Raw genomic sequence first — 97176 nt, 5'->3', positions numbered from 1 at the left:
CCCCACGAGTTGTCCCGCCAGCCTGCGCCAAGCCTTGGCCTGCCGTCATAGGCCAGAGGTCATGCCCGGCAGCATCGGCGGTGGTCCATCGACGCTAAGCTGTCAGACGGGTGGCGCGTGGCAAGCTGTGCGCCCCCAAGCCATACCCCAAGGGACCCGAACCGCATGCGCATCCTGCTGGCCGAAGACGATCCCTCCATCGCCGAAGGCATCTGCGCGTCGCTGCGCCACGGCAGCCACGCAGTGGACCACGTGGCCAGCGGCCAGCTGGCCGACGCCGCGCTGCGCGACCACGACTACGACCTGCTGGTGCTGGACCTGGGCTTGCCGCAGCTGGACGGCAGCGAAGTGCTGCGCCGGCTGCGCTCGCGCGGCGCCGGCGTACCGGTGCTGGTAGTCACCGCGCGCGACGGGCTGGACGAGCGCATCCGCGTGCTCGACCTCGGCGCCGACGACTATCTGGTCAAGCCGTTCGCGCTCAGCGAGTTCGAGGCGCGGGTGCGCGCCCTGCTGCGCCGTAGCAGCAGCCAGGGCGTGCCCGAGCTGAAACTCGGCCGGCTGCGGCTGGACCTGCCCGGCCACCGTGCCTGGCTGGACGACGAGCCGCTGGAACTCACCGCGCGCGAGTTCGGCCTGCTGGAGGCGCTGGCGCTGCGCGCCGACCGCGTCACCAGTCGCGCCCAGCTGATCGAGGCGCTGTGCAGTTGGGACGAGGAACTCACCGACAACGGCCTGGACATCGCGATCCACCGCCTGCGCCGCAAGCTGGAGGGCAGCGGCACCGGCGTGCGCACGATCCGCGGCTTGGGCTACCTGCTGGAAGAAGCCGCCGAGGACGGCAAGCCCGCATGAACCACGCCCCTGCCCGCCGCCCCAGCCTGCGCCGCCGCCTGCTGGGCTTCCTGCTGATTCCGGTGGCGATCCTGCTGGTGCTGGACATCCTGCTCACCTATGGGGTGGCGCTCAGCTACGCCAATCACGTGCACGACCGCGACCTCGGCAACGACGCGCTGACGCTGGCCAAGATGATGGGCAACGAGCAACTGGGCGGCGAACTGACCCCGCAGGCGCGTTTCCTGCTGCAGTACGACCCCAACGGCGACAGCTACTTCAGCGTGGTCAGCCGCAAGCACGGCCTGCTCGCCGGCAACGGCCACCTGCCGCGGCCGGCGCAGGCACCAGCGGTGGGCGCGGCGCCGGAGCTGTTCGACACCCGCATGGACAACCGTCCGCTGCGCGCGGTCACGCTGAGCACGGCATCGAGCAGCCATCCCGACGAGATCCTGATCATCACCGTGGCCGAGACCCTGCACGACCGCCACGCGCAGGCACGCAGCATCCTGCTGCTGGCGATCCTCACCCAGGCGCTGCTGATCGTCTGCGTGCTGTCGCTGGTGTGGTTCGGGGTCACCCACGGCCTGCGCGTGCTCGATCCGCTGACCCTGCGGCTGGCCCGGCGCAACCACGAGCTGACCCCGATCGGCGGCCCGGACGTGCCGCAGGAAATCCTGCCGCTGACCCGCACCATCGACGCGCTGTTCGCCCGCCTGCGCGGCATGCTGGCGCTGCACGACCGCTTCATCGCCGACGCCGCGCACCAGCTGCGCACGCCGCTGACGGGCTTGAGCCTGCACGTGGAGCGCGCGCTGGCCGACCCCGACCCGGTGAACGTGCACGATGCGCTCACTCACATCCGCCGGCTGACCCAACGCGCCGCGCGCACCACCGCCCAGCTGCTGTCGCTGACCCGCGCGCAGGCCCCGTCGACCGACACGGTCGAGCAGGTGCCGCTGGAACTCACCCGGCTGATCCCCGAGGCGGTGATGCAGCGCGTGCACGAGGCGCTGGCGGCCGGCGTGGACCTCGGCTACCAGGGGCCTGAGCAGGCGCTAAGCATCGACGGCCATGCTGCCAGCGTGCACGACCTGCTGGACAACCTGATCGACAACAGCATCCGCTACGCCGGCCGCGGCAGTACCGTCACCGTGAGCCTGCAGGCGCGCCCCGACGGCGGCGCCAACCTCGTGGTCGAGGACAACGGCCCGGGCGTGCCGCCCGAACTGCTCCCGCGGCTCAGCGAGCGTTTCTTCCGCGCGCCCGGCGCCAGCGAGGAAGGCAGCGGCCTGGGGCTGGCGATCGTGCAGCGCATCGCCGAACGCCACCACGCCGAGGTGATCTACCAGCTCGGCGAGGAACACGGCCTGTGCGTGGAGGTGCGTTTCCCCGCTCCGCGCGCCCGCGACGGCGCAACGCCGCCGCCCGGAACACCAACGTCGCGCTGACAGGCCCTGCACCCGGCCTGTATCCTTGGGCGGACTCGCACGGTCGTTACCCGCGCCTTCACTTCCTATTGCTCCCCTGACCTGACCGTGGCCCTGATCCTCATCGAAAACGCCGCCCCTCGTGCCGGCTCCGCAACACGCGGAGATCGGCATGGCTGAGGCCGCCATCGTGCCGCGCCGCCACTGGCGCGCGCCCCTGCTCGGCGTCGCCATCGCGCTCGCCGGCTGCTCGGTGGCGATGCCGAAGCTGGACCCGCCGATCCCGGCGCAATGGCAGCACGCGCTGGCAGCCCAGTCGGCCGCACGCGCCGACCTGCGCGATTGGTGGCGCGCGTTCGACGATCCGGCGCTGAACGCACTGGTCGACCAGGCCCTGGCGCGCAACCTCGACGTGGCGCAGGCGGTCGAACGGCTGCGCGCCGCGCGCATCCTGCAGCGCCACGAGGGTGCGCACTACCTGCCCTCGCTGAGCGCCCGTACCGAACAGACGATCGACCCGGACGCCAGCGCCTCGTACCTGGTGTCCGGCTTCGACGCCACCTGGGAACTCGGCCTGTTCGGCCGCGCCCAGGGCACCCGCCGCGAGGCGCAGGGCGCGCTGGACGCCGGTGCGGCCGACCTGCAGGCGGCCCGCGTGTCGGTGGTGGCCGAGGTGGTGCGCAACTGGATCGAACTGCGCGCCGCCCAGCAGCAGGAGCAATTGCTGCTGCGGATCGACGAGGTGCGCGGCCGCCAGCTCGATCTGCTCACCGTGCGCCAGCGCCTGCAACTTGCGCCGCCCGGCGCGGTGGACCAGGCGCAGGCGGCGGCGGCGCAGGCCGCGGCCGCCCTGGCCGCACCGCGGCAGGCGATCAACGCGGCGGCGCAGCGGCTGGCCGTGCTGCTGGGCCAGAACCATCCCGATCCGGCCTGGCTGCAGCCCGGCCCGCAGCCGCAACTCGGCGCGTGGGCCCTGCCCGGCACGCCGGCCGACTTGCTGCGCACGCGCCCCGAGATCGCCCGTGCCGAAGCCGACGTGCTGCGTACCGCCGGCGAGCTGGGCCTGGCCCATGCCGACCGTTTTCCCAAGCTCGGCCTCGGCGCCTCGATGATCTGGGCCACCGACCTCAACAACAACCACAAGCACACCTCGGACAACGGACTGATCTCGGTGGGCCCGTTGTTCGACATGCCGCTGTTCGACTGGGGCCTGCGCGCGGCAGCCGAGCACGCCAAGTCGCACGAACTCAAGGCTGCCGTGCTGGCCTACCGGCAGGCCGTGCTGCAGGGCGTGGCGGAAGTGGAAACCGCGCTGGGCACGCTGCAACAGCAGCAGCAGCGCGAGCAGCACAGCCAGGACGCCTGGCAGGCGCTCGCGCGTGTGGACGGCACGCTGCAGACCCGCGTGAAGCTGAAGCTGGACAGCCCGCTGGCGTTGGCCGACGGCCGGCTTGCCACCGACCAGGCCGCGATCGAACTGGCCGATGCGCGCGCCAGCCGCAGCCTCGCCTACGTGGCGCTGTACAAGGCGCTGGGCGGCGCGCCGCTGCCGGCGGACGAGGCGCCGCCCGGTGCGAAGTCCGGCAAGTCCGCCGAGGCCTCGCCCTGATGGTGGCCCTGGCGCGCAAGACCCTGGTCTACGAATGGCGGCGCTTCCTGCCCGCCATGATCGCGGTGGGCTTCGCCGGCTTGCTGCAGCTGCTGCAGCTTGCGCTGGTGCTGGGCATCTTCGGCGCCACCAGCGTCTACATCACCGGTTCGTCCGCCGACGTGTGGGTCGGTTTCCCCGGCACGCAGAGCGTGGGCTCGGGCCGATCGATCGACGCCAACGTGGAATCGCGCATCCTGATGGATCCGGCGGTGACGCAGGTCGAGCCTTACGAATGGATCGACGGCGACTGGCGCGGTACGGGCGAGACCGGCGGCGTGTCGGTATTCGTCTCCGGCATCGATCCCGCCGCCGACGGCCTGATGTTCTCCAGGGTGCTGCCCCTCGCATTGCGCGCACGGCTGGCCGAACCGGATGCAGTGATCGTGGATCGCGCCGACCTCGGCAAGCTGGGCGTGGCGCTGGACCAGACCGCCACCATCAACGGCCACCGCGTGCGCGTGGTCGGCGTCAGCAGCGGCCTGCGCGGCTTGGGTGGCATCAACGTGATCGCCTCGCTGGACACCGCGCGCCAACTGGACACCGACGCCGCCGACAACGGCCCCACCTACCTCGTCGCCAAGCTGCGCGACCCGACCCAGGCCGACACCGTGGCCATTCGCCTGCGCGGCAGCAGCGAGTTCGGCCCCTACACCACATGGAGCGCCGCCAACTTCGCCCACATCTCCGTGATGTACTGGCTGTTCGACACCGGCGCCGGCGCCGGCGTGCTGTTCCTCGCCGGCATCGTGTTCCTGGTCGGCGCGGTGATCACCAGCCAGACCCTGGTGGGCGCGGTGCAAGGCTCGGTGCGCGAGTACGCCACGCTCAACGCGCTGGGCGTGGGCGTAGGCGCACTGCGCAAGGTGGTGCTGGAACAGGCGTTCTGGGTGGGGGCGCTGGGCCTGATCGGTGCCACCGTGCTGGGCGTGGTGGTGCTGCTGCTCGCACGCAGCCAGGACGTGCCGGTGGTGCTGGGCCCGCTGGCCGCGATCGCGTGCATTGCGTTGGTGATGGGCCAGGCCGCGGTCTCCGGCATGGCGGCGATGCGCAGCATGCGCCGCATCGATCCGGCCACCTTGCTGAGGTGAACGGGATGCCGCACGCCATCGCCACTGCCACGACGCCGCGCGCCCCGATCCTGCGCGCCGACCGCGTGTGCAAGGCCTTCGATTCCGGCCGCCAGCACACCCAGGTGCTGGACCAGCTGTCGCTGGACATCGATCCCGGCGAACTCACCCTGATCTCCGGCCCTTCCGGCTGTGGCAAGAGCACCTTGCTAGCGGTCCTCAGCGGCCTGCAGAAGGTGGACAGCGGCCACGTGCACGCACTGGGCAGCGAACTGGGCCAGCTCGACCTGCGTGCGCTGGAGCATTTCCGCCTGCAGCACACCGGCTTCGTGTTCCAGGGTTTCAACCTGTTCCCCGCGCTCACCGCACTGGAACAGGTGGAATTGCCGCTCAACCACATGGGCTTGTCGAAGCAGGAAGCGCGCGAACGCGCGCGCCGCTCGCTGGAGGAAGTGGGCCTGGCCCACCGCATTAGGCTGCGCCCCTCGGAACTCTCCGGCGGCGAGAAGCAGCGCGTGGCGATCGCCCGCGCGCTGGCCAAGGAACCGGAGCTGCTGTTCGCCGACGAGCCCACCAGCGCGCTGGACGCAGCCAACGGCCAGACCATCATCGACATCCTGCACACCATCGCCCGCACCCACGGCACCACCGTGCTGTGCGTGAGCCACGACCCGCGCCTGGTCGCGCATGCCGACCGGGTACTGGCGATGGAAGACGGCCGCATTCTCAGCGACCGGCGCCCCGACGCCGTCGCCACCAAGGAAACCCCGCCATGAAGCCGACCGCCTCCCGCCCGTCTTCGTCCGCGCGCCTCGCGGCGCTGCTGCGGCCCACCGGATTCGCGCTGGCCGCCACCCTGCTGCTCGCCGCCTGCTCCAAGCACGCGGAACCGGCCACCGCCACGGCGGCCGCGCCCAGCTACGCCGCGGTGGCGCGCGGCCGCGTCGACATCGAGGGCGGCCTGCTCGCGCTGGCGATGCCGCGCGAAGGCACGCTCGCCACCGTCGCCGTGCACGAGGGCGAACAGGTGAAGCAAGGCCAGTTGCTGGCCGCGCTGGACACCCGCCCCGCCCAGCTCGCGATGGACGCCGCCCAGGCGCAGCTGGAGCAGGCGCAGGCCCAGCTCAAGCTGCTGGCGATCAAGCAGGCTGCCGCGAAGCAGCGTGCCGACCGGCTCGCCGCCGCCGCCGCCGCCGGCGCGGGCGACGGCCAGAGCGCGGACGACGCGCGCGAGGCCAGCAACCAGCTCGGCGCCGAGCACGACGCCGACCAGGCCGCGGTGGACATGGCCGCGCAGAAACTGGCCGAAGCGAAGTACGAACTGGCCCAGCGCAGCCTGCGCGCGCCGTTCGACGCGCTGGTGGTGCACGTGGTGGCCCAGCCCGGCGCCAGCGTCTCGCCCGGCGCCGGCCCGCTGTTCACCCTGCTGCCGAACAAGCCGCGCATCGTGCGCGCCGAACTCAACGAAAGCTTCGTCACCGCGGTGAAGCCCGGCATGCGCGCCGAAGTCGTCGCCAACGACGACGCCGAGAACGGCCACTGGAGCGCCCACGTGCTGCGCGTGGGCCAGGTCTACGGCCCGGCCACGCTGGAGAACGATCCGCAGATCCGCGCCAACGCGCGCACGGTGGAATGCGTGCTGGCCTTCGACCAGCCCGAGCAGCAGCTGCGCATCGGGCAGCGGGTGATCGTGCGGTTCCTGCCCGACGGCAAGCCTTGATCCGACTCCCCTCGCCCGCTTGCGGGAGAGGGGTTAGGGGAGAGGGGCTTTTGCTTCTGTGCTTTCGCCAGTTTCAATGCGGTTTCGTGCGCCTGCCGGCGCCCGAAAGCTCTTCGCAAAAAAGCAGACACCAGGCCAATGCCACACCAGTCGAAAGACTGAAGAAACCGCCCACTGCGAAGCTGTACACCTGAAAAGCCGCCTCCAGCGGCTCGATTCGTCTTGGGTGTCACGCGTGATCCAGCAAACCGATTTCTTCTTCGAAGGTGGCCGCAGCGGCGTGCTGCTGATCCACGGCCTCACCGGCACGCCGATGGAAATGAAGCTGCTCGGCAAGGGCCTGAACCGGGCCGGCTACACCGTGCACGGCATGCAGCTGGCCGGCCACTGCGGCAATGCCGACGACTTGCTCGCCACCGGCTGGCGCGACTGGTACGCCAGCGTGGAACAGGCCGCCGACGCACTGCGCGAGAAGGTGGACCACCTGTTCGTGGGCGGCTTGTCGATGGGCGCCCTGCTCTCGCTGAAGCTTGCCGCCGACCGCCCCGAGCAGGTCGCCGGTGTGGGCGTGTACGGCGCCACCTTCCGCTACGATGGCTGGAGCATCCCGCGGATGGCGCGCATGTCCTTCATGCTGCCGCTGCTGAAGAAGCTCGGCATCGGCCGCGACCGCAGCTTCATGGAACAACCACCCTACGGCATCCGCGACGAGCGTCTGCGCGCGCAGGTCAGCGCCGCGATGCTGGGCGGCGACAGCGCCGCCGCCGGCCTGCCCGGCAATCCCTGGTATTCGCTGGCCGAGATGTACGGACTGTCCGCCGCGGTGCGCCGTCAGCTCTCGCAGGTCACCGCGCCCTGCCTGGTGGCGCACGCCAGCGAGGACGACGTGGCCAGCATCAAGAATGCCGAACTGGTGATGCGCGAGGTCAGCGCGCCGGTCGAGCTGCTGCTGCTGGACGACAGCTACCACATGATCACGATCGACAAGGAACGCCGCACCCTGATCGAGCGCTCCGCCGCGTTCTTCGACCGCGTCGCCGCGGCCGACATCCCCCAGCGCGTCGCGGCCTGACATGCCCACGGGAGGCATTTCGCCGCTGGTAGCCATCTTGTGGCTGCTCAACGTGGTGCTCGACACCGGCGGCCAGCTCGCGTTCAAGGCCGCCGCCGGCGACAAGGACGCGGGCGACGGCCTTGCGCGCTGGAAGCACATGGCCGCACGTCCGTGGCTGTGGATCGGCATCGGCTGCTACGTGGTCGAATTCCTGGTGTGGATCGCCTTCCTCTCGCTGGTGCCGCTGTCCGAGGGCGTGCTGCTGGGCTCGATCAACATCGTGGCGATCATGGTGGCCGGGCGTTTCCTGTTCGGCGAGAAACTCACCCGCCTGCGCGTGGCCGGCATCATGCTGGTGACGCTGGGCGTGACCATCGTGGGGGTAGCCGGATGAAGCGCGGTTGGTTCTACCTGATCGGCTTCACCTTGCTGATGGGCTTCGACACCCTGGCGCAGATCAGCTTCAAATACGCCGGCACCCATGCGCTGCCGGTGACGGCGGACGTGGCCTGGTTGCTGCGCGTGTTCGGCGCACCGTGGATCTACGGCGCCATCGTGGGCTACGTGGGCGCGTTCTTCACCTGGATGAGCCTGCTGAAGCACGCACCGATCGGCCCCGCCTTCGCCGCTTCGCACCTGGAGGTCGTGTCGGTGATGCTGCTGTCGGTGTGGCTGTTCGACGAGCACCTCACCCTGCCGCGCGTGCTGGGTGCCATCGCCATCGTCGCCGGCATCGTCTGCCTGGGGCTGGCCGAGAGCCGCGAGCACGTGCCTGACGCTGACGAAAGCCCGGCACGGGCCTGAAATCCGGCCGTGCGCATGCTGCCCCGCCGCCACCACGAACTGCCGCCCACCGCCGGCCTGCCGCTCAAGCTGACGGACTTGCGCCCCGGCCGGGCCACGTTGGCCGCCGACATCGCCGCGCAACTGGGCACGCCGCCGCTGCAACTCACCTGCTCCGGCACCGCCGCACTGCTGATCGCGCTGGCCACGCTGCGCGAACGGCAGCCTGCGCGCCGCCGCGTGGTGATGCCCGCCTACACGTGCCCGCTGGTGCCGCTGGCCGTGCACCAGGCCGGGCTGGAACCGGTGTTGTGCGACCTGCGTTTCGGCCATTACGACATGGATCCGGACGCACTGCGCGCCGCCTGCGACGAGCGCACGCTGGCGATCCTGCCCACCCACCTCGCCGGCCGCGTGGCCGACGTGGACGATGCGCTGGCGGTGGCCAACAACGTGGGCGCCTACGTGATCGAGGATGCTGCGCAGGCGTTGGGCGCACGGCGCGACGGCAGCAGCGTGGGCCTCGCCGGAGACCTCGGCTTCTTCAGCCTCGCCGCGGGCAAGGGCCTCTCCATCTACGAAGGTGGCCTGCTCGCCGCGCGCGATCCCGATCTGCGCGAACGCCTCGCCCGCACCGCTGCGCGCATCGCGCCATACCAGCTTGGCTGGGAACTGCGCCGCAGCGTGGAGCTGCTGGGCTACGCCGCGCTGTACCGCCCGCGCGGCCTGCGCCTCGCCTACGGCGATCCGCTGCGTCGTGCGCTGCGCGATGGCGACCCGGTGGCCGCGGTGGGCGATGACTTCTCCCTGCCCTTGCCCCTGCACGCCGTGGGCCGTTGGCGCCAGGCCGTGGGCGCGCATGCGGCCCGGCGCCTGCCTGCCTTCATCGAACAGTGCACCGCCCGCGCGCAGCGCCATCTGCCGCGCCTGCGCGCGCTCCCCGGCGTCACCGTCCTGGACGACCCCGCCGGCGCGCACGGCACTTGGCCGTTCTTCTTCCTGCTGCTGCCCGACCAGCGTCGCCGCGACGCCGCGCTGGACCAACTCTGGCAAGCCGGTCTCGGCGTAAGCCGCCTGTTCATCCACTCCCTGCCCGACTACGCCTACCTCGCCGGCATCGTGCCTGCGTGCGACGTGCCGAACGCCCGCGACTTCGCCGCGCGCAGCCTCACGATCGGCAACGGCGAGTGGATGGGCGAGCGGGATTTCGATGGCATTTGCCGGACGCTGATGGCCGTGTTGTCGCAAAGTTGAAACAGTCTGCCGCACGGACGGAAGAAGGTCCCGCCGCACCAAATCGCGGGTACGTCCGGCCACTGGTTTCCCGTTCCTCCACGGATGTATCCTCGCCGCCTCGGTCGGATGTGCGCTGTGTCCTCTAGGAGGTCCTTATGCGCGGATTCACTTCGAGACCCGCGAGTCGCTCGTCTCGCACCAGGCTTTGCCAGGTCTTGGCCCCCTTGCTGCTGGCCGGTTTGTTGTTGGCATGCTCCAACGACAACGAGGTAACCGGGGCGAAGGGCGATCCCACCGCATCGGGAACCCAAAGCGAAACAGCGGCGACCACTGCGCTGGCCGGGGGTGTCACGCGCATCGTGGTGACGTACAACGACGACACCAACGCCGGCAATGCCGTTACCTATACCAGCACGACCCGGCACATCAGCAAGGGCGCCTCCAACCTGGGCTGGTCCTATTCGGACGACAGGGGCGGCAGTTGGCACTACGGCGGCAAGCTCAAGCCTCCCAAGGGCTGGGCGGTGCTGTGGGGCGATCCGGCGATCACCACCTCGCAGACCAACTACAGCGTCGTGTTCATCTCGAACCTCGCGATGCCCAACGGCAAGTTCCCGGCTGGCGGCATCGATGGATCGGTCGACCCGTTCGCTCCCGAGTCCTACATTGGGGGAGCGTGTATCGCCAAGTCGACCGACTCCGGCAAGACCTTTGCCAACTACCAGTGCGTGACCGACACCTCGCCCGTGGAAGGCGTGGGTGACGCCACCCAAGGCCATTTTTACGATGGCGGGAGCATGGTGGCATCGAATACCGGGGAGGTCTTCGCGGCGTTCGTGGACGTCGCGACCAGCCAGATTGCCGTGTATCGCAGCCCCAGCGACAGCGGCAGCTTCAAGCTCACCGCACCTCCTTTCCCGGGCATGTATGTTGCGGCCCACCCGCGCCTGCGCGCGGCCCGCGACGGTTCGGTCTACGTCGCCGCCCAGGTGATCGGGCAAGACCAGAACAGTTACATCTACCTCAATCGCTGGTCTGGCGGTTCGTGGGGCAAGCCGATTCAGGCGAGTTATCCCACGGTGTTTTACGGCTCGCTCGATTTCGGCACCCAGGTGGACGGTTCCGAGTTGACGCTACGGTTCGGCAACAGCATGTCGTACGACGTCGGGGCATCGTCGCCGAACGGCAGCGACGCCATCCGCCTGCTGTACGTCCGACGCGACTCGCCCAACGGTCCGCGCTACATCGACGCCAGCGCGTGCTACGCCGACCTGCATGCCTGTGCGCAGGTACCCCAGTGGGTCTTCAAGGGCGGCGGTCCGGGCAACTCGCAGGTCGATGTCATCAACCCCGAAGTGGCCGCGTGGCCCGGCTTCATCGGCTTGCCGCCGACTTGGCAAGCGACGTGGGCTTATCACTACGGCCACACCGGCACGGTGAATGTCTCGCGCGCCACGCTGGGCTATTTCCCCAACACGGACGACCCGCTGGTCATCTTTCCCGTGGATATCCTGCGCAATACCCCGGTGTGCTCCGACTCTGGCCGTGGATACTGGGGCGACTACGACGCCATGCTCCAGGTTGGCTGGCAAGGCGCCAGTTCGGTCTGGATGAGGTTTCTCACCGATTCCTCGCAGGGATGCCCGAAGCGCTGGACCTACCTGGGTGAGACACAACACCTGCAGCAGGCGAACTACGCCTACTGAGGGCCGGCGAGGAGGCAATCGTCATGATCAGGCTCAAAGCGATGCTTGGCCACATGCTGTCCGGACACTCATCGTTCGTGTTGCTGCTGTTTGCCTTGGCGGTCTTGCCGGGGTGCTCCGGACGACCACCCGCGAACGAACACGCGAAATCCTCGCCGGTCGCCCAGTCTTCGCCCAAGTTCGCGCCGCTGCCGGCGATGCCATCAGCGCCCGTGTGGGAACGCGTGGCCAGCCAGGGCGACTGTGCTCCGCACGGCCTTCACGGCGGTTGGGGAACGTGCATCAACGGCAAGGCCTGCCTTGGCTTTGGCGTACACGGGGAAAATGGCAATGCAGTCTGTACCTGCTACGGCCGAACCGGCGGGTGCGCGCAAGGGCAACGCTGCGACGCCCTGCAACTGGCCTGCGTCCCCGAAAAACAGCCACCTTCCGGCCGGGGCGATGCCGACTGATCTGCGCCCCCGTTGTTGGGTTGTTGACGTTCAACCACAGGTGGCCGCCGATTACCCTTCAGCGCAGGCAAGGCCGAATGTGCGTGCCCCGCACCACCCGACCAACGGCAATGAACCGTGGCAGAGCGACAAGGAATTCGAACTGGTCCGCGGCGTGCCTGGGATCACCAGCGACTGAAATCAGCCACGCTCCGCGATGGCTTCAAGCAGCTTCAAGTTCAACGCATGCTGCTGCGCCTGCCAACCGGCGAGCTGGGCGGGATCGATCTCGGGCTGCTCGTCCATCGCGGAGAGCTTGCGCTTCCACCAGGCCTGGTAGCGGTAGTGCGAGACCTCGCCGTTGATGTCGCTGCCGGCGAGGCCTTGCCGCAGGCTGCCGATCAGCGCCAGCGCGTGGTCGAGTTGCAGGCGGCCCTGGTCCCAATTGGTATGCGCCACCTCGGGCGCGAACGCGTCCTTGTCGATGGTGAGATAGGTGGGCCGGGTTTGCGTGCGCTGCTGTTCGACGAAGGCATCGACCAGCGCGTCGGGCGTGTCGAAGCCGCGGAAGGCGCGCGTGATGCCCAGCCGGCGCGACCAGCCGGTGTCCACGCCCATGCTCCAGTACGTCAATTTCCCGCGCAGCAGCGGGGCAAGGTAGTTCTCCCAGGCATGGCTCGCGCCGATGTCGGCCGAGGTGATGCCCAGCACGTGCACATGATCCACGAACGGCAGCGCAGCCACGCGGCGTACCCAGGAACCGCAGTGCACGCCGAACGGGAAGCGCATGTTGTCGGGATGGTTGTCCAGCACCACCACCTGGATAGCCGTGGCGGGCTTCAGCCGCGCGATCAGCGGCCAGCTGAGATGGTGGAAATCGCCCGAGCCGGTGAACACGGTGCCGTACTGCGCGGGCAGCCGCGCATCCAGCAGTGTGCGGAAGCGGCGCATGGTGGCCAGCGAACAACCGAAGCGGATCGCTTCCTGCCATTCGGCCAAGGGCAGCACGAGGCGGTTCGGCAGCTCGCCCACCGAGCCGTCGATGTCGAGCACGACGGGGCGTTGCACGGACATGTTCACGCGCGCCCCCCCGCGGTTCGTGGGTCGGGCTCCAGCCCGACGCATCGGGCATGTCGGGCTGAAGCCCGACCCACGACAGGTACAGGGCTGGCGGCGCAACTCATCGCATGACATTCACTCATTGTCTTTCTCCGCAGCGTCCTGCCATTGGCGGTCGCTCTCGAAATGGCCGCCCAGCTTGCGCAGCAGCGCGCGCAGCACGGGGTTGCGCGCGTACACCGCATGGCGGGTGAAGGTGAAGCTGGCGCCGAGGAAAGATTTCACCTCGGGGTCGGTCCAGCCGGCCACGTAATGCGTCAGGCCGCACTCGCGCGCGTAGCCCAGGTTGTGCATCCAGCTCACGAAGTACAGGTTGTGCTCGCGGGCCGCGGGGTAAGCGAAGCCGACGTACTTGTCGATCAGCTTGCCATCGTGCTCGTAGCAGAGGTTCCAGCCGACCATCTTGCCTACGTGCCGGTACACGAACAGCACGCCACCGCTCTCCGCGTCCTGCAGCAGCCGGCGGAAGTAGTCCGCGCTCAGGCGGTCGAAGTGGATCTCGCTCTGCGCATACACCGCGTCGAACAGCGCGTAGTACGCCGCCAGCGTAGCCTCGTCGAGGAAACGCGCATCGCCGGTGCGCACGACCTCGATCTCGAGCTGCGCGCGCGAACGCAGCTTGCGGCGGAGGTTCTTCCGGCGGCTGTAGCTGAGCTTGGCCAGGTACTCGTCGTCCGAGCCGAAATCGATGGGCACGTAGGCCAGCGCCTGCCCTTCCAGCAGGACGAAGCCTTGCGCCGCGCAGGCGGCGGCGAAGTCGCGGGCATGGGCGTTCGCGGCGGCGTCGAGCAGCGGCGAATCCTGCGCGATGTCCTTCACGATGAGCAGCCTGCACTCGCGCCCCCAGGCGGCCTTCAAGTCCTTCGCCAATCCGGCGGGCGACACGCCGGGGGGCAGCGGCGCGTACTCGGTCACCGTGCTCCCGGCGAAACGGGTACGCCAGGTCAGCAGCCGGCGCCAGTGCCGCGCCAGCGGCAGCCCGGCCACGCGGCGGCGCAGCGCGTCGTCGGCCGTGGTCAGCAGGTCGAACGGCGCCGTGAAGCCCGGCATGCCCTGCGGCGAGCGCGCCACCGTGAAGCCGATCGGCGGCTCGTCCATGAACGCCGTGAGCAGTGCGTCCGGTTCCAGTTGCGAAATGAAAGGCATGAGTAAGCGGGTTTGCCTAGACTATGGGGGTCGCCCGTGCCGGTTCACCGGCCCGGGCGTGCCCATTGTCGCCTGCCACCAAGGATCCGTCATGACCGGAACGACCCAGCAGCAAGTGTTCGAGATCATCGCCAAGCAGGCCAAGGTCGACGTGGCGAACGTCAAGCCCGAATCCACGCTGAAGGATCTCGGCGTCGCCTCGCTGGAGGCGATCGAGCTGATCTTCGACATCGAGGAACACTTCGACATCCACTTCCCCGAGCAGCAGGGCGCCAACTTCGACAGCGACACCGCGCAGAGCCTGGTCGACGCCGTGCAGAAGGCGCTGGACGAGAAGGCCGCCGCAGGCGAAGGCAGCCCGTAATGCCCACCATCGAGACACGCCGGGTCGTCATCACCGGCATGGGCGCGATCAGCCCGCAGGGCGTGGGCGCCCGCGCCCTGTGGCAGGGCCTGCGCGAAGGGCGCAGCGCGATCGGCCCGCTGCGCCACCGGGACAGCGACACGCTGCGCGTGAAGATCGCCGCCCAGGTGCCGGAAAGCTTCGACCCCGCCACCGGCATCGACGAGCGCACCCTGCCCCTGCTCGACCGCACCTCGGAGTTCGCGCTGCACGCGGCGCGCGAGGCGATCGCGCATTCCGGCATCGATTTCGCCCGCGATGGCCTCGGCCTGCGCACCGGCGTGGTGGTAGGCACCGGCGTCGGCGGCGAGACCACCCAGGACGAGCAGAGCCGCCGGATCTACGCGGAAAAGGCCAGCCGCACCCACCCGCTCACCATCGTGCGGCTGATGACCAACGCCTCGGCCAGCCAGATCAGCATCGCCTACGGCCTGCGCGGCCCCACCTACGCGGTGGCCAGCGCCTGCGCCTCGGCCAACCACGCGATCATCCAGGCCGCGCAGATGATCCGCTTCGGGCTGACCGACGTGGCGGTCACCGGCGGCACCGAGGCCTGCCTCAGCTACGGCGCGCTGCGCGCCTGGGAAGCGATGCGCGTGCTGTCCGACGACACCTGCCGCCCGTTCAGCGCCAACCGCCGCGGCCTGGTGCTGGGCGAAGGCGCCGCGATCTTCGTGCTGGAGTCGCTGGAACACGCCCGCGCGCGCGGCGCCACCATCCTCGCCGAACTCGCCGGCACCGGCATGAGCGCCGACGCCAGCGACATCGTGATGCCCAGCGCCGAAGGCGCCGCCAGCGCCATGCGCCAGGCGCTCGCCGAGGCGGAGCTCAATCCCGAGGACGTCGACTACATCAACGCCCACGGCACCGGCACGCAAGCCAACGACAGCACCGAAACCCGCGCGATCCGCCTCGCCTTCGGCGCGCACGCCGACAAGCTCGCGGTGTCATCCACCAAGTCCATGCACGGCCACGCCCTGGGCGCCTCCGGCGCGCTGGAACTGGTGGCCGCGATCGGCGCGCTGCGCGACGGCGTGGTGCCACCCACCGCGAACCTCGACAAGCCCGACCCGGCTTGCGATCTGGACTACGTGCCGAACGTGGCGCGCGAGATGCCGGTGCGGGCGGTGCTCAGCAACTCGTTCGCGTTCGGTGGGCTCAATGCCGTGCTGGCGTTGAAGCGGGCGCCCTGATCCAAGCGCCTCAAGGTCCCAAGCAGGCCCACCGCTTTGCTCGTCATTCCTGCGAAGGCAGGAATCCAGTGCCTTTGTGCTGGCGCAAGCAACAAAGTGGTTTCGTGCGCCTGCCGGCGCCCGAGTTACTTTTCTCTTGCGTGGCCAAGAGAAAAGTAACCCAAAGAGAAGGCCACCCCGCGGCGCCGCTTTCCGTCCATCCCTGGCCGGAAAGAAAGTCCGTGAGCCGTGTCTGGGCTGTTCGACCGGATCTCCTGTCCGGCCGAAAAGGCATCGCCATACCTGCCTACGCCCGCACCGCATCTCATAACTGGCGTCAGTGCGACTTGCCGGCAGTGTTCCCCAACGCAGGCCCAATGAACTCGGTTTCCAGGGTCACGTCGATCAAGTCACCTACCCCCATCGTCGTGCCCGGCGCGGGCACGCCAAATCCCATGCCGAAGTCCGAGCGCTTGAAGGCTCCATGCGCGGAAAATCCAATGCGCGCATGTGGGTCCATGCCGGGTATTCCTGCATAGCCGCCGTTGTAAGTGCCGGTCAGCGTCAATGGACGAGTGACACCGTGCAGGTCCAGGGTGCCTTCGATCTCGAATGACTTGGCACCGGTCATCTGGATTTTTTCCGAGCGGAAGACGATCTTGGGAAACTTTGTTGCATCGAGAAGCTGCGGCCCCTTTACGATATCGATGCACATCTTTGGTGCCGCATCCATTTCGAGTGAGGCTGTTTCAACGGTAGCCACCAGCCTGGACGCGGATATGTTGCCCGGATCAAACGTCAAGGCCGCATCAAAGCGACTGAATCGCGTGGTGTACGTCGAGAATCCCATGTGACTTACACGAAGCTGGAGGCTCGCATGGGCCTTGTCGAGGTGGTACACGCCGGCGGGCGGCGCAGCCACCGGGGGCATGGCGGATGGCGCGGGCACGTCAGCCGCGCGGGACGCCGGGCCATGCATGCCGATCAAGATGGCAACCAAGCCAGCGGCAAACGGTCGAAAAACGGTTCGAACAGTATTTTTCATGGCAAGTGGTTCCGTATCAAGTTGAAGTATCCCGATGGGTGCTGCCGATGCGAACGATCGCCACCCACGCTCCACGACTGGCGCTCCTTCCGGTTTCGGACGTCGTACGCCTTGGCCGCGCACCCTTCCACCCATGCAACGAACGACCGGCAGATAAATCGACACGGGCGGGCATCCTCCCCGGAAAGGGTGGGGTAAAGCAAAAGGCCCGGCGATTTCCCGCCGGGCCTTTCGTTTGCAACACGCGACAGGCGACCAGCTCTTCTTGGCCTTCGTCAGCAACTGGTCCAGCAGCGAGATCGCCAGGCCGATCTTCTTGCCGTTGTGCTCCAGGTCGCCGGCGAGTCCGATGTCGACCATCTTGTCGAGCAGCGCCTTGTTCGGGGTGAAGCCGTCGTCAGTGCAGATCTCGGCGCGCAGTGTCAGACCCAGGCCGTCGACGTCGCCGATTTCCTTGCGAAAAGGTGTCAGGGACAAATGGACCTAGGCTTCGCCGCGCATAGGTCTGTTACCGTGCTGTGTATGGGTGGGCAACAAAGCCATGGATTGACTGACATCTGGGACGCGGAGCGCCGCGCTGACAGCGAGAAGTCGGACGATGAAGTCGATATCGATCCAACGCGCATACCCTGTGGTCCCACGGCACTTAACAGGACGCTGTGGCGGTTCGACGGGAAGCATTACGTCGAAGTCGAGTCCGTGCAGTGATCGCTACAGCCAGCGGGTGATTCGGGGAGGGTGCCTCATTGGGTACCGCCTCGCCTGTGGCGATCATGGGACGCGCCCACTGGCCAAGATTCGCGCCAAAGGCAAGGCGCCAGGCAACGTCAGGAAAAAGGGGAGAGAGTTTGATGAAGGGGCTATGGGTGGTGTTGCTTGGCGCGGGGCTGCTTGCAGCGCGGTGCCACGCACAGGACGGCGCCGCCGGCTCGCAGAAGGGTCAGTCCTGCCAGTCTGTGCTGATCCAGTCGGTATCCGAACAGCTGGAGCTGCGTGGCTTGGTGGATGCCGGGGCAGATGGTGACTCCGGTGCATCAGCCGTTGTCGCAGCTGCATGCAAGCCCAACCCCGAAAATCGCAGGCAACTCTATGTTGCCTTGGCGTATGACACGGGTGACCAGGACGGCAAGCGCCTGTTGCTGGCGATCGTCGAGGGCGGTCACGTGGTTGCCGATTACCGTGGCGAGATCTACGAGGACGCCACGCTGACCGTGCAGTCAGACAGCCTGCACATCGACACCGCTCGCTATGTGCTTGCCAAGGGAGTGCGGGCGTTCGGCCTGGACGTGAGCGGATGGGCCTCGCCGAATTGCGGCGATGGCGGGGATGGACCCTCGCGCTCGCTCTACATCCGCGAAGGGACGCATATCCGTCGCGTGCTGGCGGACATGGTCCTTTCTTCCTGGCGCTATGTGCGGGAGGGTAACGACCGCTGCAACCCCAGCGCACCGGCGGATGCGCCGACCGTCATCGAGAACACCCGATACACCTTGAGGGTGTTGCCGGATACCAGCCACGGTTTCTACGATCTGCAGGTCACCGCCACCACCTCGCGCGACGACGGCAAGTCCAGCGAAGACGGAGGTCGTTACGTTCTGAAATACGACGGCAAGCAATATCCAGTGCCTAATGCGTTGTAAGGTGGGAAAGGTGTCAGGGGCAAATAGCAGCAATCTCGCGACGCCTGGCTTCTGACGCACAGGATGCGCACCTGCTTTTAGAGACTTACGAAAAAGGCCCGGCGGTTTCCCGCCGGGCCTTTTGTTTGCAACACACGAGGGGCGATCAGCCCTTCTTGGCCTTCGTCAGCAGCTGATCCAGCAGCGAGATCGCCAGATCGATCTCCTCGTGCGTGATGTCCAGCGACGGCGCGAACGTGATCACGTTCTTGTACCAGCCGCCCACGTCGAGCACGAGGCCGATCTTCTTGCCGTTGTGCTCCAGGTCGCCGGCAAGGCCGATGTCGACCATCTTGTCGAGCAGCGCCTTGTTCGGGGTGAAGCCGTCGTCGGTGCAGATCTCGGCGCGCAGCGCGAGGCCCAGGCCGTCGACGTCGCCGATTTCCTTGTGCTTCTTCTGCAGCTCGCGCAGGCCGTCGAGGAAGTGCGCGCCCTTCTTCGGCACGGTGGTCTCGTAGTCCAGCTCGTAGCCCATCTTGATCACTTCCAGACCCAGCGAGGTGCCCAGCGGGTTGGAATTGAACGTGCTGTGGGTGGAGCCCGGCGGGAACACGGTCGGGTTGATCAGCTCTTCGCGCGCCCACAGGCCGGACAGCGGGTTCAGGCCGTTGGTGAGCGCCTTGCCGAACACCACGATGTCCGGCGTCACGCCGAAGTTCTCGATCGACCACAGCTTGCCGGTGCGCCAGAAACCCATCTGGATTTCGTCGGACACCATCAGGATGCCGTACTTGTCCAGCACCTTCTTCAGGCCCTTGAAGAAACCCATCGGCGGCAGCACGTAGCCGCCGGTGCCCTGGATCGGCTCGACGTAGAACGCGGCGTATTCGCACTGATTGGTCTTGGGGTCCCACACGCCGTTGTATTCGGTCTCGAACAGGCGCTCGAACTGGCGCACGCAGCTGTCGGAATACTCTTCCGGCGTCATGCCCTTGGGGCGACGGAACGGATACGGGAACGGCAAGAACATCGCGCGCTCGCCGAAGTGGCCGAAGCGGCGGCGGTAGCGGTAGCTGGAGGTGATCGACGAGGCGCCCAGCGTGCGACCGTGGTAGCCGCCTTCGAAGGCGAACATCAGGCTCTTGCCGTTGCAGGCGTTGCGCACGATCTTCAGCGAATCCTCGATCGCCTGCGCACCACCCACGTTGAAGTGCACGCGGCCGTCGAGGCCGAACTTCTTCTTCGCGTCCAGCGCGATGGTCTTGGCCAGCTCGATGCGGGTCTGGTGCAGGTACTGGCTGGCCACCTGCGGCAGCACGTCGATCTGCTTCTTCAGCGCGTCGTTGAGACGCTTGTTGCCGTAGCCGAAGTTGACCGCCGAGTACCACATCTGCAGGTCGAGGAACGGCGTGCCGGCAGTGTCGAACATGTAGCTGCCTTCGCCGTGGCGGAAGATCTTCGGCGGGTCAACGTAATGCACGGTGTCGCCGAAGGAGCTGTACTTGGCCTCGTCGGCGAGCAGTTGCGCGTCGTCGATGAAACCGACGGCGTTCTTGTCGATGTTCATGGTCGGGTTCCGGGGAACGGTGGTGGAGGGTGTCGCGGGAAGCGCAGCGGCCGCTCAGGCCGCCGCCGCCTCGTGGTAGCGCGCGTGGTTCGCCAGCGTGCCGTCAAGCAGGCGCGGCAGGTATTCCAGCGCGTCCTCGAAGCCGGTGATCGGCATGTAGGGGATGCCGGCGGCGCGGCAGTGCTCGATCAGGCGGTGCTTGGCGAACACGAAGTCCACGCGGTCGGCCGCGCAGAAGTCGGACGCACCGTCGCCGATCAGCAAGGTCTTGGCGCCCGTGGTACGGGCCTGCGCCACGCAGGCGCACTTGCAGGTGCCGCTGCGGCAGCCCTCGGCCTGGAACGGCGAGGTGAGCTGCCACTGCTTGGGCGGCGTGGCGGGCGCAAGATGGTTCGCGGCCAGCGGCAGGTCGTCCAGGCCGTAGCGTCCGAGGATCTGGTGGATCGCGTAGTCGAGGCCGTCGCTGACGATGCGGATCGGCACATTCAACTCGCGCGCCTTCGCCACGAAGCCCGGGAAGGCGTGGTCGATCCACAGCTCGCGCAGGTGCTCGTCCAGCTCGGCGCGGGTCATCTGCAGCAGCTCGACCTGGCCGGCCATGCACTCGCGCGAGCCGATGCGGCCGGCGCGCCAATCCTGCTCCAGCACTTCCCAGCCGGGACGGCCGAAGCGGTCGAGCAGCGAGTCGATCACGTCCTCGACGGAGATGGTGCCGTCGAAGTCGCAGAGGATGGTCCAGCCGGAAACGGGCATCAGGGGCACGCTCGCATCAATGATGAGTGGCACGGTAGGCAAGCTGCCTTTCGGCGTCCTTTCCCCCAGCCGGCCATGGCCGCGAGCCGAACCGCCGCTGAGCGAAAACGTGATCGCTGACAACCGGACGCGCGTACGGCCGTTAAGCTGATCCGACTCCCCATCGCTACTGCCCAATGTCCGTCGCCCGCTCCCGCCTGCTGCCTGCCCTGCTGTGCCTGTCGCTGCCGTTCCGCGCGCTGGCCGACTCCGCCGACGCGCCGACGCTGGCGGTCGGTGCCGGCGTGCAGCGCATGCCGAGCTGGGCCGGCGCGCGCATGCACCGGAGCGACCCGATTCCGTTCGTGGACATCGAGCTGCCGCAGTACGGCTTCAGCCTGTCCACCGAGGATGGCCTGCAGTACGACCTGATCCGCGACACGCACCTGCACGGCGGCCTGTACGGCGACTTCCAGTGGGGCCGCGACCACGACGACCTGGGCAAGCTCGGCGGCAAGACCCCCACGCTGGCGCCGCGTGCCACCGGCGGCGGCTATCTGGAATGGGACTTCAACAAGCAACTCGACGCCGGCATGCGCCTCAGCCACGACATCAACGGCGCGGGCGCCTACCTGGAGCTGTACGCGGAATGGGACCCGCCCAAGCTCGGCCTCGTGGAGCAATCGCTGCAGCTGCGCTGGCAGGCCATGAACGGTGGCGCGATGCAGCGCTTCTTCGGCATCACGCCGGTTTCGGCGCAGGCGCTGGGCGTGCCGGTGTGGCAACCGGACACGGGCAGCCAGCTCGCCGCGCTGGAATACGACCTGTTCCTGCCCACCAGCCAGCACACCGGGTTGGCCGCTTCGCTGGAATACGGCTGCCTGCTGGGCGACGCCGCCGCCAGCCCGCTGGTGCGCCAGTACGGCTCGCGCAACCAGGTCACCGAATCACTGGCCTTCGTCTACCACTTCTGAAGAGTGTGGCCATGGATGGCCGCCCGTTTGATTTCCGCGATCAGGGAAGATCGCAAAAATTCAGCGGTCGTCGCGCGTCCAGATCGCGCCGTCTTCCTCGCGCACCGGGAAGCTGGCCACCGGCTCCACCGCGGGCGGCCGCATCACCGCGCCGGACCTCAAGTCGAAGCGCGCGCCGTGGCGCGGGCATTCCACCTCGAAGCCGAACACCTCGCCGCCGGCAAGGTCGCCACCGTCGTGGGTGCACACGTCCTCGATCGCGTAAAGATCGCCGTCGATGTTGTACACGGCGATCGGCGTGTCGCCGTCGAACACCACCTTGAACTCACCCGGCAGCACTTCGCTGCGCGTACCGACCCGCACCCAGCCCTCACCCGCCAGGCTCATGCCGGCACCCCGGCGAACTCCTTGCGCAGCACCTCGAAGCGCAGGTCGTCGCGTCGAGGAATGCCGAAGCGTTCGTCGCCGTAGGGAAACGGCTGGTACTCGCCGGTGCGGCGATAGCCGCGGCGCTCGTACCAGGCGATCAGTTCCACGCGCTGCACGATCACCGTCATGTGCATCGCGCGGCACTGCCACGACTCGCGCGCGATGCGCTCGGCCTCGGCCAGCACGGCCTTGCCGAGGCCGCCGCCCTGCTGTGCGGGGTCGACCGCGAACATGCCGAAGTAACCGGAGTCGCCGTGCCGCTCGATGTGGCAACTGGCCAGCAGCACGCCGTCGCGCTCGGCCAGCAGCACCATGCCGTGGGGCTGGTCCAGCAGCGCCGCGACGCCGGCGACGTCGGTGCGCTGGCCGTCCAGCAGGTCGGATTCGGTGGTCCAGCCGCGCCGGCCGGAATCGCCGCGGTAGGCGGATTCGACCAAGGCCACGATGGCGGGGACGTCGGCAGTGGTGGCCGGGCGGAAAACGGGGTGGGCAGATTCGGACATGCGCGGATAGTAGATGCTCGCCGCCGAGGCTGGCGACCGGACCATCGTCGCCGCCATGCGCCGGCGCATCCATGACCTAAGTCACTGTGGCCTGCCCTGCGGATTTGCCCTAGCCTGCGGTTTCGCAAATTCTTTCACCCGTGCATCGCGCGGCACCGCAACGCTCCGAGGATCACCTGCATGACCCATCGCTACACGAAGCCGCTGGCACTGGCCGTCGCCCTGTCGCTCGCCACCGGCGCGATCGCCGCGCCCGCCACTTCATTCGACATCCGCGAGCTGGACACCAAGATCAACGCCTGCCAGGACTTCAACGGCTTCGTCAACGCGAAGTGGGTGGCCGCGCACCCGATTCCCGCCGACCGCACGCGCTGGGGCTCATTCGACGCGCTGCGCGAGGACAGCCTGGACATCCAGCATTCGATCGTCGAACAGGCGGCGAAGCACGCGGCCGCGGCCACGCCGGGCTCGATCGAGCAGAAGATCGGCTGGCTGTATGCCGCGGGCATGGACGAGGCCACGATCGACCGGGCCGGCTACGCGCCGATCAAGCCGACGCTGGCGCGCATCGCCGGCCTCAAGGACAGCGCCGGCATCGCCGCCTACATCCGCGACAGCTACGCGCAAGGCCGCCCGGTGGCGTTCCGTTTCTACGGCAACGGCGACTTCAAGGATTCCAACCGCGAGATCGCCTACGCCGGCCAGGGCGGCCTCGGCCTGCCCACGCCCGACTACTACAGCAAGCCCGACTTCGCGAAGATCCGCAGCGCCTACGTGGCGCACATCGCCAAGCTGTTCGAGCTGACCGGCACGCCGGCCGCCGCCGCGCAGGCGCAGGCCAAGGGCGTGCTGGCGTTCGAAACGAAGCTCGCCGCCGCCTCGCTGGTGCCCACCGAGATGCGCAAACCGGAGAACCGCTACCACTACGTGAGCCTCGCCGAAGCCGACCAGATCACCCCGCACTTCGACTGGGCCGCGTTCTTCAAGGCGCAGGGTGCGAACGTGGGCGATGGCTTCTCGCTGTCGCAGCCGAAGTTCTTCGCCGCATTCGACCAGATGCTGGCGCAGACGCCGGTAGCCGAGTGGCAGGCCTACCTGCGCTTCCACGCCATCGACGGCGCCGCGCCCTACCTCTCCAAACCGTTCCAGCAGGAAGACTACGCGTTCAACGAGAAGACGCTGAACGGCCAGCAGGCGATGCAGGCGCGCTGGAAACGCGTGCTGGCCACCGTCAACGGCGGCATGGGCATGGCGCTGGGCGAGCTGTACGTGGCCGACCACTTCCCCGCCGCCTCCAAGCAGCGCGCGCAGGAACTGGTGGCGAACCTCAGTGCCGCCTACAAGGCGCGCATCGAGCAGCTCGACTGGATGAGCCCCGCCACCAAGGAAAAGGCGCTGGAGAAATGGGCCAGCTTCACGCCCAAGATCGGTTACCCCGACAAGTGGCGCGACTGGAGCGGCCTCACGCTCAAGCCCGGCGACTACTACGCGAACGTGCAGGCCGCGCGCAAATTCAACTACGACTACATGGTGGGCAAGATCGGCAAGCCGGTGGACCGCGACGAATGGGGCATGACGCCGCAGACCGTCAACGCCTACTACAGCCCGCAGAAGAACGAGATCGTGTTCCCCGCCGCGATCCTGCAATCGCCGTTCTTCGACGCCAAGGCCGACGACGCGCTGAACTACGGCGGCATCGGCGCGGTGATCGGCCACGAGATGGGCCACGGCTACGACGACCAGGGCAGCAAGTTCGACGCGAAGGGCAACAACGCGAACTGGTGGACCGACGCCGACCGCAAGGCCTTCGATGCGCGCGCCGACAAGCTCGCCGCCCAGTTCGACGGCTACGAGGCGCTGCCCGGCAAGCACGTCAACGGCCGCCTCACCATGGGCGAGAACATCGGTGACCTGGCCGGCCTCAACGTGGCCTACGACGCGCTACAGATGGCGCTGGCGAAGAACCCCGCGGAGGCGAAGGCCAAGATCGACGGCTACACCCAGGACCAGCGCTTCTTCCTCAACTGGGCCCGCGTATGGCGCGGCAGCATCCGTCCCGAAGCCCAGCTCACCCTGCTCAACACCGACCCGCACGCCCCCGCGCAATTCCGCGCGATCGGCGCGCCGTCCAACATGCCCGCGTTCGCCGAGGCGTTCCGGTGCAAGGGCGGCGACGCGATGGTGCGGGATGGGGAGAAGCGGGTGAAGATCTGGTGATTGCGCCCGGTTGAACGGGAAAGCCGCGGCAGCGAGGCCGCGGCTTTTTTGTATCCGACCTCCGCGCCGCACGCATGCGCGACCGCACCGGGCGTGGCCGCGAGATGACGGGCGAAGCCGGGCCTCGAAAAAATCTTCCGCGCCGCGATCCGTTTCCACCTGCCGGATCGTCCTTGGCATGTCCCGAACAGAAGGAGGCATGCCATGTCCGACGAGTCCGTCGTCCTGATCAACCTGCTGAAGGTCGAACCCGGCAAGCAGGATGCGCTGATCGCGCTCCTGAAGCAGAACATCGACAGCGTGGTCCGCACGCTCCACGGCTGGAGGAAGACCCGGCTGATCGCGGCCACGGATGGCGCCGGCGTCGTCATCTATTCCGAATGGGAAAGTCCCGCTGCCGTCGAGGCGATGCGCAACGATCCGCGCATGAAAGCCTGCTTCCCGAAGATCGCCGAGCTGGCAAGCCTTGATTCGGTCATGGGTTCGACGGTGGCGCGCGAAGCCCGTTGATGACACCCCTGCCAGAACCTGCGCCACGCAAACCCACGAGGAGAACCGCCATGGCCCGGATGTTGGTGATCTACCGTACACCGAAGGACATCGAGGCATTCGACCGGCATTACTTCGACATCCACGTGCCTCTCGCCTGGAAGATTCCCGGCCTCAGGAAATACGAGGTGAGCGATGGCCCCATCGCGACCCCGGTGGGCGCCGCCGGCATCCATCGGATCGGCACGCTGCATTTCGACGACCTCGCGGCGATCGAAAGGGCGTTCGCAAGCCCCGAGGGACGGGCGGCCGGGGCGGACCGCCGGCTTTTCGCGCCGGATGACTCGGGCGTCCAGATGTTCCTATTCGCCAACCGGGACGTCTGACCCGGCCTACGATGGCAGCACACCAAGAGAGCCCATCCATGTCAGCAAGCAAGACGGTCTTTGTCCTGGTCCACGGCGGTTGGCACAACCGTTCAACGTGGAACCGCGTCACACCCCTGCTCGAAGCCGGCGGCTTCGAGGCCATGACGCTGGATCTCCCCGGCGCCGGGGTTCATGCGACTGCGCCGGCATCGCTTGATCGCGTGCCGTTCGACCCCGTCGCATTCGCCACCGAGCCGTCGCCCAGCGCCGGCGTGACGCAAGACCAGCGGACGCAGGCGGTCGTCGCACTGGTGAAGGAGGCTGCCTCGCGGGGCCGGGTTGTCCTGGTCGGACATTCGGCCGGCGGCATGACGATTTCGGCGGTAGCCGAGCAGGTGCCGACACTGCTGCATGCGGTCGTGTATCTCGCCGGGTTCATGGTGCCGACCGGCATGACGCTGCTCGAAATGCTCCGGCACGAAACGCTGTCCTCGGCATTGGCGCCCCGGCTGTTCGTGGGCAACCCCGCCATCATCGGCGCCACCCGGATTCACCCGGGGTCGACCGACCACGCCTACCGGTCGCTGCTCAAGGCCTCGTTCTACCACGATGTGCCCGAAGCCGATTTCACGCACGCCGCATCGCAGCTCCATTGCGACGAATCAAACGCTGGCGCGCTGGCGCCATCGGCGGTCACCCAGGACCGATTCGGCACGGTGCCGCGCCATTACATCCGCTGCACGCAGGATTGCGCCATTCCCCTGGCCGGCCAGGATCACATGATGGCGGCGATGGACGCCACCATCGGCGGCAAGACGACTCCCCACACGCTGGAGAGCAGCCACTCTCCCTTCCTGTCGCAACCGGCCGCCCTCGCGCGAATACTCGCCGGCATCCCATCCCTGGCCCGCCGGGTCACACCAGCGCAGCAGGTTCCGACATGAGCACGGACGAATTCGAGGGTCGCCTGAAAGCGCTGCGGCCGCGCCTCCATCGCTACTGCGCGCGCATGACCGGATCGGCGATCGATGGCGAGGACATCCTGCAGGACGTCCTCGTCAAGGCCCTGCACGCGCGCGCCCAGGGCGCCGGGGTGGACCATCTCGAAGGCTGGCTGTTCCGCATCGCCCACAACGCGAGTCTCGATTTCCTGCGCGTCCGGTCCCGGGGCACGGTCGTTCCGCTCACCGAGGACATCGAGGCAGCGCCGATGCCCGAGGCGGACATCGTCGCGATCAGCTTCCAGACGTTCCTGCGGCTGCCCGAGCTCCAGCGCTGCGCGGTGATCCTCAAGGACGTCCTGGGTCATTCGATCGACGAGATCGCAGGCATCGCCGAGTGCTCTCCGGCGGCGGCCAAGTCGGCGCTGCAGCGCGGGCGCGCCGCGCTGCGCCGACTCGCGCAGGCACCCGAAGACGCCCGGCTGCCGCTGATGCCCGACGCAGCCCGGCGGAAGATCGCCGCCTATGTGGACCTGTTCCAGAGCGGCGATTTCGATGCGATCCGCGCCATGCTCGCCGACGACGTGAAGCTCGACCTGGTGAACCGGCTGCAACTGGACGGGCGCGACAAGATCGTTCCCTATTTCACGCGCTACGCGGAAGTGACGAAATGGCGGTTCGCCCTCGGTGCGGTCGAAGGGCGGCCGGCGATGCTGGTCTTCGACAGCACCGCCCCGATGGAGAGTCCCGCACATTTTGTCCTGATCGACTGGGCAGAGAACCGGATCACCCGGATCCGGGACTTCCTGTTCGCTCCCTATGTGCTCGAAGCCATCGACTGGGTGAGGCTGGGCCAGGAGAACGACGAGGACGGGCATTGATCACCTGATGGAGGGGTGAAGACAGACCGATACTGCTCCCGCTACCGGAAGTGGCGCGGGTGCCGCAGCAGCAAGCTGCGCCGAATCACCGGAGATTTCGTCCACACCTCTCTTCGCCAGATACGCAAAACGCCCCACGAGGGGGCGCGCCTCGATCAGCGTCACGTTGGCGTGGCGCGAGGGATTGTTCGCCCCGTCCATGGGGCTCACCCCTCCGCGCTGCGCGCTCCAGGGCCAGCCTTCGGCTGTCCAAATTCGTTCCGGACGAATTTGTCGAACCAGAGGCTTCGTCCACACCTCTCTCTCCGCCAGATACGCAAAACGCCCCACAAGGAGGCGCTTCGATCAGCGTCACGTTGGCGTGGCGCGAGGGATTGTCGCCCCATCCATGGGGCTCACCCCTCCGCGCTGCGCGCTCCAGGGCCAGCCTTCGGCTGTCCAAATTCGTTCCGGACGAATTTGTCGAACCGGAGGCTTCGTCCACACATCTCTCTCCGCCAGATACGCAAAACGCCCCACGAGGGGGCGTATGCGTATCTGGCGGAGAGAGAGGGATTCGAACCCTCGATAAGGCTTTTGACCCTATACTCCCTTAGCAGGGGAGCCCCTTCGGCCACTCGGGCATCTCTCCGGGTTTGTGGTGCTGCGGCAGGGTCGGCAAGGATAACCGCCGACCGGCTTGAGGTAAAGCCCGGATGCCGCGATCAGTGTTCGTCGCCGCCGGAGGCGGAACCGCCGCCTGCTTCGTGCTCGCCCTTGATGCGCTGGTAGATCTCTTCGCGATGCACGGCGACATTCTTCGGCGCATTGATGCCGATGCGCACCTGATTGCCTTTCACGCCCAGAACGGTGACGGTCACCTCGTCGCCGATCATCAGGGTTTCGCCAACCCTGCGGGTCAGAATCAACATGGTTACTACTCCATTAATTCCTGGTTCCAGACCGCGTAGATGGTGCCTCACCCCTGAGCGTCCATCACCGCGGTTCGACGATCGATCCGTCGAAGGCCCTACCGCCTTCCCGGCTCTCCATCCAGCTACCTGTCGCGACAACCGGTCGGCCGTGCGCAACAAGCGCCCATCGGTATTCGGGCGATACTAGCGAGCAACCATCACTGGTGCAATGCGCACAGGCATGACCTGTGGCAGGGGTTGTGGTTGACGTCAGGTTCGGGCCGACAGCTGGCCGGCTGCCCACGACGACAAGCCTGCCAGGATGGTCGGCAGCTCGGGCGCATCCACGCCGCCGCCCTGTGCCATGTCGGGTCGGCCGCCGCCCTTGCCATCGATCTGCTTCGCCACGTGCGCGACCACGTCGCCGGCCTTGATGCGGCCAAGCGCGCGGCCGTGCACGCCGGCGATCAGCGACACGCGACCGTCGGCCGCACCCGCCAGCAGGATCACGCAGTCGCCCAGTTGCTGCTTGAGCTGGTCCACGCTGTCGCGCAAGGCCTTGGCGTCCAACCCTTCCAGGCGCGCGGCGACCACCTTGATGCCGTCTACTTCGTGCGCGCTGCCGGCCAGTTCGGCAGTGGCGCTGCCGGCGGCTTTCGCGCGCAGCGATTCCAGTTCGCGCTCCAGCTTCTTCTGCTTGTCGAACAGCTGGCGCAGCTTGTCGATGGCGTCGTCGCCGCTGCTGGAAAGCAGCAGCGACAATTCGCCCAGACGACGTTCCTCGTCTTCCACGAAGGCCAGCGCGCCGGCGCCCGTGACCGCCTCGATGCGACGCACACCGGAGGCCACGCCCGACTCGGCGACGATCTTGAACAGGCCGATGTCGCCGGTGCGGCCCACGTGGGTGCCGCCGCAGAGCTCGGTGGAGAACTCGCCCATCTTCAGCACGCGCACCTCGTCGCCGTACTTCTCGCCGAACAGCGCCATCGCGCCGAAGGCGATGGCGTCGTCGTAGGTCATGTGGCGCACTTCGGCATCCGCGTTGCGGCGCACTTCGGCGTTGACCAGTGCCTCGACCTCGGCCAGCTCCTCGCGACTCACCGGCTTGTGGTGGGCGAAGTCGAAGCGCAGGCGCTCGGGCGCCACCAGCGAACCCTTCTGGGTGACGTGGGTGCCCAGCACCTTGCGCAGTGCGGCGTGCAGCAGGTGGGTGGCGGAGTGGTTCAGCACGATGGCCTGACGACGCGTGGCGTCGACCTGCGCATCCACCAAGTCGCCAGCCTTGAGCGGTTGCGCACCATGCCAAGTGCCGACATGGCCGAAGAACACGCCGCCCATCTTCAGCGTATCGGCCACGTCGAAGCGGCCCGCGCCGTTCGACAGCGTGCCGGTGTCGCCCACCTGCCCACCGGACTCCGCGTAGAACGGTGTGCGATCGAGGATCACGTAGCCCCGCTCGCCTTCGCCGAGTTGTTCCAACTGGCGACCGTCGCGCACGATGCCAAGCACCTTGCTGCCCTGCGCCGCGAGCGCTTCGTAGCCCAGGAAGACGGCGGGCGCGAGCTGGCTGGCCAGCTCGGCCGGCATCTGGCCTTTGGCCTCGAACTTGCCCGCGGCGCGGGCGCGTTCGCGCTGCTCGTTCATCGCCTGCTCGAAGCCGGCCATGTCCACCGCGAGGCCGCGCTCGCGCGCGATGTCGGCGGTGAGGTCGACCGGGAAACCATAGGTGTCGTAGAGGCGGAACGCGTCCGCGCCGGGGATGGTCTTGCCCGACTTCGCGGCCACTTCGTCGAACAGGCGCATGCCGTGTTCCAGCGTCTCGCCGAAGCGCTGTTCCTCGGTGCGCAACGCGTCTTCCACGAAGCCTTGCTTCTGCTTGAGCTCGGGATAGGCCTCGCCCATTTCCTCGACCAGCGGCTGCACCATCCTCCAGAAGAAGTCGCCGCGCACGCCCAGCATCCAGCCGTGGCGCAGGGCGCGGCGGATGATGCGGCGCAGCACGTAGCCGCGACCCTCGTTGGACGGCAGCACGCCGTCGACGATCAGGAACGAGCAGGCGCGCACGTGGTCGGCGATCACGCGCAGCGACTGGTTGGCGAGATCCTTCGTGCCGGTGAGCTCGGCCGCCACCTTGATGAGGTGCTGGAACAGGTCGATCTCGTAGTTGGAATGCACGTGCTGCAGCACGGCGGCAAGGCGCTCCAGGCCCATGCCGGTGTCCACGCAGGGCGCGGGCAGCGGCGACAGCGTGCCGTCGGGCGCACGGTCGAACTGCATGAACACCAGGTTCCAGATCTCGATGTAGCGGTCGCCGTCCTCGTCGGGCGAGCCGGGCGGCCCGCCGGCCACGTCGGCACCGTGGTCGTAGAAGATCTCGGTGCAGGGTCCGCAGGGGCCGGTGTCGGCCATCTGCCAGAAGTTGTCGGAAGCGAACGGCGCGCCCTTGTTGTCGCCTATGCGCACGATGCGCCCGGCCGGCACGCCTACCTGCTTGTGCCAGATGTCGTACGCCTCGTCGTCCGTGTGGTAGACGGTGACCCAGAGCTTCTCCTCCGGCAGCTTGAACACGCCGGTGAGCAGCTCCCATGCCCAGGCGATCGCCTCGCGCTTGAAGTAGTCGCCGAACGACCAGTTGCCCAGCATCTCGAAGAAGGTGTGGTGGCGCGCGGTGTAGCCGACGGCATCGAGGTCGTTGTGCTTGCCGCCCGCGCGCAGGCAGCGCTGCACATCGGCCGCGCGCACATAGGGCAGCTTCTCGCTGCCCAGGAACACGTTCTTGAACGGCACCATGCCCGAGTTGGTGAACAGCAGGGTCGGGTCGCTGGCCGGCACCAGCGAGGCGGACGGCACGATGGTGTGGCCTTTCGCGCGGAAGAAATCGAGGAAGGCGGAGCGGATGTCGGCGGTTTTCATGCGTTGGCGGCAATGTCCATGAGAGACACGCCGCGGCGCTGCCGCGATCAAGTTTCCTCGTCGGCCTCGTCCACTTCGGCGTGGGTTGCGTATCTTACCGTGGCGGCGGCAAAGCCGCGGCGCAGGAGGAATTGTGCCCGTTTGCCCTGCTCGGCGCGATCCGCGGCAGGTTTGCCGCCGTAGTGCCGGCGCAACTGGTTCAGCGCACTGGTGTTCCAGTCCACCTCGCACTCGTCCAGCAGCTGGCGGATCGCGGCGTCGGCCAGGCCGTGGGTCTTCAGCTCCATGCGGATGCGCGCCGGGCCGTAGCCCTGGGCGGCGCGATTGCGCAGCAGCATCCCGGCGAAGCGTTCGTCGTCCTGGTAGTGCTGCTCGCCAAGCCGGGCCAGCGCCGCGTCGGATTCGCCGCTGGCGTAACCGCCCTGGTCGAGTTTGCGGCGGAGTTCGCGCTTCGACTGCTCGCGACGTGCAAGCAAGCCCAACGCCTTGTCGTAGGCGCTGGGGCCGGGTTTGCCGGAGTCGCCGTCGCGGCGTTTCATGCAGTAGGCCTACCCCACCCCAACCCTCCCCTGCGCGCAGGGGAGGGAATGGAGCGGCGAGCGATCACGCCTCTTCCAGCGCTTCCTCGGACGCCGCGGTAGCCTTGCCGGCACCGCCCACCAGCAGGCGGGCGCGCAGCTCGGCGTCGATTTCGTTGGCGATGGCGGGGTTGTCGCGCAGGAACTGGCGCACGTTTTCCTTGCCTTGGCCGATGCGGTCGCCCTTGTAGCTGTACCAGGCACCGGACTTGTCGATCAGGTTCTGTGCCACGCCCAGCTCGATGATCTCGCCTTCGCGCGAGGTGCCCTCGCCGTAGAGGATCTCGAACTCGGCCTGGCGGAACGGCGGCGCCACTTTGTTCTTCACCACCTTGACGCGGGTTTCCGAACCGATGACTTCCTCGCCCTTCTTCACCGCGCCGATGCGGCGGATGTCCAGGCGCACCGATGCGTAGAACTTCAGCGCGTTGCCGCCGGTGGTGGTTTCCGGGCTGCCGAACATCACGCCGATCTTCATGCGGATCTGGTTGATGAAGATGACCAGGCAGTTCGATTTCTTGATGTTGGCGGTGAGCTTGCGCAGCGCCTGGCTCATCAGGCGGGCGTGCAGGCCGACGTGGGAATCGCCCATCTCGCCTTCGATTTCCGCCTTCGGGGTCAGCGCGGCGACCGAGTCAACCACCACCATGTCCACCGCACCGGAGCGCACCAGCATGTCGGCGATTTCCAGTGCCTGCTCGCCGGTGTCCGGCTGCGAGACCAGCAGGTCGTCGACGTTGACGCCGAGCTTTTCCGCATAGGTGGGATCGAGCGCGTGTTCGGCATCGACGAACGCGGCGGTACCACCGGCGCGCTGGCAGTTGGCGATCGCCTGCAAGGTCATGGTGGTCTTGCCGGACGACTCCGGGCCGTAGATCTCGACCACGCGGCCACGCGGCAGGCCGCCGACGCCGAGCGCGATGTCCAGCCCCAGCGAACCGGTGGAAACCGTCTCGATCGCCTCGTTGACGCGGTCGCCCATGCGCATCACGGCACCCTTGCCGAACTGCTTTTCGATCTGGCCGAGGGCGGAGGCGAGCGCCTTGCGCTTGTTGTCATCCATCGTCTTGGTTCCGGTTGGGCTGTGAATGGAGGGCATGATGCCCGGATCGCGTCTCACGGGCTGCGATCAGCGACGAACTCCGAGTATCCCACAGCGGTCAAGCCGGCCAGCCGGCTTGGGGCGCCTCATTCCGTCAGGGTTTTCCGCAGGCCGGCGAGGGCCGCCGCCACGGTCTGCCGGCGCACCGCGTCGCGGTCGCCGCCGAAATGGCACAGCAGCGCGTGGGCGTAGCCACCGCGGCGCTTCCAGCCGATCCACACCGTGCCCACGGGCTTGTCCGGCGTGCCGCCGGTGGGGCCGGCGATGCCGGTGACCGCCACCGCCACGCCCGCGCCGAAGCGGGCCAGCGCGCCGGAGACCATTTCCAGCACGGTCTCTTCGCTCACCGCGCCGGTGTGCTCCAGCGTGCGCGGATCCACCCCGAGCAGCGCCTGCTTCGCCTCGTAGCTGTAGGTGACCACGCCGGCGTCGAACCAGGCCGAACTGCCCGGCAGGTCGGTGAGCGTCTTGGCGATCCAGCCGCCGGTGCAGGATTCGGCCGTCACCAGCATCAGGCGCTGGCGCAGGCAGGACTCCGCCACGGCCTCGGCCTGCGCGCGCAGTTCGGCATCGGTAGGAACGGACGGCGGCACCATGCGAAACTCCAAGTCTTGAAGCGCGCACGTTAGCGCGCTCGCCGCCTCCAGCCAAACGCCCCGATGACCGCCGACGATCTCTCCCTGCACACCCCGCTGATGCGCCAGTACCTCGGCGCCAAGGCGACGCACCCGGACGTGCTGCTGTTCTTCCGCATGGGCGATTTCTACGAGCTGTTCTATGACGACGCGCGCAAGGCGGCGCGGCTGCTGGACATCACGCTGACCCAGCGCGGCCAGTCGGCAGGCGCGCCGATCCCGATGGCGGGCGTGCCCTACCACGCGGTGGAGAACTACCTGGCCAAGCTGGTGCGGCTCGGCGAGTCGGTGGCGATCTGCGAGCAGATCGGCGATCCGGCGCTGGCCAAGGGCATCGTCGAACGCAAGGTGGTGCGCGTGGTCACGCCGGGCACGGTGACCGACGCCGCGCTGCTGGAAGAGCGCCGCGACAACCTGCTGCTGGCGATCGGCGCCGGCGCGAAGGACGGCTACGGCCTCGCGTGGGTGGATCTCTCCAGCGGCCGTTTCCTGCTCAGCGAAGTGCCACATGCCGAGGCTCTGGCCGCGGAACTCGCGCGCCTGCAGCCCGCCGAAACCCTGGTGGACGAAAGCGTGGCGTGGCCGAAGCTGGTCGCCGCCCTGCCCGGCTTGCGCAAGCGGCCGCCGTGGCATTTCGAGAGCGACGCCGCGCGGCGCGAACTCAACCGTTTCTTCGGCACGCGCGACCTCGGCGGCTTCGGTGTGGACAAGCTGCCGCTGGCGATCGGTGCGGCCGGCTGCCTGCTCGGCTACGTCGAGGAAACCCAGAAGAGCGCGCTGCCGCACCTCAGCGGCATGGCGGTGGAAGCGGCCAGCGAAACCATCGCGCTGGACGCGGCCACCCGCCGCAACCTCGAACTCGACACGCACCCCAGCGGCCGCACCGAGCACACCTTGCTCGGCGTGCTGGACGAGACGGTGACGCCGATGGGCGCGCGCCTGTTGCGCCGCTGGCTGAACCGCCCGCTGCGTTCGCGCGACGTGCTGCGCGGCCGTCACCAGGCCATCGGCACGCTGATCGACAACCGCCGCCACGAAGCGCTGCGCGACACGCTGCGTGGCATCGGCGACCTGGAGCGCATCCTCGCCCGCGTGGCGCTGCGCTCGGCGCGGCCGCGCGACCTGTCCACGCTGCGTGACGGCTTGCTGGCGGCGCCGGAGTTGCGGGAACGCATCGGAAATCTGGACAGCCCGCTCCTGCACGCACTCGTCGAGCGCATCGGCGACCATGCCGACAACGCCGCCTTGCTCCAACGCGCCATCGTCGAACAACCACCCGTGCTGCAACGCGACGGCGGTGTCATCAACGACGGCTACGACGCCGAACTGGACGAACTGCGCCGCCTCTCCACCCACGCCGACCAGTACCTGGTGGAACTGGAGGAGCGCGAGAAAACCGCCAGCGGCATCCCCACGCTGAAAGTTGGCTACAACCGCGTGCACGGCTACTACATCGAAATCAGCAAGGCGCAGTCGGACAAGGCCCCCACGCACTACACGCGCCGGCAGACCACCAAGAACGCCGAGCGCTACATCACCGAGGAACTGAAGCAGTTCGAGGACAAGGTGCTGTCGGCGAAGGAACGCTCGCTGATGCGCGAGCGCGCGCTGTACGAGGCCTTGCTCGACACGCTCACCGAAAAACTGGAACCGCTGAAGCAGGCCGCCGCCGCGATCGCCGAACTGGACGTGCTGGCGACACTGGCCGAACGTGCCGAGAAGCTGGACTGGAGCGCGCCGGAACTCGCCGACGAAGCCGGCATCGCGATCGAACGCGGCCGCCATCCGGTGGTGGAAAAGGTGCGCGAGGAACCGTTCGAACCGAACGACCTCACCCTAGGCGACGACCGCCGCATGCTGGTGATCACCGGCCCGAACATGGGCGGCAAGAGCACCTACATGCGGCAGAACGCACTGATCGTGCTGCTCGCCCATATCGGCAGCTACGTGCCGGCGTCACGCGCGGTGATCGGCCCGGTCGACCGCATCTTCACCCGCATCGGCGCCGGCGACGACCTCTCGCGCGGCCAGTCCACCTTCATGGTGGAGATGAGCGAGACCGCGAACATCCTGCACAACGCTACCGCGCACAGCCTGGTGCTGATGGACGAGGTGGGCCGCGGCACGAGCACCTACGACGGCCTCGCGCTGGCGCGTGCCGCCGCGGTGCACCTGGCCACCGCCAGCCGCGCGTTCACCCTGTTCGCCACGCACTATTTCGAGCTGACCGAACTCGCCGGCGAATATTCCGGCATCGCCAACGTGCATCTGGACGCGGTCGAGTACGGCGAGCAACTGGTGTTCATGCACGCGGTGAAGGACGGTCCCGCCAACCGCAGCTTCGGCCTGCAGGTGGCCGCGCTGGCCGGCCTGCCGAAGGCCGTGATCGCCGACGCGCGGCGCACGCTGGCCGAACTGGAGCGCGGCATGCATGCCCACGCCAGCGCGCCGGCGCCCGCCGTCGATGCCTCGCCGCAACTGGGCCTGTTCGCGCCGCCCGCACCGTCGGCGGTGGAACACGCGCTGGACGCGGTCGATCCCGACGCGCTGAGCCCGCGCGAAGCGCTGGAGGCGCTGTACCGGTTGAAGTCGCTGCGCTGACGACTGCCTGGCGCGCCCAGCCTTCTGCCCGTGCCGCAATAAAAAAACCTCCTCGCGGGTACGAGGAGGTTTCCACGCATCCGATCGCTCGAGCGCCGGATCAGCGCACGCGCTGGCGATGGATCTGACGGCTGTCCCGGTTCAGGGACTTGTTGAGGTTGTGCTTTTCCTTCTTGGTGAGATGGCCATTGTGCTTCGCCTCGTCGGCACTCTCGCGCGCCGCGATATTGTTGTCGCGGGTTTCGTCGCGCGTGGTCTGCTTGGCATTGAGCTGGCCATTCTTCACGCCCGCCTGGATGCGGTCTTGCTGGTTTTCCAGGCGGTTGTTGACCTCGTTGACACGGGGATGCCCCGGGACGTCGGTCTGCGGTGCGGCCTGGGCCATCGCGGCACCCGAGGCGAACGCGGCGGACACCAGCAGAGCCATCAAGCTGTTGCGAAACGTCGTCTTTGCATTCATGAGCAGGAACCTCGTTCGATAGTTGGCGGACTGAATCTGTTCCGGAAGAAACCACACCCGTGCACGGCAGGCGGCCGCATCCGCGCATCCTGGCCAAAGGCCCGGCCATCCGCGCTGGAAATCTCGGAAACCCCTTTCTAGCGTCGATCCGGATCGTTGCTCGTCTGGCCGGCACGGGACGGAGAACGGCATGCCTGCGAATCCAGTTGACCGTTGCGATGACCGCAGCGACGACATCAGTTCAGCCCTGATTTAGGCGCGCGCCATCCCCCGGACGTACCCGAGCGCAATGCCGGCGGCCGGCTGAGCTCCGTCGCCCCGGATCGCGAGGAAAGGCCGTGATCGCCGGCGCATCGACGCCGCGCGAAGTACCGGCCCAAAGGTTTACGCCAAGGCGGACGGTGGCGGCTCGTCGGGCATTGGCGACGCCTCGTGCGCGACATGGGCCTCGTCCGGCATCGCGATATCGGGGATCGCATCCCATTCGGCCTGGCTCATCCCGCTCGGCGGCAGCGGCTGCTCGATCAAGGTGCGCGCCGGGAGGCGGCCGGCCAGCACCAGTTGCTGCACGCGCTCGAACACCTCGGCGCGGCCGAACGGCTTTTTCATGAAATCGTCGGCACCGTAACGCTGCACGTAGAACTGCTCGGTGGCCTGCACGTTGCCGCTGATCATCACGATGGGGATGCCATGCGTGGCCGGCTCGCGGCGCAGGGTACGCAGTACCTCGAAGCCGGACATGCCGGGCAGCACGATGTCGAGGAAGACCAGGTGCGGTGGCTCGCTGCGCGCCAGTTCGAGCGCGCTTTCGCCATCGGCGGCCTTGATGACCTCGTAGCCGTCCTGGCCCAGCATCTTGCCCAGCACGGCGCGTATCGTGGCCGAGTCGTCCACCACCAGCACCCGGGTGGCCACCGGCGCGCGCACACGCGGTTCGCTGTGGCGACGCTCGCCACCGCCCACCAGCCGCTTCAACAGTCCGAAACCGGCCATCCCCCTGCCCCTTCGCCGGCGAAGGCGCCCGCGCCGGCTCAGTTTCCGTGCCGGCGCGGGCGGACGCAAGCAGGGGGACTCAGGTTGCGGACGGCCGTGGCTGGTAACCGAGCAGCATGTTGCCGTTGCCGAAGCGCCGTGACTCGGCGAGACGCAGCTCCATGCCGTGCTCGACGCCGCCGAACAGCGGCTTGCCGCGCCGGCCCAGCACCACAGGGATAAGCGCCAGCTGGTACTCGTCGATCAGCCCGGTCGGTGCCAGCGCGGCCACCAGTTCACCGCTGCCGAGGATCACCAGGTCCGCGCCCGGGCTGCGCTTCAATTCCTGCAGGCGGGTGGCCGCGTCGCCCTGCAACACCGTGGTGTTGCTCCATGTGGCCTCCTGCAGCGTGCGGGAGCATACGTACTTCGGCAGTGCGTTCATCGCTTCGGCCACCCGCGGCTCGTTCTGTGCGGCCGCCGGCGTGGGCCACCAGGACGCCATCATCTGGTAGGTGCGGCGCCCGAACACCAGCTCGCCGCCGCTGCCGGCATTGCCGGCCACGAAGGCATCCCATTCCGCGTCGCGTTCGCGCCGGTGGGTCCAGTCGAAATCGCCGTCCGTGCTGGCATAGCAACCGTCGAGCGTCACCATCTCGAAGGCAATCAGTCTGCGCATGGCCTTGGCTCCCATGGGTGGTCAGGCGGCGGCGCCGGCGGCGGACGCCTGCGGGAACGGCTCGCGCCATGCCGGCAAGGCCTGCAATTGCCGATGCCAGCGCGCCAGGTGTTCGAAGCCGTCCAGTGGCAGCCGCGCCTCCTGCGCCCAGCCCAGCGGGGTGGATACCGCGAAATCCGCCACGCCCAACCGCTCGCCGACCAGCCATTCGTGATCGGCCAGGTGCGCGTCGAGGACGGCCGCGAACTGCCGGAAAAACTTGCCTGCCTCCGCTACCGCGGCCGCATCGGCTTCACCCATGCCCAGCCAGGGCTTGATCAGGTGCTCGAAATACAGCGCGCTGCCGTGCCGCGAGAAATGCGCCTGGTTCCACGACAGCCAGCGCAGCACCTCGACCTGCGATACAGGCGCGGACGGCCACAGGTCAGAACCGGCCCGGGTCGCCAGCTGCACCATGATCGCGTCGGCCTCCCACAGGTGCAGCGCGCCGTCGACCAGCAATGGCACCTTGCCGTTCGGATTCAATGCGAGGTACGGCGACTGGCGGTGCTCGCCGTGCGCCAGGTCGACGCGCACATACTCGACCGGCGACTGCAGGTATTTCGCCACCGCGCAGGCTTTGCGGGGATTGAAGGTCTCGGCGTAGTAGAGCTGCATGCGGGGTGCTCCTCGGAGATGGTGGAGCGCAGTCTGCGCCGCATCTACATATGTTCAAGAACATATTCAGCGTCGGCGCTACGCTTGACGAAATCAGAGGAGACCGCCATGCCGTACAGCGCCGAGCACAAGCAGCGGACCCGCGCGCACATCGTCGATTGCGCCCGCGTGCTGTTCAACCGCAAGGGCTTCGCCGAGGTCTCGATCGACGAGATCATGGCCAGCGCCGGGCTCACCCGCGGCGGCTTCTACAACCACTTCAAGACCAAGGAAGACCTGTACGTGGAGGCGGTGGCGGCCTACCGGGACTTCAACCCGCACGAGCGCTGGCCGCAGCTGGATTTCGATCCCGCGCGCCACGGCAGCGCGTTTGCCCGCCAGATGGTCGACGTCTATCTCTCGCAGGAACACCTGGACGACATCGAGGGCCACTGCCCGATGATCGCCCTGCCTTCCGACGTGGCGCGCGCCGGCGCCGGCGTGAAACGCGCTTACCACGGACTGCTCGAACGCATGGCCGGCATGCTCGCGCAAGGCGCCGAGGCATCGGCCGGCGCGGAGGCGGCGCGCCAGCGCGGGCTCGCGCTCGCCGCGCTGTGCGTGGGCGGCATGGTGCTGGCGCGCACCATCGAGGACGACGCCTTCCGCGAGGAGATCCGTGCGGCGGCACGCGCCACGGCGCATGAACTGATCGACTGAGCCAGCGCGCGCACCGTCATCACCTGTCGTCCACCGCGGGCATGGCATGCCTGTGCGTCGGCCATCGTTGCGGACGGTGCCCATAGCCGTGCGCTATCGGCCGCATCGGAACAAACGAATTCCGGCGATCGTCGCCGCCGCGTAGATTCGACTCGCCCACCACCATCGGAGCCCGTCATGGCCAAGCCCCGCAAGCCCCGCCTCACCACCGTCGCCGGCGCACCGGTGCCGGACAACCAGAACATCCTTACCGCCGGCCCGCGCGGCCCGGCCCTGCTGCAGGACGTGTGGCTACTGGAGAAACTGGCCCATTTCGACCGCGAGGTGATCCCCGAGCGGCGCATGCACGCCAAGGGCTCCGGCGCCTTCGGCACCTTCACCGTGACGAAGGACATCACGAAATACACCCGGGCGAAGATCTTCTCCAAGGTAGGCAAGCAGACCGAGCTGTTCGCCCGTTTCACCACCGTGGCCGGTGAGCGCGGCGCGGCCGACGCCGAGCGCGACATCCGCGGCTTCGCGCTGAAGTTCTACACCGAGGAAGGCAACTGGGACCTGGTCGGCAACAACACGCCGGTGTTCTTCTTCCGCGACCCGCTGAAATTCCCCGACTTGAACCATGCGGTGAAGCGCGACCCGCGCACCAATATGCGCAGCGCGCAGAACAACTGGGATTTCTGGACCTCGCTGCCCGAGGCGCTGCACCAGGTCACCATCGTGATGAGCGAACGCGGCATCCCCGCCAGCTACCGCCACATGCACGGCTTCGGCTCGCATACCTTCAGCTTCATCAACGCGAAGAACGAGCGCTACTGGGTGAAGTTCCACCACGTCTGCCAGCAGGGCATCAGGAACCTCACCGACGCGGAGGCCGAGAAGATCATCGGCAAGGACCGGGAATCGCACCAGCGCGACCTGTTCGAGGCGATCGAGCGCGGCGACTTCCCGAAGTGGAAGCTGTGCGTGCAGATCATGCCGGAGCAGGATGCCGCGAAGGTACCGTATCACCCGTTCGACCTCACCAAGGTGTGGCCGCACAAGGACTATCCGCTGATCGAAGTGGGCGTGTGGGAGTTGAACAGGAATCCGGAGAACTTCTTCGCCGACGTCGAGCAGAGCGCGTTCAACCCGGCCCAGGTCGTGCCCGGCATCGGCTTCTCGCCGGACAAGATGCTGCAGGCGCGGCTGTTCTCCTACGGCGATGCGCAGCGCTACCGGCTCGGCGTGAACCACCACCAGATCCCGGTGAACCGCCCGCGCTGCCCTTACCACAGCTTCCACCGCGACGGCGCGATGCGCGTGGACGGCAACCACGGCAGCACGCTGGCCTACGAGCCGAACAGCTACGGCGAATGGCAGGAGCAGCCGGATTTCCGCGAACCGCCGCTGTCGATCGAAGGCGCCGCCGACCACTGGAACCACCGCGTGGACGAGGACTACTACTCGCAACCCGGCGCGCTGTTCCGGCTGATGAGCGCGAAGCAGAAGAAGGCGCTGTTCGAGAACACCGCGCGCGCTATGCAAGGCGTGCCGGAGGAAATCCAGCGCCGCCACATCGGGCACTGCAGCAAGGCCGACAAGGCCTATGGCGAGGGCGTGGCCAAGGCGCTGGGACTCAAGCCCTGAGCCCGCAGGGGTGCCACAAGCCGACGGCCCGCTTTCGCGGGCCGTCGGCGTCGAAACAAGTTCTGGCGGCGGCTCAGGCTGCCATGCCGGTCATCAATTCGTGCACGGCTTCGACCACCGGCGCCACGGCCACTACCGGCGGCTCGACCGGGCGAGTGGCCAGCCGGCCTGCGCGTACCAGCGCCTCGATGCTGGCCTGTACCTCGGCGCGGCCGAACGGCTTCTTCAGGAAGTCGTCGGCGCCGTAACGCTGCACGTAGAACTGCTCGGTGGCCTGCGGGTTGCCGCTGATCATCACGATCGGGATATGCGCGGTGCGCGGGTCGTGGCGCAGCGCGCGCAGCACCGCGAAACCGTTGATGCCCGGCAGCACGATGTCGAGGAAGATCAGTTCGGGCAGCTCGGCCTTCGCCAGCTCCAGCGCCTGCTCGCCGTCGGCAGCCTTCTGCACCGCGTAGCTGTCCTGCTCCAGCATGCGGCCCAGCACCGCGCAGATCGTGGGCGAATCGTCCACCACCAGCATGCGCGTACCCAGCGGCGCCTGCCGCCGGCCATCCGGCCGCTGCGTCGACGCGTCGGCGCCGCCCAGCCACCGCTTGAAGAATCCCATGCCGTTCATCGCGAGGCTCCCCGAAGCCATCCCATCAAATTGAAAATCGCGGACTTGGCGCGACCCGTCGTTGCAGCGGATGGTGGGACAGAACCACGGCGCAATCTGCGATGCACTGCTCAGTGCCCGTGCGGAAGATGTCGATCACGTCTCATGCCGGTCCTTCAACCGGCGCAATTCCCGGCGCGCGTGCTTGTCCGGGCGTTGCCGCGGCGCCTGCACGCCGACCAGCCGGCGCTGTTCGCGCTGCGCCTCGCGCGCCAGCCGGCTGGCCTCGCTCTCGCGATACAGCGCCTGCGCCGCGCTGGCCGGACCGCGCTTGTCCGCCAGCGCCAGCACCTCGACCTCCAGCCGCTCCTCGCCCCGGCTGATCTTCAGCATGTCGCCCGCGTGCAGCAACTTCGCCGCCTTGCAGCCCCCACCGTTGACGTCGATCTTGCCGCTGGCTATCGCCTGCTTGGCGATGCTGCGGGTCTTAAAGAAGCGCGCGGCCCACAGCCACACGTCGGCGCGCACTTCGGTCGGAACATTGTCGTGCCGGTCGTTCATCACTGGCACTATCGCCGCGTCTCTCGTGGAGCTTCGTCATGGATTACGTCGTCATCCATCCCTGGTCATTCGGCATCGGCTTCTTCGGTTGCTTCATGGCCGGCTACGCGGCCGCGCGCTGGCTCTACCGCCGCGCCATCGATCGACCGTCGGAACTGCATCCGGAAATCAGCAACGCCGAGATCGAGGCCGAACTGCGCGCCGGGCATTACATCGAGGCGATCCGCCTCCATCGCCGCCGCGACGGCTCTGACCTCGTGCAGGCCCGGGCCGCAGTCGATGCCATGGCCCAACGCCTTGGCGTCAGGCGCTGAGAGCCTGCTCACTCACGCCCCCAGCAACCAGTTGCCCAGCGGCACCGTCAGCAACGACAGCACGATGCCCGCGCCGAGCACGGTGTTCGCCAGTTCCGGGTCCAACTCGTACTCGTCGGCGAGGATGGTGGCCGAGACCATCGGCGCCATCGCCGCCTGCAACACGCCGGCGACAAGCGTGAGCCCACCCACGCCGGTCGCCACGCCCAGCGCCCAGCACAACGCCGGCGCCAGCAGCAGTTTCCAGCCCAGTCCCCAGGCCACTGCGCTGTACTGATGCTCGCCACCCTGCAGGCGGAACTGCAGCCCCACCGAGAACAGTGCCAGCGGCGTCAGCGTGTCCCCCAGCGGCTTGAACACGCCGTCCAGCACGGCCGGCCAGCCGCCCAGCACGCCGGCGACGATGCCGACCACCAGCGCGAGGAAGGCCGGGAACGTGGCGATGCGTCGCGCGATGCGTCGCGGATCGGGATCGCGCCCTGCATACAGGCAGGCCACCACCACGCCCACCGAGGCCAGCAGCGGGAAGCAGCCGAGCTGATCGGCCACCACCGCCAGCGTCAGCCCCGCCTGCCCGTGTAGCGCCTGCAGCAGCGGATAGCCCATGAACGAGGTGTTGCCCAGCCCACACACCAGGACCAGCGCGCCGATGCGCCCGCGCGACCAGCCCAGCCGAGGCCCGATCCACGCGAACAGCAGCCAGGCGCCGAAGAAGGTGAGCCACATCGCCGCCACCAGGAACCACAGCGACGCGTCGAGCTTCAGCTGCGGAATCAGCTCCAGCACCAGCGCCGGCAGCGCGATGTTGAGCACCCACCAGTTCAGCCCGTGCACGATGCCGGCCGGCGGCTGCGCGAACCGGCGCACCAGCACGCCCAGCACCAGACAGACGAACAGCAGCAGCAACGCACTCATTGCGGACATTTCGCAGGGGACCAGCGCCGCATTAGACGCGATCCGGCCGGCAGTCGGAAGGAGACGCCGCCGGCATGCGAGAATGGCCAAGACCCCGAACCGCGCGAGCACCATGAGTTCCAAGCCTTACGATTTCCGCCAGTTCCAGGCCGAGCTCGCCGCGCTCGATCAGGGCAGCCCCGAACCGAAGCAGGAACCGAAGCCTGCGCCGAAGCCCGCACCGAAATCCAAGCCGCTTGGCAAGAAGGCCGCCGAAGCCGAACGCCTCGCCCGCGTCCGTGCTGAATTCCTCGCCCTGCGCGACCGCCACAACCTCAGCGTCGCCGACGTGGTGGCGTTCTTTCCCGAGGAGGAAGGCATCGCCTATCTGCAGCAATTGCTGGCGACAGCGGAGCAGAAGCCGCGGCGACGGAAGAAGCCCCCCTCGACCTGACCTGCGGCAGCCGGCGCGATCCCGCCGCCGCGTGCCGGAACCACCGAACCGACCAGGCATCCCCCGGTCACGCCCGGACAACATCCGCGCGATGCAGAATGGCGGCATGAGCCGCCTTCCCGCCCTCGCATCCGCGCTGCTTGCGCTGCTGGCCATGGCGCCCATCGACGCTGGCGCACAGGACATCTACAAGTGCATGCAGGGCGGGCAAGTCGCCTACACCGACCGTCCTTGCCCCGCCGGCAAGGGCGAGCTGCTGCACCAGGCTGACGCCACCGAAACCATCGACTACTACCTGCGCCTGGGCCAGGACCAGCTTGCCGAGACCTGGGCCAAGGCCCACCGCCTCGACGCGCTCTATCGCCAGCGCCTTGCCATCCACCAGGCCGCGGAGGACGCCCGCGCCGAGCAGGCCAGGCAGGCGGCCGAGGTCGCGCAGCAGCAGGCCGAACAAGCCCGCGCGCAAGCCCAACAGATCGCCGCGCTGCAGGCGCAGGCCGAGCAGGCCACCGAGCGTGAGCAACTGCAAGCCGAGAACGACGCGCTGCGCGAGCAGAATGCGACCTATCAGGCCGAATTGAGCCAGCCGACCTACCTGATCCCGCCCTACGGCTGGGCCGGATCGCGCCCATACCCGCCGTTCCATCCACCGCGCTCCGACCACCACGAGCCCGGCCAGCCGCATGCGCACCAGCCGCCGCCGGTGCGCGATCAACCACGGGTGAAGAACTGCACGACACTGGCGGGCGGGCGCGTGCAATGCTGAATTGACAAACCCATCGGTATGGGCGTATGGGGTGAGTACCCCCACACGCAAGGAGAGCATCATGCGCACCCCATTTCTTGCCGTCGCCGCCATGGCAGTCCTGGGCAGCACGGGTGCCATTGCCGACGATACGATGTCGCTCAACCAGTTCCCCCACAGGGTCGAGCCGGTGCTGGTGCAGGTGAACGCCCAGGGCAGGGTCACCAGCGCTTCGCCGGCCTACCAGCTCACGCCCAAGCTCCGCCGCCTGCTGCGCGCGAACCTGGACGGAATGATCCGCAAGCCTGCCGTCGACAAGCACGGCAAGCCGATACCCAGCCAGTTCATCATGAACATGGCCGTACGCACCGAGCCACGCACCGACGGCAACTACGATGCCTGGTTCGCCTACGTCTCGACCAAGCCGGTGCCGCCGGGCTCCTGGTATTGGGTGCACCTCGACGGCGACCGTCTCGCGCTGGCCAGCCAGGGCATGCGCTTCCGTGGCATGCGCCCGTCCCTGCCGGTCCAGCACTATTACCAGGACGGTTACAGGGCAACTTACAAGGGGGGCAGCCAGCCGGTACCGGCCGTGGCGCCGGCACCTGCGGTGCAAAGCATGCCTAGCAATGCACCGTCCAATCCGCCACCCCGCACCCGATAAACCCCGGTGCATGAATCAAAGGCCCGTCGCGAGCGACGGGCCTTTGCTTTTCAAGGCTTGTCGACGCGCGTCTCAGGCACCCAGCAGTGCTCGGTTCATCCGCTGCACGCGCGCTGCAGCAGAACCCGTCAGTCCAGGCTGGCACCCATTGGCAAGACCAGGATCACCACGCCGCCAGTTCCTGCGCGAGAAACGGCACGCCAGCGGCACGCCGTGCGTGCGCAGGCGATCTTCGCGCCTGATGCGATCCATGCCCCGGCGATACCACCAAGGCTGGCTAGTGCGTGGCCACCGGAACGAAGCGAAGGTCCTGGTAATCCCAGCTGAAATCGGCCACCGGCGAGATCGCCTGCATCGTCATCCGGTCGATGCTGCCGTCGGGTCTGAGCGCGAAGGTGACGTAGGCATCCTCCACATCGGGCATCGCCCAGTGCGTGCGGAAGGTGTCGTATTGCACATGCTCCAGCGTGCCGTGCATGCCGGGCGAACGATCGAAGCCGATGTCCAGCGTGCCACCGCGAGCCTTGTCCTGGCTGATCGTGGCGGTGCCGTACCACGGATCGCGGTAGACGCCCGCGTACCCGGACAACGGCAACGACGGACCGCGCTGCGGATGCATGCTCGCGCCATGCTTGCGCACCGCCTCGGCGGCGCCGGCGTGGATGTCGTCGAACATCTGCTTGTAGCCGGCGATCCAGTCCGGCGAAGGCAGACCCAGCAAGGTATCGAGCAAATGCTCGCGCATCGCGAACAAGGCGCCGATGTCCTCGGAGTTGAGCATGATGGCGAAGGCCGCATGCTTTTCCGGAATGATCACCACCGCCGACACGCCGCCCAGCACGCCGCCGAGATGGGTGATGATCTTGTGGCCGCGATAGTCCTGCACTTCAAGGCCCAGCGCGTAGGCATCGAATTGCGGCTGCGCCAGTGCGACTTCGGGCGGCATCGGTGAAATCGGGATCAGCGTTTGCGGCGTCCACAGCATCTGCGCCGACGCCGCGCTGAACAGCCGCTTGCCGCCGTCCAGCCGTCCGCGGTCCAGTTGCAGCCGCAGCCAGCGACCCATGTCAGCCGCGCTGACTCGCAACGCACCGGCCGGCGCGAACACGCTGCCGGTCATCACCGTGGCGAGCACCGACTGCTTGCCGACGCCGCGCACCGGCGTGGTGTTCTTCGCATGCAGCGCCACCTCGTCGGCGGTGTGCGCGTCGATGCTGGTCCGCGTATCGCGCATCTGCAGCGGACCGAGAATGTGCTGCTGCACGAAGTCCTCCCAGCGCTGGCCGGAGACGGCCTCGATCAGCTGCCCCGCCACGATATACAGCACGTTGTCGTAGTCGTAGCCACCGCGGAACGAATGCGCGGGCTTCAGGTAGCGGATGTCGTGCACCAGTTCCGCGCGGGTGCGGCTGGTGGTCGGGAACATCATCAGGTCGCCTTCGCCCAGGCCCAGCCCGCTGCGATGCACGAGCAGGTCGGTGACGGTCATCTCGCTGGACGCGTAGGCGTCGTACATGCGAAATCCCGGCAGCTTGTCCGCCACACGATCGTCCCAGTGCAGCTTGCCTTCATCGACCAGGATCGCCAGCGCCGCGGTCGTGAACGCCTTGGTGTTGGAGCCGATCGGGAAGATGGTGTGCGCATCCACCCTGGCACTAGCGCCCAGCTTGCGCACGCCCCAGGCATGGGTGGCGGTCTTGTCGCCATCGACGATTACCGCCGCCATGCCCGGCGTGCCGAATGTCTGCATGACCTTGGTAGCGTAGGCATCCAGTGCCGGCGGAGATACGGCGCGGGCCGGCGTTGCCTGGCCGATGCGCAAGGACAGCAGCATGACCAGTGTGAGCACGACCGTGGTGCGCCAGCGGATTGGGCCGGCATGCGGCAGGCCAGGCTTGCGGAATCGATGGATCATCGGTGTGTCCTGTTCGATGGCGTTGCCCGCTGCCGACGGCCGCGCCGTCGGCACAGCGGATGCCGTCAGGTTCCGGGTTTGCTGCGGCGCTTGCCCGGCGTGCCGCTCGTCTTGGCAGCGACCGCTTGCGGCCCTTTCATGGATGAAGCCGCCTTCCGCCTGTCGACAACGGGCGGCGCCTCGACATAGCCCACCAGTTTCTGGCGCAGCTGCGTGATGTCGCCGATGCGATCGAACATGTCGCCCTGCGTGCGCGTGACCGCGCCGATCAGCAGGCTCAGCAAGCTCATGGCGGCGGTGAAGTTGTGCCACGGCCGCTCCATCTCGGCCGGCAGCATCAGCACCTTGTCGGTGAGCTGGCGCGCCCAGTAGCACTGACTGTCGGTGATGATGGCCAGCGGGATGCCGCGCGCCGCGCACTCTTCGGCCAGAATGCGGAAGTGCCGCGAATAGCGCCGGAAATCGATCAGCAATACGCAACTCTTTCCGGTGGAATCGAGCAGCAGGTCGGTATAGGCGCCATCCAGACCTTCATCGAAGCGCGTGCGCGGCTTGACGTGCTGCATCAGGCTGGCAAACCCCAGCCCGAGAAAACGGCCCTGGTGAAAACTGGCGACCGAGACGCGATCGGCGTCCACCAGCAGCTTGACCACCGCGTTCCACTCCGGCGTGCGGGTCAACGCGTGCGCCGTCGTGATGCCGCGGATCTCGGCTTTCAGGCTTTCGGACATCGTCGCGGGATCGCCCGCCACGTCCGGGTTCCGGTACAACTGCAGCCACGGCGCATCGCCGCGCAGCTCCGCTTTCAACTCATTGAAGCCGGCGTAGCCGAGGTTGCGCAGGAAACGCCCCACCGTCATCGCACTGACGCCTACGCGCTGACCCAGCGACGCGGCGGTCTCGAACGGGATGCCGCCGGGGTTCTGCAACAGGCAGGTGGCGATTTTCTGCTCGGACGGGGTGAACGTGTCCCAGCGGCTCTTCAGCTTGTTCTGCAGGTCTTTGATCATCGGCGCAAGCTCATCGGGCCGGCACCGCGGTGCCGTCGATTTCTCCCTGTTGTCCCACGCCGCGATGGCGCCGGCTGAGCATATACAAAAGCACGGCGGACAAGCCCGAAACCGCGCCGATCAGCACGAAGAACAGACCGTGGTTCATCTGGCTCCACAAGGTGCCCAGTGCACCGGCCAGCAGGTTGCCGAAGAAACCGGCGAAGAACCAGGTGGCGATGCTGGTGGCGCGAAAGCCTTCCGGGGCCATGCGCCCGAACAGCGCCAGGCCCACCGGCAAGATGTACAACTCGCCGATGGTGAATACCACGAACCAGACGAACAGCCACACCCAACTGGCGCGCACGCCATGCGCCTCGCTCCAGGCCGCCACCATGCCCAAGGCCACGTACGATGCGCCGACGATCGTTGCGCCGAATGCCATGCGCGCCAGCAACGGCGTATCCACGCCTCGCTTCGCCAGTCGCGTCCAGCGTGCCACGAGGACGGGCGTGAAGATGAACACCGCCAGCGAGTTGATCGACTGGAACCAGGTCATCGGTATCGCCCAGCCCGATGCCAGTTGCCGGTCGATGCCGGTATCGGCCCACAGCGCGATGGTATTGCCGTTCTGCTCGTAGGCGCCGCGAAAAATCACCACGATTGCGGCGATCCCGATCAGCAACGCGAAGCGGTCGCGCGCTGCCCGGTCCATCGGTGGGCGTGCCGCGCGCGCCTCGGCGCCACGCGCCGGCTCCCGCGGCAGATGGCGGCGTCCGGCGAGGTAGATCACCAGCGACAGCAGCATGCCGATGCCTGCCGCGGTGAACCCCCAGTGCCAGCCATAGGCTTCGCCCAGGGTGCCGCACACCAGCGGCGCCAGGAAACCGCCCAGGTTCACGCCCACGTAATAGATGCTGTAAGCGCTCTTGCTGCGTGCGTCGCCGTGGCGATACAGGCCTTCGATCTGGCTGGCGAGGCTGGGCAGGAACAGGCCGTTGCCCAGCGCGATCATGCACAGCGCCGGATAGAACAGCGCCTCGTACGACATCATGAAATGGCCGAGCGCCATCGTCGCGCCGCCGATCACCACCGCGCGGTCCTTGCCCAGCCAGCGGTCGGCCAGCATGCCGCCGAACACCGGCGTGAAGTAGACGAAGGCCGCGTACGTGCCATACACCAGCGAGGCGTACTCCTGGCCGAAGTCCAGGTGCATGGTCATGTAATAGACCAGGATCGCGCGCATGCCGAAGAAGGAGAACATCTCCCACATTTCGGTGAGGAACAGGATGGTCAGGCCGCGCGGATGGCCGAACCAGCTCTTCTCGTTGGACGGGGGCACGGCCAAGGGCATCACGTGGACGGTTCTCCTCAGTGACCGCTCATGTCCGGCCAGGCCGGCACGGCCGCCGCGCCGCCCCAGAGTGCCTCGGAACACCAGATGGCGCCATCCTCGTACACCACCGACGGCGAGTAATCGATCAGCAGGCCGAGCGGGCCGTCGAGATCCACCACGTCGCACAGCTGGCCCACCACGAAGGCGGGCCCCATCGCCAGCGACGAGCCGCCCATGTTGCCGACCATCAACCCGAAGCCCAGCCTGCGCGCTTCCTTGGCCATGGCCAGCGCCTCGGTCAGCCCGCCACACTTGTCCAACTTGATGTTGATCACGTCGACGCGGCCCACCAACTTGGGCAGGTCGCCGCGATCCTGCACGCTTTCGTCCGCGGCGATGCGGATCGGCCGCTCAAGGCCGTCCAGCCACGCTTCGTTGCCCACCGGGAACGGTTGCTCGACCACATCCACCCGCGCCTCCACCAGCGTGGGCAACAGGCGCGCGAACGACTCGCGCGTGAAACCCTGGTTGGCATCGACCATCAGCCACGCATCCGGACGGGCCTTGCGCACGGCCAGCACGCGCTCGGCATTGCGGTCGTCACCGGTGAGTTTGAGCTTGATCGCCCTCGCCTGCGCATAGGCCTCGGCGCGATGGGCCATCGCGGCCGGCTCCTCCGCGCTCAGCGTGTAGGTGGTGCGCAGCGACCTCGGCGCCGCCTGCCCGGCGAGCTCCCAGACGGGCTTGCCGGCACGCTTGGCTTCGAGGTCCCACAAGGCGCAGTCCAGTGCGTTGCGCGCGCCGCCTGCCGGCAGCAGCGCCTGCAGCTCTGCGCGAGTGATGCCTGCCTCGATCCGCACGCGCATCGCCTCGACCTGCGCCAGCATCGAGGTCGAGGTGTCCTGATGGTAGTAGACACCCTGCGCCTCGCTGAGTCCCACCCGGCCCTGCTCGTCGATCAGTTCGACGATCAGCGCATCGAACGCGGTAAAGGTGTAACCGGTGATGTGGAACGGTGCCTCGATCGCCCAGCGCTTGGGCGTCGCCCGCAGGCGCAGCCGCCCGCCGTCGTGGATAGTCATGCGTGCCTTCCCGGGATGGAGTGCGCGGGGGCGCCGATCCGCCGCCGCGCGAACGGAGTCATCAGTAATGGGCGTTGAAGCTGACCATCCTGAGCGCCAGGATCAGCCACGCCAGGTAGATCGCCGCCAGCGCCAGCAGGGTTTCGCCCGCCAGCACCCAGCGACCGCGGCGCGGCGCCATCCAGCTGCGTACCGTGTGGATCACTACAGCTGCCGCGCCCAGCAATGCCAGCACGCCCGCTGCGTAAAGCAGGTACAGCAAGGGCGTCACGCCGCCTTCCAGCAGGAGGCTCTGGTCGGCGGACATCGCCACCATCAGGATCAGCCAGCCGAGCAACGTGGCGAACAGCACCAGCACGCCCAACCGCGACCACAGGCGGAAACGGCGTTGCCGGGCATCCAGCGTGAGCCGCCGGCCGAAGTGCCGGCGCACCAGCCAGCCGCACAGCCAGCTCAGCAAGGTGCCCAGCAGCAACAGCAGCGACAGCGTGCCCCATACTTCGATGCTGCCCAACGCACGCAGTCCGGTCACCGACTGGAAGACCATCACCGGCGGCAAGGAGTCGGTGGCCCAGTAACGGATGTCGCCATTCGCATCCGCGACGAAGTCCATGTGGTAAGGGCCGTCCACCTGCCGGTACTTTAGCGGCCCCACCTCGCGCCAGTGCATCGGCGCGCCGGATAGATTCATGAAAGGCGCGCTCAGGATCGTGCCGTCGGGCAAGGCCGACACCTTGGTCTGGGTCAGCGCATACAGCATCCGCAAGGCGCTTTCGTTGCGGCGGCTGGCGAGATACCAGCCCGCAACCCGCGCGGCATCGACCTTGGCCGTGGCCACCGTGGGTGCATGCGGCGGCGCGACCGGGAAGTAGCGGTCGAGGAAGGCATCGAAGATCGCGGCACGGATCACCTCGGCGCCGCCTTCGTTGCCGGCGCTGTTGAACGACATGAAGACGCCGACATCCGCATCCAGCAGCAGGTGCAAGTCCGTGTGGAAGTAGTCCGTATCGCCGGCATGGCCGATGATGACCTGGCCGTTGCGGTTCTCCTGGTAGAAGCCCAGCGCAAAGCCGTTCAAGCCCGGCGCTTCGGTGCGTTGCGGGGTATGCATCAGGGTGGTCGTGGCCGGCGTCAGGATCTGGCCGCCGGCATAGCTGCCGCCATGCAGCTGGGCGATCATGAAGTGCGCCACGTCCAACGCCGTCGAGCTCATCGCGCCGGCCGGCGCCGGATCGACGATCTCGAACGGCTTCAGCTTGCCGCCGGAGGCCTTGTCGTAGCTGTCGGCCATCAGCGGCGCCAGCCGTGCCGGCAGGGGCTGCCGGAACGTGGAGTGCTGCATGTCCAACGGCTTGAAGATGTGCTGCTCGACGTAGTCGTCGAAGTCCTGACCGGACACGCGCTGCACGATATAACCGGCCAGGCCGCAACCATAGTTGGAATACGCCACCACCTGACCCGGCGGGAAAATCCGCGCTGGCAGGTGCGCTTTCAGGTAACGCTCCAGGTCGACCGGCTTGCCGTCGGTGGAAATGAGGTCGCGCGCGGTGTCTTCGAACCCCGGGCTGTGCGTCATCAGGTTGCGCAGCGTGATCGGCTTGCCCTGGTACGGCGGGATCTTGAAGTCGAGATACTCGTTGACGTCGCTGTCCAGGTTCAGCTTGCCTGCCTGCACCTGCTGCATCACCGCCGTCCAGGTGAACAGCTTGGAGGTGGAGCCGATGCGGAACAGCGTGTCCGCGGGGGACGGTACCGTGCGCTTCTCCAGGTTGTTGTAGCCGTAACCCTTGGCGAAGATCACCTGACCGTTCTTGACCACCGAGATCACGCCGCCGGCCACGTCGCCACGCTGCAGCGCGAACGGCACCAGGCCATCGAGGAAGCTCGACAGGTCCGCGGTGGTGAGCGCAGGCGGCTGGGCGCTGGTGGTCGCGACCGGATCAGCGATGACCGGCGCGGGCGCAGGCACCTGCGCCATCGCCAGCCCGGCGATGCAGGTCGCGACCAGCGATGCGAGGAATTTCACAGGACGATTCATGACGCGGTTACTCCGATGAGTCATGTTCAGAAGTCCAGGCCGACCGTCACGCCGAAGGCGCGCGGCGGCACATAGGACGCGGCGAACGGAGCGCCCCGCGGGTCGGTGGTTTCCGAAGACAGCGCGGTGATGCCATGCGCGTTGGTCACGTTCTTGACGTAAGCCCGGATCGTCCAGTCGCCGACATAGGTCCCGGCGTGCAGATCGATGCCGTGATAGGCCGGCACCGAAAAGCGCGGCCCCGGCGCAGACAGGAAATCCGTCATGCGCGCGCCGACATACCGATAGCTTCCACCGACAAAACCCGACCAGCCGTTGCCCAGCGGGAAGTCGTAGTCCACGCCCGCGTTGGCATTCCACTTCGGCACCCACGGCAGGCGATCGCCGTTGTAGCCGTACAGGCCTGCCGGCGTATCCGCCGTCAGTTTCGCGTCGGTCCAGCTGGCGTTCGCCGACAGCACCAAGCCACGCGCGGGCTCGTATTTCCAGCTGGCCTCCACGCCCTGGCTCTTCGCCTTGCCGCCGTTGCCGAGGAAGCTGAAGCCGCCGGCCGTGGACGCAAGCTGGATCTGGTTCCAGTCGATGTAGAACACATCGGCGTCGAAGACCATGCGCCGATCCAGCAAGGTGGATTTGAACCCGAGTTCATAGCTGGTCAGCTTGTCCGGCTTGAAGCTCGCCGGGGCGCCCAGGCCGGGCGGCACGCCTACGTTGGCGCCGCCGGGGCGAAACCCCGACGCCACGCGCGCATAGGCCATCAGGTTGTCGGTGAACTTGAAACTGGGGTTGAGCAAGAAGGTGGTTGGCGTATCCGTGCTGCGGCTGGTGAACTGGCTGTCCCCCGTCAACAGGCCGCTGCCCGTCTGCGTGTACGAGGTGCTGTCGTGGGTATAGCGCGCGCCCACCAGCACGCTCAGCTGCGAGGTGGCGTGCCAGGTCACATCGGCGTAGCCGGCCCACTCCTTGAAGATGCCGGGACCGATGGAAATCTCGGCCAGGCTGGGCAGGTCGATCGGTGCCCCGGTGGTCGCATCGAAGACATTGATGGTTTGGTGATTCGTGGTGTTTTCGCGCGTGTAGAACACGCCCGCGCGCCACGCCAGCGTCTGCTCCGCTGGCGATTCCAGTCGCAACTCCTGAGTGAACTTCCCGAGGGTGACCGGGTCGCTGATCGAATACCCGCCATTGGCCAGACCGAAGGCGGGATTGAGCAGCGGACCATATGCGGCGGTGACGTCCTGATCCTGATTGACTTTCTGCGTGCCGTAACTGCTCGACGACACCAGCGTGGCCCAGCCGAGATCCGCGTTGATCGCGAGGTCATAGAGGCGATACTTGACCTTGAACAGGCCGGTGCCCGCGGCGCGGCTCTGCTTCTGATAGCCATAGACGGGCTGGAGCGTGGCCGGGTCCACTTCCACGCCCGCATTGGCCAGGCCGTCGCCACTGAGGTTCTGTGCCAGCGCCGAGAAGCGCACCGATACCTTGTCGGCAGGCGTCCACAATACCTGCGCGCGGCCGCCGTCGACCTTGGCTTCGTTGACCTCGGATTTGCCGGTAGCCACGTTGTCGATGTAGCCGGGGTCGTCGCGGTGATAGGCATTCACCCGCAGCGCCAGCTTGTCCTGGATCAGGGGGACATTGAACATGGCGCGCTCGGTGAAGCCGGTGCCGCCCCCGCTCACACTGCTGTAGCCGACCGTGGCGCGACCGTAGGCGCGAGTGGCGTCCGGCGGTGCGGTGACGAACTTCACCAGCCCGCCCAGCGAGTTCGCGCCGTACAGCGTGCCCTGCGGACCGCGCAGCACCTCGATGCGCTCGATATCGGCCGGATCGAGGTCCGGGGTCAGCAGGCCGCCGAGGGCATACACCGTGCTGGAGCCGTACGGCGCATCGTCGATATAGGTGCTTACGCTTGAATTGGCCTGCCCGCTGCCCGAAGTGATGCCGCGCAACACCAGCTGGGTTTGCCCCGACGCGGTGGAGACGAGGTTGAGCCCGGGTATCTGGGTCGCGTAGTCGGCGAAGCTGTTGGCGCCTTCGCGGCGAAGGTCATCGCCGGAAACCGCCGACACGGCCATCGGCACGCTCTGCAGCAGCTCGCTGCGCTTGTTCGCGGTGACCACCACTGTTCCCAGATCGATGGGCGCCGTGCTGCTGGATGCGGGCTGCGCATGCTGGCCACGTTTCGCCTTGGTGTCGATCACGGGCACTTGGCTCTGTGCCAATCCGCCGCTCACGGCAGTCCCTGTCGCGGGATCGCCGCCATCCAGGGGAGATGGCTGCGCCGTTGCAGCAAAGGGGCCAAGCAAGGCAACGGCTATGGCCAGGCTTAGGCAATGGCGCTTCTGCTGCAACCGATCGAATCGCATGACGTTCTCCCCGATGAGACCACATGGACACCCACGGCCATGATTGATATATCACTAACATTTGCATGTCAATGATATTTTTATATCATGCGCCAGGCGTACCTGTCCGATCAGTGCTGGACAAGCCATACCGACCCTTGAAGTATTCGATCGGCAATGCGAGGGAGCGAAACAAAAAAAGCCCGCCGGGATCGGCGGGCTTTTTCCATGACTGCAAGACGCCTGCGGCTTACGTTCCCAGCAGCACCCGGTTCATCCGCTGCACGAAGGCGGCCGGGTCGGCCAGCTGGGCGCCGGCGGCGATCTCGGCCTGCTCCAGCAGCAGGTTGGCGAGGTCCTTCGCCTTGCCTTCGTCGGCTTCGGCTTCCACGCGCTTGAGCAACGGATGGCCCGGGTTGATCTCCAGCACGGGCTTGCTCTCGGGCAGTTCCTGGCCAGCTTCGCGCAGCAGGCGCGCGAGGTGCGGCGCCATCTCGTGATCGCTGAGCGCAAGGCAGGAAGGCGAGTCGGTGAGGCGGGCGGAAACCTTGACCTCGCCCACGCGCTCGCCGAGCAGGTCCTTGAGTTTCTTCAGCAAGGGCTCGGCCTCCTTCGCGACTTCTTGCTGCTGCTTCTTCTCCGCCTCGTCCAGCGGCAGTTCGCCCTTGGCCACGTTCCTGAGCTTCTTGCCCTCGTACTCGCCGAGGTAACCCACCATCCACTCGTCGATGCGGTCGAACATCAGCAGCACCTCGATGCCCTTGGCGCGGAACGCCTCCAGCTGCGGGCTGCCGGCGGCGGCGACGTAGTTGTCGGCGGTGACGTACCAGATCGCCTCCTGGCCCACCGCCATGCGACCGATGTAGTCGTCCAGCGAGACGTTCTGCCGCGCACCCTCACCCTTGGTGCTGGCGAAGCGCAGCAGTTTGGCGATGCGCTCACGGTTCGTGGCGTCCTCGCTGATGCCTTCCTTCAGCGTGTTGCCGAAAGCCTTGAGGAACGTTGCGAACTTCTCCGGCTCGTCCTTCGCCAGCTTCTCGATCAGGTCCAGCACGCGCTTCACGCAAGCCGCCTTGATGCGATCGAGCTGGCGGTTATGCTGCAGGATCTCGCGGCTGACGTTGAGCGGCAGGTCGTCGGCGTCGACCACGCCGCGCACGAAACGCAGGTAGTTCGGCAGCAGTTCCTCGGCGGCGTCCATGATGAAGACGCGCTTGATGTAGAGCTTCAGCCCCTTGCGCTCGTCGCGGCCGCCCATCATCAGGTCGAACGGCGGCTGCGAGGGGATGTAGAGCAAGGTGGTGAAGCTCTGGCTGCCCTCGACCCGATTGTGTGTCCACGCCAGCGCGTCGTTGAAATCGTGGCCGAGCGACTTGTAGAAACCCTGGTAGTCCTCGTCGCTGATTTCGCTCTTGGGCTTGGTCCACAGCGCCGAGGCGGCGTTGGTGCTCTCGAACTCGTCGGTGGGCTTGCCATCCTTCTCCACCGGCATGCGGATCGGGAACGCCACGTGGTCGGAATACTTGCGAATCAGCGACTTCAGCTGCCAGCCCTTGAGGAACTCGTCCTCGTCGGCCTTCAGGTGCAGGATGACCGAGGTGCCGCGCTGCGGCTGGTCGACTTGCTCCAGCGAATACTCGCCCTTGCCGTCGCTCTCCCACTTCACGCCTTCGCTTTCCGGCGCATCGGCGCGGCGGGTGATCACGGTGACCTTGTCGGCCACCACGAAGGCGGAATAGAAGCCCACGCCGAACTGGCCGATCAGGCGCGCGTCGGCCTTCTGCTCGCCGGACATCGCCTCGAGGAAGCGCCTGGTGCCGGAGCTGGCGATGGTGCCGATGTTCGCCACCACCTCGTCGCGGGTCATGCCGATGCCGTTGTCGCGCACGGTGATGGTACGGGCGGTTTCATCCCAGCTCACGTCGATGTGCAACTCGCTGTCGCCAGCCGACAATGCCGGGTTGGCAATCGACTCGAAGCGCAGCTTGTCGCAGGCATCGGAGGCGTTGGAGATCAGCTCGCGCAGGAAGATCTCCTTGTGCGAGTACAGCGAATGCGTGACCAGGTGCAGCACCTGGGCGACTTCGGCTTCGAATTTGCGGGTTTCGGTGGGTGCGGTCATGTGGGTGGCTTCTCTAAAAGTCCGGCATGGACGCCGGGTTGTTCTTTGCGCTCAGGGAGGAGCGCACAAATTAAACCTTGTTTTGCAGCGCGGCGATGCGCTCGTCCAGCGGCGGGTGGCTCATGAACAGGCGCTGGAAGCCTTCGGCCAGCGGGCCAGAGATGCCGAACGCGGCCAGCGTCTTCGGCAAGGTGTTCTCGCCGTGGTCGCCCTTCAGCCGCTGCAGCGCGGAGATCATCGCACCGCGGCCGGCGAGTTTCGCACCAGCGGCATCGGCGTGGAACTCGCGCCAGCGCGAGAACGCCATCACGATCATCGAGGCGAACAGGCCGAACACCAGTTGCAGCACCATCACGGTGACGAAGTAGCCGATGCCCGTGCCGCCGCGGTTGTCGTCGCGGCCGCCGGACATCCAGCTGTCCACCAGCCGCCCGACGATGCGCGCGGCCAGGATCACCAAGGTGTTCAGCACGCCCTGGATCAGGGTCATGGTCACCATGTCGCCGTTGGCGACGTGGCCGATCTCGTGGCCCAGCACGGCCGCGACCTGTTCGCGGTCCATCTGCTGCAGCAGGCCGCTGCTCACCGCCACCAGTGCGCTGTTCTTCGTCATGCCGGTGGCGAACGCGTTCATCTCCGGCGCGTCGTAGATCGCCACCTCAGGCATGCCGATGCCGGCGTTCTGCGCGTGGTGGCGTACGGTCTCCACCAGCCAGCGCTCGGCCTCGTTCTCCGGCTGTTCGATCACGCGCGCGCCGGTCGACATCTTGGCCATCCACTTGGACATGGCCAGCGAAATAAAGGCGCCGCCCATGCCGAATACGGCGGCGTAGATCAGCAGGCCGGTGCTGCCGCCGAAGCCCTGGGCCGCCCGCATCTGATCCACCCCGAGCAGATGGCAGACGATGCTCAGCAGGAACAGGACGGCGATGTTGGTACCGAGGAATAGTGCGATGCGGCGCATGGCTGTCTCTTTGGCAGTCACGTTGAAGAATATGGGTGCGAGGTTGGGTGGGGTCGGCGGCGCTCCGTTTCAAGCAGCCGGCCCCTCGCCAGGCGCCGCGCGGGCAGGCAGACTTTCGCGATGGACTACCGCGGCCGCTTCGCCCCCTCGCCCACCGGACTGCTGCATTTCGGCTCGCTGGTCGCCGCGCTCGGCAGCTGGCTGCGCGCCCGCCATGCCGGCGGCTGCTGGCTGGTGCGCATGGAGGACATCGACCCGCCGCGCGAAGTGCCCGGCTCGGCTGACGCCATCCTCGCCGCCCTCCCCGCGTTCGGCCTCGTGACCGACGAGCCGGTGCTGCACCAGTCGCAACGCCTGGCCGCGTACGACGCCGCGTTTGCACGGCTGCGCGCCATCGACGCGGTGTTTCCCTGCTGGTGCAGCCGCAGCGAACTGGCCGCCGGTGCGGGCCTGCATCGTGACGGCCGCTGCGTGGCGCCGCCCGACCCACAGCGCGAGCCAGCCTGGCGGCTGCGTGCGCCCGACGCCGCCATCGCCTTCGACGACGCCGTGCAGGGTTCGCAGCAGCAGAACCTGCGCGAGGCCGCGGGCGATTTCGTGATACGCCGCGTCGAGGGCTTGTACTCCTACCAGCTCGCCTGCGTGGTGGACGATGCGCACCAGGGCGTCACCGAGGTAGTGCGCGGCTGCGATCTGCTGGACTCCACGCCGCGGCAGATCCACCTGCAGCGCCTGCTGGACCTGCCCACGCCGCGCTACCTGCACTTGCCGCTGGCGCTGGACAGCATGGGGCACAAGCTCTCCAAGTCGGCGCAGGCGTGGCCGGTCGATCCGGACCATCCCCTGCCGGCGCTGCGCCGCGCGCTGACCCTCCTCGGCCAGCCGGTGCCCCCGGACGCCGCCGACGCACCTGCACTGCTGGCCGCGGCGCTGTCGCGCTTCGATCCGGCGCTAATTCCAAAACGCAGCGGTTGCTTTGCCGGCTGAGCAGTTATAAACCTCTCCATGGGCCAACGCCGGTCGCCGACCGTCGCGACGCGCGCCCTGCAGCGAACCCAAGGAGACTGGACATGACGCAACGCACGGCTTTGGTCACGGGTGGCACGGGCGGCATCGGCAGCGCGATCGTGCGCTACCTCGCCCGGCAGGGGCACCGGGTCGCCACCAACTACCGCAACGCGGACAAGGCCGAGGCCTGGCGCAAGGCGATGGCTGCCGAAGGCATCGAGGTGTGCATGGTGTCCGGCGACGTCTCCGACCCGGCCTCCTGCACGGCGCTGATCCGGGCGATCGAGGCCGAGTGCGGTCCGGTGGAAATTCTCGTCAACAACGCGGGCATCACCCGCGACACCACCTTCCACAAGATGAGCTACGAGCAGTGGACGGACGTGGTGAACACCAATTTGAACGCATGCTTCAACGTTACCCGTCCGGTGATCGAAGGCATGCGCGCGCGCAAGTGGGGCCGCATCGTGCAGATCAGTTCGATCAACGGCCAGAAGGGCCAGTACGGCCAGGCCAACTACGCCGCCGCCAAGGCCGGCATGCACGGCTTCACCATCTCGCTGGCGCAGGAAAACGCGAAGTTCGGCATCACCGTCAACACCGTCTCGCCCGGCTACGTGGCCACCGACATGGTGATGGCCGTGCCCGAGGAAGTGCGCGCCAAGATCGAGGCGCAGATCCCGGTGGGCCGCCTCGGCAAGCCGGAGGAAATCGCCCACGCGGTCGCCTTCCTCACCGGCGAGGAAACCGGCTGGATGACCGGCGCCAACCTCGCCATCAACGGCGGGCAGTACATGGGTTGGTAAGCGCCGCGCCTGCGGGATGCGTCGAGGCGCGTCCCGCGCGGCGATGGCCTGGTGGGGCATGGATGCCGAACCGGTGGTGACGCAAGAACGCCGCCGCGCAATGGCACAAGGCGTGCGTGCTGATTCGGCGCGAACGCCGCGACTCGTCCGGACCCGATGGAAACGACCGCAATCACCCCGCTGGGCAAGATCCTGGATCTCCTGCTGGACGCCATCTGCGTCGTCGACGCCGAGGGACGCTACGTGTTCGTCAGTGCCGCGTTCGAGCGCATCTTCGGCTATGCGCCGGAGGAGGTGATCGGACGGCGGATGATCGAGCTCGTGCATCCGGAGGACCGCGACGTGACGCTGCGCACCGCCGCGGCGATCATGGACGGCAAGCCCGAATCGAACTTCCAGAACCGCTACGTGCGTAAGGATGGCGAGGTGGTGCACATCATGTGGTCGGCGCGCTGGTCCGAAGCCGACCGGGTGAGGATCGCCGTCGCCCGCGACATCACCGCGCTCAAGCGCGGTGAATCGATGCGGCTGGCGCTGCACGCAGTCGCCGAGGCGGCACATGCCGCACAGGACCTGCCCATGCTGTTCGAGCAGGTGCACCGGATCATCGGCGGCATCCTGCCCGCGACGAACTTCCTCGTCGCCCTGCACGACCGCACGGAAAATCGCCTGCGCTTTCCCTGCGTGGCGTACGGCGAGCACGAGGCCGTGCCCGAACCGGAGGCGCTTGCCGCCGACCCGCGCATCGCCGCGGTGATCCGCAGCGGCCAGCCCGTGCAGCTCGCCGCTGCGGCGGGGGATGGCGCCACACGCTGGCTCGGCGTGCCGCTGCAATCGAAAGACGGCGCGATCGGCGCACTGGTGGTCGAGCATCACGGCAAGGCCGGCTACAGCGACGCCGACAGCGAACTGCTGCAATTCGTCGCCACCCAGGTGAGCACCGCGATCGAGCGCAAGCAGGCGCAGGCGCGGCTGCACCATCTCGCCCTGCACGATCCCCTGACCGACCTGCCCAACCGCAACCTGTTCGGTCGCCAGCTGGACGCCACGCTGGTGCGCGCCGCCAGCCGGAAAGCGCACGTGGCGCTGCTCTACATCGACCTGGACGGCTTCAAGCAGGTCAACGATCGCCACGGCCACCCCGTCGGCGACCTGCTGCTGTGCGAAGTCGCCGCCCGCCTCCGCGGCTGCCTGCGCGAGCGCGACGTTGCGGGCCGCATCGGCGGCGACGAGTTCATGGTGCTGCTCGATGCGCTGGCCTCGCCCGGCCATGGCGTGGACATCGCGGAGCGGATCCGCGCGGCGCTCGGCCCGGTCTTCCAGCTCGCTGAGCAGTCGATCCGCATGTCGGCGAGCATCGGCATGGCCATCTTTCCCGTCGATGGCGAGGACGGCGAGCAGCTGGCCCGCGCCGCCGACCACGCCATGTACCGCGCCAAGCAGGCAGGCGGCAACCAGATCCGGGCCGCCAGTGTCGTCGATGCCGTGGACGTTCCCGGCAGCTGACGCTGCTGATGCACTGGCGTACCTAGTCGTCCGCCTGCAGCAGCCGCTCCAGCACCTTCCCCACCGCCGCAAACGCGAACGCGCCCGTGATGTGCGTGGCCGCGCCCAGCCCGCCGCCGCAGGCAAGGTTCAGCGCATCGCCGCCGGGCGGCCGCGTGCCGCAGACCGTGCCGTCGGGCTGCGGGTACTGCACGTTCTGCAGCGAGTACACCGCCGGCACGCCGAAGTAGCGCTGCGGGCTGCGCGGGAAGTTGAAATCCGCACGGAGCTTCTTGCGGATCAGGCTGAACATCGCATCGTGCTCGGTGCGCGAGAGGTCGCGCACACGGATCTGGGTGGGATCGGTGCGGCCGCCGGCGGAACCCACGGTGACGACGGGCAGCTTGCGGCGGCGGCACCAGGCGATCATCTCCAGCTTCACGCGGAACGCGTCGCAGGCGTCCAGCACCGCGTCGTAGCCGCGATCCAGCAGCTCGTCCAGCGTGCTGGTGGTGAGGAAGCGCTCGATGGCTTCCAGCCGCAGCGCGGGGTTGATCGCGTGCAGGCGCGCGGCCATCACGCCCACCTTGGGCTTGCCGAACTCGCCGTCCAGCGCGTGCAGCTGGCGGTTGGTGTTGGACACGCAGACCTCGTCGGCATCGATCAGGGTGAGCCGCCCCACCCCGCTGCGGGCCAGCGCCTCGGCCGCCCACGAACCCACGCCGCCCACGCCCACCACGCAGACATGGCGCTGCGCCAGCTTCGCCACGCTGCCGGCGCCGTAAAGGCGCTCGACGCCGGCGAAACGTTCGTGCGGGTAGGTGACATCGCTCATCGGAAAACCCGGTGGTATGGCGCAAGACACGCGCTGCGCAAAGCGGCCATTCTATCGCCCGGCTCCGGGGAACCGGGTTATCCTCGTGAACCCGTCTTGATCCAAGGAATCCATGATGCGTGCCGCACTCCTGATCCTGCTCGGCCTGGTCATCGGCGTGCTCGGTACGTCCCAGGTGATGAATGCGCTCGCCGCGCGCAACCCGATGCCGAAGGCGGTGATGCATACCATGGGTTACCACATGGGCGAACTGAAGCAGGCGATGAAGGCGCAGAAGTGCGACGCGGCGACGATCCAGCACCACCTGTTGCGCCTGCAGTCCACCGCTACCGACATCCTGCCCACCTTCGGCATTGCCGACAAAGGCTTCACCGACGATGCGAACCAGCTGCAGACGCGCCTGCAGCAGGCCACCGTGTCCGCGCCGGCCAGCTGTGCGGCACTGGCCGCGGCGCTGAAGCCGGTGGGCGAGACCTGCCAGAGCTGCCACCGGCAGTACCGCTGAGGCACATATCGCGGCTGAAGCCGCTCCTGCACCCGCGCCGCAGAAGCGGCTTCAGCCGCGAACGGGATTGACCAAAGCGCCTCTAGAAACTGACCTTCCCGCGCAGCATCTGCGCGTACATCACCCAGTCGCCCAGCAAGCTGTACAGCGGGTGGCGGAAGGTGGCGGGGCGGTTCTTCTCGTAGACGAAGTGGCCGATCCACGCACAGCCGTAGCCGGCCACCGGCAGCAGCCACAGCAACGCCCAGCGCCCGCTGGCGATCGCCAGCAGCAGAACCAGCAGCACCAGCGTGCTGCCGATGAAATGCCAGCGCCGGCACAAGCGCTGGCTGTGCTCGCCGAGGTAGTAGGGATAGAACGCGCGGAAGCTGGCGAATGCGGGCATCGCGATCTCCTCAGCCGGGCGGCAGCGGAATGAATTCCCGTTCGTCGCCGTGCACTTTGCCGAAGCGGCCTTCGCGCCAGTCGGCCTTGGCCTGCTCGATGCGTTCGCGGCTGCTGGCGACGAAGTTCCACCACAGGTGACGCTCGCCATCCAGCGGCGCCCCGCCGAACAGCATCACGCGACTGGCACGCTTCGCTCGCAACGACGGCACCGCCGCACCCGTCTGCACCGCCATCCCGCCCGCCGCGACGGACAGCTCGCCCCATGCCAGTTCGCCCTCGACCACATGCACGCCCAGCTCGGCGTGCTCGGCCGGCAGGGCCAGTTCTGTGCCCGCATCCAGCCGCGCCTCGGCGAAGACCATCGGCGCGTACACCTTCACCGGCGAGGCCGCGCCCCAGCCGGTGCCGGCAATCAGCACCAATTCCACACCCGGCTGACGAATCCGCGGCAACACATCGGCCTCGTGGTGATGGAATTCCGGCGCGATCTCCGCATGGTCGCGCGGCAGCGCCACCCACACCTGGATGCCGTGCAGGCGCTGGCCCGCGGCGCGCGCCTCCGGCGGCGTGCGTTCGGAATGCACGATGCCGCGGCCGGCGGTCATCCAGTTCACCGCCCCGGGCTGGATGTCGGCGAGGCTGCCCAGGCTGTCGCGGTGGCGGATCGTGCCCTCGAACAACCAGGTGACCGTGGCCAGGCCGATGTGCGGATGCGGCCGCACGTCCATGCCGCGGCCCGCCGCGAAATCCGCCGGGCCCATATGGTCGTAGAACACGAACGGACCGACGTGGCGTGCCTCCAGCACCGGCAGCAGCCGGCGCACGGTGAAGCCGTCGCCGAGGTCGTGCAGTCGGCCGTCGATCAGTGTGGCTTGCGCGTCCATCGTCCCTCCCCGTTCACCACGCCCGCTGATATTGCGCCGGCGCGGGCAACTGCGCACCCAGTTCCTGCGCCGCCCGACGCGGGAAGTACGGATCGCGCAGGCTTTCGCGGGCGATCAGCACCACGTCGGCCTCGCCGTTTGCCACGATGTCGGCGGCTTGCTTCGATTCGGTGATGAGGCCCACCGCGCCGGTAGCGATGCCCGCTTCGCGGCGGATCTGCGCGGCGAACGGCACCTGGTAGCCCGGCGCCACGGGCACCTTCACGTGCGGCAACAGGCCGCCGCTGGAAACGTCGACCAGGTCCACACCCAGCGACTTCACCTCGCGCGCCAGCCGCACGCTTTGCTCGATATCCCAGCCGCCCTCGGCCCAGTCCGTGGCCGAGATGCGCAGCCACAGCGGCAATTCCGCCGGCCATACCTCGCGCACGGCGGCGAGCACCTCGCGCACCAGCCGCGTGCGGTTTTCGAAGCTGCCGCCGTAGTTGTCTTCGCGCCGGTTGCTCAGCGGCGACAGGAACTGGTGCAGCAGATAACCGTGCGCGGCGTGCAACTCGATCAACTGGAAACCGGCAGCCAGCGCCCGCTGCGCGGCTGTACGGAAATCCGCGACCAGCTGGCGGACACCGGCTGCGTCCAGCCCCACCGGCTTGTGCCAACCCGCATCGAACGGCAGCGCCGACGGCGCCACCGTGGTCCACGCGCCCTGCGCTGGGGTGAGCGTACCGCCGCCGTCCCAGGGCCGGTGCGCGCTGGCCTTGCGGCCGGCATGCGCCAGCTGCACGCCGGGCACCGCGCCCTGCGCCGCGATGAAGGCGGCGATCGGCCGCCAAGCCGCGGCCTGCGCGTCGTTCCAGATGCCGGTGTCGCCCGGCGAGATGCGCCCTTGCGCCGATACCGCGGTCGCCTCGGCAATCACCGCAGCCGCGCCGCCCACCGCGCGGCTGCCCAGGTGCACCAGATGCCAGTGATCGGGCATGCCGTCGATCGCCGAGTACTGACACATCGGCGAGACCACGATGCGGTTGCGCAGCGTCACGCTGCGCTGCGGGAGGGATTCGAACAGATTCATCGGGGAGCCGGCCGGGGGAAGGAGACCCCTACAGTGCCGGCGCCCTGCCCGCGCATCAAGGGTCGGGATGACCCGTTGCCGCGAACGCTGCGTCGTGCGTGGCGATCCAATCGACGATGCGCGCGGCAATCGCGGCCGGCGTCTTCATCCAGCCGAAATGGTCGGCCGGTTGACCGGCCAGGTCGTCCGGCGTGACCTGTTCGTGGCGGCGCAGCGCGTGCGGCATCTTGCCGAGCAGCCAGTCCAGCGAGGCGGCCGGGCCCAGCCAGTCATCGCGCAAGCGCAGGGCCAGTACCGGTCGATCCAGCTCGGCCAGGCGCTGCTCGAAGTCCGTGTCCATGGCCGCCGCCGCGTAACGGCCGGTGCGGCCGCTGCGCGCCCAGTCGGCAGCGACGCCGTGCGCCTCGTTGCCACCGAAGCCGATGCGGCGGCCGGGCAGGTGTCCCAGCAGCGCCGCCAGCACGGGCGCCAGCGCGTAGGCCAGGCCGATCACGGCGCCGCGGCGGAAGCACCGCCAGTACGGCGCACCGCTGGCCACCAGGGCAAGACCCGTCATCTCGTCGGGATGCAGCGCGGCGTACAGGCAGGCCAGTTGCCCGCCCAGGCTGTGGCCCCCAAGCCACGGACGCGCCTGCGGCCAGCGCGCCCGCATCGCGGCCAAGCCGGCAGGCAAGTCGATCTCCAGCAGCTCGCGGTAGCCCCAGTCACTGCGACGGCCGGCCCGCAGGCTGCTGGAACCGATGCCACGCCACTCGTGCAGCGCCACCGCCACGCCCCGTGCCGCCAGTGCCGCGGCCAGCGGCAGATAGTGCTTCGCCGGCACGCCCATCGCCGGCAGCCAGTACACCGCAGCGCGCGGCTCGCCGTCCGGCGCCACGCACAACAGCTCCGCACGCGCGCCGTCGGCCATCGCCAACGGCAGCACCGTGGGTTCCGAGGTGGTTGTCATGGCGCTCATCGAAGAGTGCAGCCATGGATGGCTGCCCATTTGATGTTCGCGATCAGGAATGATCGCAATAGCAAAGAAAAAGGCCGGCTTGCGCCGGCCTTTTCCACGTGCGCCATCGCCATCAAGCCGGAGCGACTTCTTCGGCCTGCAGGCCTTTCTGGCCCTGCACCACCTTGAACGTCACTTTCTGGCCTTCCTGCAGGCTCTTGAAGCCCGTGCCGGTGATGGCACGAAAATGCACGAACACGTCGGGGCCATTCTCGCGGCTGATGAAGCCGAACCCCTTGGCGTCGTTGAACCACTTGACGGTACCTGTTTCACGATCCGACATGACTCACTCCGATCCATTCCAGACGCTTGAGACGAGCCGACCCCGCGGGCCGACGACTTACTGGGCATGCCGGGGTCGGGTGTAACGACATGGAATCGACAGGGGTTCCATACCGGGCACGCACGTGGCCAAGCAGACGCAGTGGGCAAAGCATAACGGAATTTCACGAATGCAAGCGATATGTCAAGCGTCATCGTCGGAAAGTGTCCGCGGACACCAAATCGCCGGGAGCAATGGCCCGAATGGGCACCTGCATGGATGCAGGGCACAAAATCGCCTGGAACGACACGGCATCGCGCAGCGATGGCCCGCAAGGGGCCTGCCATGGATGGCGTTCATCCTTGCGATCATCCCTGATCGCGAGAATCACACGGGCGGTCATCCGTGGCCGCACTTCTCAAAACAAAAAAACCGGGCATCGCTGCCCGGTTTCGGATGACGCATGAGCACTGGCTCAGGCCGGCATCACTTCGTCGGCCTGCAGGCCCTTCTGGCCCTGCACCACCTTGAAGCTGACCTGCTGGCCTTCCTGCAGGCTCTTGAAGCCATTGCCGGAGATCGCGCGGAAATGCACGAACACGTCCGGACCATTGTCACGGGCGATGAAGCCGAAGCCCTTGGCGTCGTTGAACCACTTGACGGTACCGATCTGACGATCAGACATTGAATCACTCCACTGGGTATTGCATGAAAGGAGACTCGACCGCCGCGAATGCGGCAGCCGGCTTACTGGTGTGCAAAGGAAAACAACCCCGGGGTGAACTGATGAGGCAGATCGCGGATCGGCTGCATCGGGTCACCGGTGCTTGGCGACCCCGGCAAACTCAGCCTGCACATGATAACCGCAGCGGATACCCGGATGCGAGGAGCGCGAATATCATGTCGAGTCATCCTTTTTCCCGAGGACTCCCCGCATGAGCACCCGCCTGCTGCTCCCGCTGTGTACCGGCCTGCTGCTGGCCGGCTGCGCCACCACCCGGCCGACGCGCCCGACCGCACCGCCCGCACCGGCCGCGATCACCGGCGTGCCTTCCTGCGATGCTTATCTGGCCGGTTATCTGGCCGGCCATCGCGCCGCGGCGGTCTTCCCGGCCGACCAGTTGCAGGCGCATTACCAGAGCATGCGCGACAGCTTGCTGCAGGCCGCCCGCGACCCGCAGACCCGCCCGTATCTGGATGCCCGCTGCCGCCTGCTGTCCAGCCAGCTGAGCCAGAGCCCGCCGGGACATCCACCGGGCGCGACGGCCGCCGTGCCCGGCACGCATTGATTCAAGCGGATTCCGCTTTCCACACGGCCCGCAGCACCGGCGCCAGCACCGCCGGCCGGCAGCGCGCGAGGCGGATCCGCGGCGTGCCGTGCCAGCGCGCGGTGCGCGCGATCGCGGCAGCCAGCTCGCTCGCCAGCCGCGGCGTCGGCTCCACACCGTCCTCCAGGTACAGCGCCTTGATCTCGAACACGCCCGCGTCGCGGTGCGCCTTCGCGTCCAGCCGGCCGATCAGCGCGCCGCGATGCAGGATCGGCAGTACGTAATAGCCGTAGCGTCGCTTCGGCGCCGGCACGTAGCACTCGATGCGGTAATCGAAATCGAACATCGCCAATGCGCGGGCGCGATCCCAGACCAGCGGATCGAACGGCGACAACAGGGTGGTATGGGTGGCGCGCAGGCGGCCGCCACGCGCACGTTCCAGTTCCGCGGCGTGCACGCGATGCACGTAGCCCGGCACATCCCAGCCGCGCACCGCCACCTCCAGCAGTTCGCCTTCGGCCAGCAGCGGCGCCAGCTCGTGCGCCGCCACCGCGGGCTTCAGACGGAAGTAGTCGGCGATCCAGCGCGCCTGCGCGATGCCCAGCGCACGCACGCCGTCGAGGATGAAGTGCCGACGCAATTGCGCCGAATCCAGCAGGCTGGGCGCGAACGGCGGATCGAGCCGCGCCAGCACCCGCTCGGCGAGGTCGTACACGCGCTGGAAGCGCTCGCGTCGCGGCACCATCAGATCGCCCAGCGCGAACCAGGCCTCCAGCCAGCGCTTCTCCGGCTTCCACTCCCACCAGCCGGAGACGCCGCGATCCTCGCGCGGAAAATCCGCGGCCAGCACCGGGCCGCTGTCGCGGATGCGCGCGAGCAGCGCGTCCATCGCGGGACGATGCTCGCGATGCATGCGCTCGGCGTGGCGCTGCGCCCAGTGGCTGCCGCGCTCGCGCCAGGCGCGATGCACAGCGAGATCGCGCGCGGCGACGAAACAGGCCTCGTGCGCCCAGCACTCGGCGATGCGGCCATCGGCCAGCGCCTCGTCCAGCCACGCCATCGGGTAATCGCCGAGGCGCGCATGCAGCACCAGGTAGGGGCTGCGCGCGACCACGTGGATGGAATCGATCTGCAGCAGGCGCATGCGCTCGATCGCCGCCACCACGTCGATGCGGCGCGACCTGCGCCGTGGCGCCTTCAGCAGGCCTTGCGCATGCAGCTGCAGCGCGCGCGCCTGCGGCAGGCTCAATGCTGCAGTGTTCGCTGAAGCTGCGTTCAACGGCACGTCGTTTTCACACCGGCTCGACAAGAATGTTGCGGCGACATTTATGCAGCCTCTGCTAGCGTCCATCACAGGCCTCGCGGAACGCGGATGCCCTTCATCGCCCGCGAGGCTCGCACTCCCTCAGACATTCTGGCATGGAGTAATCATCATGAAAGCACGCAATGTGTTGTTGCCCGCCCTCGTCACCGGCGCCCTGATCTTCGCTGGCGCCTCCTTCGCCCAGGACAGTACCGGCCAGGCGCCACCGCCCTCACAGAACAGCATGCAGTCGGCGCCGGCTCCAGCGACGCAGGCTCCGCCGTCGCAGGACACCATGCAGCCCGCGCCGGCCCCTGCGCAGACGCCGCCACCCGACGTGACCGTGCGCAGCGTGCCGCCTGCCGCGCCGCAGATCGCCACGCCGCCGCCGTTCAGCCAGCTCGCCGGCAACAGCAAGTGGATCACCGAGGAACAGGCCGCCGCCTATCCGCCGCTGGCGAACGACTTCCTCAACGCCAGCCACGACGGCAAGCGCGTCAGCAAGACGCAGTACGAGGCGTGGGTGAAGCAGATCCAGTAAAGCACCAGGCAAGGAAGCAAACGGCCACGTCGACGACGTGGCCGTTTTTTTGGCTTTACCGATGCGATCTTCCATGATCGCGGCAATACGACGGTGGACGGAAAGACGAGCCGATCGCTCTGCCTTGGCGTCAGAGCCTGTTCAAAGTCTCCGCGTAGCTCGCGTTGCCTTGCCATGGTCGTCAGGTGGTAGTGCGTGGTGCAGTGCCTGCCTGGCTGGCAGGTCAATCCACGCGCTGCCGCATGGCGGCCATGGCAAGGCAACCCGAAGGGCCGGGTCTGTTTGCCCACGTGCCTGCGTCATCGCTCAGTCGTGGACGGACGTCCACTCCTTCACTCTTCCTTGGCCTGCGCGCAAACAGCTCCCGGCGCGGGCCACGCAGAGACTTTGAACAGGCTCTCAGAAGCGGCCATCCATGGCCGCACTTCTCAACGGATGCGACGATCGACGGAAAGGCGAACTGCTCGATCGACTAGACTCCGGTCATTCCACGCCCGCATGCGCCGGAGTCCCCATGCCTTGTCGCCGCATCCTGCTGCTGGTCGGCTGTCTCGTCGCCGGCATCTGCCGTGCGCAGAATCCCGACCCGATGGACATCCGCGCCTGCACCGCGATCGAGAGCGACGCACAACGACTGGCCTGCTACGACCGCGCCACCGGGCGCGACCAGTTGCCGGCCGCGCAGAAGCGCAACGAGCAGCCCGCCACGACGAACGAAGGCATGTTCGCGCACGACCGCCAGACCGGCGTCGTCGCCGCGGCCGAGCCGCAGGTGGCCGCGCCGCTGTCGCTGCTGGACAGCCGCTGGGAGCTGTCGCCGGAGAGCAAGCTCGGCACCTTCAACCTGCGCGGCTACAGGCCGGTGTACGCGATGCCGCTGTTCGCCACCAGCAACCAGAACCGCGAGCCGCACAGCCCGAATCCCGACAACACCGTGCGCACGCCGCAGCAGATGCAGAACGTCGAGGGCAAGTTCCAGCTCAGCCTGAAGACGAAGATCTGGCAAGGCGTGTTCGGCGATGCCGGCGACCTGTGGCTGGGCTACACGCAGAGCTCGCGCTGGCAGGTCTACAACGCGCAGGCCTCGCGCCCGTTCCGCGAGACGAACTACGAGCCCGAGGCGCTGCTGGTGTTCGACACGCATTACCGCGTGCTGGGCTGGGATGGTCGCCTGCTCGGCATCGGCGTGGACCACCAGTCCAACGGCCGCGGCAATCCGCTGTCGCGCAGCTGGAACCGGGTGATCGCCGACTTCGGTTTCGAACGCGACGGCTGGACCGTGATGTTCCGCCCGTGGTGGCGCATCCCCGAGGCACGCCGCGACGACGACAACCCCGACATCAGCGACTACATCGGCCGCGCCGACATGCAGATCGTGCACGAATGGCACGGCCAGGAATTCGGCATGATGCTGCGCCATTCGTTGCGTGGCGGTAGCCAGAGCCACGGTGCCGCGCGCTTCACCTGGAGCTTCCCCATCGCCGGCAACCTGCGCGGCTACATGGAACTGTTCAAGGGTTACGGCGAAAGCCTGATCGACTACAACCACAACGCCACCTACCTGGGGCTGGGCGTGTCGCTGCTCGACTGGTACTGAGCAGGCCGGCCATCCCCACCCATGCATGCGAGCACCGCCGTGAGCGACACGATCCTGATCCGTCCAGCGACGACCGCCGACTACGCCGCGTGGAAACCGCTGTGGGACGGCTACAACGCGTTCTACGGCCGCAGCGGCCCCACCGCCCTGCCGGAGGAAATCACCCGCACGACGTGGGCGCGCTTCCACGATCCGGCCGAACCGGTGCACTCCCTGGTCGCCGAACGCGACGGCTCGTTGCTGGGCCTGGCGCACTACCTGTTTCATCGCAGCACGATCCGGCTCGAGCCGAGCTGCTACCTGCAGGATCTGTTCACCACGCCGGCCGCACGCGGCCACGGCGTGGGCCGTGCGCTGATCGAGCGCGTCTACGAAATCGCTCGGGCAGCCAGGGTGCCCCGCGTGTACTGGCAAACCCATGAAACCAACGCCACCGCGATGCGGCTCTACGACCAGGTGGCGGAGAAGTCGGGCTTCGTGGTGTACCGCAAGCCGCTCTGACGACGAAGGCCCGGCAGTTCATGCCGGGCCTTCATGGTGTCGCGAAATCGCGAATCGAGACAGCGCGATCAGTGGTGGTGTCCGCCCGCGCCATGCACGTGCCCGTGCGCCAGCTCTTCCTCGGTGGCTTCGCGCACTTCGGCCACTTCGATGGCGAAGTGCAGGGTCTTGCCGGCCAACGGATGGTTGCCATCGATGTGCACCTTGTCGTCCTCGACCCGGGTCACGGTGACGTTGATCACGCCCTGCGGGCCGTTGCCCTGGAACTGCATGCCGGGCTGGATGTCCGCCACGCCCTGGAAGGCCTCGCGCGGTACTTCCTGCACCAGTTCCTCGTGATGCACGCCGTAGCCTTCCTCCGGCGCCACATGGGCGTCGAACTTGTCGCCGACCCGGCGGCCTTCCATCTGCTTCTCCAGGCCCGGCACGATGTGGCCCTGGCCGTGCAGGTAGGTCAATGGCTCGCGGCCGGCGGAGCTGTCGACGACCTGGCCGTCGTCGTCGGTGAGCGTGTAGTGGAAGGCAACGGCGGCGTTGGCGGCAATCTGCATGACGGGTTCCGGTAACGGGAAGAGCACCGGCATCGCACCGGCAGGAACGAACAAGCGTAGCAGATCGCCCCCGGGCGCTCCCGGCGGCGCCCGGTTCCCGTGCCAGAATGCGGCGTCCCCCGCAGGCCTCCAATCATGCCGCCAACCGTGTCGCCGCTCCTGGCCGACTGGCGCCATCGTCCCACGCATCGCCGCGTGTGGGCGCTGGCGACGCCGATGATCCTGTCCAACCTCAGCGTGCCGCTGGTGGCGCTGGTGGACAGCACGGTGGCGGGCCACCTGCCGCACGCCAGCGACCTGGCAGCGGTGGCGGTGGGCAGTGCGGTGTATGCGCTGCCGGTGTGGAGCCTGGGCTTCCTGCGCATGGGCACCACCGGCTTCGCCGCGCAGGCCCATGGTGCCGATGACGGCTCCGCGCTGCGCACGATCCTGGCGCAGGCGCTGCTGCTGGCGGCCATCGCGGGGCTGCTGGTCGGCGCGCTGATGTGGCCGTTGCTGCCCTGGCTGATCGGCCAGATGCACCCCTCCGCCGCGCTGGGCACGCTGGGGCTGGACTACCTGCACCTGCGCCTGTTCGGACTGCCGGCCGCGCTGCTGAACTACGCTCTGGCCGGCTGGTTCATCGGCAAGCACGACACGCGCACCACGCTGGCGCTGCTGCTGGTCACCAACCTGGCGAACATCGCGCTGAACCTGCTGTTCGTGCTGGGCTTCAAGCTGGGCGTGCCCGGCATCGCGCTGGCCTCGGTCGCCGGCGAGTGGTGCGGCACGCTGTTCGGCCTGGCACGGGCACGGCAGGCGTTGCGTGCCGTGATCGGACGGGTGGACTGGGCCGCGATGCGCAGCTGGCCGCACTGGCGCCCGCTGCTGGCGGTGAACCGCGACATCTTCCTGCGCACGCTGGTGCTGGAGGCGGTGTTCTTCTCGATTTCGCTGCTCGGCACGCGACTGGGCGACGCGGTGGTGGCCGCGAATGCCCTGCTGATGAACGGGCTGCTGCTCGCCGCCTTCGGCCTCGACGGCCTGGCCAACGCGATCGAAGCGCTGTGCGGCCACGCGATCGGCGCCCGCGACGCACCCGGCCTGCGCCGCGCACTGGTGGTGGCCGGCGGCTGGGCACTGCTGGGCAGCCTCGGCTTCGCCGTGCTGTTCGCGCTGGGCGGCCACCTGTTCATCGATGCACAAACCAGCCTGCCCGCGGTGCGCACCGTGGCCTATCACGCCCTGCCCTGGCTGGCCGTGCTGCCGCTGGCAGGGGTGTGGAGCTACCTGCTGGACGGCCTGTTCGTGGGCGCCACCCGCGCCCGCGAGATGCGCGACGGCATGCTGCTCGCGGGCCTGCTGTTCGCCGTGCTGGCTTGGGCCTGCCGCGGCTGGGGCAACGACGGGCTGTGGTTCGCTTTCCTCGTCTTCATGGTGACGCGCGGGCTGAGCCTGGGATGGATCGCATTGCGCCTGCAGCGCCGCCAGGCCTGGATCGCCGCCGCGGCGCCGGGCTGATGGCGTGGCCGCTGCGCGATACTCGGCGAATGAAAGCCGCCCTCTGGATTGCCGCACTGCTGATTCCTCTCGCGCTGCCCGCGGCGGCCCAACCTCCCATCCAGGCGCCCGCGACCGTGCAGGCCCCGGCCACGCTGGCTGCGCGCATCGACGCGATCGTCCGCCAACCACGCTATGCCGCCGCCGACTGGGGTATCGCCGTGGTGGCGCTGGACAGTGGCCGTACGTTGTATGCGCACCAGGCCGGCAAGCTGTTCCAACCCGCCTCCACCGCGAAGCTGTTCACCGCGGCGTTGAGCCTGGCCACTCTGGCTCCCGACTACCGGATTCCCACGCGCCTGCTCTCGGCCGCACCGATCCGCCACGGTCGGCTTGACGGCCCTTTGCTGCTGGCCGGCATGGGCGATCCCGCCCTGGGCACGCTCGGTGCGAATCCCGACTGGGCCGACGATCTCGCGGCGCAGCTCGCCGCGCGCGGCATCCGCGAGATCCGCGGTGAACTGATCGCCGACGACAGCTACTTCACCGGGCCGGCGCTGGGCAGCGGGTGGGAAGCCAGCGACCTGCTGGGCTGGTTCGCGGCGCCCGCTTCGGCGCTCAGCGTGCACGAGAACACCGTGACGCTGACGGTGACGCCGGCGGCGCGAGCCGGCGAACCCGCGCGGCTGGACTTCGCGCCCGCCGTGGCGGCACCGTCGCTGGCGGGCACGCTGACCACCGCGCCCCCGCACACTCCGGACGACATCAACCTCTACCGCGCACCGGGCGATCCGCTGCTGCACGCGTTCGGCAGCGTCGCCGCCGGCACGCCGCCGCGCAGCTACCGGCTGGCGATTCCCGATCCCGCGCGGCAAGCCGGCGAAGAGCTGCGCGCGGCGCTGGCGCGCCACGGCGTGCGGCTGAAAGGCGCGCTGCGCGTGCTGCACTGGCCGGAACGCGACGATGCGCTGCGCGCGAACGCGCAGGTGCTGGCCGAAGTGCTGTCGCCGCCGATGAGCGAGATCCTCGCCCAAGGCCTCAAGCGCTCGCAGAACCTGTACCTGCAGAACCTGCTGCAGATCGACGGCGTCAGCGCGCAGGCCGCGGCGGCGAACCGGCCCGACGCCCCCACCGGCTTCCTCGGCAGCGAAGCCTGGGGATTGCGCGCGCTGCACGCGCTGCTCGAACGCATCGGCATCCCGCCCTCGTCGGTACTGCTGGAGGAAGGCAGCGGGCTGTCGCGCGGCGACCTGGTGACCCCTGCGGCGATGGTGCAGCTGCTGCAATACCTCGCCGCGCAGCCATATGCGGCGACGCTGCGCGGCATGCTGCCGGTGGCCGGCGTGGACGGCACGCTGGAATGGCGCATGCGCGACGGCCCGGCCACCGACAAGGTACAGGCCAAGACCGGCAGCATGACCCATGTGCACAGCCTCGCCGGCTACGTCACCACGGCGGGCGGCAGGCAACTGGCCTTCGCGATCCTGCTCAACAACTATGATCGCGGCGACCTCGGCCCGAGCGCCAACCGCGACATCGACGCCATCGTGCAACTGCTGGCCGGCTTGCGCGACACCGACTGAAGCGTCTGTTGAAGCGCTTCCTGTGCGCGAATGCTTTTGCTCCGATCGACGCCAGAGCGTTCGCGCACAGAGTGCGCTCCTGCGCGGGCGGGGCCGCTCAATCCGCCAGCAGGCGATCCAGCTCCTTGCCGATCTTCTCCGGCGTGTCGGTGGGCGCGTAACGCTTCACCACCTGGCCATGGCCGTCGACCAGGAACTTGGTGAAGTTCCACTTGATCGCCTCGCTGCCGAGGATGCCCTTGCCCTCGTGCTTCAGCCACCGGTACAGCGGGTGCGCATGTTCGCCGTTCACCTCGACCTTCGCGAACAGCGGGAAGGTGACGCCGTAGCTGGTGTCGCAGAACTCGCGGATCGCCGTCTCGTCGCCCGGCTCCTGGTGGCCGAACTGGTCGCAGGGAAAACCCAGCACCACCAGGCCGCGGTCGCGGTCGTTCCGCCACAGCTTTTCCAGGCCGGCGTATTGCGGCGTAAAGCCGCATTTCGAGGCCACGTTGACGATCAGCAAGGTCTTGCCTCGCCATTCCGACAACGAGCGTTCGTTGCCGTCGATGTCGCGCGCGCTGAAGTCGTGGACGCTGCTCATGGCCGGGGTTCCCGTGGATGGACGTATGGAAGTCTACGCCAGACGCTAGAATGTCCGCCCGCTTCGCCACCCGGATTACCGTGATCCGCTTCCTCGACGTGCACAAGTCCTACCGTGTGGACGGCAAGGATATCCCCGCGCTGCAGCCGTTCAGCCTCGACATCCTGGATGGCGAGGTGTTCGGCATCATCGGCCATTCCGGCGCCGGCAAGTCCACCCTGATCCGGCTGATCAACCTGCTGGAACGGCCCAGCGGCGGACGCATCCTGATCGGCGACACCGAGATGACCGCGCTGCCCGAACCCGCGCTGCGCGCGCAACGCCGACGCATCGGCATGATCTTCCAGCACTTCAACCTGCTCGCCTCGCAGACCGTGGCGGACAACGTGGCGTTTCCGCTGCGCCTCGCCGGGGAGCGCGACGCGGCGAAGATCGATGCCCGCGTCGGCGAACTGCTGGAGCGCGTGGGCCTGGCCGAGCACGCCGGCAAATACCCCGCGCAGCTCTCCGGCGGCCAGAAGCAGCGCGTGGGCATCGCCCGCGCGCTGGCGAACCGGCCCGAGATCCTGCTGTGCGACGAGGCCACCAGTGCGCTCGATCCGCAGACCACGGCGTCCGTGCTCGATCTGCTGGCCGCGATCAACCGCGAACTCAAGCTCACCATCGTGCTGATCACCCACGAAATGGACGTGGTGCGGCGCATCTGCGACCGCGTGGCGGTGCTCGACGCCGGCCGCATCGTGGAAAGCGGCACGGTGGCCGACGTGTTCCTGCACCCGCGGCACGCCACCACGCGGCGCTTCGTCGACGAGGCCCTGCCGGAGGAAGCCGCCAGCGCGCTGGCGCCACTGGCGCAGGTGGGCGGCCGCGTGCTGCGCCTCACCTTCCGCGGCGCCACCACGCTCAGCCCGGTGCTGAGCCGGGTGATGCGCGAGAGCGGCGTGGATTTCAACCTGCTCGCCGGCCGCATCGACCGCATCAAGGAGCTGCCCTACGGCCAGCTCACCCTGACACTGGAAGGTACGAACGCCGACGCCGCCCTGGCCTCGCTGCGCGAGGCCGGTATCGAGATCGAGGAGCTGCCCCGATGAACCCGTTGCACTCCCTGTTCCCGAACATCGACGACTGGGGCGAGCTGGGCCGCGCCTGCATCGACACCCTGCTCATGCTGGGCGGCTCGCTGGCGCTCACCGTGGCCATCGGCCTGCCGCTGGGCGTGCTGCTCTACCTCACCGGCCGCAGCCAGCTGCGCGCGATGCCGAAGCTGTACGGCGTCACCTCGCTGGTGGTGAACGTGCTGCGCTCGGTGCCGTTCATCATCCTGATGATCGTGCTGATGCCGGTCACCTACGTGCTGGTGGGCACCAAGCTGGGCGTGCGCGGCGCGATCCCGCCGCTGGTGATCGGCGCCGCTCCGTTCTTCGCGCGGCTGGTGGAGACCGCGCTGCGCGAGGTGCAGCAGGGCGTGATCGAGGCGGCGCAGGCGATGGGCGCCAGCACTTGGCAGATCGTGTGCCACGTGCTGCTGCCGGAGGCGCGCGCCGGTCTGTGGGCCGGCATCACGGTGACCGCGATCGCGCTGGTGGGCTATACCGCGATGGGCGGCGCGATCGGTTCGGGCGGCCTGGGTGATCTCGCCTACCGTTACGGCTACCTCAGCTACAAGTCCGACTACATGGTCGTGACCGTGGTACTGCTGGTGGTGCTGGTGCAGTTGCTGCAGATGATCGGCGACCGCATCGTGGCGCGTTATAAGCGACACTGATCCGGTTATTTCACCCCAGTCGTTTGGACGCCTAGTCTGGAACACCCTTGGAAACCGCCATGACCGATGCTGCTGCTCCCCGCGATCTCCGCCATCCTCGCCCTGCTGCTGCTCGCCGGTTGCGCCCGCAAGCCGTCGTGACGTGGATGCGGCACGCCGCCGGCGCCGTGGCCTTCACCGTGCTGCTCGCGGCCTGTTCCGCGCCGAAGGAGGACGCGAACACGCTCACCGTGGCCGCCACCGCGGTGCCGCACGCGGAGATCCTGAAGCGGGTGCAACCCATCCTGGCCAAGGAAGGTCTGAAGCTGGAGATCAAGGTGTTCGCCGACTATGTGCAGCCGAACATGCAGGTGGTCGAGAAGCACATCGACCTGAACTATTTCCAGACCGGGCCCTACCTCGATGCGTTCAACCGCGAACACGGCACCCACCTGGTGCCGATCACGGGCGTGCACATCGAGCCGTTCGGCGCCTACTCGCGCAAATACACGAACATCGACCAGCTGCCCGCGGGTGCCACCGTGGCGCTGCCGAACGACCCCAGCAACGAGGGCCGCGCCCTGCTGCTGCTCGCGAAACACGGTTTGATCACACTGAAGGATCCCGCCAACGCGCTGGCCATGCCCAAGGACATCACGGCGAACCCGAAGCAGCTGAAGTTCAAGGAACTGGAGGCGGCGATGCTGCCGCGCACGCTGGACGAGGTGGACCTGGCGCTGATCAACACCAACTACGCGTTGGCGGCGGGCCTGAATCCCACCAGGGACGCGCTGCTGATCGAGAGCAAGGACTCGCCCTACGTGAACTACCTGGTGGGCCGCCCCGACAACGAGCATGACCCGCGCGTGCAGAAGCTGGTGCAGGCGCTGACCAGCCCCGCGATCAAGGCCTACATCGAACAGAAGTACAAGGGTGCCGTGCTGCCGGCATTCTGACCGTAGGTCGGGATTCATCCCGACTGCCCTTGCTTGTCGGGATGAATCCCGACCTACGCGGCCGCCATCTGCTTCGGGATCGAGCGGTTGGTGTGGGTGATGCGGTTGTTCGCATCCACGTAGACGCAGGTGGGCTGGAACTGCGCCAGTTCCTTCTCGTCGAGCTGGGCGAACGCGGCGATGATGATGAGATCGCCCACTTCCACGCTGCGTGCGGCGCTGCCATTCACCGAGATGATGCCCGAGCCTTCCTCGGCACGCAGCGCGTAGGTGACGAAGCGCTCGCCGTTGTTGATGTCCCAGGCATGGATCTGCTCGTACTCGCGGATGCCCGCGGCATCCAGCAGGTTGCCGTCGATCGCGATCGAGCCCTCGTAATGCAGCTCGGCGTGGCTGACGGTGGCGCGGTGGATCTTCGCCTTGAACATGTTCAGTTGCATGACTTCGGGTTCCTGCGGGAACGGCCCGCGTGGCTGCGCATTATCGAACTGCCGACATTGCACCGCAACATCGGCCGTTCAGCCCGAAAATGCGGGCGCTTCAGTCGAACTGCAAGTTGTCGATCAGCCGCGTCGTGCCCAGCCGCGCCGCGATCAGCGCCACCAGCCCCTCGCGCTCGCCGTCGGCCGGCTCGGACAGGTCCTCGACACGACGGATCGCCACATAGTCGGGCGCAAAACCCGCGCGCTCCAGCTTCGATTGCGCCGCCTCCTCCACGATGCGCCGCGCATGGCCTTTGCCGACCAGCTCGCGCATCTGCGCCAACGTGGCGTGGATCTGCGGCGCCAGCACGCGCGCTTCCGCCGACAGGTACTGGTTGCGCGAACTAAGCGCCAGCCCGTCGTCGGCGCGCAGGGTGGGCGCGCCGATCACCTTCACCGGCAGCGCCAAGTCGCCAACCATGTGCTCGATCACCTTGAGCTGCTGGAAATCCTTCTGGCCGAACACCGCCAGATCCGGCTGCACCATGTTGAACAGCTTGCACACCACGGTGGCCACACCGTCGAAATGACCGGGGCGATGGGCACCTTCCAGCGTGTCGGTGATCCCCGGCACATGGATGCTCGCGCCCTGCTCGGCGCCGAACGGATACATCGTCGCCACCTCGGGCGCGAACAGCAGGTCGCAGTCGTTCTCGGCGAGACCGGCCTGGTCCTGCGCCAGCGTGCGCGGGTAGCGCGCGAAATCCTCGTTCGGGCCGAACTGGGTGGGGTTGACGAACACGCTGGCCACCACGCGGTCGGCCCGTGCGCGCGCCAGCTTCAACAGCGAGTAATGCCCAGCGTGCAGGTTGCCCATGGTCGGCACCAGCCCCACGGTCTGGCCCTGGCTCCGCCAGTTGCGGATCGCGGCGCGCAGGGCCGGAAGGTCTTGCACGGTTTGCATAAGCCCTACTCGTTCAGTTGAAGCAGTGTTCGGGCGCGGGAAACGCCCCGCTGCGCACGTCCGCCGCATAGGCCGCGATCGCCGCCGACACAGCATCGCGGCCGGCAAGGAAATCCTTGCTGAACTTGGGGCGCTTGCCGGGCGTGATGCCCAGCATGTCGTGGATCACCAGCACCTGGCCGTCGCAGTGCGGGCCCGCGCCGATGCCGATCACCGGAATCTTCAGCGCCTTGGTCACCCGCTCGCCGAGCGCCATAGGCACGCCTTCCAGCACCAGCAGGTCGGCGCCTGCGGCCTGCACCGACTGCGCCTCGGCCAGGATGCGGTCGGCCGTTTCCTGCTCGCGGCCCTGGATGCGGAAGCCGCCGAACTTGTGCACCGACTGCGGCGTGAGGCCCAGGTGGGCACAGACCGGGATCGCGCGCGCCACCAGCGCCGCAGTCGCGTCCAGGATGTGCGGCGCGGCACCCTCGATCTTCACCATCGCCGCGCCCGCCTCGCCCACCAGCCGCGCGCCGGCCTCCAGTACGTGCGGCAGGTCGCGATCGGCCATGAACGGCAGGTCGGCGACCAGCAGCGTGGCCGACAGCCCGCGCGCCACCGCCTGCGTGTGGTAGACCATGTGGTCCAGCGTCACCGGCAAGGTGCTCTTGTGGCCCTGCACCACCATGCCCAGCGAGTCGCCGACCAGCGCCACGTCGACGCCGGCCAGTTCCAGCTGCGCGGCAAGGCTGTAGTCGTAGGCGGTGAGCATCGCGATGCGGCGACCTTCGGCCTTCATCGCATGCAGGCCGGGCACGGTGACCGGTTTGCGGGCAGGAGCAGCGGCGGAATCGACGTACACGGTGTCGTCTCGAAGGCGGGGACCGGCCGATTATCCGCTGCACCGCATCATTCGGCCAGCCGGTCTTCGATCAGGCATTCGCAACCTTGCGTATCCGCTACAGCGAGCAGGTCGGCCACGCGGCCCTGCCCCGGCAGCCGCAGCTCCGGCGCAATGTCGTTGAGCGGCAGCAGCACGAAGGCGCGCTCGGCGATGCGCGGATGCGGCAGGGTCAGCCGCGCGTCGTCGAGCTGCACGCCGTCCATGTGCAGCAGGTCGAGATCCAGCGTGCGCGGGCCGTTGCGCTCGGCGCGCACGCGACCGGCGCGCTGCTCGATCGCCAGCAACTCATCCAGCAGCGCATGTGGCGCGAGGTCGGTATCCAGCAGCACCGCGGCATTGAGGAACGGCGGCTGCTCCCGCAGGCCCCAGGGCGGCGTGCGGTACAGGCGCGAACGGCGCAGCACGCGCGTGCCTGGCAGGCGCGCCAGTGCATCTATGGCCTCCAGCAACTGCCGTCGCGGATCGCCCAGGTTGCCGCCCAGCGCGACGTAGGTCGCAGTCACGCCGGTTTCGATTTCGTCGCGGGTTTGCGCCGGCGCCGTTTGCGCGCCGGGCCGGCAGTCGGAGTGGCTGCCTCGGGTTCGCTGCCGCCGCCGTGTGCCGGCAGCGCCGCCGCCAGCGTCTCGTGCGGCAGTTGTTGCGCGTGGTCCCACCACAGGCCCAGCTCGCGGATCGCCGGCGATTCGTGCGCGCGCAGCAGCAGGAAATCGAATGCGGCGCGGAAGCGCGGATGCGCCAGCAGGCGCAATACCTTCTTGCGCTGGATCTGCTCGAAGCGCGGCTGCAGCGACCAGATCTCCTCCATCGTGAAGGTGAAGCGGCGCGGGATCGCCACGCGCTGGCACTGCTCGCCCACCACCTGCAGCGCGGCGCGCGCCCAGGCTTCGGTGGCGTCCTTGCCGCGGGCGATCTGCTGTTGTGCCAGGTCGCGCACCTCGCCCCACAGGAGCACCGCGAACAGGAAGGCCGGCGTCACCGACTTGCCCTCGGCGACGCGCGCATCGGTGTTCTCCAAGCCCTGCTCGACCAGCGCGCGCAACGCCTCGTCGCCACGCTTCAGCGCACGGGCGGTGGCCGGGAACAGGAATTTCAGCAGGCCGCACTGTTCGAGCATGCGGAAGCTCTTCAGCCCGTGCCCGGCGAGGAACATCTTCAGCGATTCGTCGAACAGTCGCGCCGGCGCCGCCTCGGCCAGCAGCGGCCCCAGCTCCTCGAACGGCGCCGCCGCAGGCGCATCGATCGAGAAACCGAGCTTGGCGGCCAGTCGCGCCGCGCGCAGCATCCGCACCGGATCCTCCCGGTAGCGCGTATCCGGATCGCCGATCAGGCGCAGCACGCGGTCCTGCAGATCCTGCATGCCGCCCACGTAATCGCGCACCGAAAAGTCGCTGATGTCGTAGTACATCGCGTTGACGCGGAAGTCGCGGCGCAGCGCATCCTCCTCGATCGTGCCCCACACGTTGTCGCGCACGATGCGGCCGTCGACGATGTGGCGCTCGCCCTCCGCGCCCTCCTCCTCGCCGGTGCCGCGGAAGGTGGCCACCTCGATGATCTCCGGCCCGAACACCACGTGCGCCAGCCGGAAGCGGCGGCCGATCAGCCGACAGTTGCGGAACAGCTTCTTCACCTCGTCCGGCGTGGCGCTGGTGGCCACGTCGAAATCCTTGGGCCGGCCGCCCAGCAACAGGTCGCGCACCGCGCCGCCGACCAGGAACGCGTCGTAGCCGGCCTCGTTGAGGCGATACAGCACGCGCAGCGCGGCCTTGCTGATGTTCTTGCGGGAAATCGTGTGCTGCTCGCGCGGGATGATGCGCAGCGCGGGCCTGGCGTCGTTCCTGGCTTCGGAATTCAAGCGTGTGGAGTCCTTGCGGGTATCGGGTCCGGCTCGCAGCCATGGCGGCGGCGCAACGGCCTGCAGCCGCTCATCTTACCTGCCGTCGCCGGGTCATTGCCGGGCGAAACATTTCCGCTATACTAGCGCGCTCCGCGCCAATCCGCTCCCATCGTCTAGTGGCCCAGGACACCGCCCTCTCAAGGCGGGAACACGAGTTCGAACCTCGTTGGGAGCGCCATTATTCATGCGATTCGTCCGGAATCGCTGCCCGGCGCGGCAATGCGACAAGCTTCAAGCACTCGCCTTGCCCAAGCGCCAACCGCGGCCACCCATGGCCGCACTCTTCAAGAACAGCCGGCACGATCAAACGGTCGTGCCGTTTGCTTTTGCAGCGACAACCACGGCAACCGCCCTCCAGTCTGCGCAACAGACACAGCAGCCATGCCCGTAGCCGGCAGGCACTGCCATCGGCGACTTCTCACCCGGCGCACGTTGCAGTCATACTTGCCAACGCCACAACGCTAGAGCCCCGCCCCATGACCTTTGTCGTCACCGACAACTGCATCAAGTGCAAGTACACCGACTGCGTGGAAGTCTGCCCGGTCGATGCCTTCCACGAAGGCCCGAACTTCCTGGTGATCGATCCGGACGAATGCATAGACTGCACGCTGTGCGAGCCGGAATGCCCGATCAACGCGATCTATCCGGAAGACGATGTGCCCGCCGGCCAGGAGGGTTACGTGGCGCTGAACGCCGAACTGGCGAAGGCGTGGCCGGTGATCACCGAGCGCAAGGACGGCCTCGCCGACGCGAAGGACTGGGAAGGCAAGCCCGACAAGCTCAAGCTGCTGGAGCGCTGAAGGCCGGGACTGGGGACGGCAGAACGCTGCAAGCCGCCCCTTCAAGGCACCGCAACGAAAAATGCCGCCCATCGGGCGGCATTTTTCGTTGCGGGAACGGCGGCGGAATCAGCTGCCCATGCCCTTCTTCAGCGCATCGATCAGCTTGGCGACCGCACCCTCGTCGCCCTGCACGCGCACTTCGCTGGCGCTGCTGCCGCTGGGGTTCACGGTGACCTGCACCGCATGCGTGGCGGTGTCGGAGCCGGCCTTGCTCTTGTCGTGATGGAACATGCGACCAAAGAAGCCCCGCTTTTGCGCCGGTGCCACGCCGCCCACCACGTTCACCGCATAGCTGTGCGCGCTGTCGTCATGGCCGGTTACCTGGCCCGCGCTGCCACCGGCCAGGAACTGACCCACCTTCTGGTAGGTGCTGTCGACGCTATCGGATACCACGAAGGCGTCGGAGATCGCGCCGGGCACGGGCGCAGCCTGCGGCTGGTTCGAGCCCGGCGGCGGGATCACCAGCGCGGCATTCGCCGGCGGGGTGTCCAGGCCCGGCGGGATTTCCAGCGGGGACTCCTGCTTGGCGGTTTCCCACGCCTTCGTGGAGCGGAACATGCCGCAACCGGAGAGCAGCAGGCCCGCGAAGGCCAGCGCCGGCAGGGTCACGAGGAGCGAGGATTTCTTCATGCAAGGGATTCCGTGGAAAGGTCGGTTACGGCACAGCCAAGAGCGAATTCGGTCAGGCGGCATGCGCCAAGGATGCCAGACTGGACAGCGCCTCGCGCAAACGAGCGCGATCTGGCCCCTCGGCGAGTTCCACCAGCGGCAGCCGCGGCAGCGCCGAACCCAGCCCCAGCTCCGGCAGGCCGGCCTTCACCGCGATCGGGTTCGGTGCGCAGTTCATCGCTTGCAGCAACGGCGCCAATGCATCCTCGCAGCGCGCGGTGGCGGCGCGGTCGCCGCCGGTGGCCGCGTCGCACATCGCGCGAAACGCCTTGGGCACCAGGTTCGCCACCACCGACACGGTTCCGGCCGCGCCAGCCAGCATCGCCTGCCCGGCCGTGCCGTCGTCGCCGGTGAGATAGACGAAATCCGCGCGCGCAAGTTCCGCAGTCGCGCGAATGCGCCCGGCATCGCCGCTCGCCTCCTTGATGCCGACGACCATGGGATGCTCGCGCAGCAGCGCAGTGGTTTCCGGCAGCAGGTCGCAGGCGGTGCGCACGGGCACGTTGTAAAGCAGCACCGGCAGGCCGCCGTGTTCGGCCACTTCGAGGAAATGCCGGCGCATGCCTTCCTGGGTGGGACGCACGTAGTACGGCGTTACCACCAGCGCGGCATCGGCACCCAGTGCCTTGGCGCGACGTGTGGCGGCCACGGTCTTCGCGGTGCCCGCCTCGCCGGTGCCGGCGATCACCGGCATGCGGCCGGCGACGTGCTCCAGCGCGAACGCGAGCAGGCGGTCGAACTCGTCGCGCTCGAGCATGTGCGCCTCGCCGGTGGAACCGGCCACCACCAGCGCCTGCGTGCCGCCGGCGAGCTGATGGTCGAGCAGGCGCGCGAACGCCGGCAGGTCGAGCGTGCCATCGGGCGCGAACGGCGTCGCCAGCGCGCAGATGCTTCCGCGAATATCCAAGGCTCGGTTCCGCTGCAGATTCAGACCGGCCATGTTACTTGCGGCCTTGCCGGAGCGGCAAGTAAGCTGGCCGGCGCGATTCCCGCGCCGCGCGGGATCCGGCACAGGCCATCCCATTGAAACCGACGCCCTCCGCCCGTTCGGGCAGCGACAACCAGTTGCTGATCCACGCGCTGACCTCCACCACCCACTCGCCGCTCACCGCGCTGACCCGCCGTATCGCGGACGCCGGCTGCAGCCTGGCCGAGTCGCGCGTGGCCACGATCGGCAACGAGGTATCGATGATGCTGCTGGCGAACGGCGCCTGGGACGCTCTGGCCAAGCTGGAGACGGCGCTGAACAAGCTGGCGCGCGACGAGAACCTGCGGCTCGCGCATTACCGCACCGCGCCGCGCGAGCCGAACTCGCACCTGCTGCCCTACATGGTCGAGATCATCTCCGCCGACCGCCCAGGCATCGTGGTGCGCATCGTGGAGTTCTTCAGCCAGCAGGGCATCAGCGTGGAGCAGCTGCATTCCACCCGCTACCACGCGATGCAGACCGGCGCGGAGATGTTCCAGGCGCAGTTCACGATCGGCATTCCGGCCGACGTGCACATCGCCGCCTTGCGCGACGATTTCCTGGAGCTGTGCGACGGCCTGAACCTGGACGCGATCATGGATCCGGTGAAGTTCTAGCTTGCGCCCTGCGGGGATGCCTGACAAGGCTGTCTCCGTCACATCCATCGCGCTAGTCTCTGCCTCGCACACAGGCGAAACCCCGTCGGGTTTCCGGAGAGACCATGCCAGACCTCGGAAAGAAGGCCCCCGCCCTCAGCGGCACCACTGGCGACGGCTCCACGCTCAGGCTCGCCGACCTCAAGGGCCAATGGGTAGTGCTGTATTTCTACCCCAAGGACTCCACCCCCGGTTGTACCACCGAAGCGCAGGACTTCCGCGACCTGTACCCGAAGTTCTGCAAACGCCACGCCGAGATCGTCGGCGTCTCGCGCGACTCGGCGAAATCCCACGCCAATTTCGCCGCCAAGCAGGAACTGCCGTTCCCGCTGGTCTCCGATCCGGACGAAACCTGGTGCCGCGCCCTCGACGTGATCCACGAGAAGGTGCTCTACGGCAAGCGCCACATGGGCGTGGTGCGCAGCACCTTCCTGATCGATCCGGATGGAAAGCTCGCCGCCGAGTGGCGCGGCGTGAAGGTGCCGGGCCACGCCCAAGCCGTACTCGACGCCATCCCCGCCAAGTGACCGCCGCCCTTTTCGTCGCTGTCGCCGCGGCATCCCGCATGCCGCGGTCCCGTTGCATCTCCACTCACGAGGTTCCTGCCGCATGACCGCAAGCAAGCGCATCTATGCCCTCGATACCAATGTGCTGCTGCACGACCCCACCTCGCTGTTCCGTTTCGAGGAACACGACGTGTTCATCCCGATGACGGTGCTGGAGGAACTGGACGAGAAGAAGAAGGGCGCCTCGGAAGTCTCGCGCAACGGTCGCCAGGTCAGCCGCTTCCTCAACGAGCTGATCGTGCGCGGCAACGGCCACGGCATCAGCAACGGCCTGGAGCTGGCCAGCCCGCAGGGCATCAAGCTCAAGCGCGGCGGCGCGGTGGGCCGGCTGTACTTCCAGCAGCGCACCAGCGCGAACCACGGCAAGGCGGACAACCTGATCCTGGCCGCGGTGATCGAGTTGCGCGACCAGAACCCCGACCGCGCGGTGATCCTGGTCAGCAAGGACATCAACCTGCGCATCAAGGCCAAGATCTACGGCATCGATGCGGAGGACTACGAGAACGACCGCGCTCTGGACGACTTCGCCCTGCTCTACACCGGCTCGGCCGCGCTGCCCGAGGACTTCTGGGACAAGCACCCCGAAGTGCAGTCGTGGAACGAACGCGGCCGCACCTACTACAAGCTCGATCGCCACGAAGACGAGGACTGGTACCCCAACGAATGCCTCTACCTGCCCGGCGAGGGTGGCGTGGAACTGCGCGTGCTAAAGATCGAGGAAGACAAGGCCACGTTCGCGCTGATGGACGACCACAGCCACGCGAACCACCACGTCTGGGGCATCGCCGCGCGCAACCGCGAGCAGAACTTCGCGCTCAACGCGCTGATGGACCCGGACGTGGATTTCGTCACCTTGCTCGGCACCGCCGGCACCGGCAAGACCCTGCTCGCACTCGCCGCCGGCCTCGCCCAGGTGATGGACCAGCAGCGTTACCGCGAGATCATCATGACCCGCGCCACGGTGTCGGTCGGCGAGGACATCGGCTTCCTGCCCGGCACCGAGGAGGAGAAGATGACGCCGTGGATGGGCGCGCTCACCGACAACCTCGAAGTGCTGGCCAACCCGGAGGAAGGCGGCAGCTGGGGCCGCCAGGCGACGAACGACCTGCTCGCCTCGCGCATCAAGATCCGCTCGCTGAACTTCATGCGCGGGCGCACCTTCCTGTCGCGCTACCTGATCATCGACGAGGCGCAGAACCTCACACCCAAGCAGATGAAGACCCTGATCACCCGCGCCGGCCCCGGCACCAAGATCGTCTGCCTGGGCAACGTGGAGCAGATCGACACGCCCTACCTCACCGAAACCACCTCCGGCCTCACCTACGCGGTGGATCGCTTCAAGCAGTGGGAGCATTCAGCGCACGTCACCCTGCGCCGCGGCGAGCGTTCGCGACTGGCGGACTTCGCGTCGGAGGCGTTGTAGTTTCGCCATGAAGTACCTGGCTGCCATTGCTGGTTCAATGCTGTCGTTGGCAGCCATCGCTGCCGAACCATCCGCTTGGCTGCAGGCCGCTCCAGCCAACCTCGGCGGTGCTACCGAAAAAATCCCTGACAGCTCTTTTTTTGAGGTGCCTGTTTCGCTGCTCGACGCCGCAACATCGGAGTTGCGAGACAAGGCATTTGTCCGCCAATACGCGCAGGGAGCCGCCCATTTCGGTCACGAGGACTTTGCTTGCCCTGGCAAAAGCAGGCCTTATCTCGTCCGCGCCCTTTACAGCAATGGAGGCACGGGAGGATTTGTACTCTCATGGATTGGAGATTCGCTGATCGTTGGTCATGTCTCGCTCGGGCCTCAAGGGACAGTTCTCAAATCGGCCTTGTTTGCCTGTCTCACCAAAGAACCGGCTCAGGTCTACAGCTCGATCAGCGGAGCCATGTGATCGATGGCCCCGCTACTCCAACCCCCCATCGCCCTCACTATCGCCGGCTCCGACTCCGGCGGCGGCGCGGGCATCCAGGCCGATCTGAAGACCTTCCACGCCCGCGGCGTGCATGGCTTGTCCGCCATCGCCGCGATCACCTCGCAGAACACGCGCGGCGTGAGCGCGGTGCATCCGGTGCCGCTGGCGCATATCCGCAGCCAGATCGCCGCGGTGTTCGACGACTTTCCCGTCGCCGCGGTGAAGACCGGCATGCTGGGCAGCGCGGCCATCGTGCGGCTGGTGGCGCGCGAGATGGCCGCGCGCAAGCCGGCGTGGCTGGTGGTCGATCCGGTGATGATCGCCACCAGCGGCGCACGCCTGCTCGACGAAGGTGCGATCGCGGTGCTGGTGGACGAGCTGATCCCGCTGGCCGACGTGCTCACGCCCAACCTGCCCGAGGCCGAGGCGCTGCTGGGCTATCCGATCCGCGGCGCAAAGGACTGCATGCAAGCCGGTACCGACCTGCTCGCGCTGGGCGCGCGCAGCGTGCTGCTCAAGGGCGGCCACGGCAGCGGCCGCGAGGTGGTGGACCGTTTTTTCGACGCGCGCGGCGTGCTGGAGCTGCGCCACCCGCGCTTGAAGCTGGAAGCCCACGGCACTGGCTGCACGCTGGCCTCGGCCATCGCCGCCGAACTGGCCAAGGGACTAACGCCACGCGGCGCCGTGCGGCGCGCCGTGGCCTACGTGCAGCGCGCACTGGCGCAGGGCTACCAACCCGGCGGTGCACCGCTGCGCGTGTTGTCGCACTGAACGCGCGCGCTGCGGCGGTTCACGGCACCGGCGCTAGAATGGCGCACTGTCCCGCCTCTCCCGGCCGCCCGCACCGATGACTCCGCGCCTCGTCCTGCTGCTCCTGATCCTGCTGTTCGCGCTGTGCGTGCTGCTGGTGCACCTGCGCGGGCGGGCGCGGTTGCGCTTCGACCGCCAACTGGTGGACCACTCGGCGATCTTCGCGCCCTACAACCTTTTGATGTACGCGTTCTCCGCGGTGCCGGCGCGTCCCATTCTCGACCGCCGCGGCTTTCCGCAGCTGGACCTGCTGCAGGCGAACTGGCAGACCATCCGCACGGAAGCCCTGTCGCTGTTCGACGAAGGCCACATCCGCGCCGCGCAGAACGGCGCCGACGCCAGCTTCAACAGCTTCTTCAAGCAGGGCTGGAAGCGCTTCTACCTCAAGTGGTACGGCGAGCCGCTGGCCTCGGCCGAGGCGCTGTGCCCGCAGACCGTGGCGTTGCTGAAATCCATCCCCAGCATCAAGGCGGCGATGTTCGCCACGCTGGCGCCGAACAGCCGGCTCAATCCGCACCGCGATCCGTTCGCGGGCTCTCTGCGCTACCACCTCGGCCTGATCACGCCGAACTCGCGCGATTGCCGCATCTTCGTCGACGGCGAGGAGCACGCCTGGGGCGACGGCAAGGACGTGGTGTTCGACGAGACCTACGTGCACTGGGTGGAGAACAAGACCGACCAGACCCGGGTGATCCTGTTCGCCGACGTGGAACGCCCGCTGCGCACGCGCTGGATGAGCGCGATCAACCACCGCGTGGGGGCGTTCATGGGCAAGATCACCGCTTCGCCGAACACCGAATCGCCGGAGGAGAAGACCGGCTTCGTCAACCGCGTGTTCGCGCTCAACCAACGCAACCGCGAACGCAACCGCGCGTTCAAGAAGAAGCACCCGAAGCTGTTCCGCACACTGAAATACCTGGGCATGCTGGTGCTGGCATGGCTGATCGTCTGCGCGCCGTGGCCGTTCGTCCGCTGACGCGGTAACGCCAAGGGGCGCCCGCGCGTCCTTGCCGCGATCCCTTCGAGGAAACCGCCATGGATCCGCAAACCGCCCTGTTCCAGCAACACCGCCCGCGGCTGTTCGGGCTGGCCTACCGCATGCTCGGCACACCCGCCGACGCCGAGGACGTGCTGCACGACGCCTGGCTGCGCTGGCACGCGCAGGACACCGCCGCACTGGACGACCCGGAGGCGTGGCTGGTCACCGTGACCGCGCGCATCGCGCTGGATCGCCTGCGCCGTGCGAAAACCGAGCGCGAACACTATCCCGGCCCGTGGCTGCCCGAGCCACTGCTGGAAGAAACCGCGCCCGCCGCAGGCGCCAGCACCGAGACGCCCGAGGCGGCGCTGGAGCGTGATCAGAGCCTCACGCTCTCCTTCCTCACCCTGCTGGAACGACTGGGCCCGGAGGAGCGCGCTGCCTTCCTGCTCAACGAAGTGTTCGACTACAGCCATGCCGAGGCGGCCGCCATCCTTGGCATCAACGAGAACGCCTGCCGCCAGCGCGTGCATCGCGCCCGGGTGCGGCTGCGCGAGGACCGCCCGCGCTACAGCGTGGACGCGCGCGCCCAGCAGCGCCTGCTGCAGCGCTTCGTCACGGCGATGGAGCAACCCACGCTGGAATCGCTGCAGGCGCTGTTCGCCGAGGACGCCATCCACATCTCGGACGGCGGCGGCGTGGTCGCCGCCACCTTGCACCCGCTGCACGGCGCCGAGCGGCTGGCGCGGCTGTACCTGCAGATCGCCCACAACACGCGCTTGCAGCCGCTGCGCTACAGCCTGCTCACGCTCAACGGCGCGCCGGCGCTGCTGGCCTGGGCCGGCAACACGCTGACCACCGCGATCTGGATCGAGGGCGACGGCGAGCACATCACCGCCATCCATGCGCTGCGCCATCCGGGCAAGCTGGCGCGGCTGGCGGCGACTGTCACGAATCCACCGGTTGGCACGTCCTTGCATTGAACGGTCCACCCGACCGTCGTCCGCCCACTGACCGAGGAGTCACCCCATGACCCGCATTTCCATCCAGCGCCACTACGCCACCATGCAGCCGCTGGTCAAGCTCGGCGAGGAGATCCGCGCACGCGGCCACCTCGATGCGAAGCTGGCCGACTTGATCCTGATGCGCTGCTCGCAGATCAACGGCTGCGCGTTCTGCCTGGACATGCACAGCAAGGATGCCCGCGCCGCCGGCGAGACCGAGCAGCGCCTTTACCTGCTGCCCGCCTGGCGCGAGACCAAGCTGTACAGCGAGGCCGAGCAGGCCGCGCTGGCCTTCGCCGAGGAACTCACCGAGCTGCCCTCGCACGAGTCGGTGTCCGACGCGCTGTACGAGCGGCTGCACCAGCATTTCGACGATGCGGCCGTGATCGACCTGGTCCTGCTGATCGGCCTGATCAACACCTGGAACCGCCTCAACATCGCCGTGCGCACGGAAGGCGGCCACTACAAGCCCGCGTCGCACTGACGCGGCAGGCGCATCCGCGCAGGCTCTCAACCGCCTGCGCGGATGCGTGCGAACATCCCCCGCGCCTTCGCCTGCATGGCACCCGGCAAGGACTTCAGCCGCAACGCCGGCCGCTCGACCAGGTGCCACGACAACACCGCCAGCAGCATGGCCAGCGGCCAGGCCAGCAAGATGTTGCCCGCCGGCGTCAGCCGTGGGGCGAGCTGCGCCACCAGCTGCTGCATCGGGTAGCCCCACAGGTACAGGCCATACGAGTAGTCGCCGAAACGCAGGCAACCCAGCCACGGCGACGCATAACCGAACGCGAACACGAAGGCGGTCAGCGCCAGCGCGAACACGAACGGATAGAGCGGCGTCGCGTGCAGCAGCCACGCCAGCGCGGCCAGCACGGCCACGCACCACCAGCCGGTCGGGATGCGCTCGCGGTTGACGCAGCAGAACACGCCCAGCGCGAAATAACCGGCCAGCCGCAGGAACGAAGCCAACGGCACCAGCGGCACGTGCGCCGGCGCCAGCAGTCCGCAAACGAACAGCACCGCCAGCAGCAGGTGGCAGCACCAGCGCCGCGACAGGATGCCCAGCACGCCCGCCAGCGCCACCCACAGGTACATGCGCACCTCGGCCGGCAGCGTCCAGATCGAGCCGTTGACGTACGCCAGCTTCGGATTGCCGGTGAACACGCCGGGCAGATCCCAGACCAGCCCCTTGCCCAGTTGCACGTTCTTCGACACGTAGCGCATCACTTCGTGGCTGCCGTAGTAGTCGTGCAGCGGCAGGCTGGTGCACGCGGCACCCAGCACGAAAGCCGTGCCCAGCAGGCAGAGCAGGTAGGCGGGATAGATGCGCAGCAGGCGCGCCCACAGGAAATCGCCAAGGTGCCGCCGGCGCAGGTAGCTGCCGGCGATCATGAAGCCGCTGACCGCGAAGAACACGTTCACGGCCAGATCGCCGGAGTAGCTGCCCCAGCCCAGCCAGACGAAGACGTCCGGCCAGCCTTTGCCTCCGGTAATGGCCGGCGCATGGCCGTAGATCACCAGGCTCGCCGCCAGCAGCCGCAGCAGCAGGAAGTTGTCGCGGCCGCCGGCCAAGCCATCGGCCACGGTGGCGACGCGCCGTGTCGCCGGACCGCGCCAGCCTCCCCGCAAACCCGACAGCCATTCCCTCGCCCTCATGCACACTCCCGTCGACCGGCACCGACGCCAGCGACGTAGCGGCAGGCGAACGCGCATCTTAGCGGCAGTACCCGCCATCAGGCCGGGGCCGGACACGTACGAATCCGCCGGATCGCACCTGCATGGCCCGGCAGGCCGTACGGTTCCGCCGCCCCGGACGAAGCCGGAACGCCATCACCGCATGCTGGCTGCTCCTTCCGACGAGCGGGAACAGTCCCATGCACGAACGATCCGCCAAGCTCCTGCGCGGCCTGGCCATCCTGGCCTTCGCCACGCTTTCGATCGCGGTCGCCGCCTACGCCTTCGCCTACCTGTATCGCGAGCATTCGCCGCACAACCGCTTCGCAGCGCAGTTCGCCGTGTCGGGGCTGGACGTGCCGGCGCACTTCTTCGGCGCCGGGCTCGCCCTGCTGCTGACTCCGCTGCAGCTGAGCGCCACCGTACGCCGACTCGCGCCACGCCTGCACCGGCTGGGCGGTTGGCTCGCCGCCAGCGGCATCCTGGTGGCGGCGCTCGCCGCCCTGTCGATGTCCCGGCACACGCAAGGCGGCGCAGCCAGCGGCGTGCCGCTGGCCGCGCTGGCCCTGGTCTGGCTGTTCTGCATGGGCAGGGGCATCCACCGCATCGTGATCGGCGACGTCGCCGGCCATCGCCGCTGGATGTGCCGCACCGCCGCGTTGACCTTCGCCGCGGTGACCTTGCGGCTGATCCTGGGTGCCGGCATCGCGCTGCACCTGCCGCCCCTGTCCGTCTACGTCTTCGCCACCTGGGCCTGCTGGCCGCTCAACCTCGCCGCCTGCGAGCTGTTGCTGCGCCAACGCGGCGCCCGCCTGCACCCATCCGCCATCGCCGTGGCCCCGCATTCGTGAAACACGGGAAGAACACCATGATCATGCGCATCCTGAAAACCATCCTTGGCCTGGTGCTGCTCGTCGTGCTCGCGGGCACGGCTTGGCTGGGCACCGCGGGCCGCCCCCTGCTGCTCATCGCCACCGGCTCGACCAGTCAGGGCCTGTGCGACGCGGCCTTCGTCAGCCATGTCGACCCCGACCGCGTATTCCGCGAACAGCACGCGCCCATGCTGCGCGGCATAGCCTGGGCGTTCCGCTGGCACGTGGACCGCACGCGGCGCGAAGCGCGCGCCAGCGTGCTGGGCGCCTTCGGCGCGCGCGCCGTGTTCCGCCCCGGACTGGGCTGTCTGCTGGTCCACGGTGACGGCCCCGTACCCGAGGCCGCGGGTTTCGAACCCTCGCCCATCGCCAGCCCATACCCGGACCACGTGGTCGCGTCGGACGACGCCGCCATCCGCGCCGCGATCGAACGCGCTTTTGCCGAACCCGACCCCGTGCATCCGCGCAACACCAAGGCCGTCGTCGTGCTGCACGACGGCCGGCTGGTCGCCGAGCGCTATGCGCCGGGCTACGGGCCGGACACGCCGATCTGGGCGCATTCGCTGACCAAGTCGCTGACCAATGCGTTGATCGGCATCCTGGTGCGCGAAGGCAAGCTGCGGCCGGACCAGCCCGCGCCGATTCCCGCCTGGCGCCGGGTCGGTGACCCGCATGGCGGCGTCACCGTCGACCAGTTGCTGCGCATGGACAGCGGCCTGCCGTTCGACGAGACCGATGGGGTGGTGAACCCGCTCACGCGCATGGTCTTCCTCCAGCGCGACATGGCCGCCTATGCGGCGGGCACGCCGCTGGCGCATCCGCCCGGCACCCACTGGGCCTACGGCAATCTGGACTACGTGCTGCTCGGCCGCATGGTCAGCGACGCCGCCGGCGGCAGTGCCGTGGACGCCGAACGCTTCGCGCGGCGCGAGCTGTTCGCGCCGCTGGGCATGGCGCACACGGTGATCCAGGCCGACGCCACCGGCACCCTGGTCGGCTCGGGCGGCAGCTACGGCACCGCGCGCGACTTCGCCCGCTTCGGCCAGCTCTATCTCGACGACGGCGTGGTCGACGGCCGGCGCATCCTGCCCGCGGACTGGGTGGCCTACAGCCATTCGCAGACGCTGGACACCGGCTACGGCGCCGGCTTCTGGCTGAACATCAAGCACGACACCCGGGTGCCGGTGTGGAACGCGCCCTGGGGCATGCCGCAATTGCCGAAGGACATGTACTACGCGCGCGGCGCGTTCGGGCAGTACGTGGTGATCGTGCCGTCGGAAAAACTCGTGGTGGTACGCATGGGCATCTCGCTGGACTACGGCGACCACACCGGCGACCTGGTGGCGACGATCATCCAGGCCCTGCACGCCCGGCCGTCGCCGTGAGCGACCGCGCCTTGCGGTAGGCGCTGGGCGTGTCGCCGACCTGGCGCTTGAACGCGGCGTTGAAGGTGGACTTGGAGGTGAAGCCGCAGGCGTAGGCGATGTCGAGGATGCTGCGCGTGTCGCCGGCATCGGCGAGGCAGGCGCGCGCCGCCTCCACGCGCAGCCGGTTGATGTAGTCCCAGAACGTGCCGCCGAAGCGGCGGTTGATCACCGCCGACACCAGGTACTCGGGATAGCCGCTGCGTTTCGCCACTTGGCCGATGCTCAGCGCCGGCTCCAGGTACAGCGGCGCGGCGCCGTCCATCAGCGCCGCGAGCCGTGCCTGCACCGCGTCGTAGCGTGCATCGTCCGGTTCAGCGCTCGCAGCGGGCGCTGCCGTCGCCTCGTCCGCCGGAGCGGCCTCGGGCTCGATCGCCACCGGCGGCTGGCCCAGGCTGAACCAGCCCACCACGCAGATCCAGCCCGCGATGGCGCCGAACAGCAGGCCGTAATTGAGGATCGGCAGGTAAATCAGCGCCTGCACGATGGCGATGCACCAGATCACCACCTGGCAGGCCGCCATGGCGTCGATCCAGCGCAGCGACAGGCGATCCGCGTCGGAACGTCGCTCGCGCAGGCGCTGGCGGTAACGGTGTACCCGGACCAGCGCCGCCGCCACGTAGCTGAGGCTGTAGACGAACAGCGCGATGTCGAACCAGTGGCCGATCGAGCGCTCGCCAGCAATCCAGCTCGCCGACATCGCCTGCAGCCGTGCCGTGCTCGCCAGCAGCACGTGGCCGGTGACCAGCAGCATCGCCGCGAAGCCGAGCAGGTGCCGCAAGTCGCGCCAGCGGAAACCGACGCCCCGGGTCAGCGCCCGCACGTAAAGGAAGAACAGGCTGCCGTAGAGAAACGGAAACAGCGCCACGAAGCGGTAGGCGCGGAACCATTCCGGCGCCAGCGTGTGCCAGTAGGCCGCCTTCACCGCGAGGTCGAGGCCGGTCAACGCCACCCACACGGCGAGCAGGCGGTTTGCCTCGCGATTGGCGGAGCGGCGCCACAGCGCCAGCGCCAGCAGCGCGGCCTGCACGGCGGCGGCGATGTAGACGTAAACCCAGAACGCGATGTCCATCGGATAGTCGGGCGGCAGGCTCGGAACGCCCATGCTAGCAATCGCCACCGCACGCTCCAAAAACGGCAAGGCCGCGGGCGATGCCGCGGCCTTGCATGGTCATGTCGCGAGCGTTCAGGCCGCGACGCGCTTTGCAATGGCGGCACCGAAGCTCTCGGTGCTGCCATTGCCGCCGAGATCCGGTGTCACGCTGTCGCGGTCGTTCGTCATCGTGTCGCGGATCGCGGCACGCAGCTTGTCGCCCTTGTCCACCATGCCCAGGTGGTCGAGCATGTCTGACGCGGCCAGCAGCAGCGCGCAGGGGTTGGCGATGCCCTTGCCGGCGATGTCCGGCGCCGAGCCGTGCACGGCCTCGAAGATCGCCGCGTGCTCGCCGATGTTGTCGCCCGGCGCCAGGCCCAGGCCGCCGACCAGGCCCGCGCAGAGGTCGGACAGAATGTCGCCGAACAGGTTGGTGGTGACGATCACGTCGAACTGCTCGGGCTTCATCACCAGCTGCATGCAGGTGTTGTCCACGATCATCTCGTTGAACTCGATCTGCGGGTATTCCTTGGCGATCTCGCGCGCCACGTTGAGGAACAGGCCCGAGGCGGTCTTGATGATGTTGGCCTTGTGCACGGCCGTGACCTTCTTGCGACCCTTCTTCATCGCCAGCTCGAACGCGTAGCGCACGATGCGGCTGGAACCCTTGCGGGTGTTGCGCACCATCGAGATCGCGGTCTCGCCGTCCTCGGACAGACTCTGCCCCTCGGACAGGTACGCGCCCTCGGTGTTCTCGCGCACCGTGATGATGTCGATGTTGTCGAAGCGCGCCTTGGTGCCGGGGAAGCTCACCGCCGGACGCACGTTGGCGTACAGGTCGAAATGGCGGCGC

Annotated in this window: 99 protein-coding genes, 2 tRNA genes and 1 pseudogene (1 of these 102 running past the window's edge); 53 read left to right on the top strand and 49 right to left on the bottom strand. The window is 67.9% G+C overall.

The features are described 5' to 3' along the window. Positions 1-165 precede the first annotated feature (165 nt). The 12 genes from B0E52_RS06280 (at position 166) to B0E52_RS18305 (ending at position 11930) form a co-directional block, all read left to right on the top strand. Positions 166-852, top strand: coding sequence for a response regulator (locus tag B0E52_RS06280; RefSeq protein ID WP_077482678.1), 687 nt, complete (start codon positions 166-168; stop codon positions 850-852). Then, the gene (locus B0E52_RS06275) at positions 849-2282 is read left to right on the top strand and encodes a sensor histidine kinase (protein WP_077482676.1); all 1434 of its coding nucleotides are present in this window, start codon (positions 849-851) and stop codon (positions 2280-2282) included. The genes B0E52_RS06280 and B0E52_RS06275 overlap by 4 nt, the downstream gene beginning before the upstream one ends. Positions 2283-2433: 151 nt before the next feature. Next, positions 2434-3870, top strand: a complete 1437-nt coding sequence (locus B0E52_RS06270) for an efflux transporter outer membrane subunit (RefSeq protein WP_077482715.1) — start codon at positions 2434-2436, stop codon at positions 3868-3870. Further along, on the top strand, positions 3870-5000 hold the full coding sequence (locus B0E52_RS06265; protein WP_077482674.1) for an FtsX-like permease family protein: 1131 nt from the start codon (positions 3870-3872) through the stop codon (positions 4998-5000). Before B0E52_RS06270 ends, B0E52_RS06265 begins: the two co-directional genes overlap by 1 nt. A gap of 5 nt (positions 5001-5005) precedes the next feature. After that, a complete protein-coding gene (locus tag B0E52_RS06260) occupies positions 5006-5755 on the top strand; it encodes an ABC transporter ATP-binding protein (protein WP_077482672.1) in 750 nt (249 codons plus the stop codon). Beyond that, positions 5752-6699 (top strand): efflux RND transporter periplasmic adaptor subunit, encoded by a 948-nt coding sequence (locus tag B0E52_RS06255; protein ID WP_077482670.1) that lies wholly within the window; start codon positions 5752-5754, stop codon positions 6697-6699. The genes B0E52_RS06260 and B0E52_RS06255 overlap by 4 nt, the downstream gene beginning before the upstream one ends. Positions 6700-6934: 235 nt before the next feature. Continuing rightward, a complete protein-coding gene (locus B0E52_RS06250; protein ID WP_077482667.1) occupies positions 6935-7771 on the top strand; it encodes an alpha/beta fold hydrolase in 837 nt (278 codons plus the stop codon). A 1-nt stretch (position 7772) separates the two neighbouring features. Then, positions 7773-8147 carry an EamA family transporter gene (locus tag B0E52_RS06245; RefSeq protein ID WP_077482665.1) on the top strand — a complete coding sequence of 125 codons (375 nt, stop codon included), beginning with the start codon at positions 7773-7775 and terminating at the stop codon, positions 8145-8147. Then, positions 8144-8557, top strand: coding sequence for an EamA family transporter (locus B0E52_RS06240; protein WP_077482663.1), 414 nt, complete (start codon positions 8144-8146; stop codon positions 8555-8557). The genes B0E52_RS06245 and B0E52_RS06240 overlap by 4 nt, the downstream gene beginning before the upstream one ends. A 15-nt stretch (positions 8558-8572) precedes the next feature. Further along, entirely contained in the window at positions 8573-9790 is a 1218-nt protein-coding gene (locus B0E52_RS06235) for a DegT/DnrJ/EryC1/StrS family aminotransferase (RefSeq protein ID WP_077482661.1), read from the top strand. Positions 9791-9987: 197 nt separating this feature from the next. Further along, the gene (locus B0E52_RS06230; RefSeq protein ID WP_139351604.1) at positions 9988-11478 is read left to right on the top strand and encodes a hypothetical protein; all 1491 of its coding nucleotides are present in this window, start codon (positions 9988-9990) and stop codon (positions 11476-11478) included. A gap of 23 nt (positions 11479-11501) precedes the next feature. Beyond that, complete coding sequence (locus tag B0E52_RS18305; RefSeq protein ID WP_139351603.1) at positions 11502-11930, top strand: hypothetical protein; 429 nt, start codon at positions 11502-11504, stop codon at positions 11928-11930. 180 nt (positions 11931-12110) lie between these two features. Here B0E52_RS18305 and B0E52_RS06225 read toward each other — a convergent pair whose 3' ends face one another. Both B0E52_RS06225 and B0E52_RS06220 read right to left on the bottom strand, forming a co-directional pair. Then, positions 12111-12983, bottom strand: a complete 873-nt coding sequence (locus B0E52_RS06225; RefSeq protein WP_077482657.1) for a hypothetical protein — start codon at positions 12981-12983, stop codon at positions 12111-12113. Between the two features lie 120 nt (positions 12984-13103). Further along, positions 13104-14174, bottom strand: coding sequence for a peptidogalycan biosysnthesis protein (locus B0E52_RS06220; RefSeq protein WP_077482655.1), 1071 nt, complete (start codon positions 14172-14174; stop codon positions 13104-13106). 91 nt (positions 14175-14265) lie between these two features. On the opposite strand from B0E52_RS06220, the gene B0E52_RS06215 reads away from it, so the two are divergent. Together B0E52_RS06215 and B0E52_RS06210 are read left to right on the top strand one after the other, a co-directional pair. Further along, positions 14266-14538, top strand: a complete 273-nt coding sequence (locus B0E52_RS06215; protein ID WP_077482653.1) for a phosphopantetheine-binding protein — start codon at positions 14266-14268, stop codon at positions 14536-14538. Beyond that, positions 14538-15770, top strand: a complete 1233-nt coding sequence (locus B0E52_RS06210; RefSeq protein ID WP_077482651.1) for a beta-ketoacyl-[acyl-carrier-protein] synthase family protein — start codon at positions 14538-14540, stop codon at positions 15768-15770. Before B0E52_RS06215 ends, B0E52_RS06210 begins: the two co-directional genes overlap by 1 nt. Before the next feature lie 316 nt (positions 15771-16086). On the opposite strand, the gene B0E52_RS18685 is transcribed toward B0E52_RS06210, so the two are convergent. Then, a complete protein-coding gene (locus tag B0E52_RS18685) occupies positions 16087-16680 on the bottom strand; it encodes a YceI family protein (RefSeq protein WP_256363975.1) in 594 nt (197 codons plus the stop codon). Positions 16681-17055: 375 nt separating this feature from the next. Further along, positions 17056-17247: pseudogene (locus B0E52_RS18680) on the bottom strand (aspartate aminotransferase family protein); the annotation flags it as partial. A gap of 398 nt (positions 17248-17645) precedes the next feature. Here B0E52_RS18680 and B0E52_RS06195 point away from each other — a divergent pair. Further along, the gene (locus B0E52_RS06195) at positions 17646-18434 is read left to right on the top strand and encodes a hypothetical protein (RefSeq protein WP_139351602.1); all 789 of its coding nucleotides are present in this window, start codon (positions 17646-17648) and stop codon (positions 18432-18434) included. A gap of 145 nt (positions 18435-18579) precedes the next feature. Here B0E52_RS06195 and B0E52_RS06190 read toward each other — a convergent pair whose 3' ends face one another. Both B0E52_RS06190 and B0E52_RS06185 read right to left on the bottom strand, forming a co-directional pair. Further along, the gene (locus B0E52_RS06190; protein WP_077482643.1) at positions 18580-19980 is read right to left on the bottom strand and encodes an aminotransferase class III-fold pyridoxal phosphate-dependent enzyme; all 1401 of its coding nucleotides are present in this window, start codon (positions 19978-19980) and stop codon (positions 18580-18582) included. Between the two features lie 54 nt (positions 19981-20034). Continuing rightward, on the bottom strand, positions 20035-20733 hold the full coding sequence (locus tag B0E52_RS06185; RefSeq protein WP_077482641.1) for an MtnX-like HAD-IB family phosphatase: 699 nt from the start codon (positions 20731-20733) through the stop codon (positions 20035-20037). 176 nt (positions 20734-20909) lie between these two features. On the opposite strand from B0E52_RS06185, the gene B0E52_RS06180 reads away from it, so the two are divergent. Continuing rightward, positions 20910-21686: a MipA/OmpV family protein gene (locus B0E52_RS06180; RefSeq protein ID WP_077482639.1), complete on the top strand. Its 777-nt coding sequence runs from the start codon at positions 20910-20912 to the stop codon at positions 21684-21686. Between the two features lie 60 nt (positions 21687-21746). Here B0E52_RS06180 and B0E52_RS06175 read toward each other — a convergent pair whose 3' ends face one another. Both B0E52_RS06175 and B0E52_RS06170 read right to left on the bottom strand, forming a co-directional pair. Then, positions 21747-22073 (bottom strand): non-heme iron oxygenase ferredoxin subunit, encoded by a 327-nt coding sequence (locus B0E52_RS06175; protein ID WP_077482637.1) that lies wholly within the window; start codon positions 22071-22073, stop codon positions 21747-21749. Then, positions 22070-22618 carry an N-acetyltransferase gene (locus tag B0E52_RS06170; RefSeq protein ID WP_077482713.1) on the bottom strand — a complete coding sequence of 183 codons (549 nt, stop codon included), beginning with the start codon at positions 22616-22618 and terminating at the stop codon, positions 22070-22072. The genes B0E52_RS06175 and B0E52_RS06170 overlap by 4 nt, the downstream gene beginning before the upstream one ends. 180 nt (positions 22619-22798) lie before the next feature. Here B0E52_RS06170 and B0E52_RS06165 point away from each other — a divergent pair, with 180 nt between their 5' ends. The 5 genes from B0E52_RS06165 (at position 22799) to B0E52_RS06145 (ending at position 27514) form a co-directional block, all read left to right on the top strand. Next, the gene (locus B0E52_RS06165) at positions 22799-24835 is read left to right on the top strand and encodes a M13-type metalloendopeptidase (RefSeq protein WP_077482636.1); all 2037 of its coding nucleotides are present in this window, start codon (positions 22799-22801) and stop codon (positions 24833-24835) included. A gap of 204 nt (positions 24836-25039) precedes the next feature. Beyond that, positions 25040-25345: an antibiotic biosynthesis monooxygenase family protein gene (locus B0E52_RS06160; RefSeq protein WP_077482634.1), complete on the top strand. Its 306-nt coding sequence runs from the start codon at positions 25040-25042 to the stop codon at positions 25343-25345. Between the two features lie 50 nt (positions 25346-25395). After that, on the top strand, positions 25396-25710 hold the full coding sequence (locus B0E52_RS06155; protein WP_077482632.1) for an EthD family reductase: 315 nt from the start codon (positions 25396-25398) through the stop codon (positions 25708-25710). A gap of 38 nt (positions 25711-25748) precedes the next feature. Then, positions 25749-26636: an alpha/beta fold hydrolase gene (locus B0E52_RS06150; protein ID WP_168174137.1), complete on the top strand. Its 888-nt coding sequence runs from the start codon at positions 25749-25751 to the stop codon at positions 26634-26636. Then, positions 26633-27514, top strand: a complete 882-nt coding sequence (locus tag B0E52_RS06145) for a sigma-70 family RNA polymerase sigma factor (protein WP_077482628.1) — start codon at positions 26633-26635, stop codon at positions 27512-27514. Before B0E52_RS06150 ends, B0E52_RS06145 begins: the two co-directional genes overlap by 4 nt. Positions 27515-28052: 538 nt before the next feature. On the opposite strand, the gene B0E52_RS06140 is transcribed toward B0E52_RS06145, so the two are convergent. The 6 genes from B0E52_RS06140 to B0E52_RS06115 all read right to left on the bottom strand — a co-directional run bounded on the left by B0E52_RS06140 (position 28053) and on the right by B0E52_RS06115 (position 33596). Then, positions 28053-28145, bottom strand: a tRNA-Ser gene (locus B0E52_RS06140). 73 nt (positions 28146-28218) lie between these two features. Further along, positions 28219-28425: a carbon storage regulator CsrA gene (gene csrA, locus B0E52_RS06135; protein ID WP_077482626.1), complete on the bottom strand. Its 207-nt coding sequence runs from the start codon at positions 28423-28425 to the stop codon at positions 28219-28221. A 252-nt stretch (positions 28426-28677) separates the two neighbouring features. Continuing rightward, entirely contained in the window at positions 28678-31320 is a 2643-nt protein-coding gene (alaS, locus tag B0E52_RS06130) for an alanine--tRNA ligase (RefSeq protein WP_077482624.1), read from the bottom strand. Positions 31321-31367: 47 nt separating this feature from the next. Then, complete coding sequence (locus B0E52_RS06125; RefSeq protein WP_077482622.1) at positions 31368-31859, bottom strand: regulatory protein RecX; 492 nt, start codon at positions 31857-31859, stop codon at positions 31368-31370. 64 nt (positions 31860-31923) lie between these two features. Beyond that, complete coding sequence (gene recA / locus B0E52_RS06120) at positions 31924-32961, bottom strand: recombinase RecA (protein WP_077482619.1); 1038 nt, start codon at positions 32959-32961, stop codon at positions 31924-31926. Positions 32962-33086: 125 nt separating this feature from the next. Continuing rightward, positions 33087-33596 carry a CinA family protein gene (locus B0E52_RS06115; RefSeq protein WP_077482618.1) on the bottom strand — a complete coding sequence of 170 codons (510 nt, stop codon included), beginning with the start codon at positions 33594-33596 and terminating at the stop codon, positions 33087-33089. Positions 33597-33659: 63 nt separating this feature from the next. Between B0E52_RS06115 and mutS the strand changes: the two genes are divergently transcribed. Further along, the gene (gene mutS, locus B0E52_RS06110; RefSeq protein WP_077482616.1) at positions 33660-36236 is read left to right on the top strand and encodes a DNA mismatch repair protein MutS; all 2577 of its coding nucleotides are present in this window, start codon (positions 33660-33662) and stop codon (positions 36234-36236) included. Positions 36237-36336: 100 nt separating this feature from the next. On the opposite strand, the gene B0E52_RS06105 is transcribed toward mutS, so the two are convergent. The 4 genes from B0E52_RS06105 to B0E52_RS06090 form a co-directional block, all read right to left on the bottom strand. Further along, positions 36337-36888: a hypothetical protein gene (locus B0E52_RS06105; protein WP_254426724.1), complete on the bottom strand. Its 552-nt coding sequence runs from the start codon at positions 36886-36888 to the stop codon at positions 36337-36339. Between the two features lie 192 nt (positions 36889-37080). Further along, a complete protein-coding gene (locus B0E52_RS06100) occupies positions 37081-37689 on the bottom strand; it encodes a response regulator (protein WP_077482612.1) in 609 nt (202 codons plus the stop codon). A 79-nt stretch (positions 37690-37768) separates the two neighbouring features. Continuing rightward, complete coding sequence (locus tag B0E52_RS06095; protein ID WP_077482611.1) at positions 37769-38347, bottom strand: dihydrofolate reductase family protein; 579 nt, start codon at positions 38345-38347, stop codon at positions 37769-37771. Between the two features lie 21 nt (positions 38348-38368). After that, on the bottom strand, positions 38369-39004 hold the full coding sequence (locus tag B0E52_RS06090; RefSeq protein WP_077482609.1) for a glutathione S-transferase family protein: 636 nt from the start codon (positions 39002-39004) through the stop codon (positions 38369-38371). A gap of 108 nt (positions 39005-39112) precedes the next feature. On the opposite strand from B0E52_RS06090, the gene B0E52_RS06085 reads away from it, so the two are divergent. Further along, positions 39113-39703 carry a TetR/AcrR family transcriptional regulator gene (locus B0E52_RS06085; protein WP_077482607.1) on the top strand — a complete coding sequence of 197 codons (591 nt, stop codon included), beginning with the start codon at positions 39113-39115 and terminating at the stop codon, positions 39701-39703. A gap of 177 nt (positions 39704-39880) precedes the next feature. After that, complete coding sequence (locus B0E52_RS06080; RefSeq protein ID WP_077482605.1) at positions 39881-41329, top strand: catalase; 1449 nt, start codon at positions 39881-39883, stop codon at positions 41327-41329. A 73-nt stretch (positions 41330-41402) separates the two neighbouring features. Here B0E52_RS06080 and B0E52_RS06075 read toward each other — a convergent pair whose 3' ends face one another. Beyond that, a complete protein-coding gene (locus B0E52_RS06075; protein ID WP_077482603.1) occupies positions 41403-41948 on the bottom strand; it encodes a response regulator in 546 nt (181 codons plus the stop codon). A gap of 135 nt (positions 41949-42083) precedes the next feature. Beyond that, positions 42084-42488, bottom strand: coding sequence for an RNA-binding S4 domain-containing protein (locus tag B0E52_RS06070; protein ID WP_077482601.1), 405 nt, complete (start codon positions 42486-42488; stop codon positions 42084-42086). 38 nt (positions 42489-42526) lie between these two features. Between B0E52_RS06070 and B0E52_RS06065 the strand changes: the two genes are divergently transcribed. Next, entirely contained in the window at positions 42527-42802 is a 276-nt protein-coding gene (locus B0E52_RS06065; protein WP_077482599.1) for a hypothetical protein, read from the top strand. A gap of 12 nt (positions 42803-42814) precedes the next feature. Here B0E52_RS06065 and B0E52_RS06060 read toward each other — a convergent pair whose 3' ends face one another. Beyond that, positions 42815-43717: an AEC family transporter gene (locus B0E52_RS06060; protein WP_174575542.1), complete on the bottom strand. Its 903-nt coding sequence runs from the start codon at positions 43715-43717 to the stop codon at positions 42815-42817. Between the two features lie 112 nt (positions 43718-43829). On the opposite strand from B0E52_RS06060, the gene B0E52_RS06055 reads away from it, so the two are divergent. From B0E52_RS06055 to B0E52_RS06045, 3 genes are all read left to right on the top strand, one after another. Next, positions 43830-44150 (top strand): hypothetical protein, encoded by a 321-nt coding sequence (locus B0E52_RS06055; protein WP_077482709.1) that lies wholly within the window; start codon positions 43830-43832, stop codon positions 44148-44150. Between the two features lie 106 nt (positions 44151-44256). After that, entirely contained in the window at positions 44257-44916 is a 660-nt protein-coding gene (locus tag B0E52_RS06050; RefSeq protein ID WP_077482707.1) for a DUF4124 domain-containing protein, read from the top strand. Positions 44917-44977: 61 nt separating this feature from the next. Beyond that, a complete protein-coding gene (locus B0E52_RS06045; RefSeq protein WP_077482596.1) occupies positions 44978-45559 on the top strand; it encodes a hypothetical protein in 582 nt (193 codons plus the stop codon). A gap of 277 nt (positions 45560-45836) precedes the next feature. Here B0E52_RS06045 and B0E52_RS06040 read toward each other — a convergent pair whose 3' ends face one another. The 8 genes from B0E52_RS06040 to htpX form a co-directional block, all read right to left on the bottom strand. Next, positions 45837-47474: a serine hydrolase gene (locus B0E52_RS06040; RefSeq protein ID WP_217316666.1), complete on the bottom strand. Its 1638-nt coding sequence runs from the start codon at positions 47472-47474 to the stop codon at positions 45837-45839. Between the two features lie 65 nt (positions 47475-47539). Beyond that, a complete protein-coding gene (locus B0E52_RS06035) occupies positions 47540-48484 on the bottom strand; it encodes a MurR/RpiR family transcriptional regulator (protein ID WP_077482594.1) in 945 nt (314 codons plus the stop codon). A 10-nt stretch (positions 48485-48494) separates the two neighbouring features. Next, entirely contained in the window at positions 48495-49817 is a 1323-nt protein-coding gene (locus B0E52_RS06030) for a peptide MFS transporter (protein WP_077482593.1), read from the bottom strand. Positions 49818-49834: 17 nt separating this feature from the next. Beyond that, positions 49835-50881 (bottom strand): dipeptide epimerase, encoded by a 1047-nt coding sequence (locus tag B0E52_RS06025; RefSeq protein WP_077482591.1) that lies wholly within the window; start codon positions 50879-50881, stop codon positions 49835-49837. Positions 50882-50942: 61 nt separating this feature from the next. After that, complete coding sequence (locus B0E52_RS06020) at positions 50943-52919, bottom strand: serine hydrolase domain-containing protein (RefSeq protein WP_077482589.1); 1977 nt, start codon at positions 52917-52919, stop codon at positions 50943-50945. Between the two features lie 26 nt (positions 52920-52945). Continuing rightward, positions 52946-55126 carry a TonB-dependent receptor gene (locus B0E52_RS06015; protein WP_254426723.1) on the bottom strand — a complete coding sequence of 727 codons (2181 nt, stop codon included), beginning with the start codon at positions 55124-55126 and terminating at the stop codon, positions 52946-52948. A 394-nt stretch (positions 55127-55520) separates the two neighbouring features. Next, positions 55521-57392, bottom strand: a complete 1872-nt coding sequence (gene htpG, locus B0E52_RS06010) for a molecular chaperone HtpG (protein WP_077482586.1) — start codon at positions 57390-57392, stop codon at positions 55521-55523. A 70-nt stretch (positions 57393-57462) separates the two neighbouring features. After that, a complete protein-coding gene (htpX, locus tag B0E52_RS06005) occupies positions 57463-58356 on the bottom strand; it encodes a protease HtpX (protein ID WP_077482584.1) in 894 nt (297 codons plus the stop codon). 120 nt (positions 58357-58476) lie between these two features. On the opposite strand from htpX, the gene gluQRS reads away from it, so the two are divergent. From gluQRS to B0E52_RS05990, 3 genes are all read left to right on the top strand, one after another. Continuing rightward, the gene (gene gluQRS / locus B0E52_RS06000; RefSeq protein ID WP_077482582.1) at positions 58477-59343 is read left to right on the top strand and encodes a tRNA glutamyl-Q(34) synthetase GluQRS; all 867 of its coding nucleotides are present in this window, start codon (positions 58477-58479) and stop codon (positions 59341-59343) included. Between the two features lie 83 nt (positions 59344-59426). After that, positions 59427-60167, top strand: a complete 741-nt coding sequence (locus tag B0E52_RS05995) for a beta-ketoacyl-ACP reductase (RefSeq protein WP_077482580.1) — start codon at positions 59427-59429, stop codon at positions 60165-60167. A gap of 156 nt (positions 60168-60323) precedes the next feature. Beyond that, a complete protein-coding gene (locus B0E52_RS05990; protein ID WP_077482578.1) occupies positions 60324-61673 on the top strand; it encodes a diguanylate cyclase in 1350 nt (449 codons plus the stop codon). 22 nt (positions 61674-61695) lie between these two features. On the opposite strand, the gene B0E52_RS05985 is transcribed toward B0E52_RS05990, so the two are convergent. Further along, positions 61696-62487 (bottom strand): tRNA threonylcarbamoyladenosine dehydratase, encoded by a 792-nt coding sequence (locus tag B0E52_RS05985; protein WP_077482577.1) that lies wholly within the window; start codon positions 62485-62487, stop codon positions 61696-61698. Between the two features lie 115 nt (positions 62488-62602). On the opposite strand from B0E52_RS05985, the gene B0E52_RS05980 reads away from it, so the two are divergent. Then, positions 62603-62992 (top strand): cytochrome c, encoded by a 390-nt coding sequence (locus B0E52_RS05980; RefSeq protein WP_077482701.1) that lies wholly within the window; start codon positions 62603-62605, stop codon positions 62990-62992. A gap of 82 nt (positions 62993-63074) precedes the next feature. Here B0E52_RS05980 and B0E52_RS05975 read toward each other — a convergent pair whose 3' ends face one another. From B0E52_RS05975 to B0E52_RS05950, 6 genes are all read right to left on the bottom strand, one after another. Next, the gene (locus tag B0E52_RS05975) at positions 63075-63377 is read right to left on the bottom strand and encodes a DUF962 domain-containing protein (RefSeq protein WP_077482575.1); all 303 of its coding nucleotides are present in this window, start codon (positions 63375-63377) and stop codon (positions 63075-63077) included. Between the two features lie 10 nt (positions 63378-63387). Further along, the gene (locus tag B0E52_RS05970; protein WP_077482573.1) at positions 63388-64263 is read right to left on the bottom strand and encodes a pirin family protein; all 876 of its coding nucleotides are present in this window, start codon (positions 64261-64263) and stop codon (positions 63388-63390) included. Between the two features lie 13 nt (positions 64264-64276). Next, positions 64277-65335, bottom strand: a complete 1059-nt coding sequence (locus B0E52_RS05965; protein WP_077482571.1) for an NADH:flavin oxidoreductase/NADH oxidase — start codon at positions 65333-65335, stop codon at positions 64277-64279. A 55-nt stretch (positions 65336-65390) separates the two neighbouring features. Continuing rightward, positions 65391-66284 (bottom strand): alpha/beta fold hydrolase, encoded by an 894-nt coding sequence (locus B0E52_RS05960; protein WP_254426722.1) that lies wholly within the window; start codon positions 66282-66284, stop codon positions 65391-65393. Between the two features lie 121 nt (positions 66285-66405). Continuing rightward, positions 66406-66615, bottom strand: a complete 210-nt coding sequence (locus B0E52_RS05955; RefSeq protein WP_077482570.1) for a cold-shock protein — start codon at positions 66613-66615, stop codon at positions 66406-66408. A gap of 454 nt (positions 66616-67069) precedes the next feature. Beyond that, positions 67070-67279, bottom strand: a complete 210-nt coding sequence (locus tag B0E52_RS05950) for a cold-shock protein (RefSeq protein ID WP_077482568.1) — start codon at positions 67277-67279, stop codon at positions 67070-67072. Between the two features lie 250 nt (positions 67280-67529). Here B0E52_RS05950 and B0E52_RS05945 point away from each other — a divergent pair, with 250 nt between their 5' ends. Then, positions 67530-67883 carry a hypothetical protein gene (locus tag B0E52_RS05945; RefSeq protein ID WP_077482566.1) on the top strand — a complete coding sequence of 118 codons (354 nt, stop codon included), beginning with the start codon at positions 67530-67532 and terminating at the stop codon, positions 67881-67883. Position 67884: 1 nt separating this feature from the next. Here the strand turns inward: B0E52_RS05945 and B0E52_RS05940 are convergent, their stop codons facing one another. Next, on the bottom strand, positions 67885-69141 hold the full coding sequence (locus B0E52_RS05940) for a crosslink repair DNA glycosylase YcaQ family protein (protein WP_254426721.1): 1257 nt from the start codon (positions 69139-69141) through the stop codon (positions 67885-67887). Between the two features lie 154 nt (positions 69142-69295). On the opposite strand from B0E52_RS05940, the gene B0E52_RS05935 reads away from it, so the two are divergent. The 3 genes from B0E52_RS05935 (at position 69296) to B0E52_RS05925 (ending at position 71804) form a co-directional block, all read left to right on the top strand. Next, entirely contained in the window at positions 69296-69706 is a 411-nt protein-coding gene (locus B0E52_RS05935; RefSeq protein ID WP_077482562.1) for a hypothetical protein, read from the top strand. 514 nt (positions 69707-70220) lie between these two features. Next, positions 70221-71303: a phospholipase A gene (locus B0E52_RS05930; RefSeq protein WP_077482560.1), complete on the top strand. Its 1083-nt coding sequence runs from the start codon at positions 70221-70223 to the stop codon at positions 71301-71303. 39 nt (positions 71304-71342) lie between these two features. Further along, positions 71343-71804: a GNAT family N-acetyltransferase gene (locus B0E52_RS05925; protein WP_077482698.1), complete on the top strand. Its 462-nt coding sequence runs from the start codon at positions 71343-71345 to the stop codon at positions 71802-71804. Positions 71805-71872: 68 nt separating this feature from the next. Here B0E52_RS05925 and B0E52_RS05920 read toward each other — a convergent pair whose 3' ends face one another. Continuing rightward, complete coding sequence (locus B0E52_RS05920; RefSeq protein ID WP_077482558.1) at positions 71873-72355, bottom strand: peptidylprolyl isomerase; 483 nt, start codon at positions 72353-72355, stop codon at positions 71873-71875. 147 nt (positions 72356-72502) lie between these two features. Between B0E52_RS05920 and B0E52_RS05915 the strand changes: the two genes are divergently transcribed. Further along, on the top strand, positions 72503-73855 hold the full coding sequence (locus B0E52_RS05915) for an MATE family efflux transporter (RefSeq protein WP_077482696.1): 1353 nt from the start codon (positions 72503-72505) through the stop codon (positions 73853-73855). 29 nt (positions 73856-73884) lie between these two features. Next, positions 73885-75417 (top strand): D-alanyl-D-alanine carboxypeptidase/D-alanyl-D-alanine-endopeptidase, encoded by a 1533-nt coding sequence (gene dacB, locus B0E52_RS05910; protein ID WP_139351600.1) that lies wholly within the window; start codon positions 73885-73887, stop codon positions 75415-75417. A 97-nt stretch (positions 75418-75514) separates the two neighbouring features. Here the strand turns inward: dacB and B0E52_RS05905 are convergent, their stop codons facing one another. Next, entirely contained in the window at positions 75515-76000 is a 486-nt protein-coding gene (locus B0E52_RS05905) for a glutathione peroxidase (protein WP_077482556.1), read from the bottom strand. 80 nt (positions 76001-76080) lie between these two features. Here B0E52_RS05905 and B0E52_RS05900 point away from each other — a divergent pair, with 80 nt between their 5' ends. The 3 genes from B0E52_RS05900 (at position 76081) to B0E52_RS05890 (ending at position 78700) form a co-directional block, all read left to right on the top strand. After that, complete coding sequence (locus tag B0E52_RS05900) at positions 76081-77091, top strand: methionine ABC transporter ATP-binding protein (RefSeq protein WP_077482692.1); 1011 nt, start codon at positions 76081-76083, stop codon at positions 77089-77091. Then, positions 77088-77765 carry a methionine ABC transporter permease gene (locus tag B0E52_RS05895; RefSeq protein WP_077482554.1) on the top strand — a complete coding sequence of 226 codons (678 nt, stop codon included), beginning with the start codon at positions 77088-77090 and terminating at the stop codon, positions 77763-77765. The genes B0E52_RS05900 and B0E52_RS05895 overlap by 4 nt, the downstream gene beginning before the upstream one ends. A gap of 146 nt (positions 77766-77911) precedes the next feature. After that, the gene (locus tag B0E52_RS05890; RefSeq protein WP_077482552.1) at positions 77912-78700 is read left to right on the top strand and encodes a MetQ/NlpA family ABC transporter substrate-binding protein; all 789 of its coding nucleotides are present in this window, start codon (positions 77912-77914) and stop codon (positions 78698-78700) included. Positions 78701-78753: 53 nt separating this feature from the next. Here the strand turns inward: B0E52_RS05890 and panD are convergent, their stop codons facing one another. The 5 genes from panD to pcnB form a co-directional block, all read right to left on the bottom strand. Continuing rightward, a complete protein-coding gene (panD, locus tag B0E52_RS05885; RefSeq protein ID WP_077482550.1) occupies positions 78754-79140 on the bottom strand; it encodes an aspartate 1-decarboxylase in 387 nt (128 codons plus the stop codon). A 100-nt stretch (positions 79141-79240) separates the two neighbouring features. Then, positions 79241-80086 carry a pantoate--beta-alanine ligase gene (gene panC / locus B0E52_RS05880; protein WP_077482548.1) on the bottom strand — a complete coding sequence of 282 codons (846 nt, stop codon included), beginning with the start codon at positions 80084-80086 and terminating at the stop codon, positions 79241-79243. Positions 80087-80099: 13 nt separating this feature from the next. Then, positions 80100-80930 carry a 3-methyl-2-oxobutanoate hydroxymethyltransferase gene (gene panB / locus B0E52_RS05875; protein ID WP_077482547.1) on the bottom strand — a complete coding sequence of 277 codons (831 nt, stop codon included), beginning with the start codon at positions 80928-80930 and terminating at the stop codon, positions 80100-80102. A 47-nt stretch (positions 80931-80977) separates the two neighbouring features. Continuing rightward, a complete protein-coding gene (folK, locus tag B0E52_RS05870) occupies positions 80978-81475 on the bottom strand; it encodes a 2-amino-4-hydroxy-6-hydroxymethyldihydropteridine diphosphokinase (protein WP_077482545.1) in 498 nt (165 codons plus the stop codon). Continuing rightward, positions 81472-82824, bottom strand: coding sequence for a polynucleotide adenylyltransferase PcnB (gene pcnB, locus B0E52_RS05865; RefSeq protein WP_077482542.1), 1353 nt, complete (start codon positions 82822-82824; stop codon positions 81472-81474). The genes folK and pcnB overlap by 4 nt, the downstream gene beginning before the upstream one ends. A 144-nt stretch (positions 82825-82968) precedes the next feature. Between pcnB and B0E52_RS05860 the strand changes: the two genes are divergently transcribed. Both B0E52_RS05860 and fdxA read left to right on the top strand, forming a co-directional pair. Beyond that, positions 82969-83044: transfer RNA gene (locus B0E52_RS05860), tRNA-Glu, on the top strand. Positions 83045-83342: 298 nt separating this feature from the next. Then, on the top strand, positions 83343-83666 hold the full coding sequence (fdxA, locus tag B0E52_RS05855) for a ferredoxin FdxA (protein WP_077482540.1): 324 nt from the start codon (positions 83343-83345) through the stop codon (positions 83664-83666). Positions 83667-83774: 108 nt separating this feature from the next. Here the strand turns inward: fdxA and B0E52_RS05850 are convergent, their stop codons facing one another. Continuing rightward, on the bottom strand, positions 83775-84338 hold the full coding sequence (locus B0E52_RS05850; RefSeq protein WP_077482538.1) for a hypothetical protein: 564 nt from the start codon (positions 84336-84338) through the stop codon (positions 83775-83777). A gap of 52 nt (positions 84339-84390) precedes the next feature. Continuing rightward, complete coding sequence (gene dapA, locus B0E52_RS05845; RefSeq protein ID WP_077482536.1) at positions 84391-85284, bottom strand: 4-hydroxy-tetrahydrodipicolinate synthase; 894 nt, start codon at positions 85282-85284, stop codon at positions 84391-84393. Positions 85285-85400: 116 nt separating this feature from the next. Between dapA and B0E52_RS05840 the strand changes: the two genes are divergently transcribed. From B0E52_RS05840 to B0E52_RS05810, 8 genes are all read left to right on the top strand, one after another. Continuing rightward, positions 85401-85961 (top strand): ACT domain-containing protein, encoded by a 561-nt coding sequence (locus B0E52_RS05840; RefSeq protein WP_174575541.1) that lies wholly within the window; start codon positions 85401-85403, stop codon positions 85959-85961. Positions 85962-86065: 104 nt separating this feature from the next. Next, positions 86066-86527 (top strand): peroxiredoxin, encoded by a 462-nt coding sequence (locus tag B0E52_RS05835; protein ID WP_077482534.1) that lies wholly within the window; start codon positions 86066-86068, stop codon positions 86525-86527. Between the two features lie 82 nt (positions 86528-86609). Further along, a complete protein-coding gene (locus tag B0E52_RS05830) occupies positions 86610-87989 on the top strand; it encodes a PhoH family protein (RefSeq protein WP_077482532.1) in 1380 nt (459 codons plus the stop codon). Between the two features lie 7 nt (positions 87990-87996). Then, positions 87997-88446, top strand: a complete 450-nt coding sequence (locus tag B0E52_RS18300) for a hypothetical protein (protein ID WP_139351599.1) — start codon at positions 87997-87999, stop codon at positions 88444-88446. Between the two features lie 3 nt (positions 88447-88449). Continuing rightward, on the top strand, positions 88450-89238 hold the full coding sequence (thiD, locus tag B0E52_RS05825; RefSeq protein ID WP_077482530.1) for a bifunctional hydroxymethylpyrimidine kinase/phosphomethylpyrimidine kinase: 789 nt from the start codon (positions 88450-88452) through the stop codon (positions 89236-89238). A 76-nt stretch (positions 89239-89314) separates the two neighbouring features. Further along, the gene (locus B0E52_RS05820) at positions 89315-90253 is read left to right on the top strand and encodes an aspartyl/asparaginyl beta-hydroxylase domain-containing protein (RefSeq protein ID WP_077482528.1); all 939 of its coding nucleotides are present in this window, start codon (positions 89315-89317) and stop codon (positions 90251-90253) included. A gap of 59 nt (positions 90254-90312) precedes the next feature. Next, a complete protein-coding gene (gene sigJ, locus B0E52_RS05815; protein WP_077482526.1) occupies positions 90313-91239 on the top strand; it encodes an RNA polymerase sigma factor SigJ in 927 nt (308 codons plus the stop codon). A gap of 46 nt (positions 91240-91285) precedes the next feature. Next, a complete protein-coding gene (locus tag B0E52_RS05810) occupies positions 91286-91744 on the top strand; it encodes a carboxymuconolactone decarboxylase family protein (protein ID WP_077482524.1) in 459 nt (152 codons plus the stop codon). A gap of 26 nt (positions 91745-91770) precedes the next feature. Here B0E52_RS05810 and B0E52_RS05805 read toward each other — a convergent pair whose 3' ends face one another. Beyond that, complete coding sequence (locus tag B0E52_RS05805) at positions 91771-92916, bottom strand: acyltransferase (protein WP_168174135.1); 1146 nt, start codon at positions 92914-92916, stop codon at positions 91771-91773. A gap of 218 nt (positions 92917-93134) precedes the next feature. On the opposite strand from B0E52_RS05805, the gene B0E52_RS05800 reads away from it, so the two are divergent. After that, positions 93135-93785 (top strand): DUF2306 domain-containing protein, encoded by a 651-nt coding sequence (locus B0E52_RS05800; RefSeq protein WP_168174133.1) that lies wholly within the window; start codon positions 93135-93137, stop codon positions 93783-93785. A gap of 17 nt (positions 93786-93802) precedes the next feature. Then, on the top strand, positions 93803-95191 hold the full coding sequence (locus tag B0E52_RS05795; protein WP_077482517.1) for a serine hydrolase: 1389 nt from the start codon (positions 93803-93805) through the stop codon (positions 95189-95191). On the opposite strand, the gene B0E52_RS05790 is transcribed toward B0E52_RS05795, so the two are convergent. Both B0E52_RS05790 and B0E52_RS05785 read right to left on the bottom strand, forming a co-directional pair. Further along, on the bottom strand, positions 95157-96335 hold the full coding sequence (locus B0E52_RS05790) for a helix-turn-helix transcriptional regulator (protein ID WP_254426720.1): 1179 nt from the start codon (positions 96333-96335) through the stop codon (positions 95157-95159). The two genes, B0E52_RS05795 and B0E52_RS05790, sit on opposite strands and share 35 nt — an antisense overlap. A gap of 81 nt (positions 96336-96416) precedes the next feature. Then, a protein-coding gene (locus B0E52_RS05785; protein WP_077482515.1) for an isocitrate dehydrogenase crosses the window boundary here: on the bottom strand, positions 96417-97176 show its 3' portion. The gene runs 254 nt beyond the window's last position; the window shows 760 of its 1014 coding nt (coding positions 255-1014); the start codon falls outside the window, past its right edge; the stop codon is at positions 96417-96419.

It is taken from the genome of Rhodanobacter sp. C06, assembly GCF_002001105.1.
Lineage (GTDB): Bacteria > Pseudomonadota > Gammaproteobacteria > Xanthomonadales > Rhodanobacteraceae > Rhodanobacter_A.
This window is presented reverse-complemented; position numbering and strand designations above follow the sequence as displayed.

Bases quoted from the DNA above. Each gene is read 5' to 3' on its own strand.
- thiD (WP_077482530.1), top strand. From the start codon at position 88,450: ATGGCCCCGCTACTCCAACCCCCCATCGCCCTCACTATCGCCGGCTCC.
- B0E52_RS05795 (WP_077482517.1), top strand. From the start codon at position 93,803: ATGATCATGCGCATCCTGAAAACCATCCTTGGCCTGGTGCTGCTCGTC.
- gluQRS (WP_077482582.1), top strand. From the start codon at position 58,477: ATGGACTACCGCGGCCGCTTCGCCCCCTCGCCCACCGGACTGCTGCAT.
- B0E52_RS06255 (WP_077482670.1), top strand. From the start codon at position 5,752: ATGAAGCCGACCGCCTCCCGCCCGTCTTCGTCCGCGCGCCTCGCGGCG.
- B0E52_RS06220 (WP_077482655.1), bottom strand. From the start codon at position 14,174: ATGCCTTTCATTTCGCAACTGGAACCGGACGCACTGCTCACGGCGTTC.
- B0E52_RS06035 (WP_077482594.1), bottom strand. From the start codon at position 48,484: ATGATCAAAGACCTGCAGAACAAGCTGAAGAGCCGCTGGGACACGTTC.
- B0E52_RS06235 (WP_077482661.1), top strand. From the start codon at position 8,573: ATGCTGCCCCGCCGCCACCACGAACTGCCGCCCACCGCCGGCCTGCCG.
- B0E52_RS06185 (WP_077482641.1), bottom strand. From the start codon at position 20,733: ATGCCCGTTTCCGGCTGGACCATCCTCTGCGACTTCGACGGCACCATC.
- B0E52_RS06160 (WP_077482634.1), top strand. From the start codon at position 25,040: ATGTCCGACGAGTCCGTCGTCCTGATCAACCTGCTGAAGGTCGAACCC.
- B0E52_RS18685 (WP_256363975.1), bottom strand. From the start codon at position 16,680: ATGCCCCCGGTGGCTGCGCCGCCCGCCGGCGTGTACCACCTCGACAAG.
- B0E52_RS05935 (WP_077482562.1), top strand. From the start codon at position 69,296: ATGAAAGCACGCAATGTGTTGTTGCCCGCCCTCGTCACCGGCGCCCTG.
- B0E52_RS05890 (WP_077482552.1), top strand. From the start codon at position 77,912: ATGCGGCACGCCGCCGGCGCCGTGGCCTTCACCGTGCTGCTCGCGGCC.
- sigJ (WP_077482526.1), top strand. From the start codon at position 90,313: ATGGATCCGCAAACCGCCCTGTTCCAGCAACACCGCCCGCGGCTGTTC.
- B0E52_RS05965 (WP_077482571.1), bottom strand. From the start codon at position 65,335: ATGAATCTGTTCGAATCCCTCCCGCAGCGCAGCGTGACGCTGCGCAAC.
- B0E52_RS06275 (WP_077482676.1), top strand. From the start codon at position 849: ATGAACCACGCCCCTGCCCGCCGCCCCAGCCTGCGCCGCCGCCTGCTG.
- B0E52_RS05800 (WP_168174133.1), top strand. From the start codon at position 93,135: ATGCACGAACGATCCGCCAAGCTCCTGCGCGGCCTGGCCATCCTGGCC.
- B0E52_RS06105 (WP_254426724.1), bottom strand. From the start codon at position 36,888: ATGCCGTTCTCCGTCCCGTGCCGGCCAGACGAGCAACGATCCGGATCG.
- alaS (WP_077482624.1), bottom strand. From the start codon at position 31,320: ATGAAAACCGCCGACATCCGCTCCGCCTTCCTCGATTTCTTCCGCGCG.
- B0E52_RS05960 (WP_254426722.1), bottom strand. From the start codon at position 66,284: ATGACAACCACCTCGGAACCCACGGTGCTGCCGTTGGCGATGGCCGAC.
- B0E52_RS06065 (WP_077482599.1), top strand. From the start codon at position 42,527: ATGGATTACGTCGTCATCCATCCCTGGTCATTCGGCATCGGCTTCTTC.
- B0E52_RS06150 (WP_168174137.1), top strand. From the start codon at position 25,749: ATGTCAGCAAGCAAGACGGTCTTTGTCCTGGTCCACGGCGGTTGGCAC.
- B0E52_RS06260 (WP_077482672.1), top strand. From the start codon at position 5,006: ATGCCGCACGCCATCGCCACTGCCACGACGCCGCGCGCCCCGATCCTG.
- B0E52_RS06270 (WP_077482715.1), top strand. From the start codon at position 2,434: ATGGCTGAGGCCGCCATCGTGCCGCGCCGCCACTGGCGCGCGCCCCTG.
- B0E52_RS06280 (WP_077482678.1), top strand. From the start codon at position 166: ATGCGCATCCTGCTGGCCGAAGACGATCCCTCCATCGCCGAAGGCATC.
- B0E52_RS05810 (WP_077482524.1), top strand. From the start codon at position 91,286: ATGACCCGCATTTCCATCCAGCGCCACTACGCCACCATGCAGCCGCTG.
- B0E52_RS06075 (WP_077482603.1), bottom strand. From the start codon at position 41,948: ATGAACGGCATGGGATTCTTCAAGCGGTGGCTGGGCGGCGCCGACGCG.
- B0E52_RS05805 (WP_168174135.1), bottom strand. From the start codon at position 92,916: ATGAGGGCGAGGGAATGGCTGTCGGGTTTGCGGGGAGGCTGGCGCGGT.
- B0E52_RS05950 (WP_077482568.1), bottom strand. From the start codon at position 67,279: ATGTCTGATCGTCAGATCGGTACCGTCAAGTGGTTCAACGACGCCAAG.
- B0E52_RS05975 (WP_077482575.1), bottom strand. From the start codon at position 63,377: ATGCCCGCATTCGCCAGCTTCCGCGCGTTCTATCCCTACTACCTCGGC.
- B0E52_RS05830 (WP_077482532.1), top strand. From the start codon at position 86,610: ATGACCGCAAGCAAGCGCATCTATGCCCTCGATACCAATGTGCTGCTG.
- B0E52_RS05945 (WP_077482566.1), top strand. From the start codon at position 67,530: ATGAGCACCCGCCTGCTGCTCCCGCTGTGTACCGGCCTGCTGCTGGCC.
- B0E52_RS05990 (WP_077482578.1), top strand. From the start codon at position 60,324: ATGGAAACGACCGCAATCACCCCGCTGGGCAAGATCCTGGATCTCCTG.
- B0E52_RS18305 (WP_139351603.1), top strand. From the start codon at position 11,502: ATGATCAGGCTCAAAGCGATGCTTGGCCACATGCTGTCCGGACACTCA.
- B0E52_RS05980 (WP_077482701.1), top strand. From the start codon at position 62,603: ATGCGTGCCGCACTCCTGATCCTGCTCGGCCTGGTCATCGGCGTGCTC.
- mutS (WP_077482616.1), top strand. From the start codon at position 33,660: ATGACCGCCGACGATCTCTCCCTGCACACCCCGCTGATGCGCCAGTAC.
- B0E52_RS06095 (WP_077482611.1), bottom strand. From the start codon at position 38,347: ATGCGCAGACTGATTGCCTTCGAGATGGTGACGCTCGACGGTTGCTAT.
- B0E52_RS06240 (WP_077482663.1), top strand. From the start codon at position 8,144: ATGAAGCGCGGTTGGTTCTACCTGATCGGCTTCACCTTGCTGATGGGC.
- B0E52_RS06190 (WP_077482643.1), bottom strand. From the start codon at position 19,980: ATGAACATCGACAAGAACGCCGTCGGTTTCATCGACGACGCGCAACTG.
- B0E52_RS06070 (WP_077482601.1), bottom strand. From the start codon at position 42,488: ATGAACGACCGGCACGACAATGTTCCGACCGAAGTGCGCGCCGACGTG.
- B0E52_RS06215 (WP_077482653.1), top strand. From the start codon at position 14,266: ATGACCGGAACGACCCAGCAGCAAGTGTTCGAGATCATCGCCAAGCAG.
- recA (WP_077482619.1), bottom strand. From the start codon at position 32,961: ATGGATGACAACAAGCGCAAGGCGCTCGCCTCCGCCCTCGGCCAGATC.
- B0E52_RS06025 (WP_077482591.1), bottom strand. From the start codon at position 50,881: ATGACTATCCACGACGGCGGGCGGCTGCGCCTGCGGGCGACGCCCAAG.
- panD (WP_077482550.1), bottom strand. From the start codon at position 79,140: ATGCAACTGAACATGTTCAAGGCGAAGATCCACCGCGCCACCGTCAGC.
- B0E52_RS06060 (WP_174575542.1), bottom strand. From the start codon at position 43,717: ATGAGTGCGTTGCTGCTGCTGTTCGTCTGTCTGGTGCTGGGCGTGCTG.
- B0E52_RS06170 (WP_077482713.1), bottom strand. From the start codon at position 22,618: ATGTCCGAATCTGCCCACCCCGTTTTCCGCCCGGCCACCACTGCCGAC.
- B0E52_RS06210 (WP_077482651.1), top strand. From the start codon at position 14,538: ATGCCCACCATCGAGACACGCCGGGTCGTCATCACCGGCATGGGCGCG.
- B0E52_RS06265 (WP_077482674.1), top strand. From the start codon at position 3,870: ATGGTGGCCCTGGCGCGCAAGACCCTGGTCTACGAATGGCGGCGCTTC.
- csrA (WP_077482626.1), bottom strand. From the start codon at position 28,425: ATGTTGATTCTGACCCGCAGGGTTGGCGAAACCCTGATGATCGGCGAC.
- B0E52_RS05790 (WP_254426720.1), bottom strand. From the start codon at position 96,335: ATGGGCGTTCCGAGCCTGCCGCCCGACTATCCGATGGACATCGCGTTC.
- B0E52_RS06090 (WP_077482609.1), bottom strand. From the start codon at position 39,004: ATGCAGCTCTACTACGCCGAGACCTTCAATCCCCGCAAAGCCTGCGCG.
- B0E52_RS06055 (WP_077482709.1), top strand. From the start codon at position 43,830: ATGAGTTCCAAGCCTTACGATTTCCGCCAGTTCCAGGCCGAGCTCGCC.
- B0E52_RS05820 (WP_077482528.1), top strand. From the start codon at position 89,315: ATGACTCCGCGCCTCGTCCTGCTGCTCCTGATCCTGCTGTTCGCGCTG.
- B0E52_RS05835 (WP_077482534.1), top strand. From the start codon at position 86,066: ATGCCAGACCTCGGAAAGAAGGCCCCCGCCCTCAGCGGCACCACTGGC.
- B0E52_RS06115 (WP_077482618.1), bottom strand. From the start codon at position 33,596: ATGGTGCCGCCGTCCGTTCCTACCGATGCCGAACTGCGCGCGCAGGCC.
- B0E52_RS05955 (WP_077482570.1), bottom strand. From the start codon at position 66,615: ATGTCGGATCGTGAAACAGGTACCGTCAAGTGGTTCAACGACGCCAAG.
- B0E52_RS06040 (WP_217316666.1), bottom strand. From the start codon at position 47,474: ATGATCCATCGATTCCGCAAGCCTGGCCTGCCGCATGCCGGCCCAATC.
- B0E52_RS06155 (WP_077482632.1), top strand. From the start codon at position 25,396: ATGGCCCGGATGTTGGTGATCTACCGTACACCGAAGGACATCGAGGCA.
- B0E52_RS05930 (WP_077482560.1), top strand. From the start codon at position 70,221: ATGCCTTGTCGCCGCATCCTGCTGCTGGTCGGCTGTCTCGTCGCCGGC.
- fdxA (WP_077482540.1), top strand. From the start codon at position 83,343: ATGACCTTTGTCGTCACCGACAACTGCATCAAGTGCAAGTACACCGAC.
- B0E52_RS05970 (WP_077482573.1), bottom strand. From the start codon at position 64,263: ATGGACGCGCAAGCCACACTGATCGACGGCCGACTGCACGACCTCGGC.
- B0E52_RS06180 (WP_077482639.1), top strand. From the start codon at position 20,910: ATGTCCGTCGCCCGCTCCCGCCTGCTGCCTGCCCTGCTGTGCCTGTCG.
- B0E52_RS06195 (WP_139351602.1), top strand. From the start codon at position 17,646: ATGAAGGGGCTATGGGTGGTGTTGCTTGGCGCGGGGCTGCTTGCAGCG.
- B0E52_RS05920 (WP_077482558.1), bottom strand. From the start codon at position 72,355: ATGCAGATTGCCGCCAACGCCGCCGTTGCCTTCCACTACACGCTCACC.
- B0E52_RS06045 (WP_077482596.1), top strand. From the start codon at position 44,978: ATGCGCACCCCATTTCTTGCCGTCGCCGCCATGGCAGTCCTGGGCAGC.
- B0E52_RS05850 (WP_077482538.1), bottom strand. From the start codon at position 84,338: ATGAAGAAATCCTCGCTCCTCGTGACCCTGCCGGCGCTGGCCTTCGCG.
- B0E52_RS06050 (WP_077482707.1), top strand. From the start codon at position 44,257: ATGAGCCGCCTTCCCGCCCTCGCATCCGCGCTGCTTGCGCTGCTGGCC.
- B0E52_RS05905 (WP_077482556.1), bottom strand. From the start codon at position 76,000: ATGAGCAGCGTCCACGACTTCAGCGCGCGCGACATCGACGGCAACGAA.
- B0E52_RS06030 (WP_077482593.1), bottom strand. From the start codon at position 49,817: ATGCCCTTGGCCGTGCCCCCGTCCAACGAGAAGAGCTGGTTCGGCCAT.
- panC (WP_077482548.1), bottom strand. From the start codon at position 80,086: ATGCAAACCGTGCAAGACCTTCCGGCCCTGCGCGCCGCGATCCGCAAC.
- B0E52_RS06100 (WP_077482612.1), bottom strand. From the start codon at position 37,689: ATGGCCGGTTTCGGACTGTTGAAGCGGCTGGTGGGCGGTGGCGAGCGT.
- B0E52_RS06245 (WP_077482665.1), top strand. From the start codon at position 7,773: ATGCCCACGGGAGGCATTTCGCCGCTGGTAGCCATCTTGTGGCTGCTC.
- htpX (WP_077482584.1), bottom strand. From the start codon at position 58,356: ATGCGCCGCATCGCACTATTCCTCGGTACCAACATCGCCGTCCTGTTC.
- B0E52_RS05985 (WP_077482577.1), bottom strand. From the start codon at position 62,487: ATGAGCGATGTCACCTACCCGCACGAACGTTTCGCCGGCGTCGAGCGC.
- B0E52_RS06080 (WP_077482605.1), top strand. From the start codon at position 39,881: ATGGCCAAGCCCCGCAAGCCCCGCCTCACCACCGTCGCCGGCGCACCG.
- B0E52_RS06145 (WP_077482628.1), top strand. From the start codon at position 26,633: ATGAGCACGGACGAATTCGAGGGTCGCCTGAAAGCGCTGCGGCCGCGC.
- B0E52_RS06020 (WP_077482589.1), bottom strand. From the start codon at position 52,919: ATGAATCGTCCTGTGAAATTCCTCGCATCGCTGGTCGCGACCTGCATC.
- B0E52_RS06165 (WP_077482636.1), top strand. From the start codon at position 22,799: ATGACCCATCGCTACACGAAGCCGCTGGCACTGGCCGTCGCCCTGTCG.
- B0E52_RS18300 (WP_139351599.1), top strand. From the start codon at position 87,997: ATGAAGTACCTGGCTGCCATTGCTGGTTCAATGCTGTCGTTGGCAGCC.
- B0E52_RS05895 (WP_077482554.1), top strand. From the start codon at position 77,088: ATGAACCCGTTGCACTCCCTGTTCCCGAACATCGACGACTGGGGCGAG.
- B0E52_RS06175 (WP_077482637.1), bottom strand. From the start codon at position 22,073: ATGAGCCTGGCGGGTGAGGGCTGGGTGCGGGTCGGTACGCGCAGCGAA.
- B0E52_RS06225 (WP_077482657.1), bottom strand. From the start codon at position 12,983: ATGTCCGTGCAACGCCCCGTCGTGCTCGACATCGACGGCTCGGTGGGC.
- dacB (WP_139351600.1), top strand. From the start codon at position 73,885: ATGAAAGCCGCCCTCTGGATTGCCGCACTGCTGATTCCTCTCGCGCTG.
- B0E52_RS06085 (WP_077482607.1), top strand. From the start codon at position 39,113: ATGCCGTACAGCGCCGAGCACAAGCAGCGGACCCGCGCGCACATCGTC.
- B0E52_RS06125 (WP_077482622.1), bottom strand. From the start codon at position 31,859: ATGAAACGCCGCGACGGCGACTCCGGCAAACCCGGCCCCAGCGCCTAC.
- B0E52_RS05995 (WP_077482580.1), top strand. From the start codon at position 59,427: ATGACGCAACGCACGGCTTTGGTCACGGGTGGCACGGGCGGCATCGGC.
- htpG (WP_077482586.1), bottom strand. From the start codon at position 57,392: ATGACCGCACCCACCGAAACCCGCAAATTCGAAGCCGAAGTCGCCCAG.